At 71.2% G+C, this 115,343-nt stretch carries 102 protein-coding genes and 1 pseudogene (2 of these 103 only partly in view); 49 read left to right on the plus strand and 54 right to left on the minus strand.

Annotated elements, in window-relative coordinates; genetic code table 11:
• Positions 1-629 carry the 5' portion of an enoyl-CoA hydratase/isomerase family protein gene (locus tag OOK38_RS08555; protein WP_266848300.1) on the minus strand. It extends 199 nt beyond the left edge of the window, so the window shows 629 of its 828 coding nt (coding positions 1-629); the start codon lies at positions 627-629; the stop codon falls past the left edge of the window.
• Between the two features lie 203 nt (positions 630-832).
• Here OOK38_RS08555 and OOK38_RS08560 point away from each other — a divergent pair, with 203 nt between their 5' ends.
• Positions 833-2,758 (plus strand): hypothetical protein, encoded by a 1,926-nt coding sequence (locus tag OOK38_RS08560; RefSeq protein ID WP_266848302.1) that lies wholly within the window; start codon positions 833-835, stop codon positions 2,756-2,758.
• 309 nt (positions 2,759-3,067) lie between these two features.
• On the opposite strand, the gene OOK38_RS08565 is transcribed toward OOK38_RS08560, so the two are convergent.
• Positions 3,068-4,150 (minus strand): adenylate/guanylate cyclase domain-containing protein, encoded by a 1,083-nt coding sequence (locus OOK38_RS08565; protein WP_266765830.1) that lies wholly within the window; start codon positions 4,148-4,150, stop codon positions 3,068-3,070.
• Positions 4,151-4,784: 634 nt separating this feature from the next.
• Positions 4,785-5,651 carry a biotin--[acetyl-CoA-carboxylase] ligase gene (locus OOK38_RS08570; RefSeq protein WP_266762113.1) on the minus strand — a complete coding sequence of 289 codons (867 nt, stop codon included), beginning with the start codon at positions 5,649-5,651 and terminating at the stop codon, positions 4,785-4,787.
• A gap of 136 nt (positions 5,652-5,787) precedes the next feature.
• On the opposite strand from OOK38_RS08570, the gene OOK38_RS08575 reads away from it, so the two are divergent.
• Positions 5,788-7,380, plus strand: coding sequence for an acyl-CoA carboxylase subunit beta (locus OOK38_RS08575; RefSeq protein ID WP_266762111.1), 1,593 nt, complete (start codon positions 5,788-5,790; stop codon positions 7,378-7,380).
• Positions 7,381-7,410: 30 nt separating this feature from the next.
• Positions 7,411-7,620, plus strand: coding sequence for an acyl-CoA carboxylase epsilon subunit (locus tag OOK38_RS08580; RefSeq protein WP_266762109.1), 210 nt, complete (start codon positions 7,411-7,413; stop codon positions 7,618-7,620).
• Here the strand turns inward: OOK38_RS08580 and OOK38_RS08585 are convergent.
• On the minus strand, positions 7,617-8,783 hold the full coding sequence (locus OOK38_RS08585) for an SGNH/GDSL hydrolase family protein (protein WP_266762107.1): 1,167 nt from the start codon (positions 8,781-8,783) through the stop codon (positions 7,617-7,619). The two genes, OOK38_RS08580 and OOK38_RS08585, sit on opposite strands and share 4 nt — an antisense overlap.
• 172 nt (positions 8,784-8,955) lie before the next feature.
• Here OOK38_RS08585 and mmpB point away from each other — a divergent pair, with 172 nt between their 5' ends.
• Positions 8,956-9,084 (plus strand): morphogenic membrane protein MmpB, encoded by a 129-nt coding sequence (gene mmpB, locus OOK38_RS08590; protein ID WP_266762105.1) that lies wholly within the window; start codon positions 8,956-8,958, stop codon positions 9,082-9,084.
• Between the two features lie 73 nt (positions 9,085-9,157).
• On the plus strand, positions 9,158-9,778 hold the full coding sequence (locus OOK38_RS08595) for a nucleoside triphosphate pyrophosphatase (RefSeq protein WP_266762103.1): 621 nt from the start codon (positions 9,158-9,160) through the stop codon (positions 9,776-9,778).
• A gap of 317 nt (positions 9,779-10,095) precedes the next feature.
• Here the strand turns inward: OOK38_RS08595 and OOK38_RS08600 are convergent, their stop codons facing one another.
• Entirely contained in the window at positions 10,096-10,725 is a 630-nt protein-coding gene (locus tag OOK38_RS08600; RefSeq protein WP_266762101.1) for a hypothetical protein, read from the minus strand.
• A gap of 354 nt (positions 10,726-11,079) precedes the next feature.
• On the opposite strand from OOK38_RS08600, the gene OOK38_RS08605 reads away from it, so the two are divergent.
• The gene (locus OOK38_RS08605) at positions 11,080-12,852 is read left to right on the plus strand and encodes a biotin carboxylase N-terminal domain-containing protein (RefSeq protein ID WP_266762100.1); all 1,773 of its coding nucleotides are present in this window, start codon (positions 11,080-11,082) and stop codon (positions 12,850-12,852) included.
• Between the two features lie 380 nt (positions 12,853-13,232).
• Positions 13,233-13,778, plus strand: coding sequence for a TetR/AcrR family transcriptional regulator (locus OOK38_RS08610; protein ID WP_266765829.1), 546 nt, complete (start codon positions 13,233-13,235; stop codon positions 13,776-13,778).
• Between the two features lie 56 nt (positions 13,779-13,834).
• Here the strand turns inward: OOK38_RS08610 and OOK38_RS08615 are convergent, their stop codons facing one another.
• A complete protein-coding gene (locus tag OOK38_RS08615) occupies positions 13,835-14,803 on the minus strand; it encodes a DeoR/GlpR family DNA-binding transcription regulator (RefSeq protein ID WP_266762099.1) in 969 nt (322 codons plus the stop codon).
• Positions 14,804-14,970: 167 nt separating this feature from the next.
• Entirely contained in the window at positions 14,971-16,419 is a 1,449-nt protein-coding gene (locus OOK38_RS08620) for an NAD(P)H-quinone dehydrogenase (RefSeq protein WP_266762097.1), read from the minus strand.
• Between the two features lie 106 nt (positions 16,420-16,525).
• Here OOK38_RS08620 and OOK38_RS08625 point away from each other — a divergent pair, with 106 nt between their 5' ends.
• From OOK38_RS08625 to OOK38_RS08640, 4 genes are all read left to right on the plus strand, one after another.
• Positions 16,526-16,963 carry a gamma-glutamylcyclotransferase gene (locus OOK38_RS08625; protein WP_266762095.1) on the plus strand — a complete coding sequence of 146 codons (438 nt, stop codon included), beginning with the start codon at positions 16,526-16,528 and terminating at the stop codon, positions 16,961-16,963.
• Positions 16,964-17,259: 296 nt separating this feature from the next.
• Positions 17,260-18,084 (plus strand): purine-nucleoside phosphorylase, encoded by an 825-nt coding sequence (locus OOK38_RS08630; protein ID WP_266762093.1) that lies wholly within the window; start codon positions 17,260-17,262, stop codon positions 18,082-18,084.
• A gap of 84 nt (positions 18,085-18,168) precedes the next feature.
• Positions 18,169-19,800 (plus strand): phospho-sugar mutase, encoded by a 1,632-nt coding sequence (locus tag OOK38_RS08635; protein ID WP_266762091.1) that lies wholly within the window; start codon positions 18,169-18,171, stop codon positions 19,798-19,800.
• Between the two features lie 822 nt (positions 19,801-20,622).
• Positions 20,623-21,747 carry a hypothetical protein gene (locus tag OOK38_RS08640; RefSeq protein WP_266762089.1) on the plus strand — a complete coding sequence of 375 codons (1,125 nt, stop codon included), beginning with the start codon at positions 20,623-20,625 and terminating at the stop codon, positions 21,745-21,747.
• Between the two features lie 72 nt (positions 21,748-21,819).
• Here the strand turns inward: OOK38_RS08640 and OOK38_RS08645 are convergent, their stop codons facing one another.
• A complete protein-coding gene (locus OOK38_RS08645) occupies positions 21,820-22,497 on the minus strand; it encodes a PH domain-containing protein (RefSeq protein ID WP_266762087.1) in 678 nt (225 codons plus the stop codon).
• 52 nt (positions 22,498-22,549) lie between these two features.
• On the minus strand, positions 22,550-22,990 hold the full coding sequence (locus OOK38_RS08650) for a helix-turn-helix domain-containing protein (protein WP_266762085.1): 441 nt from the start codon (positions 22,988-22,990) through the stop codon (positions 22,550-22,552).
• A 73-nt stretch (positions 22,991-23,063) separates the two neighbouring features.
• Here OOK38_RS08650 and OOK38_RS08655 point away from each other — a divergent pair, with 73 nt between their 5' ends.
• From OOK38_RS08655 to OOK38_RS08670, 4 genes are all read left to right on the plus strand, one after another.
• A complete protein-coding gene (locus OOK38_RS08655) occupies positions 23,064-23,963 on the plus strand; it encodes a class I SAM-dependent methyltransferase (protein ID WP_323178793.1) in 900 nt (299 codons plus the stop codon).
• A gap of 528 nt (positions 23,964-24,491) precedes the next feature.
• Complete coding sequence (gene deoC, locus OOK38_RS08660; RefSeq protein WP_266765827.1) at positions 24,492-25,448, plus strand: deoxyribose-phosphate aldolase; 957 nt, start codon at positions 24,492-24,494, stop codon at positions 25,446-25,448.
• A gap of 6 nt (positions 25,449-25,454) precedes the next feature.
• Positions 25,455-26,912: an aldehyde dehydrogenase family protein gene (locus OOK38_RS08665; protein ID WP_266762083.1), complete on the plus strand. Its 1,458-nt coding sequence runs from the start codon at positions 25,455-25,457 to the stop codon at positions 26,910-26,912.
• A complete protein-coding gene (locus OOK38_RS08670; protein WP_266762081.1) occupies positions 26,913-27,818 on the plus strand; it encodes an aldehyde dehydrogenase family protein in 906 nt (301 codons plus the stop codon). It abuts the gene before it with no gap.
• 136 nt (positions 27,819-27,954) lie between these two features.
• Here the strand turns inward: OOK38_RS08670 and OOK38_RS08675 are convergent, their stop codons facing one another.
• From OOK38_RS08675 to OOK38_RS08725, 11 genes are all read right to left on the minus strand, one after another.
• Entirely contained in the window at positions 27,955-28,362 is a 408-nt protein-coding gene (locus tag OOK38_RS08675) for a hypothetical protein (protein WP_266762079.1), read from the minus strand.
• Between the two features lie 119 nt (positions 28,363-28,481).
• Positions 28,482-29,351: an FAH family protein gene (locus tag OOK38_RS08680; protein ID WP_266762078.1), complete on the minus strand. Its 870-nt coding sequence runs from the start codon at positions 29,349-29,351 to the stop codon at positions 28,482-28,484.
• Complete coding sequence (locus OOK38_RS08685) at positions 29,348-30,538, minus strand: mandelate racemase/muconate lactonizing enzyme family protein (RefSeq protein WP_266762076.1); 1,191 nt, start codon at positions 30,536-30,538, stop codon at positions 29,348-29,350. Before OOK38_RS08685 ends, OOK38_RS08680 begins: the two co-directional genes overlap by 4 nt.
• Positions 30,531-31,448 carry an alpha/beta hydrolase gene (locus OOK38_RS08690; RefSeq protein WP_266762074.1) on the minus strand — a complete coding sequence of 306 codons (918 nt, stop codon included), beginning with the start codon at positions 31,446-31,448 and terminating at the stop codon, positions 30,531-30,533. Before OOK38_RS08690 ends, OOK38_RS08685 begins: the two co-directional genes overlap by 8 nt.
• On the minus strand, positions 31,445-33,241 hold the full coding sequence (locus OOK38_RS08695; RefSeq protein ID WP_266848304.1) for a GH3 auxin-responsive promoter family protein: 1,797 nt from the start codon (positions 33,239-33,241) through the stop codon (positions 31,445-31,447). The genes OOK38_RS08690 and OOK38_RS08695 overlap by 4 nt, the downstream gene beginning before the upstream one ends.
• A 97-nt stretch (positions 33,242-33,338) precedes the next feature.
• Entirely contained in the window at positions 33,339-33,917 is a 579-nt protein-coding gene (locus OOK38_RS08700; protein ID WP_266762070.1) for a flavin reductase family protein, read from the minus strand.
• Positions 33,918-34,050: 133 nt separating this feature from the next.
• Positions 34,051-35,160, minus strand: a complete 1,110-nt coding sequence (locus OOK38_RS08705) for an LLM class flavin-dependent oxidoreductase (RefSeq protein ID WP_266762068.1) — start codon at positions 35,158-35,160, stop codon at positions 34,051-34,053.
• Between the two features lie 58 nt (positions 35,161-35,218).
• On the minus strand, positions 35,219-36,484 hold the full coding sequence (locus OOK38_RS08710; RefSeq protein WP_266762066.1) for an ATP-grasp domain-containing protein: 1,266 nt from the start codon (positions 36,482-36,484) through the stop codon (positions 35,219-35,221).
• Positions 36,481-37,800: a PLP-dependent aminotransferase family protein gene (locus tag OOK38_RS08715; RefSeq protein ID WP_266762064.1), complete on the minus strand. Its 1,320-nt coding sequence runs from the start codon at positions 37,798-37,800 to the stop codon at positions 36,481-36,483. Before OOK38_RS08715 ends, OOK38_RS08710 begins: the two co-directional genes overlap by 4 nt.
• A 1-nt stretch (position 37,801) precedes the next feature.
• Positions 37,802-38,221, minus strand: a complete 420-nt coding sequence (locus OOK38_RS08720) for a YciI family protein (RefSeq protein ID WP_266762062.1) — start codon at positions 38,219-38,221, stop codon at positions 37,802-37,804.
• A gap of 143 nt (positions 38,222-38,364) precedes the next feature.
• On the minus strand, positions 38,365-39,111 hold the full coding sequence (locus tag OOK38_RS08725; protein WP_266762060.1) for an SDR family NAD(P)-dependent oxidoreductase: 747 nt from the start codon (positions 39,109-39,111) through the stop codon (positions 38,365-38,367).
• Between the two features lie 830 nt (positions 39,112-39,941).
• Here OOK38_RS08725 and OOK38_RS08730 point away from each other — a divergent pair.
• From OOK38_RS08730 to OOK38_RS08760, 7 genes are all read left to right on the plus strand, one after another.
• A complete protein-coding gene (locus OOK38_RS08730; RefSeq protein WP_266762058.1) occupies positions 39,942-41,219 on the plus strand; it encodes an MFS transporter in 1,278 nt (425 codons plus the stop codon).
• Between the two features lie 270 nt (positions 41,220-41,489).
• Positions 41,490-42,704 (plus strand): fatty acid desaturase, encoded by a 1,215-nt coding sequence (locus OOK38_RS08735; protein WP_266848306.1) that lies wholly within the window; start codon positions 41,490-41,492, stop codon positions 42,702-42,704.
• 39 nt (positions 42,705-42,743) lie between these two features.
• Positions 42,744-43,199 carry a cobalamin-dependent protein gene (locus tag OOK38_RS08740; protein ID WP_266762054.1) on the plus strand — a complete coding sequence of 152 codons (456 nt, stop codon included), beginning with the start codon at positions 42,744-42,746 and terminating at the stop codon, positions 43,197-43,199.
• On the plus strand, positions 43,196-44,569 hold the full coding sequence (locus tag OOK38_RS08745) for a methylaspartate mutase (RefSeq protein WP_266762052.1): 1,374 nt from the start codon (positions 43,196-43,198) through the stop codon (positions 44,567-44,569). The genes OOK38_RS08740 and OOK38_RS08745 overlap by 4 nt, the downstream gene beginning before the upstream one ends.
• A gap of 53 nt (positions 44,570-44,622) precedes the next feature.
• Complete coding sequence (locus OOK38_RS08750) at positions 44,623-45,585, plus strand: quinone oxidoreductase (protein ID WP_266762050.1); 963 nt, start codon at positions 44,623-44,625, stop codon at positions 45,583-45,585.
• A 42-nt stretch (positions 45,586-45,627) separates the two neighbouring features.
• Positions 45,628-46,878 (plus strand): ATP-grasp domain-containing protein, encoded by a 1,251-nt coding sequence (locus OOK38_RS08755; protein WP_266762048.1) that lies wholly within the window; start codon positions 45,628-45,630, stop codon positions 46,876-46,878.
• Positions 46,879-47,010: 132 nt separating this feature from the next.
• Complete coding sequence (locus tag OOK38_RS08760) at positions 47,011-47,649, plus strand: uridine kinase (protein WP_266762046.1); 639 nt, start codon at positions 47,011-47,013, stop codon at positions 47,647-47,649.
• 227 nt (positions 47,650-47,876) lie between these two features.
• Here OOK38_RS08760 and OOK38_RS08765 read toward each other — a convergent pair whose 3' ends face one another.
• On the minus strand, positions 47,877-48,671 hold the full coding sequence (locus OOK38_RS08765; RefSeq protein WP_266762044.1) for a SigE family RNA polymerase sigma factor: 795 nt from the start codon (positions 48,669-48,671) through the stop codon (positions 47,877-47,879).
• A 296-nt stretch (positions 48,672-48,967) separates the two neighbouring features.
• On the opposite strand from OOK38_RS08765, the gene afsQ1 reads away from it, so the two are divergent.
• From afsQ1 to OOK38_RS08790, 5 genes are all read left to right on the plus strand, one after another.
• On the plus strand, positions 48,968-49,645 hold the full coding sequence (gene afsQ1 / locus OOK38_RS08770; protein ID WP_037625670.1) for a two-component system response regulator AfsQ1: 678 nt from the start codon (positions 48,968-48,970) through the stop codon (positions 49,643-49,645).
• Positions 49,642-51,225: a HAMP domain-containing sensor histidine kinase gene (locus OOK38_RS08775; protein ID WP_266762042.1), complete on the plus strand. Its 1,584-nt coding sequence runs from the start codon at positions 49,642-49,644 to the stop codon at positions 51,223-51,225. Before afsQ1 ends, OOK38_RS08775 begins: the two co-directional genes overlap by 4 nt.
• Before the next feature lie 275 nt (positions 51,226-51,500).
• On the plus strand, positions 51,501-52,097 hold the full coding sequence (locus OOK38_RS08780; protein WP_266765826.1) for a hypothetical protein: 597 nt from the start codon (positions 51,501-51,503) through the stop codon (positions 52,095-52,097).
• Between the two features lie 63 nt (positions 52,098-52,160).
• Entirely contained in the window at positions 52,161-52,712 is a 552-nt protein-coding gene (locus OOK38_RS08785; RefSeq protein WP_266762040.1) for a VanZ family protein, read from the plus strand.
• A 114-nt stretch (positions 52,713-52,826) separates the two neighbouring features.
• Positions 52,827-53,030 (plus strand): PspC domain-containing protein, encoded by a 204-nt coding sequence (locus tag OOK38_RS08790; protein ID WP_266762038.1) that lies wholly within the window; start codon positions 52,827-52,829, stop codon positions 53,028-53,030.
• A gap of 158 nt (positions 53,031-53,188) precedes the next feature.
• Here the strand turns inward: OOK38_RS08790 and OOK38_RS08795 are convergent, their stop codons facing one another.
• Positions 53,189-53,542: an ATP-binding protein gene (locus tag OOK38_RS08795; RefSeq protein ID WP_266762036.1), complete on the minus strand. Its 354-nt coding sequence runs from the start codon at positions 53,540-53,542 to the stop codon at positions 53,189-53,191.
• Between the two features lie 142 nt (positions 53,543-53,684).
• Positions 53,685-54,839, minus strand: coding sequence for an adenosine deaminase (locus OOK38_RS08800; protein ID WP_266762034.1), 1,155 nt, complete (start codon positions 54,837-54,839; stop codon positions 53,685-53,687).
• 113 nt (positions 54,840-54,952) lie between these two features.
• On the opposite strand from OOK38_RS08800, the gene OOK38_RS08805 reads away from it, so the two are divergent.
• Positions 54,953-55,714 carry an alpha/beta hydrolase gene (locus OOK38_RS08805; protein WP_266762032.1) on the plus strand — a complete coding sequence of 254 codons (762 nt, stop codon included), beginning with the start codon at positions 54,953-54,955 and terminating at the stop codon, positions 55,712-55,714.
• A 333-nt stretch (positions 55,715-56,047) separates the two neighbouring features.
• Here the strand turns inward: OOK38_RS08805 and OOK38_RS08810 are convergent, their stop codons facing one another.
• The gene (locus OOK38_RS08810; protein WP_266762030.1) at positions 56,048-57,010 is read right to left on the minus strand and encodes a LysR family transcriptional regulator; all 963 of its coding nucleotides are present in this window, start codon (positions 57,008-57,010) and stop codon (positions 56,048-56,050) included.
• A gap of 62 nt (positions 57,011-57,072) precedes the next feature.
• Between OOK38_RS08810 and OOK38_RS08815 the strand changes: the two genes are divergently transcribed.
• On the plus strand, positions 57,073-58,350 hold the full coding sequence (locus tag OOK38_RS08815) for an MFS transporter (protein ID WP_266762028.1): 1,278 nt from the start codon (positions 57,073-57,075) through the stop codon (positions 58,348-58,350).
• A gap of 139 nt (positions 58,351-58,489) precedes the next feature.
• Complete coding sequence (locus OOK38_RS08820) at positions 58,490-59,578, plus strand: sigma-70 family RNA polymerase sigma factor (RefSeq protein WP_266762026.1); 1,089 nt, start codon at positions 58,490-58,492, stop codon at positions 59,576-59,578.
• Positions 59,579-59,617: 39 nt separating this feature from the next.
• Here the strand turns inward: OOK38_RS08820 and OOK38_RS08825 are convergent.
• A pseudogene (locus OOK38_RS08825) lies at positions 59,618-59,857 on the minus strand (hypothetical protein); the annotation flags it as partial.
• Between the two features lie 122 nt (positions 59,858-59,979).
• On the opposite strand from OOK38_RS08825, the gene OOK38_RS08830 reads away from it, so the two are divergent.
• Positions 59,980-60,900 carry an AEC family transporter gene (locus OOK38_RS08830; protein ID WP_266762024.1) on the plus strand — a complete coding sequence of 307 codons (921 nt, stop codon included), beginning with the start codon at positions 59,980-59,982 and terminating at the stop codon, positions 60,898-60,900.
• Positions 60,901-60,962: 62 nt separating this feature from the next.
• Here OOK38_RS08830 and OOK38_RS08835 read toward each other — a convergent pair whose 3' ends face one another.
• The 12 genes from OOK38_RS08835 to OOK38_RS08890 all read right to left on the minus strand — a co-directional run bounded on the left by OOK38_RS08835 (position 60,963) and on the right by OOK38_RS08890 (position 76,269).
• Positions 60,963-62,246, minus strand: coding sequence for a thymidine phosphorylase (locus OOK38_RS08835; RefSeq protein ID WP_266762022.1), 1,284 nt, complete (start codon positions 62,244-62,246; stop codon positions 60,963-60,965).
• Positions 62,247-62,313: 67 nt separating this feature from the next.
• A complete protein-coding gene (locus tag OOK38_RS08840) occupies positions 62,314-62,724 on the minus strand; it encodes a cytidine deaminase (RefSeq protein WP_266762020.1) in 411 nt (136 codons plus the stop codon).
• Complete coding sequence (locus tag OOK38_RS08845; protein WP_266762018.1) at positions 62,721-63,986, minus strand: ABC transporter permease; 1,266 nt, start codon at positions 63,984-63,986, stop codon at positions 62,721-62,723. The genes OOK38_RS08840 and OOK38_RS08845 overlap by 4 nt, the downstream gene beginning before the upstream one ends.
• Positions 63,983-65,107, minus strand: coding sequence for an ABC transporter permease (locus tag OOK38_RS08850; RefSeq protein WP_266762017.1), 1,125 nt, complete (start codon positions 65,105-65,107; stop codon positions 63,983-63,985). The genes OOK38_RS08845 and OOK38_RS08850 overlap by 4 nt, the downstream gene beginning before the upstream one ends.
• Entirely contained in the window at positions 65,107-66,798 is a 1,692-nt protein-coding gene (locus tag OOK38_RS08855; RefSeq protein ID WP_266765825.1) for an ABC transporter ATP-binding protein, read from the minus strand. The genes OOK38_RS08850 and OOK38_RS08855 overlap by 1 nt, the downstream gene beginning before the upstream one ends.
• Before the next feature lie 243 nt (positions 66,799-67,041).
• Positions 67,042-68,094: a BMP family protein gene (locus OOK38_RS08860; RefSeq protein ID WP_266762015.1), complete on the minus strand. Its 1,053-nt coding sequence runs from the start codon at positions 68,092-68,094 to the stop codon at positions 67,042-67,044.
• 323 nt (positions 68,095-68,417) lie between these two features.
• On the minus strand, positions 68,418-69,476 hold the full coding sequence (locus OOK38_RS08865; RefSeq protein WP_266762014.1) for a BMP family protein: 1,059 nt from the start codon (positions 69,474-69,476) through the stop codon (positions 68,418-68,420).
• Positions 69,477-69,806: 330 nt separating this feature from the next.
• Positions 69,807-71,027, minus strand: a complete 1,221-nt coding sequence (locus OOK38_RS08870; RefSeq protein ID WP_266765824.1) for an amidohydrolase — start codon at positions 71,025-71,027, stop codon at positions 69,807-69,809.
• Positions 71,028-71,441: 414 nt separating this feature from the next.
• A complete protein-coding gene (locus tag OOK38_RS08875) occupies positions 71,442-72,524 on the minus strand; it encodes a hypothetical protein (protein WP_266762013.1) in 1,083 nt (360 codons plus the stop codon).
• A 38-nt stretch (positions 72,525-72,562) separates the two neighbouring features.
• Positions 72,563-73,498, minus strand: a complete 936-nt coding sequence (locus OOK38_RS08880) for an N-acetylneuraminate synthase family protein (RefSeq protein ID WP_266848308.1) — start codon at positions 73,496-73,498, stop codon at positions 72,563-72,565.
• Positions 73,499-73,511: 13 nt separating this feature from the next.
• Positions 73,512-74,819, minus strand: a complete 1,308-nt coding sequence (locus OOK38_RS08885; RefSeq protein ID WP_266762011.1) for an N-acylneuraminate cytidylyltransferase — start codon at positions 74,817-74,819, stop codon at positions 73,512-73,514.
• Between the two features lie 76 nt (positions 74,820-74,895).
• Positions 74,896-76,269: a DUF6716 putative glycosyltransferase gene (locus OOK38_RS08890; protein ID WP_266762009.1), complete on the minus strand. Its 1,374-nt coding sequence runs from the start codon at positions 76,267-76,269 to the stop codon at positions 74,896-74,898.
• Positions 76,270-76,467: 198 nt separating this feature from the next.
• Here OOK38_RS08890 and OOK38_RS08895 point away from each other — a divergent pair, with 198 nt between their 5' ends.
• From OOK38_RS08895 to OOK38_RS08905, 3 genes are all read left to right on the plus strand, one after another.
• Positions 76,468-77,448: a glycosyltransferase family 2 protein gene (locus OOK38_RS08895; RefSeq protein ID WP_266762007.1), complete on the plus strand. Its 981-nt coding sequence runs from the start codon at positions 76,468-76,470 to the stop codon at positions 77,446-77,448.
• Complete coding sequence (locus OOK38_RS08900; protein WP_266762005.1) at positions 77,445-78,779, plus strand: alpha-2,8-polysialyltransferase family protein; 1,335 nt, start codon at positions 77,445-77,447, stop codon at positions 78,777-78,779. The genes OOK38_RS08895 and OOK38_RS08900 overlap by 4 nt, the downstream gene beginning before the upstream one ends.
• Positions 78,780-79,960: 1,181 nt before the next feature.
• Positions 79,961-81,079 (plus strand): acyltransferase, encoded by a 1,119-nt coding sequence (locus OOK38_RS08905; protein ID WP_266765823.1) that lies wholly within the window; start codon positions 79,961-79,963, stop codon positions 81,077-81,079.
• Positions 81,080-81,113: 34 nt separating this feature from the next.
• Here OOK38_RS08905 and OOK38_RS08910 read toward each other — a convergent pair whose 3' ends face one another.
• Entirely contained in the window at positions 81,114-81,770 is a 657-nt protein-coding gene (locus OOK38_RS08910; protein ID WP_266762004.1) for a TetR/AcrR family transcriptional regulator C-terminal domain-containing protein, read from the minus strand.
• Positions 81,771-81,808: 38 nt separating this feature from the next.
• Here OOK38_RS08910 and OOK38_RS08915 point away from each other — a divergent pair, with 38 nt between their 5' ends.
• A complete protein-coding gene (locus tag OOK38_RS08915; RefSeq protein WP_266762003.1) occupies positions 81,809-83,278 on the plus strand; it encodes an FAD-dependent oxidoreductase in 1,470 nt (489 codons plus the stop codon).
• A 29-nt stretch (positions 83,279-83,307) separates the two neighbouring features.
• Here the strand turns inward: OOK38_RS08915 and leuE are convergent, their stop codons facing one another.
• The 3 genes from leuE to OOK38_RS08930 form a co-directional block, all read right to left on the minus strand.
• The gene (gene leuE / locus OOK38_RS08920) at positions 83,308-83,958 is read right to left on the minus strand and encodes a leucine efflux protein LeuE (RefSeq protein ID WP_266762002.1); all 651 of its coding nucleotides are present in this window, start codon (positions 83,956-83,958) and stop codon (positions 83,308-83,310) included.
• A gap of 51 nt (positions 83,959-84,009) precedes the next feature.
• On the minus strand, positions 84,010-84,588 hold the full coding sequence (locus OOK38_RS08925) for a Uma2 family endonuclease (RefSeq protein ID WP_266762001.1): 579 nt from the start codon (positions 84,586-84,588) through the stop codon (positions 84,010-84,012).
• A 92-nt stretch (positions 84,589-84,680) separates the two neighbouring features.
• Entirely contained in the window at positions 84,681-86,261 is a 1,581-nt protein-coding gene (locus tag OOK38_RS08930; protein ID WP_266761999.1) for a methylmalonyl-CoA mutase, read from the minus strand.
• A 264-nt stretch (positions 86,262-86,525) separates the two neighbouring features.
• Between OOK38_RS08930 and OOK38_RS08935 the strand changes: the two genes are divergently transcribed.
• The gene (locus OOK38_RS08935) at positions 86,526-87,389 is read left to right on the plus strand and encodes a L,D-transpeptidase family protein (RefSeq protein WP_266761997.1); all 864 of its coding nucleotides are present in this window, start codon (positions 86,526-86,528) and stop codon (positions 87,387-87,389) included.
• Positions 87,390-87,981: 592 nt separating this feature from the next.
• On the opposite strand, the gene OOK38_RS08940 is transcribed toward OOK38_RS08935, so the two are convergent.
• From OOK38_RS08940 to OOK38_RS08980, 9 genes are all read right to left on the minus strand, one after another.
• On the minus strand, positions 87,982-89,094 hold the full coding sequence (locus OOK38_RS08940) for a hypothetical protein (protein ID WP_266848309.1): 1,113 nt from the start codon (positions 89,092-89,094) through the stop codon (positions 87,982-87,984).
• Complete coding sequence (locus OOK38_RS08945) at positions 89,094-89,756, minus strand: RNA polymerase sigma factor (protein WP_266761993.1); 663 nt, start codon at positions 89,754-89,756, stop codon at positions 89,094-89,096. Before OOK38_RS08945 ends, OOK38_RS08940 begins: the two co-directional genes overlap by 1 nt.
• A 618-nt stretch (positions 89,757-90,374) precedes the next feature.
• On the minus strand, positions 90,375-91,127 hold the full coding sequence (locus OOK38_RS08950; protein ID WP_266848311.1) for a hypothetical protein: 753 nt from the start codon (positions 91,125-91,127) through the stop codon (positions 90,375-90,377).
• A gap of 216 nt (positions 91,128-91,343) precedes the next feature.
• Positions 91,344-91,961, minus strand: coding sequence for an RNA polymerase sigma factor (locus OOK38_RS08955; RefSeq protein WP_266848313.1), 618 nt, complete (start codon positions 91,959-91,961; stop codon positions 91,344-91,346).
• 312 nt (positions 91,962-92,273) lie between these two features.
• Positions 92,274-92,654, minus strand: coding sequence for a hypothetical protein (locus tag OOK38_RS08960; RefSeq protein WP_266761988.1), 381 nt, complete (start codon positions 92,652-92,654; stop codon positions 92,274-92,276).
• Positions 92,655-92,822: 168 nt separating this feature from the next.
• Positions 92,823-93,395 carry a hypothetical protein gene (locus OOK38_RS08965; protein ID WP_266761986.1) on the minus strand — a complete coding sequence of 191 codons (573 nt, stop codon included), beginning with the start codon at positions 93,393-93,395 and terminating at the stop codon, positions 92,823-92,825.
• 86 nt (positions 93,396-93,481) lie between these two features.
• Complete coding sequence (locus OOK38_RS08970) at positions 93,482-93,985, minus strand: hypothetical protein (RefSeq protein WP_266848315.1); 504 nt, start codon at positions 93,983-93,985, stop codon at positions 93,482-93,484.
• Positions 93,986-94,082: 97 nt separating this feature from the next.
• Positions 94,083-94,886, minus strand: coding sequence for a DUF4328 domain-containing protein (locus OOK38_RS08975; protein ID WP_266761982.1), 804 nt, complete (start codon positions 94,884-94,886; stop codon positions 94,083-94,085).
• A 154-nt stretch (positions 94,887-95,040) separates the two neighbouring features.
• On the minus strand, positions 95,041-96,612 hold the full coding sequence (locus OOK38_RS08980) for a glycoside hydrolase family 20 protein (RefSeq protein WP_266765822.1): 1,572 nt from the start codon (positions 96,610-96,612) through the stop codon (positions 95,041-95,043).
• Positions 96,613-97,045: 433 nt separating this feature from the next.
• On the opposite strand from OOK38_RS08980, the gene OOK38_RS08985 reads away from it, so the two are divergent.
• The 6 genes from OOK38_RS08985 to OOK38_RS09010 all read left to right on the plus strand — a co-directional run bounded on the left by OOK38_RS08985 (position 97,046) and on the right by OOK38_RS09010 (position 101,994).
• The gene (locus tag OOK38_RS08985; protein WP_266849319.1) at positions 97,046-97,618 is read left to right on the plus strand and encodes a 2-oxo-4-hydroxy-4-carboxy-5-ureidoimidazoline decarboxylase; all 573 of its coding nucleotides are present in this window, start codon (positions 97,046-97,048) and stop codon (positions 97,616-97,618) included.
• A gap of 167 nt (positions 97,619-97,785) precedes the next feature.
• On the plus strand, positions 97,786-98,166 hold the full coding sequence (gene sdhC, locus OOK38_RS08990) for a succinate dehydrogenase, cytochrome b556 subunit (RefSeq protein WP_266761980.1): 381 nt from the start codon (positions 97,786-97,788) through the stop codon (positions 98,164-98,166).
• A gap of 5 nt (positions 98,167-98,171) precedes the next feature.
• Positions 98,172-98,663, plus strand: coding sequence for a succinate dehydrogenase hydrophobic membrane anchor subunit (locus OOK38_RS08995; protein WP_266761979.1), 492 nt, complete (start codon positions 98,172-98,174; stop codon positions 98,661-98,663).
• Between the two features lie 23 nt (positions 98,664-98,686).
• Entirely contained in the window at positions 98,687-100,441 is a 1,755-nt protein-coding gene (gene sdhA / locus OOK38_RS09000; RefSeq protein WP_266848317.1) for a succinate dehydrogenase flavoprotein subunit, read from the plus strand.
• Complete coding sequence (locus OOK38_RS09005; RefSeq protein WP_266761976.1) at positions 100,441-101,220, plus strand: succinate dehydrogenase iron-sulfur subunit; 780 nt, start codon at positions 100,441-100,443, stop codon at positions 101,218-101,220. The genes sdhA and OOK38_RS09005 overlap by 1 nt, the downstream gene beginning before the upstream one ends.
• Positions 101,221-101,382: 162 nt before the next feature.
• Positions 101,383-101,994, plus strand: coding sequence for a Uma2 family endonuclease (locus OOK38_RS09010; RefSeq protein ID WP_266761974.1), 612 nt, complete (start codon positions 101,383-101,385; stop codon positions 101,992-101,994).
• Here OOK38_RS09010 and OOK38_RS09015 read toward each other — a convergent pair whose 3' ends face one another.
• Entirely contained in the window at positions 101,995-104,460 is a 2,466-nt protein-coding gene (locus OOK38_RS09015) for a DUF4132 domain-containing protein (protein ID WP_266848319.1), read from the minus strand.
• Positions 104,457-104,849 carry a hypothetical protein gene (locus OOK38_RS09020; RefSeq protein ID WP_266848321.1) on the minus strand — a complete coding sequence of 131 codons (393 nt, stop codon included), beginning with the start codon at positions 104,847-104,849 and terminating at the stop codon, positions 104,457-104,459. The genes OOK38_RS09015 and OOK38_RS09020 overlap by 4 nt, the downstream gene beginning before the upstream one ends.
• Before the next feature lie 170 nt (positions 104,850-105,019).
• Here OOK38_RS09020 and OOK38_RS09025 point away from each other — a divergent pair, with 170 nt between their 5' ends.
• From OOK38_RS09025 to OOK38_RS09040, 4 genes are all read left to right on the plus strand, one after another.
• Complete coding sequence (locus OOK38_RS09025) at positions 105,020-105,436, plus strand: VOC family protein (RefSeq protein ID WP_266761970.1); 417 nt, start codon at positions 105,020-105,022, stop codon at positions 105,434-105,436.
• 148 nt (positions 105,437-105,584) lie between these two features.
• Entirely contained in the window at positions 105,585-105,992 is a 408-nt protein-coding gene (locus OOK38_RS09030; protein WP_266761969.1) for a hypothetical protein, read from the plus strand.
• A gap of 5 nt (positions 105,993-105,997) precedes the next feature.
• On the plus strand, positions 105,998-106,513 hold the full coding sequence (locus OOK38_RS09035) for a thiol-disulfide oxidoreductase DCC family protein (RefSeq protein WP_266848322.1): 516 nt from the start codon (positions 105,998-106,000) through the stop codon (positions 106,511-106,513).
• Positions 106,514-106,675: 162 nt separating this feature from the next.
• Positions 106,676-107,353 (plus strand): TetR/AcrR family transcriptional regulator, encoded by a 678-nt coding sequence (locus tag OOK38_RS09040; protein ID WP_266765820.1) that lies wholly within the window; start codon positions 106,676-106,678, stop codon positions 107,351-107,353.
• Between the two features lie 77 nt (positions 107,354-107,430).
• Here the strand turns inward: OOK38_RS09040 and OOK38_RS09045 are convergent, their stop codons facing one another.
• Positions 107,431-109,845 (minus strand): MMPL family transporter, encoded by a 2,415-nt coding sequence (locus OOK38_RS09045; RefSeq protein ID WP_266849321.1) that lies wholly within the window; start codon positions 109,843-109,845, stop codon positions 107,431-107,433.
• 164 nt (positions 109,846-110,009) lie between these two features.
• Here OOK38_RS09045 and OOK38_RS09050 point away from each other — a divergent pair, with 164 nt between their 5' ends.
• From OOK38_RS09050 to OOK38_RS09060, 3 genes are all read left to right on the plus strand, one after another.
• Complete coding sequence (locus OOK38_RS09050) at positions 110,010-110,699, plus strand: response regulator transcription factor (RefSeq protein ID WP_266761965.1); 690 nt, start codon at positions 110,010-110,012, stop codon at positions 110,697-110,699.
• Positions 110,696-112,150, plus strand: coding sequence for a HAMP domain-containing sensor histidine kinase (locus OOK38_RS09055; protein ID WP_266848324.1), 1,455 nt, complete (start codon positions 110,696-110,698; stop codon positions 112,148-112,150). Before OOK38_RS09050 ends, OOK38_RS09055 begins: the two co-directional genes overlap by 4 nt.
• A gap of 1,156 nt (positions 112,151-113,306) precedes the next feature.
• Positions 113,307-114,968, plus strand: a complete 1,662-nt coding sequence (locus OOK38_RS09060) for a sulfatase-like hydrolase/transferase (protein ID WP_266765818.1) — start codon at positions 113,307-113,309, stop codon at positions 114,966-114,968.
• Positions 114,969-115,087: 119 nt separating this feature from the next.
• On the opposite strand, the gene OOK38_RS09065 is transcribed toward OOK38_RS09060, so the two are convergent.
• Positions 115,088-115,343, minus strand: the 3' portion of a protein-coding gene (locus tag OOK38_RS09065; RefSeq protein ID WP_266761961.1) for a metallophosphoesterase. 1,256 nt of this gene lie beyond the right edge of the window; only the last 256 of its 1,512 coding nucleotides appear in the window; the start codon falls outside the window, past its right edge — the gene reads right to left on this strand; its stop codon occupies positions 115,088-115,090.

Raw genomic sequence — 115,343 nt, forward strand, 5'->3', positions numbered from 1 at the left:
AGGGCGAGGGCCTCGGCCCGGTCCTGCCCCGCCTCCACCAGCTCGTCGAGCAGCCCCAACTCCCGCGCCTCGGCCGCCTCCAGACGCCGCGCCGAGAAGATCAGCTCGGCCGCGCGCGCGGCACCGACCCGGCGCGGCAGCAGCTGCGTACCGCCGCCGCCGGGGATCACGCCGACGGACACCTCGGGCAGCCCGACGACCGCCGTGCGGTCGGCCACGATCAGGTCGCAGGACAGCGCCAGCTCGAACCCGCCGCCCAGCGCGAAGCCGTGGACAGCGGCGACGGTCGGCATCGGCAGCTCCAGGACGCCGGTGTACGCGGCTCGCGCGACCGGCCGCTGCCGCACCAGCTCGGCGTCCGTGAAGGAGTTCCGCTCCTTCAGGTCGGCGCCGACACAGAAGGCGCGCTCGTGGGTGGACGTCAGCACGACCACCCGTACGTCCCGGTCGGCGGCGAGGGCGTCGCAGGCACCGGCGATGGAACGTGCCATGTCCGTGGACACGGCGTTCATCGCCTTGGGCCGGTCGAGGACGAGCTCGGCGACGTGCGCGTGCCGCCGTACGGCGACGAACTCCCCGAACCTCCGCTCGCCCGGCTCCGTCCCCTGCTCCGCCCCTTGCTGCGCCATGACACCCTCCCGGTTAACGCGGGTTAACAATCGACGCCCCGATCATCGCAGCCGAGGCCGTTCGACGAAACCCGCCCCCTCGCCCCGTACCTCCTCGTTCGAGTGACATCCCGCCCAACTCCGGTTCGCGGCCCTCAAACCGCGCATAACCTGCGCACCGCCACAGCGCATTCGGGACGCCGGCACACCGGGGAGGGACGACCATGACGAACCGCGAGACACCGCAGGCCGGCAGCACCCGGCCGGACCCACGATCCACCGCCACCGCCACGCGGCCGATGGCCCCGAGGCAGACCGGGGCGACTCCGCCCGACACCTCGCCCGGCTGCCCGCCACCGGCCGGCCCGGCGGGCTCGGCGCCGTCCCTCGCCACGAAGGTGGGCCCCCCGCGGTCCGGCTCCAGGACGACCGGGGCCACGGCGACCGGGGTCACCGCCTCGGCCGCCGCACCGGTCGGTTCCCGGTGGGTCCGCGTCAAGCCGCTCAGCAAGGCGATGCCCGCCCCCACGCCGTTCAGCGCCACCTCGTACGGCGCGCTGAACGCGGGCTCCGTGCGGACCGCCACCGTGCGGACCTCCACCGTGGGGACGGGAACCGCCGAGGCAGCCGCCCCGAAGGACGGCGTGACGCCGACGGGATCCACCGCGACGGCCGCCTCCACGAAGGCGAGCGGCGTCGGCGCCGGGGCCACGACGGCCGCACCCGCCGGGACCGGGCAGGTGAACCCCGGAGCCGAGGCGACAGGGCCCACCCCGCCGACGGCCACGACGACCGCGCCCACGTCGACCCGGCCGACCCCGGCCGCCGACGCTGCCCCGGCCACGCCCGCGACCGCCGGCCCCGCGAAACACGGGGGCGTGAACGCGGAGGCCGGACCGACGGCCGTCGGCGCCACGAGGTCGGGTGACCTGGACACTGGGGCCACGAGGACCCTGCCGAGGCCGACTACCGGTACCGGGAAGGCGAGGCCCACGGCCGCCGGCCCCGCTGAGGCGGGCGAGCTCGGGGCCAGGGCCACGGGGACCCTGCCCACAGCGACCACCGGGGCCGGGAAGGCCGGTCCCACGGCCGTCGGCGCCACGAGGTCGGGTGACCTGGACACTGGGGCCACGAGGACCCTGCCGAGGCCGACCGCCGGTACCGGGAAGGCGAGGCCCACGGCCGCCGGCGCCGCTGAGGCGGGCGAGCTCGGGGCCAGGGCCACGGGGACCCTGCCCACAGCGACCACCGGGGCCGGGAAGGCCGAAGCCGGGGGTGTGCCGGACCCGGCCGCGAACGCCGGGGCCGGGGCGGACCGGGCCGCGAAGATCTGGGGGACCGCATCCGGGGTGGTGACGCCCGAGGACACCGCGGGCACCCGGACGCGGGGGACCGGGGCCGTGGCAGGCGCCCGGACGCGCGGGGCGAAGGCTCCGGCGGGCGCCCAGGCGCCGGGGAGCGGGAGGAATCCCGCCGCTCAGGCGCGAGGGATCGTTCCGGCGCCGCGGTCGGCCGGCGTCCACGGGCCCGCGGACGTATCCGGCGACAACGACCCCGCTCCCGTCCGGCTCCGTACCGTCCGGGGGCGGCACCGCCGGCCCCGGCCGCGACGCGTGCTCTTCGCCGTCGGGGGATTCGCCCTCGCGGCGGGCGTGCTGAGCTTCGCCCGGATGACACCGGAGTCGATGACCGGGGGCGGCGGAACCCCGGAGACGGAGCCGGCCGCGACGGCGACGGACACGGACACGGCGGGCGACGCCGTCACCACCGTCGAGGCCGTGCCCCCGTCCGCGCACCCCGGGACCGCCGCGGGGAACGCCACGGGGAGCGCCGTGATGGGCGGGGAGAGCCTGGCACCCACCCCGGGGGTGAGCGTGAACCCGACGTCGTTCCCGACGGCCCCCGCCGTGATCCCGGCGGCCCGCGGCCACGCCCCCGTCACCACCGCACCGGACAGCACCGGCATCCCCACGGCCCCCATCACGACTCCGCCGCCACCGGCGCCGACGTCCGTCCCCACCACCGCGGCCCCGCGGCACACCCCGTCCCCGACGCCCCCCGCACCGGCGCCGGCGCATCAGCCGCCGAACGTGTGCGTCCCGATCGTCGGCATCTGCGTGAACGGGCTGCTGTCACCCGGCCGCCAGTGACGCCCCGGGCAGGGCGGCACCGGGCGGGCGCGCGCCCGCCGCGTGCGCACCGGTCGACTCGACCGGCCTCGCGTCGGCAGGTCGGGGACCGTGCTAGGGCCTGTCCGGCGGATCAAGTCGGAGGAAGCCTGCGGCGCCTGATCAGCACACGTGAGCGGGGCCTGGTGCGTCCAACTGCAAGGCGGAGGAGGGCGTCGATGCGGAGCATCGGCAACCGACGACAACGCCGCTGGGGGTCCCCCCTGCTCGAAGAGCTTGGGGGAGGGCGTGCCACACCCCACGTCTCCGGCATGATCCGCCGGACAGGCCCTAGGTCTGGCTGTCCCGGCGGGCCAGCAGCCACGGTTCGATGACGCCGAGTCCGCGGACGGGCCGCTGCCACATCGGCTGGAGCGCGAAGCGGTACGAGGGGGGCTCCTCGCCCTCCTTCTCCGCGGTGGCCGCGGCCTCGGCGGCCTCGGCCTCGGAGGCGGGAGCGTCGCCGGTGCGGGTCAGCTCCTCCGCGAAGGCGCCGTCGACGAGGACGGCGTCGCGTGGAGCTATCGACGTGAGACGGCTCGCCAGATTCACGGTCGTACCGAACACGTCGCCCATGCGTGTGGTCACCGTGCCGAAGGCGATGCCGACGCGCAGCTCCGGCATCGTCTCGTCGTTCGCCATCGTCTCGATGAGCCGCAGCGCGATCTCGGCGGCGACACCGGCGTCGTCCGCGGAGTAGAGCACTTCGTCGCCCAGGGTCTTGATGAGCCGGCCCCCGTGGGCAGCCACCAGGTCCGCCGCCGTGGTCTCGAAGGCCTCGACGAGCTCGCCGAGCTCCTCCTCCTCCATGCGGCGCGTCAGCCGGGTGAAGCCGACCAGGTCCGCGAAGCCGACGGCGAGGCGGCGGTCGACCATCTCCTCGTCGTCCGCCGCCTGCACGACCCGGCCGGTGGCGGCGGCGAGCTGGCGGCGCCAGACGTAGACGAGGAACTCCTCCAGCTCGGGCAGGAGCAGTTCGATCAGGGGGTACGTGACCTCGGTGCGCGTCATCCCCGGTTCGGGGGGCTCGGTCAGACCCTCCAGGAAGGAATCGATCTGCCATTCGGCCAGACGGGCGGTGGTCTGCCCGGTGGACCGGGCGACCTGGACGGCCATGGCCTCGCTCAGCAGGCCCGCCTCGACGAGACCGGCAAGCCGGCGCAGCGCGAGCACGTCCGCCTCGGTCAGCGCCTTGGCCTGGCCGATGTCGGCGAAACCCATCGCCCGCCAGAAGCGGGAGGCCAGCTCCATGGAGACGCCCGCGCTGCGGGCCGCCTGGAACGGGGTGTAGCGGCGCTCGGCGCCGAGGATGAGCCCCTCCAGACGCAGCGCCAGCGGGTCCTCCCCGGAGTCCGGCTCGGCCTGCGAGTCCACCCGGCCGTTCGCCTCGTGCCGTGCGTCGTGCCGGACGTCCGGCCGTGCGTCGGCCCGGTCGTCGGGCCGTGCGTCGGTCCGGTCGTCCCTGCGGATGTCGCTCCCCACGTCGGAATGGTCGTCCCTGCGGCTGCCGGTTCCCGCGTCCGAGCGGTCTTCCGGGCGGTGGTCCTGGCTGCCCTCCGGGCCGGTGCCGGACCCGGTGCCGGGACGGTCGTCCTGCCGGGTGTCGCCGTCCGCGGCGGCCCGTGCGGGTGTCGCGTCCGTGACCGGCCCGGCGGTACGGCCCGGCTCGCCGCCGGGGGCGGGATGGGCACCCGTGCCGGAGCCGGTGTCGTCGACGGTCACGCCTGCTGCCCTTCCGATCTGCCGTGGTCAGGTATCGACCGCGCTCAACTCTACGGCAGGTGTGCGCTGGCTCACTCCCGATGCCGGGACCGAGGTCGGGGACGGTGCCGAGGTCGAGTGCACCACGTCGTTCCGCCCTCCGGCACACCATGTCGCACCGCCGGCGGACGCACCACGTCACACCACCCTCGGCCCCATCGCGTCACACCGCCCGCCGGCCCGTCGCCGCACACCCCGGCCGGCCCGTCACGTCGGACCGACCGCGGACCCGCCGCTTCACACCGCCTCACACCGCCCGCAGGTGCACCACGTCTCCGGCCCCCACCGGCTCCTGCACACCGTCCTCCGTGGCGATGACGAGCCGCCCGTCCCTGTCCACGGCCACGGCCTCCCCGACGATCGACCGGCCTCCGGGCAGCTCGGCCCGCACCTCGCGCCCGAGGGTCGCGCACCCGGCCGCGTACGTCTCCTGGAGGCCGGAGGCGGCGGGGTCGCCGCCCGCCGCGCGCCAGCGCTCGTACCACTGCTCCAGGGAGCGCAGCACGGCCCGCAGCACGGTGTCACGGTCCGTGGTCGTCGCGCCGGCCAGCGCCAGTGATCCGGCGCCCGGCACCGGCAGCTCGTCCTCGCGGAGCGAGACGTTGATGCCGATGCCGACGACGACCGCGTCGGTGCCCGCGCGCTCGGCGAGGATGCCGCCGGCCTTGCGCTCCTCTCCGTCCACGGTGACCAGCAGGTCGTTGGGCCACTTGAGTGCCGTGTCGACCCCGGCGGAGCGTGAGAGCGCCGTCGCGGCGGCGACGCCGGTGAGCAGCGGCAGCCAGCCCCAGCGTTCGACGGGGACACCGGTGGGCTTCAGCACCACGGAGAAGAAGAGGCCGGAGCGGGCCGGTGCCGTCCACTGGCGGTCCAGACGGCCCCGCCCGGCGTTCTGCTCCTCGGCGACGAGGACCGCGCCCTCGTCGGCGTTCTCCTTGGTGACGAGGCCGACCAGATCGGAGTTGGTGGAACCGGTGCGCTCCACCACCTCCACGTCGCTCCACAAGCCGTCGTCACGGACCAGCGCCCGGCGCAGGGCGGTCCCGTTGAGCGGCGGACGGTCCAGGTCGGACCACCGATTGTCGTTCGCGTCTGCTGCATCTCGCGGCGTCATGCAACCCACCCTAGGTGTGGTAAACGCCGCACTGCCGATCGGTAGGCCCGCCACTACGCTACGGATGAGTAGCAAGCCCCCCTTCTGAGCACCTCACTCTTACGTCCCCTTAGAGCAGGCAGGGAGCCGCACCCCGATGTCCGAGCCGGAAGAGCTGCAACACCCCGACATCCACACCACCGCGGGCAAGCTCGCGGATCTGCAGCGCCGTATCCAAGAGGCGACGCACGCCGGCTCGGAGCGCGCCGTCGAAAAGCAGCACGCCAAGGGCAAGTTGACGGCTCGTGAGCGCATCGAACTTTTGATGGACGAAGGTTCCTTCGTCGAGTTCGACGAGTTCGCGCGGCACCGCTCGACCGACTTCGGGCTGGAGAACAACCGCCCGTACGGCGACGGTGTGGTCACCGGCTACGGCACGGTCGACGGCCGCCCGATCGCCGTGTTCTCCCAGGACTTCACCGTTTTCGGCGGTGCCCTCGGCGAGGTCTTCGGCCAGAAGATCATGAAGGCGATGGACTTCGCGCTGAAGACCGGCTGCCCGGTCATCGGCATCAACGACTCTGGCGGCGCGCGGATCCAGGAGGGCGTCAGCGCTCTCGGCATGTACGGCGAGATCTTCCGCCGCAACGTGCACGCGTCGGGTGTCATCCCGCAGATCAGCCTGGTTGTCGGCCCGTGCGCGGGCGGTGCGGTGTACTCCCCCGCCATCACCGACTTCACGGTCATGGTCGACCAGACCTCGCACATGTTCATCACCGGTCCTGACGTCATCAAGACGGTGACGGGCGAGGACGTCGGCTTCGAGGAGCTGGGCGGCGCCCGCACGCACAACGCCGTGTCGGGCGTGGCCCATCACATGGCGGGCGACGAGAAGGACGCCATCGAGTACGTCAAGCAGCTGCTGTCGTACCTGCCGTCCAACAACCTCAGCGAGCCCCCGGTGTTCCCGGAGGAGGCGGACCTCACCCTCACGGACGAGGACCGCGAGCTGGACACGATCGTGCCGGACAGCGCGAACCAGCCGTACGACATGCACTCGGTGATCGAACACGTCCTGGACGACGCCGAGTTCTTCGAGACGCAGCCGCTGTTCGCGCCGAACATCCTCACCGGCTTCGGCCGGGTCGAGGGTCACCCGGTGGGCATCGTCGCCAACCAGCCGATGCAGTTCGCCGGCTGTCTGGACATCGACGCGAGCGAGAAGGCCGCGCGCTTCGTGCGGACGTGCGACGCGTTCAACGTGCCCGTCCTCACCTTCGTGGACGTGCCCGGCTTCCTCCCGGGCGTCGACCAGGAGCACACGGGCATCATCCGCCGCGGCGCCAAGCTGATCTACGCCTACGCCGAGGCGACCGTCCCGCTGATCACGATCATCACCCGCAAGGCCTTCGGTGGCGCGTACGACGTCATGGGCTCCAAGCACCTGGGCGCCGACCTCAACCTCGCCTGGCCCACCGCGCAGATCGCCGTGATGGGCGCGCAGGGCGCGGTGAACATCCTGCACCGCCGCACCATCGCGGCCGCCGAGGACCAGGAGGCCACCCGGGCCCGCCTGATCCAGGAGTACGAGGACACGCTGCTGAACCCGTACACGGCGGCCGAGCGCGGTTACATCGACGGCGTGATCATGCCGTCGCAGACCCGCTCCCACGTCGTGCGCGGCCTGCGTCAGCTGCGCACGAAGCGGGCGTCCCTTCCGCCGAAGAAGCACGGCAACATCCCGCTCTAGTCCCCACAGACCCGGATCCTGGGAGCAGACATGACGATCAAGGTCGTACGGGGCAATCCGACCCCTGAGGAGCTGGCCGCCGCACTGGCGGTGGTCCGCGCACGCGCCGCGGCGGTGGCATCCGCCCCGTCCGGCGCGTCCGGGTCGCGCGACTCCTGGTCCGACCCCGCCCGCATCGCCGCGCACCGGCTTCCGCGGCCGGGCCCGACGACCTGGGGCCGCAGCTACTGGCCCGGCTAGGCCGGACGCGGGGCCGGCAGGCCCTGGAGCACCGTCGCGACGGCTTCGGCCATCACCGTGTATCCCGCGTCGTCGGGGTGCAGGTGGTCGCCGAAGTCGTACGCCGGGTGCAGCCGGTACGGGTCCGCCGGGTCGGCCAGGGCGCGGTTCAGGTCCACGACCGCGTCCCACTCTCCCCGCGCCGGGTCGCGGATCCACGCGTTCACCTCGTGGCTCACCTTCGCCGCGTGCTCGCCCCAGTGGTCGGAGCCGCCGAAGGGCAGCAGGGTCGCGCCGATCACCCGGAGCCCACGCGCACGGGCCGCGTGGATCAACGTCCGGTATCCGGCGATGAGTTCGTCGGCCTCGATCACCGGAGCCGGCCGGTAGGTCGGCTGTTCGTCCGTCTCGCTGAAGCCGATGTCGTTGACGCCCTGGAGGACGACCAGTGTGTCCACGCCCGGGTGGTCGAGGACGTCGCGGGTGAGCCGGCGGACGCCCTTCTCGCCGTACCAGGCGGAGTCGTTGAGCAGCAGGTTCCCGCCGATGCCCGCGTTGAGGACGGGCCTCCCGGTGCGTTCGGCGAGCGCGTCGGACCAGCGCCGGTTCGCGCCCGGGGTGGAGCCGAAGCCGTCGGCGATGGAGTCGCCGAAGAGTGCCATGCCGTCCTCGCGTCCGCCCGTGTCGACCTCGACGGCGGACAGGAAGTACCAGGATTCGGTGTCCTGTGTGAAGCCGTGTCCCGCGAGGTCGTGGAGGCGGTCCCCGGCACCCCGGTAGCTGGTCGCGAAGGCCTGCGCGTGAAACGTCGCGGGCCCCGTGACGGTGTCGAAGTGCAGGGTGACGGTCACCGACTCCAGTGATTCCAGGGAGAGTCCGGCGGGGTCGCTGACGAGGTGACCGTGCGCCGGGATCTCGGCGGAGGCGGTCCCTCCGAAGGTGAGCCGCCGCACCGAGCCCGCCTCGACGGCCGCCCCGCGGGCCGTACGGGCGACGGTGGCGCCCGCGACGCGCAGCGGCGAGGTGCCGTACGCGTTGGAGAACCGGACGCGGAGCCGGTCGCCGCCCGCGGTGAGGCGGACGACCTGGCGGAGCGACTGGCGCCAGAAGCCCTCGCGCGACCAGTTGGGGGTGAAGCCTTCGCTGGGGAGCTGGGGCGATGCGGTCCAGGCGGTGGTGAACATGGCGATTCTCTCTCCTGCCACACAAACGGGTCTGGAGTTCCTTTAGTGATACCCATGACGATAGCAGGCTCGGACTCGCTAAAGAAACCCCAGACCCATTTACACAGGATGCCCGCAAGTTGAGTACGCGTACTCAGGCGCCCGGCCGCCCCGCCGTCGCACGATCGAGGACATGCTGTGGTCCGATCCGGAGAACGAACCTCCCAAGGAACTCCGCGACATGCAGGACATGTTGCGACGCCTGGGCGTTCTCATGGCGCTGGCCATGGTGGTCGCGATGATCCTGCTGGGCATCCGCTGACCGGGCCCGGCCCGCCCGCGTCGGGCGAACGGCGGCCGAGGCGAGGGCCGATCGGCGCCGATACCCTGATCGCATGACCGATCAGCCGCGCCGCCGCCTCGTGCTCGCCTCTCAGTCCCCCGCCCGGCTCAACCTGCTGCGGCAGGCCGGACTCGCCCCCGAGGTGATCGTGAGCGGGGTCGACGAGGACGCCGTCACCGCGCCCACCCCCGCCGAACTCGCCCTCGCGCTCGCCGAGGCGAAGGCCTCCGTCGTGGCCGCGCGCCCCGAGGTCCAGGGCGCGCTGGTGATCGGCTGCGACTCGGTGCTGGACCTGGACGGCGAGGCCCTCGGCAAGCCCGCGGACGCCGAGGAGGCCACCGCGCGCTGGAAGGCGATGCGGGGCAGGGCGGGCACACTCCAGACGGGCCACTGCATCTGGGACACGACACAGAAGCGGTGGGAGTCCGCCACCGCCTCGACCGTGGTCCGCTTCGGCGAGCCGACCGACGCGGAGATCGCCGCGTACGTCGCGTCGGGCGAACCCCTCCACGTGGCGGGCGCGTTCACCCTCGACGGCCGCTCGGCGCCCTTCATCGAGGGCATCGACGGCGACCACGGCAACGTCATCGGCATCTCGCTGCCGATGGTGCGCAGGCTCCTGGGCGAACTGGGCGTCGGTATCACGGAGTTGTGGACACCCCGGGAGAAGTGAGAACCGCGGCCGCGACCGGAGGGCCGATCGAACACCCGGGAGGCCTGGGCAACGGGCTTTCGAGGTGGCGGAGTCGACGACCCGACGGCCGGACAGCCGGGAACCCTCGACCCGACCGGCAGACCGGCCGGCGGGACGAGGAGGGTCGACCGGCCGGGGCGTCGCTCGAAGGCTCGGGCGACCGGGTGGACAGCCGGCCGGTCCGGCCCGAGGAGGCGGCCGGCCGGGGCGCCTGTCGGCCTGCCCGGCGAGTACGGCTCGCCCGGGGAGTTCGGCTCGCCGGATGGGCCGCCGTCAGCTGGCCGGAAGGGCCGCCGTCAGGTGGTCGAGGGGGCGGGCGGCGCCGCGACGGCGGCCTCCTCTTCACCGGCCCTCTTCGCGTCGGCACCCTTGCCCAGGTCGACACTCTTCCCCTCGTCGACACGATGACCTTCGCCGACGGGCTCGCCCGCCTCGGCAGGCGTGTCCGCGTCGACGGGCTTCCCCTCGTCGACGTGCTCCCCTTCACCGCCGTCGTTCCCGACGCCCTGCGGCGCGGCGTCGACGGGGCCCGTCTCCCGGCGGTCGTACGCCAGGAGGGTGAACACGATCAGGCCGAGCACGACCATCATGAAGGCGAAGGCGCCCCAGCCCACCAGGCCCACCGTGAAGGCCCCGAGCAGAGCGTGCACCACGGCGGCGCTGACCAGCAGGACACGCCCGAGGAGGCCCGGCGCGCGGTCGCGGAGCGCGACCAGCAGGGCGGACACGGCACAGGCCCCGAAGTAGAGCCCGAAGACCAGTCCGCCGACCTTCGAGGACACCGACATCATGTCGGAGTCGAGCCCCGCCAGGGACATGTCCTGGCGGTCGACGACGACCCCCAGGAACCAGTTGAGGAGTGCGATACCTATCGCCTCCACGAAGAGCACGATCGCCGCCACCCATGCCACCGGTCTGCGCACCACCGGCCCCACCCACTTCCGCGTGCTGTTACCCCAAGTACGTTCGAGACATCCCGAACGCTACTAACGGGTAAACCCCGGGACAAGGGTTCTGCCGAGGGCAAAGAATCGTTGGGCCATTCGTAGGGACTCGACAAAGAATCGTTGTGGGCCGCAGCACGGAGTCACAGAGACCTTGGCCACACCGGAGGGCTAGGGTTCAGGGAGGGATTCCCACGTGCCTTGGCACGACAAGGGATTTCGCGGGTAGGGCGAGCCTCGTATCACGCTCCGTGTGGGCAAGCTCACCACTAGGGACGGGTCGAAACGTCGTGTTGGCTGTCCCTAAACTCGGCTTGTTTCAAGGAGGGAGCCATCGTGCGCAAGGTGCTCATCGCCAACCGTGGCGAAATCGCTGTCCGCGTGGCCCGGGCGTGCCGGGATGCCGGGATCGCAAGCGTTGCCGTGTATGCGGAACCGGACCGGGACGCTCTGCATGTCCGTGCGGCGGACGAAGCGTTCGCATTGGGCGGTGACACCCCGGCCACCAGTTACCTGGACATCGCCAAGGTGCTGCAGGCCGCCAAGGACTCGGACGCGGATGCCATTCATCCGGGCTACGGCTTTCTTTCGGAGAACGCGGAGTTCGCGCAGGCCGTTCTCGACGCGGGGCTGATCTGGATCGGTCCGCCGCCGCAGGCGATCCGGGACCTCGGTGACAAGGTCGCGGCGCGTCACATCGCGCAGCGTGCGGGTGCGCCGCTGGTGGCCGGTACCCCGGACCCGGTCTCGGGTGCGGAGGAGGTCGTGGCGTTCGCCGAGGAGCACGGTCTGCCGATCGCGATCAAGGCCGCCTTCGGTGGCGGCGGGCGTGGTCTGAAGGTGGCCCGGACCCTCGAAGAGGTGCCCGAGCTGTACGAGTCGGCGGTCCGTGAGGCGGTCGCGGCGTTCGGGCGGGGCGAGTGCTTCGTGGAGCGCTACCTCGACAAGCCCCGGCACGTGGAGACGCAGTGCCTGGCCGACACCCACGGCAACGTGGTCGTGGTCTCGACGCGTGACTGCTCGCTGCAGCGCCGCCACCAGAAACTGGTCGAGGAGGCCCCGGCCCCCTTCCTCTCCGACGCCCAGGTCCAGGAGCTGTACGCCTCCTCCAAGGCGATCCTCAAGGAAGCCGGCTACGTCGGCGCGGGCACCGTGGAGTTCCTGGTCGGCACCGACGGCACGATCTCCTTCCTGGAGGTCAACACCCGTCTGCAGGTCGAGCACCCGGTCACCGAGGAGGTCGCCGGCATCGACCTGGTCCGCGAGATGTTCCGCATCGCGGACGGCGAGGAACTCGGCTACGGCGACCCCGAACTGCGCGGCCACTCCATCGAGTTCCGCATCAACGGCGAGGACCCGGGCCGCAACTTCCTGCCCGCCCCCGGCACCGTCACCGCCTTCGCGCCCCCGTCGGGCCCGGGTGTCCGCCTGGACGCCGGCGTGGAATCGGGCAGCGTCATCGGCCCGGCCTGGGACTCCCTGCTCGCCAAGCTGATCGTCACCGGCGCCACCCGCCGGCAGGCCCTGCAGCGGGCCTCCCGCGCGCTCGCGGAGTTCCAGGTGGAGGGCATGGCCACCGCGATCCCCTTCCACCGCGCGGTCGTCACCGATCCCGCCTTCGCCCCCGAGCTCACCGGCTCCGACGCCCCGTTCACGGTCCACACCCGCTGGATCGAGACCGAGTTCGTCAACGAGATCAAGGCGTTCGCCGCCCCGGCCGACACCGACACCGACGACGAACCCGGCCGCGAGACCGTGGTCGTCGAGGTCGGCGGCAAGCGCCTGGAGGTCTCGCTGCCCTCCTCGCTGGGCATGTCGCTGGCCCGTACCGGTCTGGCCGCGGGGGCCAAGCCCAAGCGCCGCGCCGCCAAGAAGTCCGGGCCGGTCGCCTCGGGCGACACCCTGGCCTCGCCGATGCAGGGCACCATCGTCAAGGTGGCCGTCGAGGAGGGCCAGGAGGTCAAGGAGGGCGACCTCGTCGTCGTCCTCGAGGCCATGAAGATGGAACAGCCCCTCAACGCCCACCGCTCCGGCACCATCAAGGGCCTGAGCGCGGAGGTCGGCGCGTCCGTCACTTCGGGTGCCCCGATCTGCGAGATCAAGGACTGAGCACCACGGACGGGTGACTCACCCGTCCGTCCGGAGCGCCCGGTGGGCCGCAGCTGCGGCCCACCGGGCGCTCCGTCGTGTGCGGACGCGGGCGTACGATCCCGCCCGGCCGGCACGGCGTACGATCCCGTCCTACCGGCGGCGTCGTACGATCCCGTCCCTACCGGCGGCGGCGCTCGAACCCGCCGTCCGCGCAACCGGCGATGATGCTTCGAGCCGCCCGCCGCGGAGCCGCGGGAAGTCCGCCCGGGAGCCACCGGTGGCATCCTGGAGCGCGAGCGGACGGCGGGAGAGGGCAGGTGTTGGTCATGGTGAGCGCGACCGCGTGGGAGCCGGCCGGGACGTCCGGGCCCGCTCCGGGTCCAGGGGTGCCGCGCGTCATGCGTGCGGACGCCCGGCGCAACTACGAGCGGCTGCTCGCCGAGGCGCGCTCCTCGTTCGCCGAGCACGGCACCGACGCGTCGCTGGAGGACGTGGCCCGGCGCGCGGGCGTCGGGATCGGCACGCTGTACCGCCACTTCCCGAATCGGCGCGCCCTGATGAGCGCGGTCTTCGAGGGAGCCGTGAGCGATCTGCTGGCCCGCTCGCGTGAGTTGCTGGAGGCCCCGCAGCCGTGCACCGCTCTGGTGGACTGGCTGCGCGAGATCATCACGCACGCGAGTGAGTACCGAGGGCTCGCACGCGCCCTCATGTCGGCCTCGCGGGACGACGGTTCACACCTCGCCCGGTGCAGCGGCCCGATGCGTGAGGCGGGCAGCGCCCTGCTGCTCCGCGCCCAGGAGTCGGGGGCCGTACACCCCGACGTCTCGATCGGTGATCTGCTCCAGCTGACCAACGCGATCGCGCTGGCGGCGGAGGAGACCCCGGACGACCCCGCGCTGGCCGACCGTCTGCTGAGCCTGACCCTGCGCGGCCTGAAGCCGTGAGCCGACCGGGCCGGGCGCGGAGACCCGCCGCCGGCCCCGAGGTCCGCCGACGCCGCTCAGCGACGTCGAAGGTCGGCCACCCGTGCCCTTTCGGCCTGGGGCTGGTCCCCCATCACCGTCGCGCTCCGTAGTTGCGGCCCCGAGCCCGGGACCACCTGACCGCGGCGCGGGCCCGGGAGCGGTACGTCCCGGCGCGGCTGGCGCCCCGCCGGGAGCGGATCTCCTCCCGCGCCGCCCGACGCGGATGACCCCGCCACCGCGATCTGTACGCCCTGATCGGCCAGGGCCTGCAGTTCGGTGGCCGCACGGTCGTCATGGGCGGGCGGTTCGTCCGTGACCAGGCGGGTGATGAGGTCGGTCGGCACGGTCTGGAACATGGTGTCCGTACCGAGCTTGGTGTGGTCGGCGAGGACCACCACCTCCGCGGCCGCCTGGACGAGAGCGCGGTCCACGGACGCCGAGAGCATGTTGGACGTGGAGAGCCCGCGTTCGGCGGTCAGCCCGCTCCCGGAGATGAACGCCCGGGAGACGCGCAGCCCTTGGAGGGACTGCTCCGCACCCGAGCCGACCAGCGCATAGTTGGAACCGCGCAGGGTGCCGCCGGTCATCACGACCTCCACACGGTTGGCGTGGGCCAGCGCCTGGGCCACCAGCAGGGAGTTGGTGACGACGGTCAGGCCGGGCACCCGCGCGAGCCGGCGAGCCAGCTCCTGCGTGGTGGTACCCGCCCCCACCACGATGGCCTCGCCTTCTTCGACGAGACCCGCGGCGAGATCGGCGATGGCCGTCTTCTCGGCGGTCGCGAGATGCGATTTCTGCGGAAAGCCGGACTCCCGCGTGAACCCGCCCGGCAATACCGCACCGCCGTGCCGGCGGTCGAGGAGTCCTTCTGCCTCCAGTGCGCGCACGTCCCGCCGTACGGTCACTTCGGAGGTCTGGACGACGCGGGCGAGCTCACGGAGCGACACGGCCCCATTCGCTCGCACCATTTCGAGGATCAATTGGCGACGTTCTGCAGCGAACACGAAACTGACAGTAACCCCAACGACCGTCTGCTTTCAGCAGTTTGCGCCGAATAACAGAAGTTGTTCGCATGGCAGGGCGTGAAGTGGTATACGTGCCTACTCGTCCCGCCTATGCCGCGCGTATGGGCGCCGACTCCCTGTGACCAGGGAAGAGTCGACCGGGGGTGTCAGCCCTCGTTCGTGGTCTTCCGGGTGTGCAACTGCCGTGCCACCTCGGCGATCGAGCCGGACAGGGACGGATACACGGTGAACGCGTTCGCGATCTGTTCGACCGTCAGATTGTTGTCGACCGCGATCGAGATGGGGTGGATCAGCTCCGAGGCGTGCGGGGAGACGACCACACCGCCGACCACGATGCCGGTGCCGGGGCGGCAGAAGATCTTGACGAAGCCGTCGCGGATGCCCTGCATCTTGGCGCGCGGGTTGCGCAGCAGCGGCAGCTTCACGACCCGGGCGTCGATCTTGCCCGCGTCGACGTCCGCCTGGGAGTAGCCGACGGTGGCGATCTCGGGGTCGGTGAAGACGTTCGAGGAGACCGTCTTCAGGTTCAGCGGGGCCACCGCGTCGCCGAGGAAGTGGTACATGGCGATGCGGCCCTGCATGGCGGCGACGGACGCGAGGGCGAAGACGCCGGTCACGTCACCGGCCGCGTACACGCCCGGAGCGGTCGTGCGGGAGACCCTGTCCGTCCAGATGTGCCCGGAGTCGCGGACCCTGACGCCGGCCTCCTCCAGTCCCATCCCCGTGCTGTTCGGGATGGCGCCGACGGCCATCAGGCAGTGCGTGCCGCTGATGACCCGGCCGTCGGAGAGCGTGACCTCGACGCGGTCGCCGACCCGCTTGGCGGACTCGGCGCGGGAGCGGGCCATGACGTTCATGCCGCGGCGGCGGAAGACGTCCTCCAGGACGGCGGCGGCGTCGGGGTCCTCGCCCGGCAGCACGCGGTCGCGGCTGGAGACGAGGGTGACGCGGGAGCCGAGGGCCTGGTAGGCGCCGGCGAACTCGGCGCCGGTGACACCGGAACCGACCACGATGAGCTCCTCGGGCAGCTCGTCGAGGTCGTAGACCTGGGTCCAGTTCAGGATGCGCTCGCCGTCGGGCTGCGCGTCGGGCAGCTCGCGCGGGTGCCCGCCGGTGGCCAGGAGCACGGCGTCCGCGGTGAGGGTCTCCTCGGTGCCGTCCGCGGCGCTCACGACGACCTTGCGGGAGCCGTCCAGGGCCTGCATGCCCTCCAGCCGTCCGCGTCCGCGCAGGACACGGGCGCCGGCGCGGGTCACCGAGGCCGTGATGTCGTGCGACTGGGCGAGCGCCAGGCGCTTCACACGGCGGTTGACCTTGCCGAGGTCGACGCCGACCACCCTGGCCGCCTGCTCCATGGGCGGGGTGTCGTCGGCGACGATGATCCCCAGCTCCTCGTAGGAGGAGTCGAAGGTCGTCATCACCTCGGCCGTGGCGATAAGAGTCTTCGACGGCACGCAGTCGGTGAGCACCGACGCCCCGCCCAGACCGTCGCAGTCGACGACGGTCACCTCCGCGCCGAGCTGCGCGGCTACCAGCGCCGCTTCATATCCGCCGGGTCCGCCACCGATGATCACGATCCGAGTCACGTACTCCATTGTCCCGCACGCTTCAAGGTGCTTCCGCCCAGGGGGCCCGAGTAGGGGCATCCGAGCCACTTTGTTACGCGAGAGGCGTACGTTTCGCTGCCGTACCCTCGACCCCATGTCGCTCTACGCCGCGTACGCCGGCAATCTCGACCCGCGGCTCATGACGCGCCGCGCCCCGCATTCGCCGCTGCGCGCCACGGGCTGGCTGAACGGCTGGCGGCTGACCTTCGGCGGCGAGCACATGGGCTGGGAGGGCGCGCTCGCGACGATCGTCGAGGCACCGCGGTCCCAGGTCTTCGTGGCGCTGTACGACATCGCACCGCTGGACGAGGACTCCATGGACCGCTGGGAGGGCGTCGGCCTCGACGTCTACCGCCGGATGCGTGTACGTGTGCACACACTGGAGGGTGAGGAACCCGCGTGGGTCTACGTACTGAACGGTTACGAGGGGGGACTGCCCTCGGCGCGGTACCTCGGCGAGCTCGCGGACGCCGCCGAGTCGGCGGGGGCGCCGCACGACTACGTCATGGAGCTCCGCAAGCGGCCCTGCTGAGGCCCGCCGGAGCGCACGGCTCCAGCCGCCCCGCGGCCCTTCCCGCCCAGCTCGGCGGCGCTTTCCCGCCCGGCCGCCCGCCCCGGCCCGTTCCGCCGGGCATCTCGCCGCGCGCCTTCCCGCGCCCCTTCCCGTGCGCCGCTCCGCGCCGTTCTTCCCGGCCTCCCGCCCGGCTCCGCCCCCGTCCGGGCGCCGCCTCCCGCACCCCTTCTTGTCGGAAACGACAAGACAACGATCGCAAGACCGTGAGCTCCGTCATCTACGCGCGTAGGCCTGGACCAGCTACCCTCTTGCGCGTGAACGCATCTCTTCTTCCGGACGACATCCAGGGCGACCCCCACGCCGCCGCTGACGCCGCCGCCGCGCGCCTGCGCGAGCTCACGGGCGCCGAGACCCATGACGTCGCTCTCGTGATGGGCTCCGGCTGGGCCCCGGCCGTGGACGCCCTCGGCTCCCCCGAGGCCGAGTTCCCGGTCACCGAGCTGCCGGGCTTCCCGGCGCCGGCGGTCGAGGGACACGGCGGCAAGATCCGCTCGTACCGGATCGGTGACAAGCGCGCCCTGGTCTTCCTCGGCCGCACCCATTACTACGAGGGCCGCGGGGTCGCCGCCGTCGCGCACGGCGTACGCACCGCCGTCGCCGCCGGCTGCAAGACCATCGTGCTCACCAACGGCTGCGGCGGCCTGCGCGAGGGCATGCGCCCCGGCCAGCCCGTCCTGATCAGCGACCACATCAACCTGACGGCCACCTCGCCGATCATCGGCGCGAACTTCGTCGACCTCACCGACCTGTACTCGCCGCGGCTGCGCGCGCTGTGCAAGGAGGTCGACCCCTCCCTGGAGGAGGGCGTCTACGCGCAGTTCCCCGGCCCGCACTACGAGACGCCGGCCGAGATCCGGATGGCCCGTGTCATCGGGGCCGACCTGGTGGGCATGTCGACGACACTCGAGGCGATCGCCGCGCGCGAGGCGGGCGCCGAGGTGCTCGGCATCTCCCTCGTCACCAACCTCGCCGCCGGCATGACGGGCGAGCCCCTGAACCACGAGGAGGTCCTCCAGGCGGGCCGCGACTCGGCCGCGCGCATGGGGGCACTCCTGACCCAGGTGCTGGATCGTCTGTAGTCGACGGGGGTGTTCGCCCCCGGAGCCGGGGGCGGAACGACCCGGCTGCACGGAACCGTACGACCGAAGAGAGGTGCACCCGAGGTGCAGGACGAACTCATCGCGCGGGCCAAGGCATGGCTGGCCGAGGACCCCGACGCGGAGACCCGTGACGAACTCGCCAAGCTCGTCGAGGCCGGGGACGTCACCGAGCTGGCCGCCCGTTTCAGCGGCACCCTCCAGTTCGGCACCGCGGGCCTGCGCGGTGAACTCGGCGCGGGCCCGATGCGGATGAACCGTTCCGTGGTCATCCGGGCCGCGGCCGGACTCGCCGCGTATCTGAAGGCCAAGGGCGAGACCGGCGGACTCGTCGTGATCGGCTACGACGCCCGCCACAAGTCCGCGGACTTCGCCCGGGACACCGCTGCCGTGATGACGGGCGCGGGCCTGCGCGCCGCCGTCCTGCCCCGGCCGCTGCCCACCCCCGTCCTCGCCTACGCCATACGGCACCTCGGCGCGGTCGCGGGCGTGGAGGTCACCGCCAGCCACAACCCGCCCCGCGACAACGGCTACAAGGTCTACCTCGGCGACGGTTCGCAGATCGTCCCGCCGGCGGACGCGGAGATCGCCGCCGAGATCGACGCGGTCCGCACGCTCGCCGACGTGCCCCGCCCCGACTCCGGCTGGGAGACCCTCGACGAGGGCGTCCTGGACGCCTATCTGGCCCGTACGGACGCCGTCCTGGCCGAGGGCTCGCCGCGCACCGCCCGCACCGTCTACACGGCCATGCACGGCGTCGGCAAGGACGTGCTGCTCGCGGCCTTCGCCCGGGCCGGCTTCCCGGAGCCGGTGCTCGTCGCCGAGCAGGCCGAGCCCGACCCGGACTTCCCGACCGTCGCCTTCCCCAACCCGGAGGAGCCCGGCGCGATGGACCTCGCCTTCGCGGCGGCCCGCGCGGCGGAACCCGACCTGATCGTCGCCAACGACCCGGACGCCGACCGCTGCGCCGTGGCCGTCAAGGACGGCGCCGACTGGCGGATGCTGCGCGGCGACGAGGTCGGCGCGCTGCTCGCCGAGCACCTGGTGCGGCGGGGCGCGCGCGGCGTCTTCGCCGAGTCGATCGTCTCCTCCTCCCTGCTCGGCCGGATCGCCGAGGGCGCGGGTCTGCCGTACGAGGAGACGCTCACCGGTTTCAAGTGGATCGCCCGCGTCGAGGGGCTGCGGTACGGGTACGAGGAGGCGCTCGGCTACTGCGTCGACCCCGACGGCGTACGCGACAAGGACGGCATCACCGCCGCCCTGCTCATCACCGAGCTGGCCTCCGAGCTCAAGGAGCGGGGGCGGACCCTGCTCGATCTCCTCGACGACATCGCCGTCGCGTACGGGCTGCACGCCACCGACCAGCTCTCGGTCCGGGTGGAGGACCCGTCGGTCATCGCGAACGCCATGCGCCGGCTGCGTGAGCAGCCGCCCACGGAGCTCGCGGGCCTGGCCATCACCAAGGCCGAGGACCTGACCAAGGGCACGGACACGCTGCCGCCCACGGACGGTCTGCGCTACACCCTGGACGGCGCCCGGGTCATCGTCCGCCCGAGCGGCACCGAGCCCAAGCTGAAGTGCTACCTGGAGGTCGTGGTGCCCGTCGGCGACCACGCCGGCCTCCCGGCGGCCCACGCGAAGGCCACCGAGCTGCTGACGGCGATCAAGCGGGACCTGTCGGCCGCGGCCGGCATCTGAGACCCCGCCCGGAGGAGCCGGCCCGCCACCGCCTCCCACCGGGCACCGACGCCCCTCCGCCCGGCCCTCCAGCCGGGCGGACGGCGTTCCGGGCCCCTCGTGGGTGGGTGCGACGACTTCCGGACCCCCCTGCACGGCAGCGGCGTGCGGCGACCCTCATGCGGAGACGTGCGGCGACCTCATGCGGAGAGCGGCACCTGGGCCCCACACGGGGTGACGGGTGACGATTCCGGCTCTCGGCACGCGGCATCCGGCACGCGGCACTCGGCGTCCAGCACCCGGCGTCCGGCACACAGCACCCGGCGTCCGGCGTCCAGCACGCGGCACCCGGCACCCGGCACCCGGCACCCGGCACCCGGCACAAGGTGACGCCTCCCCCGTGACCGCCGTGCTCGTCCTGCTCTCGGTGATTCCGGTCCACGCGGCACAGCGGCTCTCCGCCGACGCGGGGCTGCGGCTCCCGGCAGCCGCAGCCCCCTGCCGGGCGGCAGCCCCCTGGGCGCACTGTCCGGCGCCCCGCTGGGCGGCGGATTCCGGCACCCCGTGCGAGGCGGCGGCGTCCGCGGCCCCCGTCAGCCCCTCGCCACGACGGGCAAGCGTCACGCCAGCCCCTTATGGGTGATTTCCGCACGGCAGTTGACGCAGCGCTCCCGTGCGCCGCCGGGTGGCCGAGGAACGGTTACCCGTAGCGCACCATCGAGTCCCAGGAGCTGCCGCGTGCCCTCGACCGCTTCCCGGCCGACGTCCGCCCCGCCCCGAAGCGCCCCGGGCGGGACCGTCCCCGGCGTCCCGGGCGTCCCAGCCGTCCGGCGCGCGCCAAGCGTGGCAGGCCTCCTCGCCGCGGTCCGTGCCCAGGTGCGGTACGCGGCGCCGGCACTCCTCGCCTACGCGGCCGTCCGCCTCACCGGCCTGATCACGCTCGCGTTCTGGGCGCACCGCCGGCACCACGGCGTCCGGCCGATCCTGGCGACGCAGTGGGACGCGGACTGGTACCTCGGCATCGCCGACCACGGCTACGCCCATCAGCTGGGCACCGCGTTCGACGCGAACAACCTGGCCTTCTTCCCGCTCTACCCGGTCCTGGTCAAGGCGGTCGCGGCCCTGACCCCCGGCTCGCGCGCGACGACCGGGCTGGTGATCGCGGTGGTGTGCTCGTTCCTCGCCGCGTGGGGCATCCACGCGGTGGGCAGCCATCTGCACGGCCGCCGCGTGGGGGTGCTGCTGACCGTGCTGTGGGCGGCCCTGCCGGTGGGTCTCGTCCAGTGGATGGGCTACACGGAGTCGCTGTTCACGGCGTTCGCCGCGTGGGCGCTGTACGCGGTGCTCACCGGCCGCCTGCTGTGGGCGGCCTCGCTGGCGGCGCTGGCGGGGCTGACCCGGCCCACCGGTGTCGCGGTGGGCGCGGCCGTCGCCCTGACCGCACTGCTGTCGCTGCGCCGGGGCTTCTCCGTCCGGGCGCTCGCGGCGGCGTTCCTGGCCCCGGCCGGCTGGCTCGCGTACGTCGGCTGGGTGGGCCTGCGGGTGGGCCGCTGGGACGGCTACTTCGCCGTACAGAGGCTGTGGCACAACGAGTGGGACGGCGGTGCGGAGACCGTGCGCCGGATGCGTGAGGTGCTGGCCCGGAACTCCTCGCCCGAGCTGTTCCTGGTGCTGGTGACCGTGACCCTGCTGGCGGCGGTGGTGCTCTACGCGCTCTCCGCGGGGGACCGCCAGCCGCTCCCGCTGCTGGTCTTCACCGGGATCCTGCTGCTGATCGTCCTCGGCAGCGGCGGCGTCTACTTCCCGCGCGCCCGCTTCCTGCTCCCCGGCTTCCCCCTGCTGCTGCCCCCGGCCCTGCACCTGGCCCGCGCCTCACGCCGCTTCCGGACCCTCGTCCTCACGGCCGCGGTGCTCGGTTCGGCGTACTGCGGCGCGTACATGGCCCTGGTCTGGCCGAGCGCGCCCTAAGGGCTGAGCCCCGGCCCGCCCTGGTGGAGCGCGGTGGGGCCGGGCACGGGCACGACCCCGTGAAGGCTTCGATCAGCCCGTGGCCAGCAGGATCGTGAGGACGACGGCGCCCGCGAGCGCGGGGCCGATCACCTCGTACGCCCAGCGCACCGTGACCTCGCCCTGTGCGCTCTCCTCCGTGGCCCTGGCCTGGGCCAGCTCGCGGAGATCGTCCATGATCTGGTCGGTCTGGGGGCGGGTCGGCGCGTCGGTGGCGGCGCCCCGGCCGAAGGGGGACGGACGGCCCAGCGACGACGTACGGCCGTCGCCGCCGCGGCCCGCCGTGCCCCGCGCCTGCTGCTTGGCCGCCTTCTTGCGGGCGCGCAGCGACACGGGCACCGCCCACAGCTGGAACTTCGTGCCGGAGGTGTCGACGACCTCGTTCGAGTAGTGCGAGCGCAGGGAGGCGACCTTGCCCCAGGGCAGGACGATCACGCGGAGCGGGTTGCGGATGCGCAGCCGGTCCTGGTTGGCGTAGACGGCGGGGCGCAGGGTGAACGCGATCACCAGCGGCACGACGAGGATCAGCGCGGCGAGCGCCAGCCAGGGGGTGCGGCCGGTTCCGGAGATCAGTGCGTCGATGCCGAGCCAGCCCGCGATGATCAGCAGCAGGATGCCGCCCGCGATACCGGCGGGCGACCGGTAGATCCGGTCCCTGGCCTCGGGTCGCGAGGCGTCCGAATGGGGTGACTGGTGGTCCGGGGTGGTCATGGCCCCGATTGTGCACGACGCGTGCGGTGCGCTTGAGCTCGGTGGGGTCTCACTATGGTCGCGAAGGCGGTCGCCCGGCCCGACGGCCCGGCGCCGTGACCGCGCCGGACGCGGCGGCCCCCAGGATCCGGCGGAAGGTGGGGCATTCCAGGTGGCTCGGCGCGGGACAGGCGGCGGCGTGCCGCAGGGAGTCGCGCAGGACTCCGAGCTCGCGGATCGTGCGGTCCAGTTCCTCGGCCTTGTCGGCGAGCACCTGACGGTCGATGCGCGGGCGACCGTCCGGCGCGAACATGCGGGCGATCTCGTCCAGCGAGAAGCCGGCGGAGCGCCCGAGCGCGATCAGCGCCAGCCGTTCCAGCACGCCGGGGTCGAACTGCCGGCGCAGGCCGCGTCTGCCGGTGGGGGCGATCAGCCCCTTCTCCTCGTAGAACCGCAGGGTCGAGGCGGGCACTCCGGCGCGCCGCGCCACTTCGGCGATGTCCAGGTCAGGCATCCTCTTGACCTCAAGTCGGCTTGAAGTAGGACGGTGTCATCTCCGGGTCACCAGGGCAAGCACGGGAGGCGTCATGGAATCCATGCGGAGGGCGGACGACACGGTGGACGGCACGGCGGACGGCACGGCGGACGGCGAGCAGGCGGCGCGCTGGAACGGCCCGGCCGGGAACGCCTGGGTCGACGCCCAGGACGTGGTGGACGCGTTGTTCGCGCCGCTGGAGGACCTGCTCGTCGAAGCGGTTCCGGCCGGGCGTGGGGGCCGTGTGCTCGACGTCGGCTGCGGCACGGGCGGCACGACGGTGGCCGTCGCGCGACGGCTGGGCGCGGAGGGCCACTGTGTCGGCGTCGACATCTCCGGGCCGATGGTGGAGGCCGCCCGGGCCCGCGCGCTGCGGGAGGGCGCGGCGGCCTCCTTCGTCCGCGCCGACGCGCAGGATCACGTCTTCGAGCCCGCGGTCTTCGACGCGGTCGTCTCGCGCTTCGGCGTCATGTTCTTCGAGGACCCGGTACGGGCCTTCGCCAACCTGCGGCGGGCCGCGAAGGGGGACGCGGGACTGCGATTCATCGCCTGGCGCGACATCGCGGAGAACCCGTTCATGACGACGGCCGAACGCGCCGCGGCACCGCTGCTGCCGAGTCTTCCGGAGCGCCGGCCGGACGCACCGGGGCAGTTCGCCTTCGCCGACGCGGGCAGGGTGCGCCGCCTGCTGGAGGAGAGCGGCTGGACCGGGATCGACATCCGGCCCGTCGACGCGGCCTGCGTCCTGCCGGAGGCGGAGCTGGTGCCCTACTTCAGCCGGTTCGGCCCGGTCGGCATCGCCTTGCGCGAGACGGACGAACCGACCCGCGCACGGGTGGTCGAAACGGTCCGCGCGGCGTTCGACCCGTTCGTGCACGGCACGGAGGTCCGCTTCACAGCGGCCTGCTGGCAGATCGACGCCCGAGCCCCACTGCCCAACCCCACCGCGTAGCGCGTCCGGCCACCGGGCACCCCCACCACGAAGGCCCCTTCGCAGCGGCCCGCCCGGCGGATCGACGCCCGAGCACCACCGCCCGCGCCCACCGCCAAGAGCATCCACCACCCGGCACCCCCACCACGGAGTGCCCTTCGGCCACGACCCGACGGGTCCACCGTCGCCCCGTCGCCCCCCTGAGCTCCCCGTGCGGCAGCCCGGCCCGGAAGTCCGCCCGTCCCCTACGGCAGCTCGGTCCGAGAGGGCCACACCTGTGCGGCGGCCGAGGACGTGACGACCGCGGGCGAGAACCGGGCGCGCCTCACCCAGCGCGGCCGGGCACGCGGCACGCCCACTGCGGCGGTCCGGCACACATCCGCCCGCCCGTGTGGCCGTGCGGGACGCGCCCTTCCCGTCACGCACGGCCGCGCCGCCGCTCCGCCACGTGAGCGCACGCGCCCCCGGCGTCCCGGCGGGCAAAAAAACCCTCGGTCATCCCCTGGGCTGTACAGCCGCTACGCGCGTAGATATGCTCGTCTGGTGACCATGCCCACCTCTGCATCTGCTGCAATCGCACTCGGCGACGTAACCGCGTCCGACAGCACGCTGCGCCGCTTCCTCCACGGGCTGCCCGGCGTCGACGCGGTCGGCCTGGAGGCGCGCGCCGCCTCGCTCGGCACCCGTTCCATCAAGACCACCGCGAAGGCGTACGCCATCGACCTCGCCATCTCGATGGTCGACCTGACGACGCTGGAAGGCGCGGACACCCCGGGCAAGGTCCGGGCGCTCGGCGCCAAGGCGGCGCTCCCGGACCCGACCGACCGCACGACGCCCACCACGGCGGCGGTCTGCGTCTATCCCGACATGGTGGCCGTCGCGAAGGAGGCCGTCGCCGGTTCCGGCGTGAAGGTCGCCTCCGTCGCCACCGCCTTCCCGGCGGGCCGCGCCGCGCTCGCCGTGAAGCTGGCCGACGTGCGCGACGCGGTCGCCGCGGGCGCCGACGAGATCGACATGGTCATCGACCGCGGGGCGTTCCTCGCGGGCAAGTACCTGAAGGTGTACGACGAGATCGTCGCCGTGAAGGAGGCCTCGGGCGCCGCCCGCCTGAAGGTCATCTTCGAGACCGGCGAACTGTCGACGTACGACAACATCCGGCGGGCGAGTTGGCTCGGCATGCTGGCCGGGGCCGACTTCATCAAGACCTCCACCGGCAAGGTGGCCGTGAACGCGACGCCCGCGAACACGCTGCTGATGCTGGAGGCCGTCCGCGACTTCCGTGCCCAGACCGGGGTGCAGATCGGCGTCAAGCCGGCCGGCGGCATCCGCACCACCAAGGACGCCGTCAAGTTCCTGGTCCTGGTGAACGAGACGGCGGGTGAGGACTGGCTGGACAACCACTGGTTCCGCTTCGGCGCGTCCTCGCTCCTGAACGACCTGCTGATGCAGCGTCAGAAGCTGGCCACCGGCCGCTACTCCGGCCCCGACTACGTGACGGTGGACTGATCCATCATGGCTTCCGCATTCGAATACGCACCGGCGCCCGAGTCCCGCTCCGTCGTCGACATCGCGCCCTCCTACGGCCTGTTCATCGACGGTGAGTTCACCGAGGCCGCCGAGGGCAAGGTCTTCAAGACCGTCTCCCCCTCCACCGAAGAGGTCCTCTCCGAGATCGCCCAGGCGGGCGAGGCGGACGTCGACCGCGCGGTGAAGGCCGCCCGCAAGGCGTTCCAGAAGTGGTCCGCGCTGCCGGGCTCCGAGCGCGCCAAGTACCTGTTCCGCATCGCGCGGATCATCCAGGAGCGCAGCCGCGAGCTGGCCGTCCTGGAGACGCTGGACAACGGCAAGCCGATCAAGGAGACCCGGGACGCCGATCTCCCCCTGGTCGCCGCGCACTTCTTCTACTACGCGGGCTGGGCCGACAAGCTCGACCACGCGGGCCTCGGCGCGAACCCGCGCCCGCTGGGTGTCGCCGGCCAGGTCATCCCGTGGAACTTCCCGCTGCTGATGCTGGCGTGGAAGATCGCCCCGGCCCTCGCGACCGGCAACACGGTCGTCCTGAAGCCCGCCGAGACCACGCCGCTGACGGCGCTGTTCTTCGCGGACATCTGCCGCCAGGCGGGCCTGCCCAAGGGCGTCGTCAACATCCTTCCCGGGTACGGCGACGCGGGCGCGGCCCTCGTCGAGCACCCGGACGTGGACAAGGTGGCCTTCACCGGCTCCACCGCCGTCGGCAAGGCGATCGCCCGCCAGATCGCGGGCACGCACAAGAAGGTCACGCTGGAACTCGGCGGCAAGGGCGCGAACATCGTCTTCGACGACGCGCCGATCGACCAGGCCGTCGAGGGCATCGTCAGCGGCATCTTCTTCAACCAGGGCCAGGTCTGCTGCGCGGGCTCCCGGCTGCTGGTCCAGGAGTCGATCCACGACGAACTGCTCGACTCGCTCAAGCGCCGTCTGTCGACCCTGCGCCTCGGCGACCCGCTCGACAAGAACACGGACATCGGCGCGATCAACTCCGCCGAGCAGCTCTCCCGCATCACCACGCTCGTCGAGCAGGGCGAGGCCGAGGGTGCCGAGCGCTGGTCCCCGGCGTGCGAACTGCCCTCCTCCGGCTACTGGTTCGCCCCGACGCTCTTCACGAACGTCACGCAGGCGCACACCATCGCCCGCGACGAGATCTTCGGCCCGGTGCTGTCCGTCCTCACGTTCCGCACCCCGGACGAGGCGGTCGCCAAGGCCAACAACTCGCCGTACGGCCTCTCCGCGGGCATCTGGACCGAGAAGGGCTCCCGCATCCTCGCCGTCGCGAGCAAGCTCCGCGCGGGTGTCATCTGGTCCAACACGTTCAACAAGTTCGACCCGACCTCGCCGTTCGGCGGGTACAAGGAGTCGGGCTTCGGCCGCGAGGGCGGTCGTCACGGCCTGGAGGCGTACCTCGCCCCGTCGAGCCCGGAGGGCGAGCGATAAATGAGTGCAGCCGAGAAGTCCGAGCAGCAGCGTCTGAGCGTCTTCAAGACCTACAAGCTGTACGTGGGCGGCAAGTTCCCGCGTTCCGAGAGCGGCCGGGTGTACGAGGTGAGCGACTCCAAGGGCAAGTGGCTGGCGAACGCTCCGCGGTCGAGCCGCAAGGACGCCCGTGACGCGGTCGTCGCCGCGCGCAAGGCGTTCGGCGGCTGGTCCGGCGCGACCGCGTACAACCGCGGCCAGGTCCTCTACCGCGTCGCCGAGATGCTGGAGGGCCGCAAGGAGCAGTTCGTCCGCGAAGTGGCCGACGCGGAGGGCCTGTCGAAGTCGAAGGCGGCCGCCGTCGTCGACGCGGCGATCGACCGCTGGGTCTGGTACGCGGGGTGGACCGACAAGATCGCCCAGGTCGTGGGCGGCGGCAACCCGGTGGCGGGCCCGTACTTCAACCTGTCCTCCCCGGAGCCGACCGGTGTCGTCACCGTGCTCGCCCCGCAGGAGTCGTCGTTCCTCGGCCTGGTCTCGGTGATCGCCCCGGTGATCGCCACCGGCAACACGGTGATCGTGATCGCCAGTGAGAAGTCCCCGCTCCCGGCCCTGTCGCTGGGCGAGGTGCTGGCCACCTCCGACCTTCCGGGCGGGGTCGTCAACGTCCTCTCCGGCGGGACCGCGGAGATCGCCGCTCCGCTCGCCGCGCACCAGGACGTCAACGCGATCGACCTCACGGGCGCCGACGAGGTACTGGCCAAGGAGCTGGAGATCGCGGCCGCGGACAACCTGAAGCGCGTTCTTCGTCCACAGCCTGTGGATTACGCGCGCACTCCCGGCATCGAGCGCCTCACGGCGTTCCTGGAGACGAAGACGGTCTGGCACCCGACCGGCTCCCTGGGCGCCTCGGGCTCGTCCTACTGAGCCCTGCCCGCCCGCCCCGCCGCGCGATGACGCGCTGAGATGTCGGGGCCCCGATCCGTGTCCCCGGGGCCCCGCGCACACGAGAGCCGCGCTTCCCCTCCGTCCGGGGGGAGCGCGGCTCTCTGCCGTCCGGAGCTCAGTGCAGGAGTCCGGTCACCTGGCCCAGTACCGGAATCCTGCCCACCGACGGCGCCTGCGCCAGCGGCCCCGTCAGGGCCTGCGAGGACAGCGGCTTGAAGTCGGCGAGCTGGGTGCCCACGCCGTTGTCGAGCGGGTCCACTCCGGTGCCGGCCAGCGGATTGGGCTTGAGGCCCTCGACCGGGCCCGTGACATACCCCACGGTGCCGGTCAGGGCCCCCAGGCCCGCCTGCGGATCGATGTTGCCGAGCGAGGCGGGCCGGGTGCGCACGGCGTCCACGGCGGGAGCCGTGTCCGCGAAGGCCGGGGAGGCCGCGGCCGCACCGGCAGCGGCCACGCCGACCACCGCGGCGATCCGCGCGGTCGTACGGGCCAGGGTGTTCTGCTGGGCTGCGTGTCGCGCCATCAGGTTTTCCTCTTCGGGAGCGGAGAGCAACTGTATTGACACGCAGAGTAGTTGATCCGGCCACTCCCGTGGGCGCCCGGGCGAGGGATTCGCCTGTGCGGCCCAACCCGACCGGCAGGTCAGTGCCAGTCCACCGTGTGCGTCAGCGTCACCCCGTGGGTGGCGAAGTCGATCTCGATCCGGTCCTGGTCGGCCAGGGTGAAACCGCTGTGGAAGCTGCTGCGGTCGGCGCCGAGGTAGACGTAGTGCACCCGGCCGGGGTGACGGAGACCTTCGTAGGAGAACAGCTCGGACATGATGTCGCGCAGTCCGTAGTGCAGGGCCTTGGTGCCGGTGGTGAAGCTGCCGCGCCAGACCTCCGCCGACTCCCGCTCGATGACGACCTGCCCGGTCACCTGGCTCGGCGGCGTCCCCAGGAAGAGCCACGGAGCCACGCCCGCGTCGCAGAGCTTCGCGTACGACAGATGCCCGGCGTGGCGCTTGAAGCGGCCGATGTCGGTGAGGTCGTTGCCGAAGGTGTAGCCGGCGTACTGCGGGGTTCCGTCCTCGTCGGTGACGTACACGAGGACGACCTCCGCCTCCTCCGTCAGTGCCACCGCGCCGCGCGGTGCGCGCAGCCGTTCGCCGGAGATCTTGAGGGAGTCGCCGAGTCCCTTGAAGAACCAGTTGGGCTGGGACTGGGTGGATGCGTCGACCTTGACGTTGTGGGTCTGCATGAAACCGCTGACCAGCGCGTCGCCGAGGGAGTCCGGCAGCAGCGGGGGCAGCAGCCGCACCTCGGCCGCCGGTACGGTGCGCGGCTCGCGGCCCGTCGTCAGCGCTGCCGTCAGCGCGGCGACGTCGCCGCCCGCGGCGAGCACCTGGGCCCGGAGATCGGTGTCGCCCAGCGGATACAGCGTGAGGACGGCGTCCTGGGCCGCGGCGTCCTCGGGTGCGCCGAGGCCGACGTACCGCACGCCCTCGTGGCTTGCTTCGTAGAGAGCCGTCATGGGGAAGTCTCCTCGGAGGTCGTGGGATGCCAGTCGGCGTGTGTCCAGTGGAGAACGGCCCAGCGCTCCGCCGCCTCCTCCAGGCGCAGGGCGAAGCCGGGACCGTCGGCCGGTGCGACGGTGTTGGCCGCGCGGTCGACGGCCGGGCGGGGCGAGACGATCGTGTCGGCCTCGGGGAAGAAGCGGTCGGACTGGCCGCCCTCGACGGCCAGGGCGTCCGGGGCGCGCAGGGCGAGTGCCCGGCTCGCGTTGATCAGCGGGCCGGTCTCCGCCACCTGGACGCCGATCTGGAAGCCGATCCCCGCCGAGCGGGCGTACTCGATCAGCCGGGCCGAGCGGAGCAGGCCGCCGTTCTTGGCGACCCGGACGTTCACGGCGTCGCACGCCTCGTGGGCCACCGCCGCGCGGGCGTCCTCGATGGTGCAGACCGACTCGTCGAGGAGGACGCCCACACCGGTCGCGCGGCGCAGGGCGCGCAGGTCCTCCCAGGAGCGGCGCGGCAGCGGTTCCTCGATCAGGGTCACCCCGGCGGCCCGGAGTCTTCGCGCGTAGGGGACGGCGGTGGCGGGTGTCCAGCTCATGTTGGCGTCCACCATCACGGGCAGCGCGGGCCCGAGCCGTTCCCGGATCGCGGTCACCGTGCGGACGTCCCGGTCGATGTCGTCGGACGCCTTGACCTTCACGAAGTGGAAGGGCCCGCGGGTGTCCAGGAACTCCTCGGCCCCGATGCTCAGATCCAGCACCTGGGAGATCGCGACCTTGTCGGCCACCGGAGCCCCCGGCCACACCAACTCGCCTGCCGACAGATCCAGTTGATGTCCGATCAGATCCAGTACGGCCGTCTCCAGGAGGCAGATGAGATTGTTGCCCCCGTCCACGCCGAAGGTCGCCTCGAAGCCGTCCTCCCGGAGCCGGTCGAGGAGCTGCCGGGCCGGCGTGGTGCGCAGCCGGGCGAACAGCTTGTCCAGCGGCACCTGCCGCAGCGCCTCCGACACGCTCCCGCTCGTCTCGCCGGTGACGTACGCCCGGGGCGCGCACTCCCCGACACCGGTCAGGCCGTCGAGCGTGAGGGCGAGCACCAGACTGTCGCTGGTGCTGCGGCGGGCCGCCGGGTGATCGAATCCGACGCTCATCGGCAACGCCACCCGGTACAGCCGCGCCGAGGAGCCCGCGGCGGAGTCAGGCATCGCGGTCCACGCCCTGGAGCAGCGTGTAGGCCGACGCCCAGTCGACCAGGTCGTCGCGGACGTCGGTGTAGAAGAGGTAGTGCCGGTCGGTGGGGAACTGGACGGCCAGGCCCCGGCCGGGGACCAGCTCGTGGAAGACCCGGCGGGTCGCCTCCAGGTCGATGATGGGGTCGGTGAGGCCGGAGACGAACGCGGCCGGGACGTCCGGCAGTCGGCGCCCCGGGTCGAGATAGAGACGTTCGAGGGCGAGCAGGGTGGCGCGGGAGCGGCGCGTCAACTGCCTCACGGCCAGGTCGTCGTGGTCGATGAAGTGCTGGTAGGCGGGGTCGTCGGTGAAGTCCGTGGCCTTCAGGCCGGCGTCCCAGAGCTCCTCGCCGCGCTCCGCCGCCAGTGCCGTCCGCTCCTCCTCGCCCAGCACCGCGTGCAGCCGCCCGAGCCAGGTCGAGCAGAAGATCGCGGCGTCGTAGCGGACGGTGAAGTCGGGGTGGTGCATGAGGGCCGCCAGGAAGGACCCGCCCAGGCAGTGGCCGAAGAGGGAGAGCGGGGCTTCGTCGCCGAGCCAGTCCCGCACGTACTCGAGGGCGTTGACGTAGTCCGCGACGATCGTCCCGACGTCGGGGATGGCCTGACGCTCGCCGCCGCTGATGCCGCTGCCCCGCCGGTCCAGGACGAAGAAGGCGATGTCGTTGTCGGCGAACCGGGGGCCCACCTCCCACAGCCAGCCCGCGTGGCTCTGCAGGCCGTGGAAATAGAAGACGGCACCCTTGCTCACGCCGCGCGGCCGCCACAGGTGCAGCGCCAGGTCGGTGCCGCCCGGGGTGCCGGAGCTTCCGGCCGTCCCGGTTCTTCCGGAGGAGAGGGTGATGATCTCGCGGCGGATGTTCTGCGGTGGCCTTTTGGTCTCGATCATCGGTGGGCTCCCGCGGTTTCGGTCGTCGGTGTGCTCCCGGACCGGGCGCCGACCAGGTCGTCGACGAAGTCGGTGTCCTGCTGGAAGGGCTTGTACTTGTACTGGGTGGCGTTGCCCTGCTGGCGCCGGCCCTCCGCGTACGCCGCGATGGAGTCGTGCGGGACCGTGTGGACCTCGATCGGGCCCAGGCGTCCGCTGTCCCGCTTGGAGGCGTACTCGATGTTGATGGTCTTCAGCTCGCGGTCGATGGCGTCGGCGAGGGACCGGTCCAGCTCCACGTCCGGCTCCGGCACTTCGCTCACCACGATGTAGTGCGGGGGTTCGCCCCACTGCGGCCCGCAGAAGTAGAGACCGCCCGCCAGGCCGTCGTCCGCCATGGCCTGGCCGATCGCCTGGGTGACCTGGGCCTCGGTGATCTTCTCGCCGGTGAAGGAGTGGAAGACGCCGTCCCGGTGGACGAAGTGCACCCAGGGGGTGCCGTCCACGATCCGGTCGACGTGGTAGATGTCGCCGCTCCACAGCCGGTAGAGGCCGTTGCCCTGCGTCATGATCAGGTGGTAGTCCCGGCCCGGCTCTATCTCGTCGAGCAGCAGGGTGTCGACCCGCACGCCCGCCTCGACGAGCGCGCCGAGCTCGACCTCGGCCGGCACGAACTCGAAGTACGCCTGGTTGACCGCGAGCGGCTGGCTGTCCAGCGAGCCGTCGACCGGGATGGTCGTCACGCCTTCGGTGCCGCAGCTCATGAACGGCATCGCGCCGACGCCCGGCAGCAGCGCGTCCAGCTTGGACTGGTAGAGCCCCGCGGAGGAGGACAGCCAGCAGCTGTAGAGGGTGAGCGAGGGCCAGACATCCTTGAGGCTGAACTCGCCCTTGTCCAGAACGGACTGCAGGTGCGCGGCGGTCTCCGGGTCCGGATCGCCGTACGGCTCGCCCTCGAGGGTGCCGGCTCGCAGGTCCCGGACGAGTTCCGGGCCGTGTTCGGCGATGAGGTCCCGCAGGGAGACCAGCGTGCTCGGGTTGATCGCCGAGACGAAATGCAGTTGCTCGCCCAGAAGATGACGGATGCGGTGGTACATCCGGCCGGCGTGCGAGGAGGGTGCCTCGGTGCCGAACCAGGGGGCCGCGGACCAGGGCGGGTTCCAGTCGCGGCTGTTGATCCGCGGATGGCGGTTGCTGATCGCCTGGTACCGGACGCCGTTGAGGTAGTCGTCGACACGCTCGTGGACGGTCTGGGTGTCGAGAGTGGCGTACGGGTGGGCGAGGATCTCCGGGTGGTGTTCGACGTACGTTCCCCACATGGCCTGCATCGCGGGGATCCGGTAGGTCAGCAGCCAGTGCAGCGTGTACGGGACCCGCTTGGGCGAACCCGTGGTGCCGCTCGTCTTGAGCCAGCGCAGGACCGGGCTGCAGGACAGGACCCCGCCCTTGGTGCGGGTCTCCCGGTCGATCTCGTCGGCGAAGTCGGGGTAGCGCATGACCGGGAGGACGGACCGGAAGAGACCGGCCGGATCGGCGGTCACGGCGTCGTAGCCGCGCTCCTTCCAGTGCAGCGAGTCGGCGCACAGGGCGACGACGTCCTCAAGTACCCGTTCCTGGGCGGACCTCGGGTCCTTCAGATCGGCCAGCAGCGCCGTACGAGCCCGTTGGCACTCCTGCTCGAAGGGGATCCGGCGGGCGTTCCAGTGCTCTTGCCACTGCTCCTGCCCGAGATCTTTCCCGTCCTCGTACCGGTGGTCCTGCCGGTGCTCTTGCGTGTCCTCGTGCGTGTCCTCGTGCGGGTGCGTAGTGCCCACGGCTTCAGCTTCTCCCTAGCTTCTTCCCTGCCTGTGGTGCCAAGGCCAATGACGTCGGATGGGACGGCTGCGCGGTGCGACGGCGGGGCGGGCGCATTCAGGCCGCCAGCCTGCGGAATCGCCCGGCGTGAAAGACGAGCGGTTCCGCCGTGTCCGTCACGGCGCCCTCGCCGACCGAGGCGATGACCAGTTCGTGGTCGCCCGCCGGATGGATCGCGGAGAGCCGACACTCCAGCCAGGCGACCCCGTCCGCCGGCAGGGGGTGCCCCGATGGGCTCCGTGCCCAGTCCCGGCCGGCGAAACGGTCGGCACCGGGTTCGCTGAACAGGCGGCACAGGTCGGCATGCTGCCCACCGAGGATGGTGACCGCGAAGCTGCCCGTCGCGCGGATGGCCGGCCAGGTCGTGGAGGTGTGAGCGGCGCACAGGGCGACCAGCGGAGGGTCGAGCGACACGGAGGTGAAGGAGTTGACGGCCATTCCGGCGGGGCCGCCGGGGGTCTGGGCGGTGACGAGCACGACGCCGGTGGCGAAGCGCCCGAGGATGTTCCTGAACTCGCGCTCTTTCAGAGCGGGTTGCTCCAGAGCGTGCTGTGTCGACAGCTGCCGTTCCGGCGTGCGCCGGGGTGGCGGCTGCCGCTGCGGCGCGTGTTGTTCCAGTACGTGCGGTGCTTCCACTCGGATCTCCGAAAGGGAAGGGCGGCGACCGTCCGGGATCACCGGACGGCCGACGCGGCTGCTCCCGGGGTCGCCGGGCGTGGGGTGACGCCGGCTGCCCGGGGTTCTCCGGGCCGTCTGTCCCGCGCGGGTGCTACCGGCCCCGGGCGGCGATCGCCCAGTCGACGGCCTCCTGCGGGCGGGCGGCGGAACCGTTGATCCTCGGCGCGACGTGGCGGGCGAGCAGTTCCAGGCTGCGGTTGGTGTTCTCGTAGGAGGTCCAGTCGGCGACGTACACCAGAAGCGTGCCGAAGCCGCCGGTCGCCTCCTGGAGGCGGCGGATGCCGGAGACCACCTCGTCGACCGAGCCGACGAGCGCGCCACCGGCCTCCACCCGGGCCTCCAGCGCACGGTCCCGGGACGCTCCGGGCGCCAGGACGTCACGGCCCGCCGCCTTCTTGAAGTACTCGAACAGCCAGCGGTCGTAGCCGTCGCGGACCTCGGCGAAGGCCTGCGCGCCGGTCTCGGCGACATGGACCGGGAGTGCGATGCGCCAGGCGTCGCGGCTGATGGTCTGCCCGTACTCGGCGGCCGCCTCCTCCGCGTGCTTCCACTGCTGGGCCAGGCCGATGTGCTCCTGGGTGCCCGGGGTGAGCAGGGCGAAGGGCAGCGCGAACGACGTCATGCTCAGCCCGTGCCGCCCGATCAGCCGGGGGCTGGTCACCGAGGTACCGGAGGTGGCCACGGCGACCTCGATCGGGCCGGGCCCGAAGCGCGGCAACTGGAGCTTGGCGTCCCTGAGTTCGTACCAGTCGGTCTTCTGGGTGACCCGCTCCTCCCCGTTGACCAGTTCGAGGACGGTCGGCAGCGCCTCGTCCAGCCGCTTGCGCTGCTCCTTCGCGTCCAGCCCGAACACCCCGGCCTCGAACGGCACACCGGGGCCGACGCCCAGGATGTACCGGCCCCGGCTGAGGTGGTCCAGATGGACCGCCCGGCTCGCCACGTGGAAGGGGTGGTGCCCGGAGAGCGGCACCACACCGTTCGCGAGCCGGATCTGCCGGGTCCGCTGGGACGCCGCGGCGATCAACGTCTCCGGCGCGCCGACCAGTCCCCACCCCAGCGTGTGGTGTTCCCCGAACCACGCCTCGTCGAAGTTGAGACGGTCCGCGTGCTCCACGAGTTCGAGATTCCGGTGGATCGCCAGATGCGGGTCCTGGCCCGTCTCGTGAACGGGCGAGAGAAAGAGGCCAATACGGCTGTGCACGGGGTTTCCTCCAGCGAGATGGTTCAGGCGAAAGGGAGTGCGGTGCTCAGGACTGTCTTCAGCGCACGGGCTCCTCCAGCCGGTACACCCCGTCCTTGAGCCGGCGCGCCACCTCGTAGTCGGCGACGAGAGTCTCGTCGTCGTCGGAGGTCAGATAGATCCGCAGGGCCGCCGTCAGCAGATCGGTGGTCGGCCGGATCCGGGCCCCCGGCCGGTACTTCACGCTCGTGAGGAAGACACTCGGCAGCGCGTTGATCGCCGCGACGGCCTCCTCGTCCACCGCCGCCACGATCCCGTCGAGCGTCGTCGGAGTGTTGTAGCTGTACGCGGACCGCAGCTTGCGGTAGACGCGCCCGCCGTGCGTGCGGGCGAAGCCGTCCGGATCCGTGTACGCCCGCGCGGTCAGCCCCGCCTGGTCGTGACCGAGGCACAGCTCCTGGAACCCGGGGTTCGTCTGTCCGTTGAGCCGGGTGGCTATCTCCACCAGGACCGGGCCCCGGTCGGTGACGATCACCTCGGCGTGCGCCGGCCCCCACGACACCGCGAGGGCGTCGAGCACCTCGTGCACGTAGGAGATCAGCGCCGGCACGGGCTCCTCGTCCGGGGCGAGCAGGATGTCCCGGTTGTAGATGTTCTGGCCCGACGGCAGGAGCGTCTTCTCGTACTTCCACACGCCGCTCGCGAACCGGTGTCCGTCGCTGCTGACCGTGTCGACGACGTACTCGGTGCCCTCGAGGTACTCCTGTACGAGCGCCTCCGTGTTGGCCCGCCCGAAGATGTCCCGGGCGGAGAGCACGTGCTCGGCCGCGTCGCGCACCTGGTCCGCGGCCTCGCAGATGAACACGCCGTCCGAGGCGGCCGAACTCAGCGGCTTGACGACGACCGGCCAACTCGCCCGGTCCTCGGCCCACTTGACGACCGCGGCGGCGTCGTCGCTCTTGAACTGGTCGGCACAGCGCACCCCGGCACGGCGCAGCGCCTCGATCATCTCGTACTTGTCGCGGCGGGCCGTCGACAGCGCGGTCCCGTTGGACTTCACGCCGAGCGCCTCGCTGAGCCGGTCCGCGAGTTCGACGGCGGACTCCTGGCCGGGGATGACGGCGACGGGGTCGTAGGGGCGCAGCAGTTCGACGAGTTCGGCCTCGTCGGAGGCGATGATGTTCTCCGCGTAGGCCGTGAGGTCGGGGGCCAGCATCGTGGGGATCAGTTCCGGGGTGCTCTGCACATGGATGACGCGGGCGCCGGCCGCGGTGAAGGCGGCGGGGTAGAAGTTTCCGGCCGAGTAGCCGTCGACGACGACGGCGGCGGGTGTGGGGGTGCTCATGCCCGTCCTTCGGATGCTTCGGATAGGTCTCGGGTGGTCGCCTCGATGAAGCGGGCGAGGCGCGCGATGCCCTCGCGGATCGCCGTGGGGGCCAGGTTGCTGAAGCCGAGCCGGATCTCCCGGTCGCCGCCGCCTTCGAGGTAGAACATGCTCATCGGCGCCCAGCTCACCCCGTACTCCCGCGCGGACCGCTCCATCGCGGCGAGGTCGGCGGTGAAGGGAACCTTCAGGGTGAGGAAGAACCCGCCGCGCGGGGTGTTCCAGCTGATGCCGTGGTCCGCGCCCGCGGGGAAGTGCTCGCCGAGCGCGGTCAGCGTCGCTTCCAGGCGCTCCTGGTACACGGCGGCCAACTCCCGGGTGGCGGACCGCAGATCATGGTCGTGCTCGACGAGATAGCCGCCGATCACCGCCTGGGAGAGGGTGGAGGAGCCGACCGTGAACATCGCCTTGGCCTTGGAGAGGGTCTGGGCGAGCGTGCGGACGGTGCCCGAGGCGTCGGTGACGTCCTGCTCGGCGACCAGATAGCCGAGACGGGCGCCGGGGAAGGCGGACTTGGCGAACGAGCCGAGGTAGACGACCCGGCCCTCGGTGTCCAGGGCCTTCAGGGTGGGCTGGGACTCGCCGTCGCGGGCGAACAGCCCGTACGGGTTGTCCTCCAGGATCACGAAGTCCTCCTCGGCGGCGACTTCGAGAAGCCGCTCGCGGGCCGCACGGGGCAGCACCGTCCCGGAGGGGTTGTTGAAGTCCGGCACCAGGTACAGCGCGGCGGCGCGCCCGCCCTCGGCCCGTACCGCGCGTGCCGCCTCCGCCACGGCCTGCGGGTCGAGTCCGTCCGGGCCCTCCAGGATTCCCCGTACGGGGATGTCGAGCATGCGGGCCGCGCCGCGGATGCCGACGTAGGCGGGCGAGACCGCGAGGAGCACGTCGTCGGGCGAGGCGAACAGACCGCGCAGGGCGATCAGCGCGGCCTCCTGGAACCCGTGCGTGATCATGATGGCCTCGGCCGGGACGTCGATCCCCTCGTCCCGCTTCAGCATCAGGGCGACCTCGTCCTGGATGAGGCCGTTGACGGGTCCGTACTGGAAAAGGAGCCGGGTGATGCGTTGTTCGGGGACGCCCCGGTCACGCAGATGCTTGATGTAGCGGTCTATGTAGAAGGTGAGTACGGAAAGGTCGTGGTTCCCGTCGTAGGGAGCTCCCGACGAGAAGGACAGCGCGTCGGGGAACCGCAGCGCCGTCTCGCTGAGGATCCGCATGGAATCCATCTCGGGATCTGCAATGCCCGCGTGCAGATCCGCCTGGTCGAACGAAGGCATGTCAGCTGGCCCTTTCCGTGCCCGTACCGGTTCCGATACCGGTTCCGGTGCCGGTTCCGATACCGGTTCCGGTGCCGGTTCCGATACCGGTTCCGGTGCCGGTTCCGGTGCCGGAGAGTTCCGGGGTGCGTCCGTTCAGCGCGGCCACCCAACTCCCCTTCCCCGGACTCCATTCCCGGATCCGGATGCTTGCGACGACTCCGCCCGTGACATAGGGCTCCTCGTCCAGAATTCGCTGGAGTTCAGCGCGGTTCTCCGCCTCGTAGAGAAGAATTCCCGCGTTCTCGCCGACGAGGGGTCCACCGAGCAGCAGTACGCCGCTGTCGGCGAGCCGGTAGAGATTCTCGGCGTGCGCCGGGTGCAGGCCCTGGCGGCCCGCCCGGTCGACGTTGTACTCGAATTCGACGACGAACTTCGTCATACCAAGCTCCTTGTACTGTGTCTTCCCGGCACTTCGGCGCGCGCTGTCCGAAAACCGTTTGCCGGGGGCGGGCCTCGGTGAATCGCGCCCATCACGAAGGGGCCGCACGGCCTCTCGGAACCACGCGGCGGGTCGATCGTGGATCACATGTAGAGGCCGCCGTTGATGTCGATGACGGAGCCCGTGGAGTAGCCGGCGCTCTCGGAACACAGGTGCAGCACACTGCCGACGGCCTCGGCGACCGTGCCGTAGCGGCCCATCGGCAGTGCGGCGAGCACCGCCGTCTTCGCCGCCTCGTCGCGGCGCTCGAAGGCGCCCGCGACCCGGGCGGTCGCGATGGGTCCGTGGGCGACGACATTGGCCACCACCCCGGTGCCGGCCAGTTCGTGTCCCAGTTGCTTGGTCATGCCGATGACAGCCGCCTTCGCGCCGACGTACGCGGCGTTGTTGAAGTGGCTGTAAGTGCGCCCACCTGCGGAGGCAAAGTTGACGATGCGGCCGTAGCCGTCCTCGACCATCCGCGGCGCACAGACCTTGACCGCGATCCAGGTGCTGATCACGTTCTCCAGATGGGTCTGCTCGAAGTGCTCGCGGGTGAGGTCCGCGTACCCGATGACCCGGGTGTCTCCGCCGACCCCGTTGACCAGAACGGAGGGCGCGTGCCGCTCGACGATATCGGCCAGCTGCCGCTCGGCGGCGGAGATGTCGGTGATGTCGCCGACGACGAACTCGACCTTTGTCAGCTCGGCGAGTTCGTCCGCGAGACGGGAGACGGTCTCCTCGTTCCTGTCGAAGAGGACGAGCGGGTGCCCCTCCTTCGCCAGCCCTCGGGCCACCTCCGAGAGGATTCCGCCGGCGGCACCGATCAAGAGCGCAGTACGTGCGGTCACTTTGCTATTCACCTTGGCTTTTCCGGGTTGGTGACCCTGAACGAGCAGGGCCCTTGTGGGGGTAGCTCGGTAAATCTCCATGCCAAATTAAGCCGACTGGTATTCGGCCACGACGCGATAGGAGTGGTTCACACACAAGAGGAATGACACCGCGGCAAGAGGATCGATGCCCCCTTACGAGGAATGCCTCCTTCAACTTCTCCCGTACGCTGAAACGCGCCAAGGGGAGAGTCTGGCACCCCCCGGCTCCACCTAGACGATCACTCAACTCCTGGCCCGTGTCAACGAGTTACGGACCACCGTTCGTCCGATGTTCGCAATCCCGCAATCACGACACTCTTCGGCCGCATCCACTTGCCTAACCGCCTGGATATCGTTGATCCTTGCCGACGGACGTATCCGGCCGAGGGTCGATAACCGGCCGGTGCGGCCACCGGCAGTATGGGACACCGGCCGCCGAATCTGTGTGAACGCCGTATGAAATGGCTCCGGACCGCCCTGTCCGAAGCCACCGACATTCTGGAGAATTGGACATCTCGGGCCATGCCCGAGGCGTGGACAAGGGGGAGAGACACCGGTGATTGAGTCAATAGCGGATAACATTCCAGCCAGCATGTCGCCGGAATCGGCCATTCTCGCCGACCGGCTCTGTCGCCCGTCGTTCTCCCTCGCCGCGCGTGCCGCGGCGGTGCCGGCAGACCGGTAACAGCCTGCGCCCGACGCAGGTCCCCGCGGCCGACGGGTCCACCGACCCGCCCCGGCCGGGGCTTCCCCACCCGACAGGCCGCCGTACAACGGCGCCCGCGGAACGACGACCGGATGAACGGACCATGCAGCCCAACTCTCCTTGGCGGATACCCGACTTCCGCACCCTGTTCACCGCATCCGCCCTCAGCCAGCTCGGCGCGAACATCAGCTACGTCGCCATCCCGCTCGTCGCCGTCACCGCGCTGGACGCCGGCCCCGGCCAGGTCGGCGCGCTCGCCACGCTGAGCACGGTCGCCTTCCTGGTCATAGGCCTGCCGGCCGGGGCCTGGGTGGACCGGCTGAGTCACCGCCGCGTGCTGATCGTCGCCGACCTGGTCCGGGCCATGCTCCAACTCACCGTGCCGGTGGCATATTGGCTGGATTCCCTCACCCTCGGCCAGCTGTACGCGGTCGTCCTGCTGAACGGCTGTGCCACGGTGTTCTTCGACGTGGGTTCGCAGAGCGTGCTGCCCCAACTGGTCGCCCGGGACAGCCTTGTCCGGGCGAACGCCGACATCAACACACTGATCGCCGTCGGGAACGTGGGCGGGCGCAGCGCGGGCGGCGGGCTCGTCTCGCTGCTCACGGCGCCCGCGGCCGTGTTCTTCAGCGCCGGCACCCACCTGGCCTCCGGTCTCACCCTGCTCTTTCTGCGGCGCACCCCGGCACCGGCCGCACCGCCCGCCGGGACGCGCACCCGGCTGTGGACACAGATCGGGGAGGGGGTGCGGCATGTCCTGGGCAACAGGGAACTGCGGGCGCTCGCGCTCACCGCGGCCCTCGGCAACCTCGGCTCGTCTGTGATCAACACCATGCTGCCGATCTGGTTCGTGCGTGAACTGGGCCTCTCCGGCGGGGCGTTGGGACTGTTCTGGGCGGCCGGCGGGGTCGGTCTGCTGATCGGCGCCCGCAGCGCCCGGCCGATCGCGGCCCGGCTGGGCTTCGGACGGACCCTCGGCATCGCCGGGCTGTGTCTGGCGCCCGCGGGGCTCCTGGTGCCGTTGGTCGACCGGGGGGTGTGGCTGGTGATCGCCGGAGCCGGCTGGTTCCTCGCCATGTTCAAGGTGGGCATGGACAACGTGCTCGGCGTCAGCCTGCGTCAGCGGATGACCGCCGACTCGCTGCTCGGCCGTATGAACGCCACCTTCAGGTTCCTGCTCACCGGGGCGCTCGCCATCGGCGCCGCGATCTCCGGTGTGCTGGGCGAGCTGATCGGCGTACAGGCCACGCTGTGGGTGGGCGGGGTGTTCGTGGCCACGGCCTTCATCCCGGTGTTCCTCTCACCGGTGCGCACCCGGCGCGAACTGCCGGAGCAGCGACAGACGATCAGCGCCGAGACGGCACCCCCGTCGGAGTCCTGAACAGACCTGTTCGGGACCGCCGGGAACAAGAGTCCGGCGGGGGCCCACGGATCGACGGGCCAAGAGCCGTTTCAGCATGCCCTTCGGAATGCCGGGCGCCTGCTCTCCCGGCGTGATTTCACGTGGAATTCACAGTTCTCCGGCGCAGTCATGAACGCGTTCATTTGACGATTGAAAAAGGTTGACCTTACCGGCGAGTTCCTGTCAGGATCATCGGCGCACCCGAACCGATATCAGGCACTCACAAACTCCCTGACCTCAAGGAGTGCGATGGCAGCCATCGACAGTGGCTTCCGAACCGAAGGCATTGCGGATTACTTGGATCCTCGCGAAACCATGCGCGCTCTGCCCCGGTTCATCCAGTACCCACTCACCCTATTTACCGGGAAACCGCTCGCCGGGCAGAAATCCCTGTCCTGGTGGACACCCGGATTTCATCTCGCGACGGCCGCCCTCTCCATGGCCGTCGGCGTCGGGATCAGCTGCACCGCGCTGATCCTCGGCGCCTACTGGTTACTGCTCCTGCTGCCGGGCTGGGCCGTGACCCTGCACGGCATGCGCAACCTGCGCATGATGATCTACCACCAGTGCTCGCACCGGAACATGTACCGCAACCGGCGCCTGGACACGGTGATCGGCCGGGCCACCTCGAGCCTGCTGATCATCCAGAACTTCGCCCGCTACAGCCGCGAGCACGTCAGCGATCACCACGCCGCCCACCACATGACGCTCCGCGACCCCACGGTGCAAGCGTTCCTGGTCAGCCTTAACCTGCACCCCGGGATGACCCGCCGGCAGATGTGGCGCCGGGTCCTGGGCAAGCTGTTCTCGCCGTGGTTCCACCTCAACTTCACGGTGGCGCGTGCCCGTTCGTTCTGGCACGACTCCGCCCCGGCGGAGAAGGCGATCAGCCTCACGCTGTACGGGGGTGCGGTGGCGGCCACCGTGGCGACGGGCACCTGGCCGGCGCTGCTCATCGTCTGGTTCGTCCCGCTGCTTCCGCTGTTCCAGGTGAGCAACACCCTGCGGCTGTGTGTGAAGCACACCTTCCCCGAGCCGCATCTCGAAGTGCGCCGGGGCAAGGAATATTTCGGCAGTCTCACCAACGCGATATTCATCGGCGAACCGGCTCCTTCTCCGGATCTGCCGGTTCTGAGACGCGCGGCGGCCTGGTCCGGCTGGACAGCCCGCATGCTGTTCGTGCACGCGCCGGCGCGCTTTCTGGTGCTCACCGGGGACACGGTGGTGCACGACTTCCACCACCGTTATCCGTCCACCCCGAAATGGGCGAACTACATCTTCGAACGGCAGGCGGACGCCGACAGGGGAAGTCCGGGATGGGGTCCGTACAAGCAGGTCTGGGGAATTGTCCCAGCGATCAACCTGGTCTTCGATTCCCTGTCCGCAGCAGACCCCGAGGAATTCGACATAAAACGTCTGCGTGAGGTCAGCAAGCGGGAATTGTTCGCGGCATTCGACGACTAGTCACTGCGCCATCCGCCCATAGTCCACCGGGGGTTATCCATGCGGCACGAAGACGCACCACAGGCAGAGCAGACCCGCACCGTCATCCTCGGCGTGGCCGCCAGCGACAGCCACGTCGTGGCCAACCACCTGATCGCCCACGCCCTGCGCGCCCGGGGTTTCCATGTCGTCAACCTCGGCACCTGCACCCCGGTCGCCGAGTTCACCGAAGCCCATGCCGAGCACCCCGAGGCCGAGGCCGTGATCATCGGCAGTCTCAACGGGCACGCGTACGAGGATCTCCAGGAACTGCCCGTGGCCCGTGCCCAGGGCCGGCTGGACTGCCCGGTCATCCTCGGCGGCAACCTCTCCGTGGGCAGCAACAAGGAGAGCGCCGACATCGAGCGGCTGCGACAGCTCGGGGTCGATGTCATCCTGTCCGACCCCGAGCTGCTGCCGGCCACCCTGGACGAACTGCGCGAACGCGCCCTGGCCCGCGACACCGTCGCCTCATGACCGACCCCGTCACTCCGTCCGAACCGCCTGAGCTGCCCTCGCTGGGCGAATCCCTGTCCTATGTCAGGGAGTTGGGAAAGCCGACCGCGGCCGAAGTGCTGCACACCGCACGCGCCGAGGGACGCGTCGCGCTGCAACCACGCTGCGGTGTCGGCTCGCACGCCCAGATGACGACCCTGCTGCAGGACCTGGAGCGGCATGCCGCCCCGGACATCCTCACGCTCACCATCGACTCCCACACCCGGCTGAAACGGTTCGACAACGCCAGGGCGGCGCTGCTGCGCAACCCCGCGGACCTCAACGGCTATCCCCTGGTCACCCACGGGTGGCTCAGGGGACGCCAGTTGAACGAGGCCGTGCGGGCACCGCTGGAGGTCCGGCACGGCTCACCCGACGCGCGGCTGCTCTTCCGCACGGCGGTGGCGTCCGGTATCACCTCGTTCGAGGGCGGCGGGATCTCCTACAACCTGCCCTACTCCAAGGCGGTTCCGCTGACCGAGTCGCTGGCCGCCTGGCAGGAGGTCGACGCGCTGTGCGGAGATCTCGCGCGGCGCGGACTCGTCGTGGACCGCGAGCTGTTCGGCACCCTGACCGCCGTGCTGGTGCCGCCGTCGATCTCCCTCGCCGTCAGTGTCCTGGAGGCGGTGGCGGCGGCCCGCGAGGGCGTGAAGTGCATCTCGGTGGCGTATCCGCAGGGCGGCCACTTCGAGCAGGATGTGGCCGCGCTGCGGGCGGTCCCCGCACTCGCCGCCCGCTATCTGCCGGAGGACGTCGAAGTCCACGCCGTGCTGCACGAGTTCATGGGTGTCTTCCCGCGCGAGCGGGCCCACGCCGAGGACCTCATCCTGTACGGCGCCCTGGTCGCACGGCTCGGCGGCGCCACCAAGCTGATCACCAAGACGTATCTGGAGGCGTACGGAATCCCCGACACGCGCGCCAATATCGACGGACTGCTGCTCGCCTCCCGAGCCAACTCCCCGCTCCTGGACTTCATCCAGCTGGACGAGGAACGAATAGGACACGAGAGGGAGTTGATCCTGCGGGAGGTGGCCGAGATCGTGGAACCCGTCCTCGCGTCCGGCGACCTCCACAAGTCCATCGCCACCGCCTTCGAGGAGGGACGACTCGACATCCCGTTCAGCGCCAGCCGCTATGCCCGCTCCGAGGTCATTCCCCGCCGCGCGGCCGACGGCGCCATACGCTATTTCGCCAGTGGATCGCTGCCGTTCTCGGCCCGCACCCGCAAGCTCAACGAACAGGGCCTCGAGTCGGACGACGGAACGCGGATCGGCGACATGGTGAAGGGCCTGACCCGGGACATCAACCACTTCCTGAACGTCTTCGGCGAGAGCCCGACCATCCCGTCCTGAGCATCCACAGCACCTCACAGCGCCCGCGCACAATCCAGGAGTTGGCAGAGAACATGCAGTCCATTCGCGTGACCAAGCCCGGCGACGCCTCCGAACTCCGCCCGGAGGAGGTCGAGTCTCCCGTACCCGGCAACGGCCAGGTCCTGGTCCGCAACACGGCCGCCGGTGTCAACTTCATCGACGTCTACTACCGCAACGGCAGCTATCCCGCCGAGGCCCCCTTCACCCCGGGCCAGGAAGGTGCCGGAGTCGTCGAGTCCGTCGGCGCCGGAGTGACCGCGTTCGCCCCCGGTGCCCGTGTCGCGTACGCCACTCAGCTGGGCGCGTACGCCGAGTACACCGTGGTCCCCGAGGACAAGCTGATCCCCGTACCCGACGGCGTCGACCTGGCCGACGCCGCCGCCGTCACCCTCCAGGGGATCGCCGCGTACTACCTGACCCACCAGACGCACCCCGTCGCCGAGGGCGAGACCGTGGTGGTGCTGGCTGCGGCGGGCGGCCTCGGCCGCCTCCTGGTCCAGCTGGCCGCGGCCCGCGGAGCGGAGGTCATCGCCGTCACCTCCAGCCCCGAGAAGGAGCGGATCGCCCGCGAGGCGGGCGCCCGGCACACCCTCGGCTACGACACGTTCGACGAGGCCGTCCGCGAACTGACCGACGGGAAGGGCGCCCAGGCCGTGTACGACTCGGTGGGCGCCGCCACCTACCTCACCAGCCTGCGCAGCGTCGCCCGCCGGGGCACGCTCGCGATCTGCGGCCTGTCCAGCGGCGCGGTGCCCCCGCTGGACATCGAACTGCTGCGCGGCGGCGGGTCACTGTTCCTGACCCGGCCGACCATGAAGGACCACGTGTACGACGCCGAGACGCTGCGCGCCGCCGGCGGCGCCGTCTTCGGACACGTCGCCGACGGCGTCCTGCGGCCGCACATCCACGCGTCCCTCCCGCTGGGTGAGGCCGCCGAGGCGCACCGCCTGCTGGAGAGCCGCGCCACCACCGGCAAGCTGCTGCTGACGCCCTGACGCCGTCCCCGACCTTCTCGACTCACCACCACAGGAGCACAGATGGCCCAGCCGACCAGCCCCCAACTCCTCTTCGTCGGCGGAGCTGGGGACGCCACCCTCGCCGTGGACGTCGTGACGCACGCCCTCACCCAGGCACGCGCGCGCGGCCTTCGCGTCCATGTCACCAACCAGGAAGCCACCCTCGCCGCCACCCCCACCATCACGGCGCAGGCCGACGCGGTGTCCGCCGTGGACTTCGCGGAGCGCGGCGCCAGTGCCGCCTGGGCCCGGGAGCGGGTCGCGGCCGGGGACAGGTTCGACATCGCCTTCGGTGTACGGGAGATGGCGCAGGAAGCGGTAGCCGAGGTCGCCGACGCGCTCGGCGTCGCCGGCAACCCGCCGGAGGCGGTCCACCGGATCCGTACCAAGGACGAGGCCCGCGCGGCCCTAGCCGCCGCCGGTTTCCGCCAGCCCCTGTTCCGGGTCTGCGCGGACCAGGCCCAGGCGGCCGACTTCCTCACGCGGTCCACCGGGCCGTGGGTGGTCAAACCGCGCGACGCGATGGGCAGCGAGGGCGTGACCCGCGTCGACGGCGCGGACGAGCTTCCGGCCGCACTCGACTTCCTGCCGGACAAGGCCGCCTTCATCGTCGAGGAGTTCATCGAGGGCCCCGAGTACAGCGCCGAGGGTGTCTTCCTCGACGGGGTGCCGCACATCCTCGCCCTCACCTCGAAGGAGCTGCTGCCGCCGCCGAACTTCTTCGAGATCGAGTACGTCATCCCGGCGATCGTGCCGGACGCGCAGCGCGAGGAGATCGAGCAGCAGGTCTCCGCCGCCCTCACCACCCTGGAGCTGCGCTACGGCCAGTTCCACGTCGAGCTGTGGTGGACCGCGACCGGCGTCGTCCTCGGCGAGGTACACATCCGCAACGCCGGCGGCTGGATCCACCGCATGCTCACGCATGTCATCCCCGGCCTCGAGTGGTTCGGCCTGGTCTACGACGACGCACTGGGCCGTCCCGTCGACAGGAGCGCCCTCAAGCCGCTGCGCGGCTCGGCGATCCGCTTCCTGACCCCGCCCCCGGGGCGTCTGACCGCGATCGAGGGCTGGGACGAGGTCGTCGCGCACCCCTCCGTGATCCACTCCGAACTGAGCGTCTCCGTGGGCGACGTCATCGAACCGCACCGCTCGGTCGGCAACCGCGTGGCGCTCATCGCGGTCGGCGCGGACACCGCCGAGGAGGCGCAGGCACTGGCCCGGAAGCTGGACGCGTCGGTCCGTTTCGTGACGGAGCCCGCGGCCGGATCGTGACGGAGGCCGTTCGCCGGATCGTGACGGAGGCCTCGTCGCACTGACCGGAGCGGGGGTCCCGGGACAGGGATAATGTCCGGGAGGTTGCCGACAGGCGGCGAGGCCAGGTCGAGTCACAGAAGGTACAGAGAATTGGGTTCCCATCCCCCGATACCCACCCGCGTGGTGCTGCTCTGCGGCCCCTCCGGCTCCGGGAAGTCCCTTCTCGCGGCCGACTCCGGCCTCCCCGTGCTCCGCCTCGACGACTTCTACAAGGAGGGCACCGATCCGACGCTGCCCCAGGTGGAGGACAGCGCGGACATCGACTGGGACCACCCGCTGTCCTGGGACATGAGCGCCGCGGTCACCGCGATCGAGGAGCTGTGCCGCACGGGTCGTACGACCGTCCCCGTGTACGACATCTCGCTGAGCGCCCGTACCGGCAGGGAGGCGCTGCACATCGAGCGGACCCCGCTGTTCATCGCGGAGGGCATCTTCGCCGCCGAGATCGTCGGGCGCTGCCGGGAGCTGGGTCTGCTGGCCGACGCGCTGTGCCTGTCACGCGGCCCGGTGACGACGTTCCGCCGGCGCTTCCTCCGGGATCTCAGGGAAGGCCGCAAGTCGGTCCTCTTCCTGCTGCGTCGCGGCTGGCGTCTGATGCGCGCCGAACGCTCCATCGTGGCCCGCCAAGCGGCGCTCGGCGCTCACCCCTGCGACAGGGACGAGGCGCTCGGCCGGCTGACGGCCGCGGCGGCCGGACGCCACACGTCCCCCCGTGCGACAGCCGCGTAGGCGCTGACCCGGGAACGGGCAACGAAAAGAGGTCCAGGCGAACCCCCGTCCGCCTGGACCTTCTTCCGTTTTCCCCCGTGGTCCCCCGTGGCACGGTGCGTTCCCCGTGACCCCGTTTCCCCGTGACCCCGTTCCCGCCGGCTCCCCCCGGAACCGGCAGTCCCCCGTCGTCGGCTCCCCCCGGAACCGACTCCCCCGTGTTACCTGTTACCGCTCCCCCCAGACCTTCAGGCGACAAGCTCCCCGAAGGACTCCTCCTCGTCACGGCCGAAGCTGAGGACCTCGTCCTCGCGCATCCGGCGGAGCGACCGCCAGATGCTGGACTTCACCGTGCCGACACTGATGTCGAGGATCTCCGCGATCTCCGGGTCGGTGCGGCCCTCGTAGTAACGGAGGACCAGCATCGTCCGCTGGAGTTCGGGCAGCCGGGCCAGCGCCTGCCACAGGACCGCGCGCAGCTCGGTGCCGCGCATGGCGTCCGTGTCACCGGGCGTCTCCGGCAGTTCCTCGGTCGGGTACTCGTTCAGCTTGCGGCGGCGCCACGCGCTGATGTGCAGATTGGTCATGGTGCGGCGGAGGTATCCGCCGACCGCGGCCTTGTCACTGATCCGGTCCCACGCCCGGTACGTCGAGAACAGCGCGCTCTGCAGCAGGTCCTCGGCCTCGAAGCGGTCGCCGGTCAGGTGGTAGGCGGTTGCGTACAGGGAGGCGCGGCGCTCCTGGACGTAGGCGGTGAACGCCGCTTCGGCATCCCCTGCCCCCGCCTCGGAGTGACGCTCCCCCGTGACCTCCCCGTACGCGGCTCCCCCGTGAGCCTTCCCCCCGGCCGTACCCACGGCGGCCGGCGCCGTGGTGCTTTCCCCCGTGAAAGCGTCAACCACCGTCATGTACACGGTGTGCTGACGCCCGGCGCCGCGAGCGCACCCCCGCCCGCTCACGGCTCCGGACTTCTCCGTCGCCCGGGTGACGTCGTGGAGCCGCGTGACTACTGCGCTAGTGCTGGTGCTGTGCAGCGTGTTCATCTCGCGCCCCCCGTCGTGGAGTCCCGGTTGTTCGGTTCGTTCCGTCGTGCGTCCTGCCTTGTGTCGAAAAGCTTGCCCGGGCCACTTCATGGCCGTGTCCGCCGACTGTCACAGACCTGTCACAGGGCCCGTCGCCAGGCGCGCCACAGCGCGATCACAGAGAAGAGCGGTACGACTACGCAGATGACCACTCGGGCCCTCCCGGCCGCCCGCGAGGGCCATCGTTGCGCGCGGGAGACGAGTGGGAGCGCTCCAACGGTCGATACACGGCCATGACATGGGCCAGAATGACGACCGTGCCTTCCCTGTTGCTGATCGAGGACGACGACGCCATCCGCACGGCCCTGGAGCTCTCTTTGACGCGCCAGGGACACCGCGTGGCCACCGCTGCCACCGGCGAGGACGGTCTGAAGCTGCTGCGCGAGCAGCGGCCGGACCTGATCGTGCTGGATGTGATGCTGCCCGGCATCGACGGATTCGAGGTGTGCCGGCGCATCCGGCGCACCGACCAGCTGCCGATCATTCTGCTGACCGCGCGCAGCGACGACATCGACGTCGTGGTCGGACTGGAGTCCGGCGCCGACGACTATGTCGTCAAGCCGGTGCAGGGCCGGGTGCTCGACGCCCGGATCCGTGCCGTGCTGCGCCGCGGCGAGCGGGAGGCGAACGACTCCGCGTCGTTCGGTTCGCTGGTCATCGACCGTGCCGCCATGACGGTCACCAAGAACGGCGAGGATCTGCAACTGACACCCACCGAGCTGCGGTTGCTCCTGGAGCTGAGCCGCCGGCCCGGACAGGCCCTGTCCCGCCAGCAGTTGCTGCGTCTGGTGTGGGAACACGACTACCTTGGCGACTCGCGTCTGGTCGACGCCTGTGTGCAGCGGCTGCGCGCCAAGGTGGAGGACGTGCCGTCCTCTCCCACCCTGATCCGTACCGTGCGCGGCGTCGGCTATCGGCTGGACAACCCTCAGTGACCAAACCGCAGGACAAGCTCCGCGGCTGGGCCGCGGCGCGCAAGGCACTGCTGTCCGGTCTGCGCTTCACCAGCCTGCGGCTGCGCCTGGTCGTGGTGTTCGGGCTCGTCGCCCTGACCGCAGCCGTCTCGGCGTCGGGCATCGCGTACTGGCTCAACCGCGAGGCCGTGCTGACGCGTACGCAGGACGCGGTGCTGCGTGACTTCCAGCAGGAGATGCGCAACCACGCGAGCATGCTGCCGGTTCACCCGGCGCAGGACGAACTCCGGCGCACGGCGCGGCAGATGGCGGACAGCAGCCAGCGCTTCAGTGTGCTGCTGGTCGCCGAGGACGTGAACGGCAAGACGATCGCCGGGAACTCCGAGCTGGACACCTTCACCCTGGAGGACGTGCCCAAGTCCCTCCAGAAGGCGGTGAACAAGCAGCAGCCGCTCTCCTCGAACAACAAGTCCGCGTACCACTTGTACTGGCAGCGGATCACCGACCACGACAAGCCGTACCTCGTGGGCGGCGCGCGGGTGATCGACGGCACGACGACCGGTTACATGCTCAAGTCCCTGGAGCCGGAGGCCAAGGACCTCAACTCGCTGGCCTGGTCGCTGGGGATCGCGACCGGGCTCGCGCTGATCGGCTCGGCGCTGCTCGCCCAGGCCGCCGCGACCACGGTCCTCAAGCCGGTCCACCGGCTGGGCATCGCGGCCCGCCGGCTCGGCGAGGGCAAGCTGGACACCCGGCTACGGGTCTCCGGCACGGACGAACTCGCCGATCTGTCACGGACGTTCAACCGGACGGCGGAGTCCCTGGAGAAACGGGTCGCGGACATGAGCGCACGGGACGAGGCGTCCCGCCGCTTCGTCGCCGACATGTCCCACGAACTCCGTACGCCGCTGACCGCGATCACCGCCGTCACCGAGATCCTCGAAGAGGAACTGGACGCGGAGACCGGCAGCGTCGACCCGATGATCGAACCGGCCGTACGGCTGGTCGTCAGCGAGACCCGGCGCCTGGGCGATCTCGTCGAGAACCTGATGGAGGTGACCCGCTTCGACGCGGGCACCGCCCGGCTCATCCTCGACGACGTGGACATCGCCGACCAGATCACCGCGTGCATCGACGCGCGCGCCTGGCTGGACGCCGTCGACCTGGACGCCGAGCGCGGCATGACGGCCCGGCTCGACCCGCGCCGCCTCGACGTGATCCTCGCGAACCTGATCGGCAACGCGCTCAAGCACGGCGGTTCGCCGGTCCGGGTGTCGGTGCGCGTGGAGGGCGAGGAACTGGTCATCGAGGTGCAGGACCACGGCCCCGGCATCCCCGAGGACGTCCTGCCCCACGTCTTCGACCGTTTCTACAAGGCCAGCGCGTCCCGCCCGCGTTCCGAGGGCAGTGGTCTCGGCCTCTCCATCGCCCTGGAGAACGCGCACATCCACGGCGGCGAGATCACCGCGGCGAACGCGCCCAAGGGCGGGGCGGTGTTCACCCTGCGCCTGCCCCAGGACGCGTCGGAACTGCTCGCCGACGACCCGCAGGGCCGTAACGGTTCCGCGCACGGGAACGGCACGGAAGGCACCGCCGGATGACGACCGCACGCTCCACCGACCGCCGGCCCACCGGCACCCCGGAGACCGTCCCCCGGACCACCGGCACCCCGGAGGCCGCCCGGCCGCGGACCGCCGGCACCCCGGAGACCGGCTGCTCGCAGGCCGCCCGTTCCCCGGAGACCGCCCCTCCGCGGGCCACCGCCTTCCCTCGGCCCGTCCGCCCACGGACCACCGGCACCCCGGAGGCCGCCCGGCCGCGGACGGGCGTGTTCCCGCGATCCCGCCGCGCGTCCCGGCGTTCGCGGCCGGCGGGGGTGCGCCCCTGGCTGGCCGTCCCGTTGCTCGCCGTGCTGCTCGCGGGGTGCGGGATCCGCTCCACGCAGGTGCCGACCGACTTCGGTCCGGCGCCCTCCCGGGTGCCCTGCGCCCTGTCCGGCCCCGACATCTCCACCCAGACCTCGCGCGGAGTGCCCGTCCAGGTGTTCCTGCTCTGCTCGGCGCAGCTGGTGACCCTCGACCGGTCGGTGCGCATCCCGGACGGTACGGCCGAGGCGGCGCGGCGGGTCCTGGTGGCCCAGGCGCTGCTCGACGAACTCGCGGAGACACCGTCGACGCCCGAGCAGCAGGCCGGGTACACGACGGACGTACGCGGCGGCATGACCGTCGGCGGGCCCCGCGGCCAGGACCCCGAGGACACCCTCCGGCTGAGCACCGCGCCGAAGGACCTCACCCCGGCGGCCCTCGCCCAGATCGTCTGCACCTTCTCCGACTCGGCCGCCGCGCGCGACGACGGCACCGTCGTCCTGGGCGGTCCGGCCCCCGCCCCGCTGCGCAGCTACGAGTGCACTCCCGAGGTGCGTGCCTCCCCCGGCACCGAGTCGCCGGGGTCGACGGCGGTCGGGGGTTCGTGACACGGCGGGGTCGAAAAACCCCGCCACGGAACCGATCGTGCCGGACCCCGCGTCTTGGGGGGCGTGCAGCGTCATGGTTCAGACGGCGGCAGCGCCGTCACCCGCGTCCGTGTGGCAGGAGGTGTCCTCCTTGTCGCATACCTGGCGCTCGTCGCCTGGATCACGCTGCGACCGCTGGACGTTCCCTGGGTCAGCGCCGCCAACGTGCGGCCGTTCGCGGGCATCAGAGCCGACCTCGCGCTGGGCCCCGAGACGGCGATCCGCCGCCTCGCCGCGGGCCTCGGCCTGCTCGCGCCGCTGGGCGTCCTGCTCCCGATGGCGGGTGGCAGGCTCACCGTCTCCCCCCTCGGCTCCCTCCTGCGGACGATGACCGCGGGCGCTCTGCTCTCGCTGGGCATAGAACTGCTGCAGACCGGTGTCCCGGGCCAGGTCGTGGACATCGACTCGATCACCCTGAACACCTTCGGCGTGGCCCTCGCGCACCTCGCGATCGTGCCCGCCGCCAGGGCCGCCCTCCGTCGCAGGGCCGAGACGAGGCATCGCGCCGCCGTGCTTCGGGAGGACCCCGCTCAGGGTCGGACCCCGACGATTCCCAGGGTCGGGATCGCTCCGTAGAGCGACGCTTCGTCCGCTTCGTCCTCGTAGCGTTGAAGACATCGGTGAAGGCACCGATGAGAACGACGAAGCCGGTCCGGCCGGCACTCGACGACGGTTCGCGAAGGAGCCACCATGACCGCCCTTGCCCGCCCCACGAACGGCCGCATGATCGGCGGAGTCTGTGCTGCGCTGGCACGGCGCTTCGGCACCTCCGCGACCACGATGCGCGTCATCTTCGTCCTGTCCTGCCTGCTCCCCGGCCCGCAGTTCGTGCTCTACATAGCGCTGTGGATCCTCTTCCCCTCCGAGGGCAAGGCCTCCCGCACCGCCTGGTGACCCGGGCGGACACGGCGGACGGACGGCAGACGGCGAACGCCGGTGGGGCGCACCCGACGAGGGTGCGCCCCACCGGCGTTTCGTCCAGCCGGCGCCCGTACGGCCCGGAGGCCCCTCGCTCGGACAGGCAGGGGGCCTTCTCGGTCCGGCGGAGAGCCTCAGCCCAGCGGAATGCCGTTCAGCGGCAGGCCGTGCGTGGGCAGCCCCTGCACCGGCAGCCCTCCGAGCAGTCCGGCGACGGGCGCGGCCGGCCCGTCGGCGAGCAGACGCGCGGCGGCGGGCTGGGCGGCGGAGACACCCGTGCCGAGCGCGCTCTGGCCCTGGGCGAGCGCCTCACCGGCACCGGGGAGCGCCTTGGTGACGTTCTCGGCGGGCAGCGTCCTGGTGACGGTGTCCAGCGCCGAGGAGGCGTCCGGCACGGCCGGGGCGGCGTTCGCGGCGCCCGCGCCGGCAGCGGCGAAAGCGGCGCCGAGAGCGGCGACACCGAGGGTCTTGGCAGCAGACTGCTTCATTATGAATGCGTCCTTGGATGGGTGACATGGGGATGTGAGCGGTCCAAAACCGTAAACACGCAAACCCGCCCTCCGCAAACATCGAAAAGCGGCCGAGTCATGGAGAAGAAGTGAAGACCCGGCCGCTTCCCACCCGCTCCGATCAGGCCTGATCTCCTACAGAACCGCTGGTCGAGGCAGTCTGCTGGAACAGCCATTCGGACTTCAGTTCTGCATATCCGGGCTTGATCACGTCATTGATCATGGCCAGTCGTTCATCGAAAGGAATGAATGCTGACTTCATAGCATTGACCGAGAACCACTGCAGGTCGTCGAGTGAATAACCGAACGCCTCGACAAGGTGCTCGAATTCCTGACTCATGCTCGTTCCCGACATCAGCCGATTGTCCGTGTTCACGGTCGCGCGGAAATGCAGGCGCCGCAGCAGCCCGATGGGGTGCGCCGCGTACGAGTCGGCGGCACCGGTCTGGAGATTGGAACTGGGGCACAGCTCCAGCGGGATGCGCTTGTCGCGGACGTACGACGCGAGCCGCCCGAGCTGCACCGATCCGTCCTCCCGCACCTCGATGTCGTCGATGATGCGCACGCCGTGCCCGAGCCGGTCGGCGCCGCACCACTGGAGGGCCTGCCAGATGGACGGCAGACCGAACGCCTCGCCGGCGTGGATCGTGAAGTGGTTGTTCTCGCGCTTGAGGTACTCGAAGGCGTCCAGGTGCCGGGTGGGCGGGAACCCGGCCTCGGCGCCCGCGATGTCGAAGCCGACGACGCCCAGGTCGCGGTAGCGGTTCGCGAGTTCCGCGATCTCCAGGGCACGGGCCGCGTGCCGCATCGCGGTCAGCAGTGCGCCGACCCGGATGCGGTGACCGTTCTCCCGGGCCAGCCGCTCCCCTTCCCGGAAGCCCTCGTTGACCGCCTCGACGACCTCTTCGAGGCTGAGCCCGCCCTCCAGGTGCTGCTCGGGCGCGTACCGCACCTCGGCGTAGACGACTCCGTCCTCGGCGAGGTCCTCGGCACACTCGGCGGCGACCCGCACCAGCGCCTCGCGGGTCTGCATGACGGCGCAGGTATGGGCGAAGGTCTCCAGGTACCGCTCCAGCGAACCGGAGTCGGCGGCCTCACGGAACCAGAGCCCGAGCTTGCCGGGATCGGTCTCGGGGAGGTTGGAGTAGCCCGTTTCCCGGGCGAGTTCGACGATCGTGCCGGGGCGCAGTCCCCCGTCGAGATGGTCGTGCAGCAGGACCTTGGGCGCCCGGCGGATCTGTTCCGAGCTCGGGGTGTTCCGGATCTGGCTCGTCATTTTCGCACTCTAGCCCCTACGCGCGTAGATCTCCTGTTGTACGAATCCGTCGATACGTAACGGTGACCGTGCGGACGGGTGGCGTACACCCTTGCTTCTGACACTGTTCTGTCATGGCACAGCAAGCGACGCCGGTTCGCAGGGCCCGGCTGGGGAGGGCGTTCGGCCCTGAGCCGTCGGCGGTCAGCGGAGTTGTTCTGCTGCTGCCGGGCGGCGAGGAGACCTCGGCCCGCAGACCCTCCCCCATGATGGCGACCGCCTCCGTACGCGCGTTGGGACGCCGTCTGACCCGCGCGGGAAGCGCCGAGGGCCTGGTCGCCCACGTGGTGCACTACCGGGTCCGCGGCTGGAACGGCAGCGAGGCGCATCTCGCGGCCGACGCGTCCTGGGCCGCGGACGAGGTCGTCCGCCGCTACGGCGACGTCCCCGTGTGCCTGGCCGGCATCGACATGGGCGGCCGGGCGGCGCTGCGCGCGGGCGGGCACACGGCCGTCAACTCCGTGCTCGCGCTGGCACCCTGGCTGCCCGAGGAGGACGTCGCCGCGCCACCCGAACCGGTGAAGCAGCTGGCCGGGCGGCGCGTGCTGATCGTGCACGGCACCAACGACGAGCGCACCGACCCGGAGCTGTCGTTCCGGCTCGCGGCGCGCGCCAAGAAGGCCAACCGCGGCATCTGCCGCTTCGAGGTCCACTCGGACGGGCACGCGCTGCACCAGCACCGGCACGAAGTCCTGGCCCTCGCGCAGGACTTCGTGCTGGGCGCGCTGTTCGGGCACGCCTTCTCCCGCCCGGTCGAGGACGCGTTCGCCGCGCCGCCGCCCCTGGGCCTGCGGATGCCGCTGGCGGCGGGCTTCGGACAGTCGCTCCGGCGGTAGCGGTCGCGGGTCCCGCCGAGCGGCGAGCTCCACGGCGAGCGACTCCGGTGGCGGGCTCTCCCGACGAGGGGGCGGGGTCTCCGAGCGGGCGGGGTCGGGCTCTCCCGGCGAGCGGGCGGGGTCTGCGAGCGGGCGGGGTCGACGGGGTGCCGGGGGCGGGGTCGTTCGGGCAGCGGGTCGTTGGGACAGTGGGCCGGGCGGGCAGCGAACCGGGCGGGCAGCGAGCCTGCCTACGACGGTCACTCGGGCGGGCAGCCTGCCTACGGCGGTCACTCGGGCGGGCAGCCTGCCTACGGCGGTCACTCGGGCGGGCAGCCGGCCTGCCTACGGCTGTCAGTCGGGCAGGAGGTGGCCGCGCCGGGACAGCAGGAACTTCTTGAAGGCGGCCACCGGCGGGGTGTCCGGGTGGCCGTCCAGCCAGGCGACACCGATCTCGCGCACGGCGCGCGGGGCGGTGACCGTGAGCTCGACAACTCCCGGGCGGGCGACGGCCGGTGGCGGCAGCAGAGCGACCCCGAGCCCGGCGGCGACGAGACCCCGGAGCGTCTCCGCCTCCTCCCCCTCGAACGCGATACGCGGCCTGAACCCCGCCTCCTGGCACAGGTCGTCGGTGATCCGGCGCATCCCGTAGCCCGGCTCCAGGGTCACGAAGGTCTCGTCGGCCGCCTCGGCGAGGCGGATGCGCTTGCGGGAGGCGAGCGGGTGGTCGGCGGGCACGACCAGGCGGAGCTTCTGCTCGTCGAGCCGGCGGCCCACCAGATCGGGCGCGTCCGGCACCGGCGAGGTGAGGCACAGGTCCAGCTCGCCCGAACGCAGCCGCTCCAGCATCGCCTCCCCGTAGTTCTGCACGAGGCTGAAGCGGACCCGCGGATGGTCGGCGCGAAAGGCGCGGATCAGCCCGGGCACCGTCTCCGAGCCCATCGTGTGCAGAAAGCCGAAGGCGACCTTGCCGGTGGCCGGGTCGGCGTCCGCGCGCACCGTGTCGGCGGCCCGCTCGATCTCGGCGAGGGCCCCCTCCACGGAGGAGAGGAAGGTGCGGCCCGCGGGGGTCAGCGACACCGTCCGGCCGCGGCGTGTGAACAGGTCGACGCCCAGGTCCTGTTCGAGCCGGACCATGGCCCTGGACAGCGTCGACTGCGGGACCTGCATCTGCTGCGCGGCCCGGGTGACGTGCTCGGTGCGGGCCACGCCGGCGAAGTACGCGAGGCGCGGGGCGAGCAGCCTCGACATGTGCGCGCTGTCTTCTGTGTCACTGAACGGTGACAGGTGAGCTTCTGACCTCTGCTGATGCACCATGGGAACGATTATGGCGATTCCATGCATTGGACGGATGAACGACGGGTCCTTAGGTTCGAGGCATGCCTTCCGCCAGTACCGAGGCGTCCACCACCGTGGGCGCCGCATCCTCCGTCCCTGTCACCGACTCCCGTATGGCCCCCGGTGGGCCCGGCTACCGCCGGATGAGCTTCGCCCTCTTCCTCGCGGGCGTCGCGACCTTCGCGCTCCTCTACTCCACCCAGGCCCTGCTCCCGCTGGTCTCCGCGGACTTCGGGGTGAGCGCGAGCGAGGCGAGCTGGACGGTGTCGGCCGCGACGGGCGGACTGGCGCTCTTCGTCCTCCCGATGAGCGCCCTGTCGGAGCGTTTCGGGCGGCGTACGTTGATGACGGCGTCCCTGGCCGTGGCGGTCACCGTCGGTCTCCTGGTCCCCTTCGCGCCGTCGATCGGCGCGCTGGTGGCGCTGCGGGCGGTGCAGGGCGCGGCGCTGGCGGGGCTTCCGGCGTCGGCGACGGCGTATCTGGCGGAGGAGGTCCGCCCCAAGGCGCTGATCACCGCGATCGGTCTGTTCGTCGCGGGCAACAGCGTCGGCGGGATGAGCGGGCGGGTCATCACCGGCTGGGTCGCGCAGGAGTGGGGCTGGCGGGTGGCCGTCGGCACCATCGGGCTGATCGCCGTGGGCTGCGCGGTGGCCTTCCGGCTGCTGCTCCCGGCGCCGCGCCACTTCGCGCGGGGTTCGCTGCGGCCGCGGGTCCTGGCCCGCACGGTGCGCGACCATCTCGCGAACCCGCTGCTGTGCCGGCTGTACGCGATCGGCGCGCTGTTCATGACGGTGTTCGGCGGGGTCTACACGGTCATCGGCTACCGCCTCGGCGAGGCGCCCTTCTCCCTCCCTCAGGGCATCGTCGGCTCGATCTTCCTGGTCTACCTGGTCGGTACGGTGTCGGCGTCGACGGCGGGCCGTCTGGTCGGCCGGGTCGGACGCCGCGGCTCCCTCTATCTGGCGGGCGGCACCACGACCGCCGGTCTGCTCCTCTCGCTCGGGGACTCCCTGGCGCTGGTCCTGCTCGGCCTGGTCCTGATCACGGCGGGCTTCTTCGCGGGCCACGCGGTGGCGTCGTCGTCGGTGAGCCACACCGCGCGCGAGGGGCGGGCGCAGGCCTCGGCCCTCTACCAGTCCGCGTACTACGTCGGCTCCAGCGCCGGCAGCACGCTCGGCGCGGTCGCCTTCCACGCGGGGGGCTGGGCGGGCACGGTGACCATGGGGCTGCTCGCGGTTCTGGGTGTCGTCTCGATCACCCTGTTCGGCTCCCACGCGGCCCGCGCCGCGTCCCGTCGCGCGCCCGCCCTGGCCCACTGAGCCCGGAACCCTCTCCGAAACACCCCCTGTGACCTGCGCCTTTCCACGCTCCGCACGCCATTGTCAGTGGGCTGCGGTAGCTTCCGAAGTGCCGGCGCGACGACGCGCGGAACGGAACAGCCACAGGGGTGGGTTGGCTATGAGTGACGGTACGGCGACGACGGCGGACCTGGATGTCCGGCTGGAGAGGCACCGGGTCGAGCTGACCGGGTACTGCTACCGCATGCTCGGCTCGTCCTTCGAGGCCGAGGACGCGGTGCAGGACACGATGGTCCGCGCCTGGCGCAGCTACGACAAGTTCGAGGGCCGCTCCTCGATGCGGTCCTGGCTGTACCGGATCGCGACGAACGTTTGCCTGGACATGCTCAACGCGGGCAACCGAAGGGCTCGTCCGATGGATCTCACGGCCCCCTCGCCGCTCGCCCAGGCGGCGCTCACCCCCCGCCCGGACAACACCTGGCTGGAGCCGATGCCCGACGCGCGGGTGCTGCCGCCCGCGGCCGGTGACCCGGCGGAGGCGGCGGTCGCCAAGGAGTCGGTGCGGCTCGCCTTCATGGCGGCCCTCCAGCAGCTGCCGCCCAAGCAGCGGGCGGTGCTCATCCTGCGCGAGGTGCTCGCGTGGCGGGCGAGCGAGGTCGCCGAGCTGCTCGGCACCACGGTCGCGTCGGTCAACAGCGCGCTCCAGCGGGCCCGCGCCACCCTCGCCGAGAGCGAGGGGGCGGGCGCGGAGGCCGCCACCTCGGACCCGCTCGACGAGGAGCAGCAGAAGCTCCTGGAGCGCTATGTGGCGGCGTTCGAGGGGTACGACATGACGGCTCTGACGGCGCTCCTGCACGAGGACGCGATCATGACGATGCCGCCGTTCGACCTGTGGCTGCGCGGTACGGACGACATCACCGGCTTCATGACGACGCTGGGCGCCGCCTGCACCGGATCGCGCCTGATCCCGGTCGAGGTCAACGGCCTGCCGGGTTTCGCCCAGTACAAGCCGGACGAGGAAGCGGGCGGTTACACGCCCTGGGCGGTGCAGGCGCTGGAGATCTCAAAGGGCCGTATCACCGGGTTCCACTGTTTCCTGGACACGGCCCGCTGGTTCCCGCTCTTCGGGCTCCCGCTCCACCTCGACGGACCCGAAGGAGCCGAAGGCCCCGGAGCCGTCGCCGCCCACGGAGTCGCGGGAGCCGGAGCTGCCGGAGGTCTCGAAGCGGAGGCCGACCAGGTCGAGTAGGGCCCGCAGGGCCGGGTCCGGGTCGCGCAGGCGTATCCGGCCTCCGGCCCGGCGGGCCGCCAGCTCCAGTCTCGCCAGGGCGTCGACGGCGGCGAGGCCGGGCGGCCCCAGGCCCGCGACGTCACAGACCACGACCCCGGCCCCGGTCACCTCGAGGAGTGCGCGGACGTCGTCGCAGAGCCGGGGCACCTCGTCCCGGGTGACGAGTCCTGGCAGCACGAGTACGGCGGGTGTCGCGGAATCCACAGTCAGTAGACCGGCCGCGGGCACGGAACTCATCGCGGGCGGCGCGGAGGATCACATTGACCCGCGCCCGCTCCTCCCCGTTGGGTTGGATGCATGCCCCATGAATCAGTTCCGCCCGCGATATCCGACGGCTTCCTCCACGCCGAGGAGGCGCCGTGCAAGGGGTGTTGACGGGCTTCGCGGTCATCGCCGTCGTCATCGGCGTCGGGTACGTCATCGGACGGCGGGGCCACCTCGGGGACAACGGGCGGGAGGTGCTGACGAAGCTCGCCTTCCACGTGGCCTCGCCCGCGCTGCTGTTCACGACGCTCGCGCAGGCCGACCTGTCGGTCATCTTCTCCAGCCGGCTGCTGGTCACGGCGATGAGCACGGCCGCGGCGGCCGGGGTGTTCGTCGCGGTGGGGTGCGGACGCCGCTGGGGCCTCGGCCGGACGACGATCGGCGCGCTCTGCTCCAGTTACGTCAACTCCGGCAACCTCGGTATCCCGATCGCCGTGTACGTGCTGGGCGATGCCTCGCTGGTGGCACCCGTGCTGCTGTTCCAGCAGATCATGGTCACGCCGATCGCCCTGACCGTCCTCGACCTGTCCGCGGCGGGCGAGAAGGGTCCGCTGTGGCGGCGGCTGGTCACCCCGCTGCGCAATCCCATCGCGGTCGGTTCGCTGAGCGGTGTCGCGGTGTCGGCGACCGGTCTGACCGTGCCGGACCCGATTCTGGATCCGCTCCAGTTGATCGGCGGCATGTCGGTGCCCGCGGTGCTGCTGGCGTTCGGGATCTCGCTGTGCGGCAGCAGCCTGCCGGGCCGCGGCTCGGACCGGGGTCCGGTGCTGCTGTCCGTCGTGCTGAAGTCGGTGGGCCAGCCGCTGGCCGCCTGGGCGCTGGCCGTCGGCGTGTTCGGTCTGCGCGGCGCGCCGCTGCTCGACGTGGTGGTCACCTCGGCCCTGCCCGCCGCGCAGAACCTGTTCACGTACGCCTCGCGCTACCGGGTCGGCGAGACCCTGGCTCGCGAGTCGATCCTGCTCTCGACGATCCTGGCCGTGCCGGTGCTCGTCGTGATCGCGGCCGTGCTCGGGTGAGACGCGACGGGGACCGGCGCGAGAGCGCCGGTCCCCGTCGCGGAGCGGAGTGGGTGGCCCGATCAGGCGATCCGGTCCAGCACGATCGGGGTGGACGTGAAGTCCGTGCCCGCCGCCGCGATGTCGTACGAGCCCTCGACCGCCTGGAGCGCGTACTCGAAGCGCTCCGGGGTGTCCGTGTGGAGGGTGAGCAGGGGCTGGCCCGCCGTCACCGTGTCGCCCGGCTTGGCGTGCAGCTCGACGCCCGCGCCGGCCTGCACCGGGTCCTCCTTGCGGGCACGTCCGGCACCCAGGCGCCAGGCGGCGATACCGATGTCGTACGCGTCCAGACGGGTCAGCACACCCGAGGCCGGGGCGCTCACGACGTGCCGCTCGCGCGCGGTGGGCAGTTCGGCGTCCGGGTCGCCGCCCTGAGCGGCGATCATGCGGCGCCACACGTCCATCGCGGAGCCGTCGGCGAGCGCCTTCGCCGGGTCGGCGTCCTTCACTCCGGCCGCGTCGAGCATCTCGCGCGCCAGGGCGATGGTGAGCTCGACGACGTCGGCGGGGCCGCCACCGGCGAGGACCTCCACGGACTCGCGGACCTCGAGCGCGTTGCCCGCGGTCAGACCGAGCGGCGTCGACATGTCGGTGAGCAGCGCGACCGTCTTCACACCGTGGTCCGTGCCCAGGCCGACCATCGTCGAGGCCAGCTCGCGGGCGTCCTCGATGGTCTTCATGAAGGCGCCGGAGCCGACCTTCACGTCCAGGACCAGCGAGCCCGTGCCCTCGGCGATCTTCTTGGACATGATGGAGGAGGCGATGAGCGGGATGGCCTCGACCGTGCCGGTGACGTCGCGGAGCGCGTAGAGCTTCTTGTCGGCCGGGGCGAGGCCGTCACCGGCCGCGCAGATGACCGCGCCCGTGGTGTCGAGGACGTGCAGCATCTCCTCGTTGGACAGCAGCGCGCGCCAGCCCGGGATGGACTCCAGCTTGTCCAGGGTGCCGCCGGTGTGGCCGAGGCCGCGCCCGGACAGCTGCGGCACCGCGGCACCGCAGGCGGCGACCAGCGGGGCCAGCGGAAGCGTGATCTTGTCGCCGACGCCGCCCGTGGAGTGCTTGTCGGCGGTCGGGCGGGACAGGGACGAGAAGTCCATGCGCTCGCCCGAGGCGATCATCGCGGCCGTCCAGCGGGCGATCTCACGGCGGTTCATGCCGTTGAGCAGGATCGCCATGTTGAGGGCGGCCATCTGGTAGTCGGCGACCTCGCCACGGGTGTACGCGTCGATGACCCAGTCGATCTGCGGATCGCTGAGTTCGGCGCGGTCCCGCTTGGTGCGGATGACGGAGACGGCGTCCATGGCCATGGCGTTCCTTCCGAAAAGATGAGCGGCCCCTCCCTGGGATCAGTCGATCAGGAGGGGCCGCGGGGCATTACTTGGTGAGATGACCGGGGCCGAAGGCCTGCGGGAGCATCTCGGAGAGCGGCACGATCCCGGCCGGGGTCTCCAGGAGCAGTCCGGGCCCGCCGAACTCGAAGAGCAGCTGCCGGCAGCGACCGCACGGGACGAGGATCTCGCCCCGCCCGTCGACACACGTGAAGTGCGTCAGCCGGCCGCCGCCGGTGGTGTGCAGCTCGGAGACCAGACCGCATTCGGCGCACAGCGCGAGCCCGTAGGAGGCGTTCTCGACGTTGCAGCCGGAGATGATCCGGCCGTCGTCGACGCGGGCGGCGGCGCCGACCGGGTACTCCGAGTAGGGGGCGTACGCGCGGGACATCGCCGTACGGGCCACCTCCCGCAGCTCCTCCCAGTCGACGCCCGCGGGCTCCGCGCCGGAGGTCACTTGCCTTGTCCCTTCCGGTACGGCAGACCGTCCGCCTTCGGCATGCGCAGGCGCTGCGCCGACAGTGAGAGGACGAGCAGGGTGATGACGTACGGCGTGGCGGAGACGATCTGGCTGGGCACCTCGTTGGTCATGGAGTACCAGAGGAACACGAGGACGCCGATGACCAGGGTGATGACGGCGGACACGTACTTCTTCTTGACCGCGAGCCAGATCGCGCCGATGGCGAGCAGGATGGCGCCGAGCAGCAGCAGGGCGTGGACGTTCTCCGAGCCACCGCGCAGGTTGAGGCTGTCGGTGTAGCCGAACAGGACCGCGCCCAGGGCGAGTCCGCCGGGCATCCAGTTGCCGAAGATCATCGCGGCGAGACCGATGTAGCCGCGGCCGGCGGTCTGGCCCTCCAGGTAGAAGGGGTTGGCGACGATGGAGAGGAAGACACCGCCGAGGCCGGCCAGACCGCCGGAGATGATCACGGCGATGTACTTGTACTTGTAGACGTTCACGCCGAGAGACTCGGCCGCGATCGGGTTCTCACCGCAGGACCGCAGGCGCAGACCGAACGGGGAGCGCCACAGGATCCACCAGGTGGCGGGGATCAGTGCGACGGCGATCAGGGTCAGCCAGGAGACGTCGGTGACCAGGCCGCCGAGCAGACCCGCGAGGTCCGAGACGAAGAACCAGCCCTTGGAGTTCAGGGTGCTGAGCCAGTCGGAGAGCCCTGGCACGGTGAACTGGCCGAGCGATTCGACCGGCGGGGACTGCTTGGCCGAGCCGCCCGGGACGCCCTCGAAGGCGAGCGGGGAGAGATAGCGGGTGGCACCGAGCGCCAGGATGTTGATGGCCACACCGGAGACGATGTGGTTGACGTTGAAGGTGACCGTCATGATCGCGTGCAGCAGACCGCCGATGGCGCCGCCGATGACGCCGATCAGGATGCCGGTCCACGGGCCCCACTGGTAACCGGCCCAGGCGCCGAACCAGGTGCCGAGGATCATCATGCCTTCGAGGCCGATGTTGACGACGCCCGAGCGCTCGGCCCACAGACCGCCGAGACCGGCCAGGCCGATCGGGACGGCCAGCTCCAGCGCGGTGGACATCTGGCTGACGTTGGTGATGCCGTCGGCGCCGGTGATGATGCGGACGATCGAGGTGAGCGCCAGGCCGCCCGCGATCACCAGCAGGAGGACGGGAAGCGACATCCGGCGGCTGCCGGGAGCCGCGGGCTGCAGCGTGGGCTGGTTGACGTCGGTTGCGGTGGTCATCGGCCAGCCACCTCCTTCTCGGTGTTGTTGGAGCCGCCGAGGACGTTGCCCGCGGCGAGTTCCGCGCCGACACGGCGCTGCTGGCGGCGCAGACCCCACTCGCGCACGGCCTCGTACGAGACGACGACCGCGATCACGATCAGGCCCTGCATGATGACCGCGATCTCCTTGTCGTACCCGTGGAAGTCGAGCTCGGGCGAGGCCTTGTCCAGCCACGCCCACAGCAGGGCCGCGAAGGCGATGCCCACGGGACTGTTGCGGCCGAGCAGTGCGATACCGATACCGAGGAAGCCGATGCCGGTCGGGAAGTTCAGGCTGTAGGTGTGCGTGTCGCCGAGCAGGATCGGCAGACCCGCGAGACCGGCGATACCGCCGGAGAGCAGCATCGCGGTGAGCACCATGCGCTTGGAGTTCACACCGCTGGCCGCGGCGGCGGACTCGGAGGCGCCGGAGGCGCGCAGGTCGAAGCCGAAGCGGGTGCGGTTGAGGACGATCCAGTAGCCGATGCCGAGGACCACCGCGAGGATGACCAGACCGTAGATCTCGCCCGATTCGCCCATGTCGAAGCCGGGAACCCAGCCCGACTTGTGCATCTCGCCGGTGGTGTTGTTGTTGCCGAGCTTGACGCCGAAGACGTCGGGCAGCCACAGGTAGGAGATGACCGAGACCGCGATCGCGTTGAGCATGATCGTCGCGACGACCTCGCTGACTCCGCGGGTGACCTTGAGGACACCGGCGATACCGGCCCAGAGGGCCCCGGTGCAGATGGCGGTCACCATGAGCAGCGGGACCTGGAGCGCGGCCGGCAGCGCGACGTGCGCGCCGACGATCGCGGCCATCATGGCGGCGAGCTGGTACTGGCCGTCCACACCGATGTTGAACAGGTTCATCCGGAAGCCGATGGCCACCGCCAGCGCCGCGATGTAGTACAGCGAGGCCTGGTTGATGATCAGGACCTGGATGTCGGAGTACGTCGCCTGCTGGAACATCAGCGTGTACGGCTCGAACGGGTTCTGGCCCGAGGCGAGCAGCACGACCGAGGTCAGTGCCACGGCGACGACGAGCGCGATGACCGGTCCGGCCACCCCGAGGAGCAGGCGCTCCTTGTCGAACTTCTTCATCAGCGGGCCTCGTCTTCCGGGGCGTCTGCCGGGGTCTCGGCGGGCTCTTCGAGCTCGGCCTGTTCGGCGAGCTCCTCGTTCTCCAGGTGTCCGGAGGCGGCGCCGGTCATGGCCGAGCCGAGTTCCTCCGGGGTGATGGTGGACGGGTCGGCGTCCGCGACCAGCTTGCCGTTGTAGATCACCCGGAGCGTGTCGGACAGGCCGATCAGCTCGTCCAGGTCCGCGGAGATCAGCAGGACGGCGAGTCCTTCGCGGCGCGCCTCGCGGATCTGGTCCCAGATCTGCGCCTGCGCGCCGACGTCCACACCGCGGGTGGGGTGGGCGGCGATCAGGAACTTCGGCTTGTGGCTCATCTCGCGGCCGACGATCAGCTTCTGCTGGTTGCCGCCGGACAGGGAGGCCGCGGTGACGTCGATGCCGGGCGTGCGCACGTCGTACTGCTCGACGATGCGGCGGGTGTCCTGCTGGGCGCCCTTGATGTCGATCCAGATGCCCTTGGCGTTGGGCTTCTCGGTGACGTGGCCGAGGATGCGGTTCTCCCAGAGGGGGGCTTCCAGGAGGAGGCCGTGGCGGTGCCGGTCCTCGGGGATGTAGCCGATGCCGCCCTCGCGGCGCTTGCGCGTCGACAGGCCGGTGATGTCGTCGCCCAGGAAGCGGATGACACCGGAGTCGGCGCCCTTGAGACCGATCAGCGCGTCGATGAGTTCGGTCTGGCCGTTGCCCTCGACACCGGCGATGCCCATCACCTCACCGGCGTGGATGGTGAAGGAGACATGGTCGAGCACGAGCCGCACGGCGCCGCGCTCCACCTGGTCCATGAGCAGGCTCGCCGAGCTCTTGCCCAGCGACTCCGAGCCCGCGGCGAAGACGACCAGGTCGTCGACCTCGATCACGGCCTGGTCGGTGACGGTCGACTCGGACGTCTCCGGCGTCGGCAGCTCGCTGCCGACCATCAGCTCGGCGAGCTGACGCGGGGTCGTCTCGGACGGGACGGCGGTACCGACCGTCGTGCCGCGCCGGATGACCGTGATGTCGTCGGCGACCGAGAGGACCTCGCCCAGCTTGTGCGAGATGAAGATGACCGACAGGCCCTCGGCCTTGAGTTCGCGCAGGTTGTCGAAGAGCGCGTCGACCTCCTGGGGCACGAGGACGGCGGTGGGCTCGTCCAGGATCAGGATCTGGGCGCCGCGGAAGAGGACCTTGAGGATCTCCACGCGCTGCCGGTCGGCGACGCCGAGCTCCTCGACCAGGACGTCGGGGCGGACCCCGAGGCCGTAGCGCTCGGAGAGCTCCACGATCTTGCGGCGGGCCTTGCCGCCGATGCCGTACAGCTTCTCGCTGCCCAGGACGACGTTCTCCAGGACGGTGAGGTTGTCGGCCAGCATGAAGTGCTGGTGGACCATGCCGATGCCGCGGGCGATGGCGTCTGCGGGCGACGAGAAGGTGACCTGCTCACCCTCGACGGCGATGGTTCCCTCGTCCGGCTTCTGCATGCCGTAGAGGATCTTCATCAGCGTCGACTTGCCGGCGCCGTTCTCGCCGACGAGGGCGTGCACGGTGCCCTTGCGGACGCTGAGGTGGATGTCGTGGTTGGCCACGACGCCAGGGAATCGCTTGGTGATCCCGGCGAGTTCGACAGCGGTCGCCTGACCGTTGACCGCGCCGGCCGGAGGGCTGCTGGACGCGTTGATGGCGCACTCTCCTGAGGGAAAGGGGGTCGTCTACGCGCGTAGCGCCCCTACGGCAACGAAAGGGGCCACGCGCCGCGAGAACGGGATACGGGGAGCCAGACTCCTCGTATCCCGTTGAGCGGACGTAACCCCGCGGTTACCAAGCGACTCCGGGGCAGAACAGGCACCCCTCCGTACCGGACGGCACAGAGACGTACCCGAACTTCCCCGGGACCGCATTGGCTGCTCCTGAGGTCCTGCTCGTCAGCTGGTCTTGACCTTGATCGCACCGCTGATGATCTTCTCCTGGGCGGCCTTGACGGCGTCCTGGATCGCGGTGTTGCTCTTGAACTCCGGGTTGGAGTCGGCCAGGCCGACCTCACCGGACTTCAGATCGCCCCGAACGATACCGGTCGCGGGCTTGCCATCCTCGACCGACTTCGCCAGGTTGTAGACCGCCTTGGCGACATCCTTCGTGGCGGAGGTCAGGATCGAGTCCTTGTACTTCGCCAGGGCTTCCTGCTTGTACTGGTCGGAGTCGACACCGATGGCCAGCACGTTCTTGGCGGCGGCGGCCTCGATGACACCCTGACCGGAGAGACCGGCCGCGGCGTAGACGACGTCGGCCTTCTTCTCGATCTGGCCCTCGGCGGCCGTCTTGCCCTTGTCGGGGCTGGAGAAGCCACCCTCCTGGGCGGTCTGCGTCAGGTACTGCGAAAGGACCTTGACGCCGGGCTTGGTGTCCTTGACGCCCTGCTCGAAGCCCGCCTCGAACTTGTGGATCAGCGGAACGTCCACGCCGCCCACGAAGCCGACGACGTTGCTCTTGGTGGCCTTGGCGGCGGTGACGCCGGCGAGGTAGGAGGCCTCCTGCTCGGAGAAGACCAGGTCCGCGACGTTCTTCGCCTCGACGGTGGAGTCGTCGACGATGCCGAAGGTGGTCTTCGGGAACTTCGCCGCGGCGGCCTTGACGGCCGGGCCGTAGGCGTAACCGATGCCGATGACCGGGTTGAAGCCCTGCTTGGCCAGCGAGACCAGGCGCTGCTCCTTGTCCGCGTCCGTCTCACCGTCGGTGGGCTCGACGTCGGCGGTGTCGTACTTGAACTCGTCCTTGGCCTTCTTCAGGCCCTCGAACGCCGCGTCGTTGAACGACTGGTCGCCCTTGCCGCCGACGTCGTACGCGATGGCGAGGCCCTTGTCACCCTTCGCGTCCGACGAGGACGAGCTGGAGGTCGAGGTGCCGCCGCAGGCGGACAGAGCGAGGGCGAGAGAGGCGGTCGCAGTGCCTGCGAGCGCGATGCGGGTAACCCGGCGCATGTGTTGTTGCTCCTGTCGTACAGCGCCTGACGGTTCAGCTTCGGCGCTGGCTTCGCCGCAGATTAACGCGCGTAGACCAACTAGAAAACCCCTTCTGTCCACCTTGTTATCCGGCTGTGCCCGACGCCACTCGCCGTCGGGCCCGGGAGGTGCCGATCGCAAAGGAACCGTGGCGGTGGGTGACCCCGAAAACGGACAGCGGAACGGGCGGGCACCTGGGGTGCCCGCCCGTTCCGCTGTACTTCGACCGCGTTCGTCCGATCGCCCGGTCGACGGGGGTGGCGGCGGATAGGCCCGCCACGGTCACCCGCCACTCACGACGACTACTCGCTCTTGACCTTGATGCTGCCGTCGACGATGGCCGCCTTGGCCTTGGCCACGGCGTCGGTCAGACCGGCGATCTCGCCCATCTTCGGGTTGCTGTCGGCGAGGCCGACACCGTCCACCTTGAGGTCGAAGGTCTGCGTGCCGGTCAGCGGCTTGCCGTCGTGGACCGACTTGGACAGCGTGTAGACCGCGCCGCCGACGTCCTTGAGCGCGGAGGTCAGGATGTGGTCCTTGTACGCCGCCAGCGCCTCCTGCTTGTACTGGTCGGAGTCGACGCCGATCGCCCACACGTTCGCCTTGGCGGCGGCCTCGATGACGCCCTGACCGGAGAGACCGGCCGCGGCGTAGAGGACGTCGGCGCCCTTCTCGATCTGGCCCTCGGCGGCGGCCTTGCCCTTGTCGGGGCTGGAGAAGCCACCCTCCGCGGCGGTCTGCGTCAGGTACTGCGAGAGGACCTTCACGCCGGGCTTGGTGTCCTTGACGCCCTGGGTGTAGCCGGCCTCGAACTTGTGGATCAGCGGAACGTCCACACCGCCGATGAAGCCGACGGTGTTGCTCTTGGTGGCCTTGGCGGCCGCGACACCGGCGAGGTAGGAGGACTCCTGCTCGGCGAAGACCAGGGAGGCCACGTTCTTGCCGGGCACGACCGAGTCCACGATGCCGAAGCTCGTCTTCGGGAACTTCGCGGCGGCCTTCTCCAGCGCGGGACCGTAGGCGAAGCCGATGCCGATGACCGGGTTGTAGCCCTGCTTGGCCAGCGACTCCAGGCGCTGCTGCTTGTCAGCGTCCGTCTCGTTGTCGGTGGGCTCGATGTCGGCCGTCTTGTAGCCGAACTCCTTCTGCGCCTTCTCCAGGCCGGAGAACGCGGCGTCGTTGAAGGACTGGTCGCCCTTGCCGCCGACGTCGTACGCGATGGCGAGGCCCTTGGCCCCGCTGCTGTCGCTGCTGTTGCTGCTGCTGCCGCTGTCGTTGCTGGTGCCGCCGCAGGCCGTGGCGGCGAGTGCGAGCGACGCGACCCCCACCGCGACGCGGGTCAGGCTGGCTATCCGACGCATCTGAAGTTCCCCATTCTCCAAAGCCCCGCAGTGGGTGCTGAGTTCGGCGCACATTAACGCGCGTAGACCGTCCAGGGAACGGGATTCCGCCTGGCCGTTATCCATTCGTGCCGATGGCCGGTTACGTCCTTGTGAACCATGGGACCGAAAGGTGCGTTTGGGGAGGCAGCACCCACGACGACCATCACACGCTGTGTCCGACAGGTGGAGCCCGCGTGACGGAGCGGGTGGTTCCTGCTCCACGGAGTGACTGTTGACGAATGACTCGGCACCACGCTACTGCGAGGCATCGGGGGGCGCGACTTGAGTCACCGGCCGCGCCCCGGGCCGTCAGTCCCGCTCGTCCAGGAGGGCCGCCGCGGTGAACATCTCGACGCCGACCGTGATCGCGTACTCGTCCGCGTCGAAGTCGCCCCGGTGCAGATCGCGGATGGTGCGGTCACCCGGCGGGCGCACGCCGAGGCGGGCCATCGCGCCGGGCACGTGCTCCAGGTACCAGGAGAAGTCCTCGCCGCCGAGGCTCTGCTCGGTGTCCTCGATGGAGTGCGCGCCGCGCCGGGCGGTCATCGCGTCGCGGAGCAGCTCGGTGACGGCCGCGTCGTTGACGACCGGCGGGACGCCCCGGATGTAGTTGATCTCGGACTTGGCGCGGTAGAGGTTGGCGATCTCGTCGATCGCCGCGTGGACGAGGTCCGGCGCGGCCCGCCAGGCGTCGAGGTCCAGGCAGCGGATCGTCCCGGACAGCTCGGCGTGCTGCGGGATCACATTGCAGGCGTGCCCCGACTCGATGCGTCCCCAGGTCACCGCGAGCCCGCTGCGGGCGTCCACGCGGCGGGCGACGAGCGCCGGCACGTCGGTCACGACCCGCGCGGCGGCGGTGACGAGGTCGGTGGTCAGGTGGGGGCGCGCGGTGTGGCCGCCCGCGCCGTCGAGCGACACCTCCAGCCGGTCGCACGCCGAGGTGATGGCGCCGTGCCGCAGTCCGATGCGCCCCGCGTCGACCCTCGGGTCGCAGTGAACGCCCACGATCCGCCCGACTCCTTCGAGGACCCCGGACTCGATCGCGTCCGGGGCGCCGCCGGGCAGCACCTCCTCCGCGGGCTGGAAGATCAGCCGCACACGCCGGGGCAGCAGCCCCTGGGCATGCAGGTCCGCGAGGACGAGACCGGCGCCGAGCACGACCGCCGTGTGGATGTCGTGTCCGCAGGCGTGGGCCCGGTCGGGCACGGTCGAGCGGTACGCGCAGTCACTCTTCGTGTCCGGGATGGGCAGCGCGTCGATGTCGGCGCGCAGTGCCAGCATGGGGCGTACGTCGTCCGGGTCTCCGATGTCACAGATGAGGCCGGTCCCGATGGCGAGGACGCGCGGCTCCAGGCCCGCCCGCTCCAGGCGCGCCTTGATCGCCGCGGTGGTGCGGAACTCCTGATTGCCGAGCTCCGGGTGCATGTGCAAGTCGCGACGGAACGCCACGAGTTCGGCGCGCAGTGCCTCGGGCAGCGCGCCGGGGAGCAGCGGCTCCCCGGGGAGATCGGCCTCGGACTCTCGGGACATCAGTTGGTTCACCCTTTGAAGGGTAGGACGATCGGGCGGCCAACTGACCCACGATCAACAAAAGTTCAGCCCGTTAGGGGAAGAAAATCTGGCCGCGTGGCGCATGACCGGCTTCGAGGATGGGTAAACTCGCCCGGCTCTTCGGGCGTTTGGATCTTGAACAGGCCTGGGTGACCGGCTGCGATCCCACTCGGCCGGGGTTCGCCCGCCGATGTGCACAGGACAACGCCCGACGTGCCCGAGCCCATTCCCGTACGTGCTCTCCACCGTCTCACAACACCGCAACCGGATTCCGGACTGTCACCGTCGCGCGACACGATCGTCACGTTCCGTTGTTCATGGGTGCCGGGCGAGGAACCCGAAGGGCCCGGCACGGTGTGCCGGGCCCTTCGTGACGGGGATGTGCGGCCGGTTCTAGACGGCCGAGACCGCCGAGAGGCGGTGGACGTCACGGGCCGTCCCCGTGACCCCGGACAGGAAGCCCTGGGCCCGCGGCGAGGCGTTCTCCGTCAGCCAGCTGGGGTCGATGTCGCAGACGGCGACGCGCACATCGGTGCCGACCAGGGCCAGCGGCAGCGTGTGCACGACCGTGGACGGGAAGCTCAGAATCGTCCGTCCTATGGGGCCGCGCCGGGCGATCAGCTCGAGCGGCAGGTCGGGGCGGACGATCTCCAGGCCCGTCTCGACGGCCAGCCGGTGCAGCTTGTCGACGCTCTCGCGGCGGTGCGCGAAGTAGCGGGTCGCGCCGTGCGTCCTGGCGAGCGCGCGGACCGCCTCCAGATAGCGGTCCGGGTCGACCACGCCCGTCTCGACGAGCGAGGTGCCGACCAGGTCGGCGCCCTTGGTGATGCGGGGCGGGCCGAACCGGGCCCGGGTCCAGGAGAAGTCGTTGGCGGTGATCCGGACGCCGTCCGGTGCCGACTCGATCGGCATCGAGGAGAAGACCTCGACCTTGCGGCGGTCGGAGGGCGTCAGCCGGCGGCGGGCCGAGGCGGACACGGGAGCGAAGAGCACGTCCCGCGGCCCGGGGCGGCCGCCGCGCCGGTGCCAGCGCACCAGGCGTTCACCGCGGGCGAGCTGGGCGACGAACTCCATCGTCGCCGTGCCGTCGTCGACCACGACCAGGTCCTGTGCCCGGGTGATGGTCAGCAACAGCTGCACATAGCGGGAGAACGGGTCCCCCATGACGATCCGCCGGGCCCGGCGCAGCAGCGGAGCCAGCCCCCCGATGGTGTGGAAGGGGGCCGTGGTGCCACCGCGCGCCTCCTCCCAGCGGACCGTGTGTCCCTCGTCGCGGGCGAGCTCCGCCATCCGGCGCAGCTGACCGCGGGTCATCGGGTCGTTGGGAGACAGGACGACGAGGGTGAGCCCCGCGCCGGGTGCCGCGGAAGCACTGTGGGCCTGTGTGTGCGCCCACTCCAGCACGTTCAGGAGCTGTACCGGACTCTCGACGAAGGCGAGAGTGTGGGAGCCGGCGGAACCGGCGCGGGGGCTCATCGACGTACGACCGTCCCGTCGTAAGGGATTCAGGGTGTTCAGACCGAGACGGGTTCGCCCGCGGCCGCGGCGATCTCGGCCTCGGCGACGACGCCCGTGACGCGGCGCAGCTTCTTCATCGGGCCGAGCTCGGACTCGTAGACCTTCTTGACACCGTCACCGAGGGAGGCCTCGATGGTGCGGATGTCGCGGACGAGGCGGGTGAGGCCCTGCGGCTCGACGGAGGCGGCCTGGTCGGAGCCCCACATCGCGCGGTCCAGGGTGATGTGACGCTCGACGAAGGCGGCGCCGAGGGCGACCGCGGCGAGCGTGGTCTGCAGGCCCGTCTCGTGGCCGGAGTAGCCGATCGGGACGTTCGGGTACTCGGCCTGCAGGGTGTTGATGACGCGGAGGTTGAGCTCCTCGGCCTGCGCCGGGTAGGTCGACGTGGCGTGGCACATCAGGATGTTGTCGCTGCCGAGGACCTCGACCGCGTGACGGATCTGCTTCGGCGTCGACATGCCGGTGGAGAGGATGACCGTGCGGCCGGTGCCGCGCAGGGCGCGGAGCAGCTCGTCGTCGGTCAGGGAGGCGGAGGCGACCTTGTGGGCCGGGACGTCGAACTTCTCCAGGAAGGCGACGGCCTCGGTGTCCCACGGGGAGGCGAACCAGTCGATGTTCTTGCTCTTGGCGTACTCGTCGATCTGGCGGTACTCGTCCTCACCGAACTCCACGCGGTGGCGGTAGTCGATGTAGGTCATGCGGCCCCAGGGGGTGTCGCGCTCGATGTCCCACTGGTCGCGCGGGGTGCAGATCTCCGGGGTGCGCTTCTGGAACTTGACGGCGTCGCAGCCGGCCTCGGCGGCGGCGTCGATCAGCTTGAAGGCGTTCTCGAGCTCACCGTTGTGGTTGATGCCGATCTCGCCGACGACGTAGACGGGGTGGCCCGGGCCGGCGGTCTTCGAACCGAAGTTGCGCAGACGGGAGTTGCTCATGGTGAAACGTTCCTTACTTGTCGAGGGAGTCGAGAGAAGGGCCGAGGATCCAGCTGGCGATCTCTCGGATCGCGCCGTCGCCGCCGGGGACGGTGGTGACCGCGCGTGCGGCGCCGCGCACGACGTCGTGGGCGCTCGCGACCGCCACCGGCCAGCCCACGAGGGCGAAGCAGGGGAGGTCGTTGACGTCGTTGCCGACGTAGAGCACGCGCTCAGGCGCGATGCCCTGCTCCTCGCACCACTGCTTCAGTGCGAGGTCTTTCCGGTCGATGCCGTGCAGGACCGGGATCTTGAGCTTCCGGGCCCGGGCGGCGACGACCGGGTTCTGTTCCGTGGACAGGATCAGCATCGTGAGACCGCTCTTGCGGAGGGCCGCGATGCCGAGGCCGTCCCCGCGGTGCACGGAGACGAACTCCCGTCCGTCGGAGTCGATCAGCACCCTGTCGTCGGTCTGGGTGCCGTCGAAGTCGAGGACGACCGCGTCGATGTCGGCTGCGGTCGGGAGGGTGCCGGGCCGGTTCGCGTCGAAGAGCGGCGCGAGGGCCCGGGCGCGGGCGAGGTCGTGCGGGTCGTCGATCTCCAGCACGCGGGCCGGGTCGGTGCGCACGAGTTCGGTGCGGCCGAAGAAGCGGTGCTTCGCCCTGCGGAAGCCGTTCGCCTCCATGGCGTAGACGGCACCGGTCTCCAGAAGGTCCTGGGGGCGGTCCTGTCTGCGCGGGCGGAAGGACTTGTCGTGGTTGATGCCGTAGCCGCCGCTGGTGGTGGTGTCCGCGACCAGGGTGTCGGAGCCGCCGTCGAGGGCCGCGCGCCCGGTCCCGGCGGCCACCGCGGCCGTGGGCTCGTCGTCGCCGTCGCGCCACACGAAGCCGTGGAAGGGGGCCACGGTCAGCGCCGTGTCCGCGCCGTTCGCGACGATCGCGTTGACGACGCCGTCCACGTCCTCGCGGATGATGAACGGGCTGGTGCACTGGACCAGCAGCACCACGTCGACCGGAGAGCCGTGCAGCGCCTCGTGGGTGTCCATGGCGTGCAGGACGGCGGCCTCGGAGGTGGCGGTGTCCCCGGCGATGGCGGCGGGGCGCAGCACGACCTCGGCGCCGGCCTGGCGGGCGGCCGCCGCGATGGCCTGGTCGTCGGTGGAGACGACGACGTCCGTCACGAGGCGGGTGGCGCGGCACTCGCGCACCGCGCGGGCCACCAGCGGCACGCCGCCGACCGGGAGGAGGTTCTTCGCGGGCACGCCCTTGGAGCCGCCGCGCGCGGGGATCACCGCGAGCACGCGGCGCACCGGCGCGGCTTGGCCCGCTTCCGAGTTGGTCATGCGCTGTTCTCCTTGACGAGGGAGGCGAGAGAGGCGTGGGGGGCGAGGCGGTGCGCGTTGCCCGCTGTCGGGGCGCTCACAGCTCGCCCATCCGGCGGATCACCGGGGCCACGCGCTGGACGCCGTGGCGGTAAGCGCCGCGGGCGGCCCGGCGCACGATCTGCCGTACGGGGCTGGGTTCCCGGTCCGCCGCGGGGGCGCCGGGCAGCGGGCTGCCGTCCGGGCCGAGGTGGTGGCGGGCGAGGATGCCGGGCAGATAGCCGGGCGCGGTGACGGGCGTGTAGTAGGGAGCGAGGGGCGGCAGCCTGTCCGCCGCCAGCAGCTCGGTGATGCGCAGCCGCGCCGCGTCGAAGGCGGTCTCGTACGATCCGTCGGCTGCGACGCCCTGCCGGGCCACCCACTCGGCGTCGGGCGCCGGCCGGTGCCCCGCGTCGAGCTGGTCCCAGGAGGCGAGGCAGCCTGAGCCCACGAAGTGGTGGTTGCCGAGCGCCTCGCGCACCCCGAGGTCGCTGAGGACGACGGTGGGGATACGGCGGTGCAGGGATTCCAGGGCGGCGGTGGAGCTGATGGTGACCAGCAGGTCGGTGCGGTCGAGGACCTCGCCCATGTGGCCGTACACGAGGCGGAAGTTGGCCGGCGGGTCCGCCTTCTGCACCAGCTTCTGGTAGGGCAGTTCCTCGATGTGCGTGGTGTGTTCGCCCGGCCTGGAGCGCAGCTTGAGCAGGACCTCGCGGTCCGGGTGCAGCCGTGCGTGCCGGATCAGCCGGTCCAGCAGGTACGTACGGTCCTTGCGGTTCTCCGGTACGGAGGGCTGGGCGGCGAAGACGACCGTGTAGGGCCTGCGCCCTTGCTTCGCGGACGGGTCGTTCTCCGTGTACGGGTCGTTCTCCGTGTACGGGTCGTTCTCCGTGTACGTGGCCCCGCCGAGGAAGGGCAGCGCGACCTCGGTCACCGATCCGGCGTCGGCGCCGACCCCCTCGTACACGGCCCGGAAACGGTCCGCGTCCTGGCGGGAGTTGGCGAGGACGAGATCCGCGCCGTGCCGCAGGAGCAGCCCGTCCGCGAGCTTCTCGTAGACGACGCCGACATAGCCGGTGACGACCAGGGGCCGCTTCGCGCGCCCGTCCCAGGCGCGGGCCAGGCCGTGCAGCACCGCCTGGACGGCACCGCCGACCAGGGCGAGGACGACCACGTCGTAGGCGTGGTCCTCCTTGCCCAGCTCGCGCAGGAACTCGACGGCGGTGACCTCGCGGAGGGAGTCCGCGCGGACGCCGACCTCTTCGAGCTGGCGGGCGGTCGGGGTGGCACGGCCACGCAGGAGGTACCCGTCGAGGCGGATGTCCGAGTCGGCCGGGGAGACGCGGTTCGCGGTGAGCGAGCCCCATTTCCACCTGGTGTCGGAATCCGCGAGGACGGCAACTCGCAGGGACTTCGTGGTACTTGCTGGCACGTCCTAGACGCTAGGAAGCCTTTTCGAGGAGCGGCCCAACCTGAATACAACAAACGGTTAACAGCGCGCCGACGAATGGCGAATCAGCCGGGGATCGACTGAGAAAACGGCTTGGTTCACGGTTCCGCCACGCGTCGTTCACCTGGCATCTCACCAACGGTAAAGACGAATGCCGGGCCGCCCCCTAACGTCACAGGGGTGGTCAAGCTCTCCGTCATCGTGCCGTTCTACAACGTGCAGCAATATGCGCCCGACACCCTGAAGAGCCTGCGTGCGAACGCGCGGCAGGACTTCGAATTCATTCTCGTCGACGACTGCTCGCGCGACGAGACACCGGACATCCTCGCGCGCGCGGAGCGCGAGCTCCCGGGTGCGGTGTATGTCAGACACGAGAAGAACGGAGGACTGGCCACCGCACGCAACACCGGGATCGACAAAGCGCGTGGCGAGTACCTCACGTTTCTCGACGGGGACGACTGGCTCGCCCCCGGATACTACGAACAACTCCTCTCCTCCATCGAGGACCTGGGCTGCGACTTCGTCCGTACGGACCATGTCCAGTGCACCGCGCGGGCGCGCTCCGTCCACCGTGTTCCGCACGGCCGCCGCGGAGTCGTCCTCAACCCCCGCGACGCCATCCTGCCCTCCGACCGGTCCACCTCCGTCGACTACGCCTACGCCTGGGCGGGCATCTACCACCGCCGGCTGGTCGACCGCGGACTGCTCCACTTCACCGACGGACTGCGCACGGCCGAGGACCGGCCGTGGATCTGGAAGCTCCACCGGGAGGCCGAATCCTTCGCCACGGTGGGGCTTCTCGGCGTGTTCTACCGGCGTGGCGTCGCCTCCTCACTCACCCAGATCGGGGACGTGCGCCAACTCGATTTCATTCGCGCGTTCGACCAGGTCGTCGCGGAAACCGCCGAGGACCGGGACGCGGAAAAACTCCTGCCCAAAGCCGTGCGGACATATTGCGCGATTATTTCCCATCACCTGGGATCCATCGAAAGGTTCGAGCCAGCGGTGGCACGGAAACTGAAGTCCATGAGTGCCGTCGCACTGCGCCGCATGCCACAGGGCGTGCTCGACGAGGCACTCGACTCGATGGACGTCCAGCGCGCCACCCGGCTGCGCCGACTTCGCCGACGGCCCGCGCCCGCCGCGGGGGTGGCCGCGTGACCACCCAGATCTTCATGGCGTCCACGCTGTACGGCACGGCCACGCTCGCCGCGGCCCTCGACACCGACAGCTTCGGACCGGCCGACCGGCGCATCCTGCTCGTCTCCAACAACGCGGCGACGCCCGAGACGACGCCCGGCGTGGAGGAGATGCCCGGCTTCGAGCAGCTGCGCGGCCGCTTCGACGACGTCATCTCGTGGAACGAGACCATCTCCCCCTTCCACCCGGGCGGCTGGGCCCCGCGGCCGGACGACGTACCCCTGTGGGAGCGGCATCTGCGGCTCGCCTGGAACCTCGGCGACGACGACATCGAACTGGCCGTCGAGTCCATCCAGGTCAACCCGGCACTCGGCGTCTCCCAGATCTTCATGGGCGCGCCCGTCACCGTGTACGCCGACGGCCTGATGAGCTACGGCCCCACCCGCAACAAGATCGACCCGCTGGTCGGCACCCGGGTGACCCGGCTGCTCCATCTCGACCTGGTCCCCGGCCTCAGGCCGCTGCTGCTCACCGAGTTCGACGTCGAACCGGAGATCGTGCCCACGGACGCGTTCGTGAAGGTGCTCGCCCAGCTCGTGGACACCGGCGACACCCTGCCGGCCATCGACGAACCGGCGCTGCTGCTCGGCCAGTACCTCTCCGCGCTCGGCATCCTCACCGCCGAGGAGGAAGAGGACCTCCACGTACGGATGCTGAAGGGCGTGATCGCCCTCGGCCACACCCGTGTGGTGTTCAAGCCGCACCCGACCGCACCCGCCCGCTGGTCGCGCGTCCTGGAACGGGAGGCCGAGAAGCTGGGCGCGGACCTGACCGTGCTCGACACCCCGGTCCTCGCCGAGGTGCTCTACCAGCGGATGCGTCCTGCGCTGGTCGTCGGCTGCTTCTCCACGGCGCTGCTCACGGCCTCCGCGCTGTACGGCCTGCCGGTCGCGCGTGTCGGCACCGGCGCGCTGCTGGACCGTCTGACCCCGTACGAGAACAGCAACCGTGTCCCGGTGACCATCGTCGACGCGCTGCTGCCCGACCTGTCGTACCGCGCGGCGGTCACCGGACAGGGCCCCGGCACGGACGCGGCGGCCCTGACGAAGCTCCTGAAGGCCGTGGGCTTCGCGATGCAGCCGAAGATCTACCCGGACCTGCGCCCGGCGGCCGAGAGCTACCTGACGAACCATCTGTCCGACCACACCTGGCGCTACTTCAAGCGCAAGCGCCTCACCTCGCTGGCCCTGCCCGGAGCGGTCCCGGCCCAACTCGCCTTCATCCCGCGCAACGCGACAGTACGGCGGGTCGCCCGGAGGGCGCGCTCCCTGAAGCGGGCCGTAGGGCGCTGAGCCGAGCACACTCACCGCAGCCGCGGGCCGCTCGGACGGCGAGGCCGGCTGAAGCGTCCCCGGGGGACCCAGGCTGCAAGCCGCGGGACAGCCGCCCGCCATCGGGCGGCTGAGGCGACGGCGACTTTGACGGGAGCGCCCACGGGGGCGACCTCGGGCCGCAGAGGGCCGGACCGCCGAGGCAGCCACAGCCCGCAACCCCGACGTGCGCCCGGCCGACGCGGTGGCGCTGCTTGACGGGCGGGAGCGTCTGGAGGGGCGAGTGCGAGCCGCAGAGGCCGGACCGCCGAGGCGGTGGCGGCCTTGACGGGCGGGAGCGTCTGGAGGGGCGAGTGCGAGCCGCAGAGGCCGGACCGCCGAGGCGGCCGCCTTGACGGGCGGGAGCGCCCGGAAGGGCGAGCGCGAGCCACAGAGAGCCGGACCGCCGAGGCAGCAGTGACTTTGACGGGCGGGAGCGTCCACAGGGGCCAGCGCGAGCCACAGAAGCCTGACCGCCGAGGCGCGGCGGTCGGGACGGGAGTGTTCTCAGGAGCGGGGTGTCGCGACGGCGCAGGGGGCGGGGCCGGTCGAATCCGACCGGCCCCGCCCCTTTGGCTGCCCGGATTCCTCGGACCGACTCGCTGTCCGGGCGACGCCGCCGCTCCGGGACAGCTCACCGACGCTGGACAGCCCACCGCCTCGGGTCACCCGCTCCTCGATCGGCCCCTTTTCCGGGGCAGGTCATCACTTCAGGCTGCCCGGATTCCCTGCGGTGGTGCCGCGCTTCGGCGCGTCGCCTCGTCCGGTTGCGTGCGCCCCGCATGCGCGCCCCGCGCGTGTCGCAGCGACAGGCGCCCAACGTGCGCCTTCCGAGCGCGCCCCCTACCCCCTTTCGCGCGCTCCGCGCGCGCCCGTGAGCACCCGTGAGCGCCCTCGCGCTCCCCTTCTCCTGCGACACCCGTTCGGCGGCACTTCGGGACCGGGGGCGATTTGTGACGATTCGGAAGAGTCCTCAACGTAGGGGCATCACCGAGATGAACTCCCGTGGGCGATATGACGAACCGGCCCAACCAAGGCGCAAGCATCCCCGACTATCGGACTAACGTGCTGCGGGCCAGCTGAGTCCCATTGAGGGGAACCCTGTGATCGACACGCCCGAGGAGGCCCGCGGGACGTCAACCGGCACCGTGGTCCGTACCGTCCTGCCTCCTGCCGAGACCTCTCCCGCGCCCCAGCCCGTGGCACGCCGGGAGAACCGGCTGCGCGCCCTGGACGGGCTGCGGCTCGTCGCGGCCCTGATGGTGGCGGGGTATCACTACGGCGGCCGGGACGGCGAAGTGGTGCGGGCCTGGGGCAGCTCGCCGAAGCATCAGTTCCCCACGCTGCACCAGCTGTTCGCCTACGGCTGCCTGGGCGTGCAGGTCTTCTTCGTGATCAGTGGCTTCGTCATCTGCATGAGCGGCTGGGGCCGTCCGCTGCGCTCCTTCTTCGCCTCCCGCGCCTCCCGCCTGCTGCCCGCCTACTGGGCCGCGATCATCATCGTGACGGCGGTGTTCGCCCTGCCCGCCGTCGCGTACAAGGCGGTCTCGCCGAGCGACGCGCTGCTCAACCTCACCATGCTCCAGCAGCCCCTGGGCGTCGACCGGGTGCTGGGTGTGTGCTGGACCCTGTGGGCGGAGATCCGCTTCTACGCCCTCTTCGCGCTGTGCATCGTGCTGCCGGGGGCGAACCGGCGGCGCGTGATCCTGTTCTGCGCGGGCTGGACCCTGGCCGCGGCCATCGCGCAGGGCGTGAACGAGCCGCTCCTGAACATGGTCCTGATGCCGGAGTACGCCCCGTACTTCATCGGCGGCGTCGGTCTCTACCTCGTCCACCGCGACCGGCGTGACGCGTACGCCTGGGGCATCGTCGCGGTGAGCTGGCTGATCGGCCAGCACTACGCGGTCCAGCGCCTGTGGCACGCCCCGAACCCGGAGTTCTTCTCCGACCGCTCGGCCCTCGGCATCATGCTCGTCGTCACCTTCGGCTATGTCGCCGTGGCCGCTATCGCGCTGGGCTGGCTGAACTGGGCGAACTGGCGCTGGCTGACGGTCGCGGGCGCGCTGACGTACCCGTTCTACCTGGTCCACGAACACCTGGGCTGGGTCGCCATCAAGGCCTACCACCAGACCCTGCACCTCCCCTCGTACGGCACGTTCCTGGCCACGGTCGCCACCATGCTGCTCCTGGCCTGGCTGCTCAACCGGTACGTGGAGAACCGGCTCACCCCGAAGCTGCGCACGGCACTGGCGAAGCCACGCCCGCAGCCGACCCTCCGATAGCCGACCCTGCCGGGCGGGCCCCGGTGACAGTGGCTCAGCCGATGCCGTAACGCGCCTCGATGCCCGCGACGACCAGGTGCAGGCCTTCCTCGAAGTTCCGTTCGTAGTCGCCGAAGATCTCCGCGCCCGCCGCGGCCGACAGCGGGAAGTCGGCCATGCGGCGGGCGCGTTCGTCCAGGTCGTAGCCCTCGCGGCGCTCGCCCGGCAGAGGCTGGACGCCCTGCTCCTCGGTGACGAAGCCGATCGTGTAGACGTACGTGGTGGACGTCGCGCGGACCGCCTGGGTGAGGGTGAATCCCGACTCGGTGAAGAGCCGCAGCGTCCGCTCCATCTCGACCGCGTGCAGGGTTCCCGTGAAGCGTGAACCGCTGAAGACCTTCGCGCCGTCGCGGTAGCTCAGCAGGGCGGCGCGCAGTCCGCGGTTGGCGGCGAGCAGCCGCTCCCGCCAGCCGCCCGGCGTCGCCGTGGCGTCCTCGACCATCCGGCGGTACATCTCCGTGGCCATCTCGTCGAGCAGTTCCTGCTTGTTCTTGAAATGCCAGTAGAGCGCGGGCGCCTGGACGTTCAGCTCCTTGGCAATGGCCCGGAGGGTGAGGCCGTCGAGGCCCGTCTCGTTGAGCAGCCGCAGGGCGGTCTCGACGACCTGCTTCTTGTCCAGCTTGGGGGATCGCTGGGGTCTCTGGGTAACCACGCTTGACAGTTTAACGCCGTTAAGGGCATGCTCGCGGCATGGAACTTAACAGCGTTAAGGAGATGGCTGTGGACGTGAACGTGGACGTGGACGTACTCGTCGTCGGCGCGGGCCCTACCGGCCTCGCCCTCGGCGCCGATCTCGCCCGGCGCGGAGTGGACGCCCTGGTGGTGGAGCGGGCCGACGCGCTGTTCCCCGGCTCGCGCGGCAAGGGGCTCCAGCCGCGCACGATGGAGGTCTTCGACGACCTAGGTGTCCTCGACGCGATCCGCGCGGCGGGCGGCGACTACCCGGTCGGGATGATCTGGCAGGACGGCGAGCGGGTGGGCGAGCACCAGATGTTCGAACCGGCCGAGCCGACGGACGACTCGCCGTACAACGCGCCGTGGATGGTGCCGCAGTGGCGTACGCAGGAGATCCTCTTCGCTCGGCTGGAGGAGCTCGGGGGCCGGGTCGCCTTCGGCCGCGAGGTCGTCGCGGTCACGCAGGACGGGGACGGGGACGGGGACGGGGTGACCGTGGAGTTCGCCTCCGGCGCACCGGTCCGCGCGCGGTACGTCGTCGCCGCCGACGGTGGCCGCTCCGCGGTGCGGCGCGCGCTCGGGATCGGCATGACCGGAGAGACCGTCGACCCGGACTCGATGCTGGTGGCGGACGTACGGATCAGCGGGCTGGACCGTGACAACTGGCATGTCTTCCCGCCGCGCGAGGACACCGGCGGCTTCCTGGCGATCTGCCCGCTGGCCGGTACGGAGGACTTCCAGGTCGTGGCGCAGTTCCCGGAGGGCGCGGACGTCGACCTGTCCCTCGACGGCATCCGCAGGACCGTCGCCGCGCGCTCCCACCTCTCGCCCGAGGCCGTGACCGAGGTGCGCTGGGCCTCGGACTTCCGGCCGCGCGCTGCGCTGGCGGACCGCTTCCGCGCCGGGCGGGTCTTCCTCGCCGGGGACGCGGCGCACATCCACTCCCCGGCCGGCGGCCAGGGGCTCAACACCAGCGTCCAGGACGCCTACAACCTGGGCTGGAAGCTCGGCGCGGTACTGCGCGGCGAGGCTCACGAGTCCCTGCTCGACACCTACGAGGAGGAACGGCTCCCCGTCGCCGCCGACATGCTCGGCCTGTCCACCCGGGTCCACCGCGGCGAGGTCCGCCGCGGCGGGGCGACCCGCCAGCTCGGGCTCGGCTACCGCGACTCCTCGCTCGCGGTGGAGACCCGTACGGACCTGCCGGACGAGTCCCTGCACGCGGGCGACCGCGCTCCCGACGGAACCGTGGACGGCGTACGCCTCTTCGACGCGTTCCGGGGACCGCACTGGACGCTGCTCACGGTCGGCGCGGACGCGGAAGCACCGGTGCTCCCCGGCGTCCGCACCGTGCGGATCGGGTCGTGCGAGAGGTACGGGACCGGGGTCTTCCTCGTCCGCCCCGACGGCTACGTGGGATGGGCGGGCACCGGCACACGGGATCTGCCGGAGTACGCGACCCGGGCGGGTCTGACCGTGGGCTGACCCGGACCGCCCCGGAAGCCTGACAGCCCCTAGGCGCTGGCGAGCGTGAGCTTGACCGCGAAGCCGAGGAAGAGGGCGCCGGCGGCGGTCGTGGCGCCCGCGGAGAGGCGCTTGCGCCGGCGGAAGGCCGAGGCCAGCCGCGTACCGCTGAAGATCAGCGCGGTCAGATAGAGGAAGCTCGCGAGCTGGGCGAAGGCGCCGAGCACGACGAAGGAGAGGGCCGGGTAGGCATACCCGGGGTCGACGAACTGCACGAAGAAGGCGACGAAGAACAGGATCGCCTTCGGGTTGAACAGGCTGATCACCAGCGCCCGGCGGAAGGGCCGCTCCCCCGCCTCCGCCTCGGTCTCCGCGCTCTCGGCGACCGGCTCCCGCCGGGCCTGCCACATCGCCCGCGCTGCGCGCAGCATCCCGATCGCCAGCCAGGTCAGATATCCCGCACCGGCGTACTTCACGATGCTGAACAGCACCGCGTTCGTCTGAAGCAGCGACGCCACACCGGCCGCCGACAGTGTCATCAGCACGGTGTCGCCGCACCACACACCCGCGGCGGCGGTATATCCCGTACGGACGCCCTTGCGGGCGGCGACGGACAGCACGTACAGCGAGTTCGGTCCCGGCAGGAGGACGATCAGGACAAGACCCGCGAGATAGGTGGGGAGATCGATGACACCAAGCATGAGAGCGAGTGTCGCACGCGGCTACGACAGCGGGCAGAGGTGTCTCGCAGGTCAGTCACCGTCGAGGAGCGTGTCCACGGAGAGGTCGAGAACGACGCCGACGGATTCGGGCACCGGGACGCTCTGGCCCCGCTTGTAGCGCTCGGGCGCCGCGTACTTGCCGTTGGCCGGGTCCCGGTACAGCAGGACCTCGTCGTGCTTGCGGTCGGCCACGATGTAGACGGGGACGCCTGCCTCCGCGTAGCACTCGACCTTGGGGCCGAGGTCGTCGGACCAGTTCGACGAGGTGACCTCGACGACCAGGCGGAAGACGTTCGGTGCGTAGCAGTTCTTCTGGACGAGGGCGTCCCGGAAGTCCTCGTCGACGACGGAGAAGTCGGGGATCGCGAAGTCGGCGGGCAGCGTGGGCAGCCAGAGGCCGACGCCCTGGACGTACTCGAGCCCCGCCTCCACGACCCCGGCCCGGTCGAAAGCCCTGCCCAGCTTGGTCAGCGACAGCGCGTGCGAGCCGTCCGGCGGTGGTGTCGCAGTGAGCCTCCCCTGGAGAATCTCCACGCGGTGCCCAGGCAGTGCACGGGAGAGCAGGTCGGCGGCTTCGCTCAACGTCAGCTCGTGTTGCAGTACGGCCACGGCATCCTCCTTTTCAGGGGTCACTCTTCATGAGCGTAACCGGGGGCGCGCGGCTTCCGCCTCCGTTCACCCGTACGAAGGAACCGCCCAGGTCAGAAGGTATCTGAGGGCACGTACGTCCCCCAGATCTCGCGCAGGGCGTTGCAGACCTCGCCGACCGTCGCGCGGGCGCGCAGGGCGTCCTTCATCGGGTACAGGACGTTGTCCGTGCCCTCGGCGGCCTTCTTCAGGGCGGCGAGGGCGGTGTCGACGGCCTCCTGGTCGCGCTCGGCGCGGAGCCGGGCGAGGCGTTCGGCCTGCTGTGCCTCGATGGCCGGGTCGACGCGCAGCGGTTCGTACGGCTCCTCCGCGTCGAGCTGGAAACGGTTGACGCCGACCACCACGCGCTCGCCGGAGTCGGTCTCCTGGGCGACCCGGTAGGCGGAGCGCTCGATCTCGCCCTTCTGGAAACCGTGCTCGATGGCCCCTACCGCGCCACCCAGGTCCTCGACCCGCGTCATGAGATCGACGGCCGCCGCCTCGACGTCGTCGGTCATGCTCTCGATGACGTACGAGCCCGCGAACGGGTCGACCGTCGCTGTCACGTCCGTCTCGTAGGCCAGCACCTGCTGGGTGCGCAGGGCGAGGCGCGCGGACTTGTCGGTGGGCAGCGCGATGGCCTCGTCGAAGGAGTTGGTGTGCAGCGACTGCGTGCCGCCGAGGACGGCACCGAGGCCCTGGACCGCGACGCGGACCAGGTTCACCTCCGGCTGCTGCGCCGTCAGCTGGACACCCGCCGTCTGGGTGTGGAACCGCAGCATCAGCGACTTGGGGTTCCTCGCGCCGAACTCGTCCCTCATCACCCGGGCCCAGATCCGGCGTGCGGCACGGAACTTGGCAACCTCCTCCAGGATCGTCGTACGGGCGACGAAGAAGAAGGAGAGGCGCGGCGCGAAGTCGTCGACGTCCATGCCCGCCGCGACCGCCGTACGGACGTACTCGATGCCGTCGGCGAGCGTGAACGCGATCTCCTGCGCGGGGGACGCCCCCGCCTCGGCCATGTGGTAGCCCGAGATCGAGATCGTGTTCCACTTCGGGATCTCGGTCCGGCAGTACTTGAAGATGTCCGCGATCAGCCGCAGGGACGGCTTGGGCGGGAAGATGTAGGTGCCGCGCGCGATGTACTCCTTGAGCACGTCGTTCTGGATGGTTCCCGTCAACCGGTCCGCCGGGACGCCCTGTTCCTCGCCGACGAGCTGGTACATCAGCAGCAGCAGCGCGGCGGGCGCGTTGATCGTCATCGAGGTGGAGACCTTGTCCAGCGGGATCCCGCCGAACAGGACGCGCATGTCGTCGATCGAGTCGATCGCCACGCCGACCTTGCCGACCTCGCCGTGCGCGAGGGGGGCGTCCGAGTCGTGGCCCATCTGGGTGGGCAGGTCGAAGGCGACCGACAGACCCATCGTGCCGTTCGCGATCAGCTGCTTGTAGCGGGCGTTGGACTCGGTGGCCGTGCCGAAACCGGCGTACTGCCGCATCGTCCACGGACGGCCCGTGTACATCGACGGGTAGACACCGCGGGTGAAGGGATACGCGCCCGGCGCGCCCAGTTTCCCGGCCGGGTCCCAGCCGTCCAGAGCCTCGGGGCCGTAGACCGGTTCGATGGGCAGTCCGGACTCGGATTCGCGCGTCATTGCTGTGCCTCCCGTGAAGCCGCCCGGTGACAGGAGTCGACCTGGGCGGACTGTAGCGGCCGAGGTGCACCCGGTGGAGGGACCCGCGCCGGGACCTCGCTCAGGGACCGGATCACGGGCCATTTTCATGGTTCCCTTCCACCATGCCGCCTGGTTCGCAACCGGTCACCCGCGGGGAGCATCTCAGGTGACACGACGGCGAGGCGGGGAGCCGATGTGCACGACAGGACGGGTGGAACAGGGGTCCGGATGCGTACAAGTGGCATGAAGAGATCGCTGGCCGTGCTCGCGGCGCTCGCCGCGGTGAGCGGCTGCACGGCGCAGGCCGTGGACGCGCAGGGAAAGACGGCGCCGCCGGTACGGATCGCCGGTTCGCTCGGCCCGGCCCCCGCCACAACGGGGAAGGACGACAAACCGGCCGCTCCCTCGAAGGGCGAGGACGACACGCCCGCCGCCACCCCGACGGGGAAGGCCGACACGCCGGCTCCCGTCCCCGCCAAGGTCCTCTGGTCCCGCGGCGACCGGGGCGACGACGTCCGCAAGGTGCAGGCCCGGCTGCACCAGGTCGCCTGGCTGATCACCCCGCCGACGGGGACGTACGACGCCCGGACGGTCGCGGCCGTGAAGGGGTTCCAGGGCAAGCGGGGACTGCCGCGCACCGGTCAACTGGACGCCGTCACCTGGCAGCGGCTGCGGAAGATGACGCACGAGCCGGCGGCCTGGGAGCTGTACCCGTACGGCGGGCAGCCGGCCGCGAAGCCCGATCCGCGCTGTCTGACGGGCCGGGTCCTGTGCGTCAGCAAGAAGAGTCGCACGCTGCGTTGGATGATCGACGGGAAGACGGTCTCGGAGATGGACGTGCGGTTCGGCTCGCAATACACGCCGACCCGCGAAGGTGTGTTCAGCGTCTACTTCAAGTCGCGCCACCATGTGTCGACGATCTACGACACGTCGATGCCGTACGCGATGTTCTTCAGCGGCGGCCAAGCGGTCCACTACTCCCCGGACTTCGCGGCCCGCGGCTACTACGGCGCGTCGCACGGCTGCGTCAACGTGCGGGACGAGGGGAAGGTCGCGGCGCTGTTCGCGCAGGTCCGGACGGGCGACAAGGTCGTCGTCTCCTGGTGACGGACCCCTGCGCGGAGGCGGGGCGGGGAAGAGTGGGGCGCGGGCGGGACCGGGGGAACGTGTCCCGCCCGCGCCAGTTGCACAGAGCCGTCGGTACGGGGGGAACCCCGGCTCCGTGCGACGGCCGATGACCAGTCGGCTCACCCCTTACTGCGTCACCGCCGCCGAAAACGTCACACCCGGGCCGAAGAAAGTTGAAGGAAGTACGAAATCCCAGGTCAGCGGGGTGCCGCGGTGCTCGCCGGACGAGGAGTCACGGGGCCGAGCCGCCCGTGGGGCGCGGTCGGCCGGGCACGCGAGCAGGCCGGGCGCGAGGGCGACCCTCACGAGAGTGCGCTGGTCGGAGAGCTGACGGCACGACAGCACGCGAGCCGAGGGGCCGACGGCACACCGGTCGGGGAACGGGCGGCACACCGGTCGGGGAACGACCGCACGACGGCGGGGAACGGGCGGCACACCGGCGCGTGCGGGAGAACTGACGGCACGACAGGCGGCGAACAAAGGTGCGGCGGTGCGGAACCGTCGCACGACGGCAGGGCGGCGCGAGGGCCGGGAGGGCGACGGCGCGATCAGCGCCTGGATGAACGGTGGTTCAGGAGAGGACGCTGTCCAGCGGACTCGGCGTCGGGCTCGACGGACTCGGCGTCGAGGCCGACGCGGACCTCGTCGGCCTGACCGGCAGGAGCGCTGTCAGCCTCGGGTTCAGGGAGGACGGGCGAGTGATGCCGCCGTTACCCCGGGGGTCGTTGCCGCGCGGCCCTATGTGGTGACCGTCGCCGTCGCCGTCACCCTGATCCCCTTGGTCGCCCTGGCCGGCGCCCTCTCCCCCCGACCCCTTCTCGCCACCGTCCCCGTCTCCGCTGTCCCGGCCGCCGTCCGAGCCGCCCAGTTGCCGGCCGAGGACGCCCGAGCAGTACAGCTTCACCCGGGCGCCGCCACCCGCCACATGCTCCAGGGCGCGCCGGCGGTCCGCGTCGAGATCCTTGCCGTCGAGGACGTCACGGCAGTACGCCCGCGTACGGGCCCACCACTCGCGGGTGCGGTCGGAGCTCCCGGTGGAGTCCGGACCGGGCCGGCCGGTCGTCTCATGGGCGCCGGGTACGGCGGTCGACGAGGAATCGCCGGACGGGTCGCCGGAGGGACCGTCGGGCGTCGGCACCACGGTTCCCATGCCGCCGGTGACCCCGGGCGAGGGCGAGACCGAGGGCGAGACCGGCGGCCGGTCAGGGGTCCGTACCGCCGAAACCGATGCGGCCGGGCCCGGGTGTTCACGGGTGAACGGCGTCGGCAGCACTCCGGTTCCGGCCGCGACGGCCACCCCGCCGACCATCCCGACGGCGAGGACCGCGGCGAGCCCGAATCGGGTGGGACGCCCCCAGCGCGTCCGTCGTCCGTGCGCGGCGGGACGCCCGAGACGGACGAGACCGGCGTCAGCGGCATGCGCACCGGGGCGCGCGCGACGGTGGCCGACCTGCGCCGCGGCTCCGTCCCCGCCTGCGCGCGCCTTGCGGAACGCGGCCAACGCGGCTGCCTCGCCCGGGAGTTCATCGCTGCTCAGCCGGGGTTCGGCGGCCAGTGCGCCGAGTGCCCCGGCGAGTCGGTCCACCTGGTCGCGGGTACCGGCGTCGACGGCTTCCAGCGGCTCTCCCCGCAGCAGACGCTCCGAGGCATCGCGGTCCAGCCACCTGTACTGCTCGTCGGCCATCACATGTCCTTCTGCGTCCGCGAACGCGTATGCGTCACACCGGCGGACGTCACCGCGCGGGTGCGCGAACCTCGTTGCGGGGGTACGGCGTCGAGTGCGCCGGCGGATTCCGGATCGGCGCCGAGCAGCTCCGCGAGCCGCTTCAGCCCGCGGTGCGCCGCCGTGCGGACGGCTCCGGGGCGCTTGCCGAGGGTCTCGGCGGCCGTCTTGGCGTCGAGGCCGACCACGACGCGCAGCACGACGGCCTCGGCCTGGTCCTGCGGGAGCTGGGCGATGAGGGAGAGGGTGCTGTCGGTCGCCAGCGCCTCGATCGCCTCGGTCGCGGTGTCGGACTCGGCGGCCTGGCCGGTCAGCTCGGTCTCGTCGCCGCCTATCGCGGGGCGGCGTCCGCGCATGCGTATGTGGTCCAGGGCGCGGTTGCGGGCGATCCTCGCCGCCCAGCCGCGAAACCGGTCCGCGTCCCCGCTGAACCGCTCCAGGTCACGGGCGATCTGGAGCCAGGACTCGGACGTGACGTCCTCCGCGTCCGACTCACCCACCAGTGTTCTCACGTACCCGAGCAGGCGTGGGTGCACCGCTCGGTACACAGTCCGGAACGCGGTCTCGTCCCCGGCCTGTGCAGCAAGTACCGCGGCGGTCAGCTCCGCGTCGTCCCCCAGCACCCCCGCGCCCCTCTTTGCGCCTCAACCGGCGCCGCTCTCGCGGACCGGGTTCTCGCCGTTGTCGTTCCTCGATGGACGGTCGTGGTCTCAGGTCCACGTGGCACTGGTCTCAGGTCCCACGTGGTCGCGGTCCCCGGATCCACGCAGTCGTGGTCCCGGATCCCTCGTGGTTGCCGTCGTCCGTTCTCCGCACCCGGCGCGAAAGGAACGTTACGGCCTGAAACAGCTCCCCGTCCATGTTCGTACAACACGCAACTACATGGTGACGGAGAGAGGTGTGACACAAAACGCAGTCGCGGCGCTGTAGAGAATACGGGTCGCCGCGCGGCCCGTGCCGCGCGACGGTCGGGGCCTCTCCTGTGGGGGGTGGCGGCCCCGGCCGTTGCCATCGGCAGGGACGGACGCCGTCGTCGTCCGCAGGATGTGCGCCGTCGTCGTCCGCGGGATGTGCGCCGTCGTCATCGGCGCGGATGTGCGCCGCCGGACCGGCGAGGACACGCGCCGCGCGCCCACCGCATCCCGGACTCCCGCCCGATATCGGGCTCGCCCACGTGCCCGGTCACGATCTCCGCGCCGCCCCGACCGGCCTGGACACCGCGCCCGCCGACCCCGGCCCGCCTACCGTCCGCCCTTGGCCTTCGACGGCTTCGGCGTGGCGACCGAGGCTCCCGGAGCCGGCGTCCCGCCCGTGTTCCCGTTCTTCCCGCCGTTCCCGGTCCGCTGCGCGTCCTTGTTCCCGGTGTCCTCGGCCAACCGCTCGGCGCAGTACGCCTCGACCTTGTCCTCGCCGCCCGCTGCCGTGACGAGCCGCTGCCAGGCCGTCGCGTTCAGGGCGTCGCCCCGGCCCCGGACCGACGCGTACGCACGGCAGTGGGCCTCGGTGTCCTGGGCCCGCGGCGGTCGGCCGGCGGGGCCGGGCGTCACGGAGCCGCCCGGGGTGGGGACACCGGGATCCTCCGGACCGGCGGACGGCGCGGCGGCGGGAAGCCGGTCCTGGACGCCGTTCGACGGCCGGTCCCCGGCCCGGTCCCGGTCGTCGTCGTGCGAGGACGACCCGATGGCCGCGAAGGCGACGCCGCCGAGGGTCAGACCGGCCAGCAGCACGGCGAACGTGACCCGCACGGAACGAGCCGCCCGCCACCGTTCCCTGGGGCGCCAGTCGTCCCGCCGCCGGGTGCGCGCGCCGTGTGCGCCGCCGTCCCGCGCGGCCCGGAAGGCGGCCACGGCATGCGCCTCCGCCTCGGTGCCGGGCGCCCGGCCGCGTATCGCCGCGGCGAGGCGCGTCTCCAGCGCGGCCTGTTCGCTCCCGGGGTTCACCGGATGCACGACCCGACGGCCGGGGGTCCCGCCGTCACCATGCCGTTCACCCATGTCCGGTTCCATCTCCGCCTGCCGCTCCGCCCGACAACTCCTCGTACGACGACCTACCGCCGAACGACGGCGTCCCGCCCTTCGGCGCCCCAGCTCCGCCCGGCAACCGCCCGCCGGACAAAGGCCGTTCGGCCTCCGGCCGTCCTCCGTCGTCCAACGTCCGTACGCCGTACGACGGTTCCGTTCCGGGCGAGGACGGCCTGCGGGACATCGCGCTCATCCCGACTCCCCCAGCGTCCGGGGCTCCTCATCCGTCACACCCGTGACGCCGAGCTGACGCGCGAGCCTCTTCAGGCCCCGGTAGGCGGAGGTGCGCACCGCGCCGGGGCGCTTGCCGAGCACGCGCGCCGCGGCGGGTCCGTCGAGGCCGACGACCACCCGCAGGAGCACGGCCTCGGCCTGGTCGCGCGGCAGTCCCGCGACCAGTTCCAGGGCGTACTCGGTGGACAGGCTCTCCAACGCCTCGTCGTGCGTGCTGTGCCTGCCGGGCAGGTCCAGCACGTCCTGCTCGATGGCGGTTCCCCGGGGCCGCACCTTCAGCCGGCGCAGATGGTCCAGTGCCCGGTGCCGGGCGATGGTCGCGGTCCAGCCGCGGAACCCGCCGCCGTCGCCACGGAACCGTCCCAGATCCCGCGCGATCTCCAGCCAGGCGTCGGAGGCCACGTCCTCCGCGTCGTCGCCGACGATCCCGCGCAGATAGCCGAGCAGTCCGGGCTGCACGATCCGGTACGCGACCGCGAAGGCGGCCTCGTCCCCGTCCTGCGCCCGCGCCACGGCCACGCCCAGTTCCGCGTCGTACGGCTGCGCGCGGCGGGGTTCCCCTCCCTGGCCCAACACTGTCCTCGTTCGCACCGAGTTCGCCCGAATATGTCCGGCCGGCGCGGTCGGCCGCGTCGGCACCCCCATGGTCATCAGCGTCGGGCCCCAAGGAAATGTCACAGTGCGTCAGAGGAGCCACCCGGCCCAGGCGGATCACCGACCACGGGCAGCAGGTGACCACGGAGCCGGAACACCCGTGCCCGCGGCCCTGGTTCACCTCACTCGACGTCGAACCAGGGCCTGCCGACGGCCCCGTGCGCGACCCAGCCGGCGAAGCGGGGCTCGGCGGTGGTGTTCCTGGACTCGGCGAGGCTTCGCGGCCGCGGCCTAACGCGTGGCCTCCCGGCACAGAAGTCGCAGGGAGCCGTCGCCCGCGTAGCAGCGGCGGGCCTCCTCGATCGGGTCCCAGAGCCGCCCGTCGGGTGTGCGCAGCCAGTGTTCGCCGCCGGTCTCCCACCACTCGGCGCCGGTCTGACGGGCGACGACCTCGCCGGCGTACGCCCCGAATCCGCGCAGCACGCTCTCGACGGCGGCGTACGGCGCGCCGTCCCGGCGTATCTCCTCGATCATGCGGTCGACCCGCCACAGGCTCTGCCCCGAGTAGTCGAGGCGCAGCCGGGCACCCTCGCGCATGGTCGCGACCGTGTCGGCCGCCCAGCGAACGGGCTTCGTCGCAGCTGAGGGCCTGGTTGCTTGAGTTGCGTTCACACCCGGTAAAGCGTGAGGGCAGCCGGATTCGTCACCCGTCCGGACAAGGGTTCGCGACACCGGCCCAGGACCGCCATCTCCGCCCCGGGACCGTCACAGGAACCCCGCAGGAACGAGGTTTGGGCGCGCCGGGGCCGCACCCCGCCTCCGGCGCACCCGCGTCCCTGTCTACGCCCGTCCGCGCGCCCTGCGCGACACCACCGCCCGCAGCACACGTCGCCCCTCCGTCGACGCGTCCAGCGCGAGCCGCAGTCCGCCCGTGCCGTGTTCCGCGAGCAGTTCCAGGATGACGACCTGACGGCGCAGCTCGGCGGCCACGAGCGGGGACATGCCCTCCGTACGCCCCTCGCGGCGAGCCGTCACACAGGCCTCGGCGTCGTCGGCGTGGTCGAGGAACCGGTGCACCTGCAGCGCCGCCACCGAGCAGGCGTCCGCCCAGGCACGGAGTTCGTCCCCGGAGGGCTCCGTGGGGACGGCGTCGAGCATGCGGCGGGCGAGTACGGCGGCCTGGTCCTCGTCGGTCACGGCCGGCTCGGGGTCCTCCGCGTCCAGCTTGGCCCGCGCCTGCTCCAGACGCGTTCCCCACTCGGCCCAGGTGTCCGCCTCCGCGAGGCTCGCCCACAGGGGCCGCAGGACATCGTCGTCTCCGCCCAGCAGCGGTACGCACCGATCCAAACAAGCCAGACCGCTCGCCGCCAGACCTCGCTCGTCCGCCTGAGCGATCAGTTCCACCAGACTCATCACGACTCCCTCGAAATGCCTCGACAGGGCGCCCTTGCCTCACGGAGCCCGCACTTCCCCTTACTGCGTGCAACGGTCCAGGAGTGTCACAGTGGCACCACCCCGAGCCGGTCGAGGAACTGGAAGAACAGGTTTTCGGCCAACTGCTCGGGCTCGGCGTCCAGCACGTCGAGGAGCGGCCCGACCGCCACGGAACGCCCGGCCTCGGCGGCCCAGGCGACCGCGCGCTCGGCCGCGTCGGCAGGCTCCAGGAAGTAGTCGTCGACGCCGAGTCCGCCCTCGGCGCCCGCGAGGTAACCGGCCATCGCGGCCCGTGCGAGACAGGTGGTCCACGCGCCGCCCGACGGCGCCGCCGCCTCGACGGCCACACAGTCGCTGTCCATGACGTATCCGAAGAGGGCGGGCGCGCCGGTCTCCCGGGCGAGCGCGTTCATGTTCCCGATCCCGCCGTCGCCGCTCGCGTACTCCCACACCTGCCAGCCGCCGGGCGCCGTGGCCCGCGCCACCAGGCCCGGCGCCCCGGCCAGAGCGATCGTCTCCGCGAGCGGCGCCTCGCTTCTGCCCACGACGTAGTAGCCCCAGTAGCCCATACCGGTTTCCCCCCGGGTGTGTCGGTTTCGGCGGCTGGGGCCGAATACACCACAGGGGTGTGGGGGTTGGCCAGCGAAACGGACGAATCGGCGCGCGTCAGACGCCGTGCGCGCCCGGCCCTTCGTGCGCCTTCCGGTCCTGCATGCGGGTCAGCCTCAGCACGACGAGGATCGCGACACCCGCGGCCACGATGTCGAACAGGTCGGCGAAAATGACCTGGCCGACGGCGTCCTGGATCTCCTGGGCGGTCTCGGCCTTGCGGTACGCGGTGAAGCCGGCCCGGTCGGCGATCAGGCCGATGATCCAGAAAGTCCACCAGGCGTTGACGAGCCCGTGCCCGCTCCGGGCACCGGCGGGGCCGCTCGCGTCCCAGATGTCCAGCATGATCCGGCGCGGGAACCACAGGTTCACCACCGGGACGAACCAGCCCCAGCCCGCCCAGGCCCGGGACTTCGTGTGCCCGAACGGATTGAAGACCTCGGCGTTGACGCGGACCCGCAGGAACCAGATCAGGTAGACGACGACGGCCGCCACGAGCGTCGCCATCTGCGCGTATCCGGCGGCGGCGTAGAGCGAGTCCGCGTGAGCGGCCCGCCGCTGAACGGCGTCACCGAACTCGCCGTCCGCAAGGGCGCCCGACACGGCGAGCATCGTGTTGTCCGCCCAGAGCGCGAAGAGGTCCGCGGCGATCACCAGGCCGAGCAGCGCGGCGGTGGCCTTTCCGAGGGCGACCGGCGAGCGCAGCCAGGCAGCGCCGTGCGGCGACGCGAGCGGCGGCAACGGCGGCAGTGGCGCCCCGGGGTACGGCGCGACGGGTCCCTGCGGCATGGGCTGCGGCGGGACGGGTCCCTGCTGCACGGGCTGCGGCGGGACGGGTCCCTGCGGTGGCGGCACGGTCATGAAAACCCCCCAGACGTGCCGTCACCGAGGTGACGACACAGGAAACCGGGCGCGCCCCTCCTCAGGGGTCACGCCCGGCATACGAACAAGTATCCGGAAGATACGGTTCGGCGCGTCGCCGCGTCCAGCCCGTTCCCGACGCGTCGGTCCCGGCTCAGCCGAGCCGGTTCGCGAGTGTTCTGAACTCCGGCCAGGACAGGGCGGGCTTGCGCGGATCCCACAGCTTCTGGGTCAGGGCGCGCAGCGGCATGCGGATGCCGGCCGCGACCTGGTCCTGCGTCTGCGATCCCGCGAGGTCGCACCAGACGGCGAAGGACGCGCCGAGGATCTGGGGGTCGTACTTCGCGGGGACCGGTGTCGTGCCGCGCAGGACGAGGGGGGTCCACTGCTCGTAGATGCGCTGGCCCGTCGGGTAGACGAAGGTCTGGGGTTCGCCGAGGACGTAGTAGAGGAACTCGTCGTTGTAGTTGATGACCTTGCGGCCCGTGCTCAGGTACGCGACCGGCGGCCGGGCCCCGATCTCCTTGCCGGTCCAGTACGCCACCTGGAGATCGCTGTCCGCCTGGACGGTGCCCCCGCTGAAGATGCCGTCGTTCCAGACCCGCGCTGTCCGGTCGTGCCCGTGGACCACCTTGGCGCGGTCGTTCAGCCAGCCGGTCGCGAGGTCGGCGACGCTCGCGCCCGCTCCGTACTTGCTCCGGGCCGCGGTGGCCAGCTGCGGGAAGGACGCCGCCGGGTTCGCCACCGTCAGGGCCTGGTACTCGTCGCCGCCGAGGTGCCAGTAGGCGCCGGGGAAGAGGCCCGCGTACTCGTTGAGCAGCTCGTCGACGATCTTCGCCGCGGCCGGCTTGGAGATGTCCACGGCGCCGCGCGTGGGGACCCCCGACACATTGCGCAGTTGGAGGTCGGGGTGCGCCGCGATGACCGCGCCGAGGTGTCCCGGCGAGTCGATCTCGGGCACGACGGTGATGTGCCGGCTCGCCGCGAGGGCGAGGATCCTGCGCACCTCCGCCTTCGTCAGATGCTGCTGCGACACGATCTCGGGGTGCGTGTCGGACTGGATGCGGAAACCCTGGTCGTCGGAGAAGTGCAGGCCGAGCTGGTTGTACTTCAGGTCCCCGAGCTCGCGCACCCGGTCCTCGATCCAGGCCGCCGTGAAGTGCTTGCGCGCGATGTCCAGCATGAACCCGCGGAACGGCTTCGCGGGCCGGTCGCGTACGACGCCCTCCGGCGCCGTACCTCCGCCGTGCACCTCTTGTTTGAGGGTGCGCGTGCCGTAGAAGACACCGGTCTCGGCGGGCCCGGTGATGGTGGCCCGGCGGTTCTTGACGGTGAGGGTGTACGACTCCGGGCCGGCGCTTCCCTTGTCGAGGCCCAGCGCGACATCGCCGGCCTTGGCGCCCGTCTTCCCCGCGTACTTCAGCTTGAGCTCACCGGCGAGCAGCTTGCCCTCGTCGGCGAGGCCGTCGTTGTTCACGACCACCCGGGCACCGGCGGCCGGGCGCCAGCCGGGACCGCGGGCCGCGGTGTGCTCCCGTACGGCGGGGATGGTCGAAGGGGCCCGGGAGAGCGCGTAGCTCCGGGTCGGCGAGGGACTGGCGGCGGGCGACACGCCGGCGGTCACGGCCTTCGACCGGTCGCCGGCCGGCACCCCCGCCCCGGCCGGCTGCCCGTCGCCGCCGGGCCAGACCGCCACGGCCACCGCGACGACGCCGGCGACCGCCAGACCGCCCGCGGCGAGCCCGGCCCGGCCGCTCCGCCCGGTCTGCCATGTCCGCCGCCGCGGCGCCCGCCGCCTGCCACCACTCACTCCGCAACCCTCATTTCGCCCTGCTCATCCGTCACGCTCATGGCGCCGCGCTCATGTCGCCACCGGGGTCCGTTCCCCCATCCAGGTGTACTCCTCCATCGGGAAGTCCACCTCTCCAGCCCCTCCGCACCACCGTGAACTCTGCCCCGGCCGTCACCGCGACCGTCCACCCCACGCTCCGAAACTCTCCCGTGCGGGTGAAATCCGGGCATCCGTCGGACAGGTCTCGACACATCTCGATAGCGTGAGCGGCACACCTTTCACTTCTCCCCCTGCCGAAACACACGTACCGCGCGCACGTCACGCTCACTGACCTCGCGCGTCTCCATCCCACCGCCGAGGACCCACGCTGACGTCGCACCGTCTCCCACGCCTCCCCGGCCAGGTCGCCCTCCCCGAGCAGAAGAGCGCGGCGCCGTCCCCGGCCCGCCTCGACGGATTCAACTCCGCACCCGTCGATGTGGTCACCCGCGCCCTGCTCACCTGCTGCCGCAGCCTGCGCTGGGCCCTTCGCCTGGCCGACCACCGCCCCTACCCGGATCTCGGCGCCCTGCTGGCCGCGGCCGACGAGGCGGCGTACGACCTGACCTCGGCCGACGTGGCCGAAGCCCTGGCCGGCGAATCGCTCACGCCGCTCCCGGACGGCGCGTACTCCGCCGCCCACACCGCGCTGAGCGCCGCGCACGCCGCGTACGAGAGTCGATTCGGACATGTGTTCGTCATCTGTCTGGACGGATTCGCCGCCGGGGAGGCACTCGACCAGGTGCTCGCCGGCATCCGGTCGCGGCTCACGCACGACCCCGAGGAAGAACGGGTCATCACCGCCGACGAGCTGCGCAGACTGGCCCGCGGCCGGCTGGCCCGACTCGTGCGCCAGTTCGCCGACGAACCGCGACCCACCGACATCAGGCGCCCGCAATAGCCCGAACGTGCCTGATTGATTGCCAGTTTGATCACATTGATAGGGCCGCTGTAAGCGTTCCGACAACACGTCGCTACGATGGCCGGGGCCGGTGGACCGTACCCGGCCGGGCCCGACCGACAGAGAAGCCGGCGCGGCCCCAATCCCCGCTCCCGGAGGGTTCTTCCGTGCCGGCTGGAACGCTGTACCGCGGCCGGGAAGGAATGTGGTCCTGGGTGGCTCATCGAGTCACCGGCGTCCTCATCTTCTTCTTCCTGTTCGTACACGTCCTGGACACCGCTCTCGTCCGTGTCTCCCCCGAGGACTACGACAAGGTCGTGTCCACGTACAAGACGCCGATCGTCGCGCTGCTGGAGTACGGCCTCGTCGCCGCCATCCTCTTCCACGCGCTCAACGGCCTGCGTGTCATCGCCGTCGATTTCTGGTCCAAGGGCCCGCGCTACCAGAAGCAGATGCTCTGGTCCGTCGTCGGTATCTGGGTCGTGCTGATGTTCGGGGCTCTGTACCCCGTCCTCGGTCACGCATTCCGCGAAGTGTTCGGGAGCTGACGCAGATGTCCACTACTGACACCGCCGCTTCCGGCATCGGCCCCGTAGAGGGCGCCGGAGAGTTCTCGGCCTACAGCGTCGACAACCCGGCCCCGTTCATCGAGGCCCCCCGCAAGCGCACCAAGAAGACCCCGAAGTCCACCCGCGGCAACTTCGAGATGTACGGCTGGCTCTTCATGCGCCTGTCCGGCATCGTCCTGGTCGTCCTGGTCATCGGCCACCTGCTCATCCAGCTCGTCCTCGACGGCGGCGTCTCCAAGATCGGCTTCGCCTTCGTGGCCGGCCGGTGGGCGAACCCGTGGTGGCAGGTCTGGGACCTCGCGATGCTGTGGCTCGCCATGCTGCACGGCGCCAACGGCCTGCGTACCGTCATCAACGACTACGCGGAGCGCGCGGGCACGCGCCTGTGGCTGAAGGGCCTGCTGTACACCGCCACGGTGTTCACGATTCTGCTGGGCACGCTGGTGATCTTCACCTTCGACCCGAACATCCGCTAGGCACGGGGCTGAGGCAACCACTCATGAAGATCCACAAGTACGACACCGTCATCGTCGGCGCCGGCGGCGCCGGCATGCGCGCCGCCATCGAGTCGACGAAGCGCAGCCGCACCGCCGTGCTGACGAAGCTCTACCCCACCCGCTCCCACACGGGCGCCGCGCAGGGCGGCATGGCCGCCGCGCTCGCCAACGTGGAAGAGGACAACTGGGAGTGGCACACCTTCGACACAGTCAAGGGCGGTGACTACCTGGTCGACCAGGACGCCGCCGAGATCCTGGCGAAGGAGGCCATCGACGCGGTCCTCGACCTGGAGAAGATGGGCCTCCCGTTCAACCGGACGCCCGACGGGACGATCGACCAGCGCCGCTTCGGCGGTCACTCCCGCAACCACGGCGAGGCCCCGGTCCGCCGGTCCTGCTACGCCGCGGACCGCACCGGTCACATGATCCTCCAGACGCTGTACCAGAACTGCGTGAAGGAGGGCGTGGAGTTCTTCAACGAGTTCTACGTCCTCGACCAGCTGATCGTCGAGGTCGACGGCGTCAAGCACTCGGCGGGCGTCATCGCCTACGAGCTCGCGACCGGCGAGATCCACGTCTTCCAGGCGAAGGCCGTGATCTACGCGTCCGGCGGCACCGGCAAGTTCTTCAAGGTGACCTCCAACGCGCACACCCTGACGGGTGACGGCCAGGCGGCCGTCTACCGTCGTGGGCTGCCGCTGGAGGACATGGAGTTCTTCCAGTTCCACCCGACCGGCATCTGGCGCATGGGCATCCTGCTGACGGAGGGCGCCCGCGGTGAGGGCGGCATCCTCCGCAACAAGGACGGCGAGCGCTTCATGGAGAAGTACGCGCCGGTCATGAAGGACCTCGCGTCCCGTGACGTCGTGTCCCGCTCCATCTACACGGAGATCCGCGAGGGCCGCGGCTGCGGTCCCGAGGGCGACCACGTCTACCTCGACCTCACGCACCTCCCGCCGGAGCAGCTGGACGCCAAGCTGCCCGACATCACGGAGTTCGCGCGGACCTACCTCGGCATCGAGCCCTACACGGACCCGATCCCGATCCAGCCCACCGCGCACTACGCCATGGGCGGCATCCCGACGAACGTCCAGGGTGAGGTCCTCTCGGACAACACCACCGTCGTTCCGGGCCTGTACGCCGCCGGTGAGGTCGCCTGCGTGTCGGTGCACGGCGCCAACCGCCTCGGCACGAACTCGCTGCTGGACATCAACGTCTTCGGGCGCCGGGCCGGCATCGCGGCCGCGGAGTACTCGGCGAAGGCCGGCTACCTCGAGCTGCCCGAGGACCCGGCCTCCCAGGTCGTGTCCCAGGTCGAGCGTCTGCGCAACTCCACGGGCACCGAGCGGGTCGCCGACATCCGCCGTGAGCTCCAGGAGTGCATGGACGCCAACGTGATGGTGTTCCGCACCGAACAGACCATCAAGACGGCGGTCGAGAAGATCGCGGAGCTGCGCGAGCGTTACCTCAACGTCTCGGTCCAGGACAAGGGCAAGCGGTTCAACACGGACCTCCTCGAGGCCATCGAGCTGGGCAACCTGCTCGACCTGGCCGAGGTCATGGCCGTGTCCGCGCTCGCCCGCAAGGAGTCCCGCGGCGGTCACTACCGCGAGGACTACCCGAACCGCGACGACGTCAACTTCATGCGCCACACCATGGCGTACCGCGAGGTCGGCGACGACGGCACCGAGTCGATCCGTCTCGACTACAAGCCGGTCGTCCAGACCCGCTACCAGCCGATGGAGCGTAAGTACTGATGGCTACTCCCACTCTGGACAAGGCGGACGCCGCCGGCGCACCCGAGCCCGGTTTCGGCGACTCCCCCTACATCACCGCCACGTTCCGCATCCGCCGGTTCAACCCGGAGGTCTCGGCGGAGTCGGTCTGGGAAGACTTCCAGCTCCAGATCGACCCCAAGGAGCGTGTCCTCGACGCGCTGCACAAGATCAAGTGGGACCAGGACGGGACGCTCACGTTCCGCCGCTCCTGCGCGCACGGCATCTGCGGCTCGGACGCCATGCGGATCAACGGCAAGAACCGTCTCGCCTGCAAGACGCTGATCAAGGACCTCAACCCCGACAAGCCGATCACGGTCGAGGCGATCAAGGGTCTGACGGTCCTGAAGGACCTCGTGGTCGACATGGACCCGTTCTTCCAGGCGTACCGCGACGTGATGCCGTTCCTCATCACGAAGGAGACCAACGAGCCGACGCGCGAGCGCCTGCAGTCGGCCGAGGACCGCGAGCGGTTCGACGACACGACCAAGTGCATCCTGTGCGCGGCGTGCACGTCGTCCTGCCCGGTGTTCTGGAACGACGGCCAGTACTTCGGCCCGGCCGCCATCGTGAACGCCCACCGCTTCATCTTCGACTCGCGTGACGAGGCGGGCGAGCAGCGCCTGGAGATCCTGAACGACAAGGACGGCGTGTGGCGCTGCCGCACGACGTTCAACTGCACGGACGCCTGCCCCCGAGGCATCGAGGTCACGAAGGCGATCCAGGAAGTGAAGCGCGCCCTGATCACGCGTCGCTTCTGAGGTCTTCCTCTTCAGCCTGTACGTCGTGTGGGCCCCGCTTCCTCCGGGAGCGGGGCCCACACGCGTGCGGAGCCACGAATTGGTGAAACGGACCGATCAGGGCTCAGGGCTGCCGACCGGCCTACGATGATGCTCTCGACACCAGCCCACAGGAGGCACGTGATGTCCGCAGCATCCGTCGAGCGGCCCCACGACGACCGTCCGCTGATCGCGGAGGCGAACCGTCTCATGGACCGCACCCCGGGCTACCGCGTCGAGATCATCGGAGGCCAGATCCTCGTATCCCCGCCGCCGGACGGTGCCCACGCCAGCGCGCTGACCAACCTCATGCTCCCGTTCCTGGCAGCCGGATTGCACGGAGCGGAGTCACAGGTGCTCCAGGGCGTCGGGCTCTGGCTGCCGTCCGGCGCGGAGGACTACGCCGTCCCCGACCTTGCTCTGGTGGACGCCGACTTCCAAGAGCACCTCGTCGAGAACAACTGCTACGACCCCATTGCCTTCCGCTTCGTCCTGGAAGTCACGTCCAGCAACTACGAGTCCGATCTGCGCACCAAGGTCTCCGCGTACGCCGGCGCCGACGTGCCCGTGTACGTCATCGTCGACCGCAAGCACCAGCGCCTCCACGTGCTCACCGACCCGGCCGAGGGCGGATACGGCAACCACCGCATCCACGCCCCCGGCGAGATCGTCACTCTCCCCGACTCCCTCGGCGCCAAGGTGACCCTCGACGTGGCCGAGATCCTCGCAGCGGGCGGCCCCGAACCGGCTTCCTGATCACAGCTGGCTCAGGATCGTCGGATCCGTGATCCTCATGTCGTCCGCCAGCAGCATCGCCTTGCTGAGGATCACCGCCAGCATCCGGTCACCCTCGAACGGGAGGCGGCCGGGCTGGAGGCCTCCCGGCGCGGGCTTCGGGACGATGCACAGGTACTGGTCGTTCGGGCTCATCAGGATGTTGCCCGAGCCCAGGTGGATCCGGTACGTGTGGCGCTCGCCCTTCACGTGCAGGAAGCGGCCCTCCAGTGAGCAGCGGTCGGCTATCGCCAGGCGGGGGATCAGACGGTCCAGCAGGGTGCGGCGGGTCTGCGCGGTCTCGGTCAGTTCGCCGAAGCCGTACGAGGTCCAGTAGTCCTGGAAGCGACCGCCGGGGCCGCCGTCCTGCCAGGTCGGGTCGTTGCCGACACTGGCGACTCCGACGAACAGGTCGACGTCGCGCAGGACTTCGGAGAGGACGAGGGGCGGTATCGCGGTGAGGGGCAGCGGCTCCACCGGGTCCTCGCCCTCACGCAGCCGCATGCGGTACTCACCGCCGTAGCAGTGCGCCGAGTTCTCGGGGGCGTCCAGCGGATAGAAGCGCACCTGGTCGGTGCGCAGCCGCAGATAGCTGCCGGACTCGGTGGTGTCGTCGCCGTACTCGCCTTCGCCCTCGATCCAGTACTCCGCGCGCAGACCCCACCGGGGCAGTTCCCGGGTCGCCGGGGGCGCCTCGTCGTCGACGCAGAGGCGCAGCTTGTTGCGCCAGCCCCTGATGGCGGCGAGGGAGTTGAACTGGTGCTGGCGCACGAAGTGTGCGGCGAAGCGGTTCGAGTACGTGCCCGTCGCGCGCTCGGCGTCGGTGAGGAGGTACACCTCGCGGTGGGCCTGCTTGAAGGGCTGGGTGATCTCGTGCCGCTCCAGCCAGTCCCGCCAGGCGACGACCTCGGCGGGCTCACGCTCGACGGGGTGCCAGAGGGCGACCTCCTCGCCTCCCTTCACCGGGTCGTCGGTGAGGGTGGACAGCTCGCCGTTCGCGAACCCGACCGGTGTGCCGTCGACCGTCCACAGGAGCCGGCGGGCGAGGGTGCCGACGAGCGGGTGGTCGAGGCAGCGCTCGCGCCAGGTGTCGTACGCCCAGTTGCGCCGGGCGAGGAACTGCCGGTCCAGGCGCTCTGCCTGCGCCGACAGCATCCTGTCGATGTCCTTGACGGCCGCTCTCAGATCCTTGAGCTCCTCGGCATGGTCGCGGCGCACGGCGGCGGGCACGCTCTTGACGGCCTTGCCGGTCGCGTTGCGCCAGCTCAGCACGGCGCGTGAGCCCTGGATGTCGACGAGGGCGGTGACCTCTCCGAGGTCGTGACGGGCGTGCCCCACCTCGCCGAGTCCGTACGCCGGGACGGCCAGTTCCTCGATCTCCTCCCGGCTCAGCCCGAGGGCGGTGGCCCGCGCCTGAAGCGCGCCGTCGAGGAGCTTCGCCGTGTTCTTGTACGTCACCCGGGTGGCGAGCCTGGCCAGTTCGGCGAGGGCGGACTCGCCGTCGAGCCGGGACAGCGCGAACACACCGGCGTTGGCGACCTTGGGGTTGCGCGGGCCGAGTCCCGCGACCTTCTTCAGGGAGGTCTCGACGAGCGCGCCGAGGGCCCGGGCGGTGGCGGGGTGGGGCGGCAGGAGGGAGACCAGCCAGGCCAGGCCGCGCAGGGCGTTGGCGTTGAAGGGGTCGTAGACGGTGTTGACGTCCACCCCGTACCCCGGACCCTCCAGCGGGAGGGTCCGGGGGCGGCCGACGAGGGCGAGCCAGGACACCGCGGCGGCGCGGACACTGCCGTCGCCCAGGGGTTCGACGAGGGCGCGGGCCCGCTTGTCCCACCTGGCGGAGGGCTTGGAGGCGGTGGCGCCCGTCAGGTGGGCCAGCAGTGCCTGCCAGTCGGGGGCGGAGCCGTCCCGCATGGCCTGCTCGGCCCATTCCTCACCGACGTTCAGGACGGGCTCCGTGACCTTCTTCATCAACTCCACGACGTACTCGGGGTGGTAGGCGTCCACGCCCGTGCGGCGGAACGCCGCGACGACGGCGGGAGTCAGCCGCCGGCCGGCCGCCAGCTCGGCCTCGGCCAGTACGTCCATCCGCGCCCCGTACCCGTAGTCGTACTGCCGGCCGAGTGCGTCGAGCTGCTGCCGCCGCTCGCCGGCGAGCGGGTCCGCGGGAAGGCCGCGGGAGACAACGCCGAGCAGGGTCAGCACGTTGATCCGGGCGACGGATTTCCTGCCGACCGAGTGGTAGCGCTCCACCAGCGCGTCGGCCAGCCTCGTCCGCTGCTCGGCGGGCAGCGCCCGCACCACGTCGAGAACCTCGTCCCAACCCCCGCCCCAGTGGTTTCTGTTGGCCGCGGCGATCTTGAGGAGCTCGGTGGCGAGCTCTCCCATGTCGCCCTCGGCCACCCGCTCACGGATCCGCTGCCCCCACCGCCCGGTGCCGCTCATCGTCATCCCCCGACCAGCGCGACGAGCTTGAGGAAGGTGACCTCGGTGCCCAGGGTCACCTCGATCTCCTCGTCGAGTTCGGTCACCTGGTGTTCCCCCACGAGCACCAGAAAACCGTTCCCCGCGAAGGCCTTGAGCGCCGCCTCGCTCTGCGCCTCGGGGTCTATCCGGCGGGGCGTGCGCAGCGCGTAGCCGTTCAGCACCCGCTCGGTGTCCTCCGGCTGCACGAGCCCCTGGAACACCCCCGGCGTCCACGAGTTGTACTCGGCGACCTCCTGGAAGACCCGTCGCCGGATCAGCTCGCGCAACGTGAGCCGCCCCTCGTCGATCACGAGCCCCCAGCCCGTGCCCCGGTCCCCACTGGTCGTCTCGTCGACGAACATCACCGTTCCCATGCCGACGACAGTACGAGCCGCCACTGACAACGGGTCATCGAGCGCTGGCCCGCCGCTCCGGTCCGGCACGGGCACGGTTCCCGGGCCCGACTCCCCTCAACGGGTGATCACATGTTCGGCCCGCGGTCGGGCCCGCACCACCCGTCCCCGGCAGTCCCTAATCTGATGGCATGTCAGATGACGTGTCATACGAGCTTCTCGGACTCGACAACGTGCTGCTGCCCGTCGGGAACCTCGGCGAGGCCGTGGGCTTCTACGAGCGCGCGGGGTTCCCGCCGGCCTTCCGGCTCGACGAGGCCGGCATCGCGGTGCTGAAGGTCGGCAAGGAGACGCCGGGCGTGCTGCTGCGACTGGACGACGAGCTGAGCCACCGGCCGCCGCCATGGGCGTCGCCACGGCTGTGGGTGGAGGTGGCGGACGCCCGGGCCGCGGCCCGCTCACTGACCGCCGCCGGGATCACCCCCCTCGACGAGCCCTTCTCCGGCGCCACCGGCTGGACCGTCGAGATCGCCGACCCCTGGGGCAACGTCATCGGCCTGACGGACTACACCAAGCGCCCCGAACTGGCCCGCAGGGCCCAGCGGTAGCCCCGGCAGCCCCGCGCGCGCCGCCTCTGGACACCGTGCGGCGCGAGCACGGGGGACGCCCTCGCGGGATCCGACTTGAACATGTTCAAAAGCAGGTCTACATTCATCCCAGACAGCGTTTTGAACGCGTTCAAGAAGGGGTGGGGACATGGACCTCACGGTCGTCGCGTACGTCATCTATCTGCTGGTCAGCATCGCGCTGACGGTCTGGGTGGCACGCACGCTGAGCCACAACGGGCGGATCTTCCTGGCGGACGTACTGCACGGGAACGAGAAGCTCGCCGACGCGGTGAACCATCTGCTGGTGGTGGGCTTCTACCTCGTCAACCTGGGCTTCGTCGCGCTCTATCTGCACCAGAGCGACGAGATCTCCAACGCCCGCGAGATCTTCGAAGCCCTGTCGACCAAGCTGGGCGTCGTCCTGCTGGTGCTCGGGGTCATGCACCTGGGGAACGTGTACGTGCTCAACAAGATCCGGCGGCGGGGTGTCATGGAGCGGGAGCAGACGCCGCCGGTGCAGCCGACGGACTGGATCGCCCCCGCGGCCGGGGCGTGAGACCGATGGCCGGCATCACAGCCACCCGGGACCGGGGCGCCGCGCGCGTCCCGGTCCTCGGGCTCACCGTCCTCTACGACGCGCGCTGCTCGCTGTGCGCCTTCCTGAAGCACTGGCTCGCCCGGCAGGCGCAGCTCGTCCCGCTCCGGTTCGTCCCCGTGGGTTCCGAAGAGGCCCGGCGGCGCTTCCCGCGCCTCGATCACCGGGCCACCCTGAGCGAGATCACCGTGGTGGGAGACAGCGGGCAGGTGTACCAGGGAGCCGCCGCCTGGGTCGTCGCCCTGTGGGCGCTGCGCGAGTACCGGGCGCTGGCCCATCGGCTGAGCACCCCCGCGGGTGCCAGGCTGGCCAGGGGCGCGACCCTCGCCGCCGCCAAGTGGCGCGAGGCCCAGGCGTCCGAACGATGGGGCGGTGGCGCGTACCACTGGGGCGACGGGTGGAGCTACGACCCGACCGCGGGATGGACGTACGTACCCCCCGCCTGCGACAGCGGCGAATGTTCCACCGCTCCCACTCGTTAGGCTCGTCCCGTGCCAGCACCGACAGACAGCCCCGGCCCCATCGGGTCCTCCGAGTCCTCCCGTGCCTCCGAGCCCTCCACGCCCTCCGTACCGGCGGACAAGGAGGCGGCGAAGAGCCCCGCCAAGAGCGAGCAGACCCGGGCCCTGATCCTGGAGACGGCGATGCGGCTCTTCCAGGAGCGGGGGTACGACAAGACGACGATGCGGGCCATCGCCAAGGAGGCCGGGGTCTCCGTCGGGAACGCGTACTACTACTTCGCCGGCAAGGAGCACCTGATCCAGGGCTTCTACGACCGGATCGCCGCCGAGCACCAGGAGGCGGTCCGGGAGGTGCTGGACCGCGAGACGGACCTGGAGGCCCGGCTGGGCGGCGTCCTGAAGGCATGGCTGGACATCGCCACGCCCTACCACGAGTTCGCGGTGCAGTTCTTCAAGAACGCCGCCGACCCGGACAGCCCGCTCAGCCCCTTCTCCCCCGAGTCGGAGCACGCGCGCTTGGAGGCCATCAGCGTCCACCGGGAGGTGCTGGCCGGGGCGAAGACCAAGGTGCCCGAAGAACTGCGCGACGTGCTGCCCGAGTTGATGTGGCTCTCCCAGATGGGGCTCGTCCTGTACTGGGTCTTCGACCGTACGGAGGGCCGCGAGCGCAGCTACCGGCTCGCCGAGCGGGGCGCGCGCCTCACCGCGCGCGGCGTCTCGCTCTCCCGGTTCCGTCTCCTGCGGCCCCTCGTCCACGAGGTGCACGAACTGTTCACGGACTTCCTGCCGGGGATGACGAAGGCCCTGCCCGACCCGGCCAGGAAGAAGGACCGGGAGTCGGGGCGCCCGCCGAAGGAGTAAGGAGTGAGGAGCGCCCGCCGGGCAGCCCTTGCCCGGCGGGCACCCCTCACCTCGGACGGTTCTCGCGTCCGGCGGTCTCAGCTGACCGCGTCGGCGTCCACCTCGCCCTCCGCCAGCTCCACGTCGTACACGAGCGGTTCGTCCGTGACGATCACGTGCCGGGCCCGCGCCCCGTACGAACGGGCCGTCGCCGACAGCAGATACGTCCCCGGAGCCGGGACCGAGACGATGTACGAACCGTCGGCCAGCGAGGTCACACGGTCCAGTTGACGGCCGCCCTTGGACAGCAGCGTGAGGACGGCTCCGTCGACGGGCACGCCCTCCGCGTCGCGGACGAAGCCGTGGACGGCCGACGCGCCGCCCTCGGCGGGAACGGCGCCCTCGGACGGCGCCTCGGCCGGCTCCACCGCGAGGTGCGGCAGCCGCTTCTCCAGGCCCGCCGGCAACCACCAGTTGGAGTTGCCCAGCAGGTGCATCGCGGCCGGCACCAGGGCCGTACGGAGGATGAAGGCGTCCAGGGCCACCGCGGCCGCGAGGCCGACGCCCGCCATCGCCGCTCCCGAGTCGCCGCTCAGGACGAAGGCGAGGAAGACGCACACCATGATCAGGGCGGCGGAGTTGATGACCCGGCCGGTCTCGGCCAGTCCGACCCGCACCGCGCGGGCGTTGTCCTTCGTGTGCACCCATTCCTCGTGCATGCGGCTCACCAGGAACACCTGGTAGTCCATGGAGAGGCCGAACAGGAGCGACAGCATGATGACGGGCAGGAAGGCGTTGATCGGGCCCTCCTTGCCCAGGCCGAGCAACTCCAGGCCCCAGCCCCACTGGAAGACGGCGACGAGGACGCCGAAGGACGCGGCGGCGGCGATCAGGTTCATCAGCGCGGCCGTCAGCGGGACCACCAGGGAGCGGAAGGCGATCAGCAGGAGCAGGAAGCCGAGCCCTATGATCGTGGCGACGAAGTACGGCAGCCGGTCACCGGTGATCGTGGCGAAGTCCTTCGACACGGCGGTGACACCACCCACGTGGGCCTGCGCCCCCGCGTCCGGGATCACCCGGTCCCGCAGAGTGTCGATCAGCCGGTCGGTCTCCTCCGACTGCGGTGACGTCGTCGGCACCACCTGGATCACCGTCACGCCGTGCGCGGGCGGCAGCGCGGCGGCCTGCGCGACTCCGGCGGTGCCGCCGATGCTCTTCACCAGGGCGTCCGTGTCGCCGCCGGTCACGACCACCTGCAAGGGGCCGTTGAAGCCGGGCCCGAATCCCTCGGCGAGCAGGTCGTACGCCTGACGGGTCGTCGTGGTGGCGTCGTCGTTGCCCTGGTCGGTGGCGCCGAGACGCAGCGACAGGACCGGGATCGCGAGGATCGCCATCACGGCCAGGGCGATGGCCGCGATCGTACGGGGGCGGCGCTGCACACTCGTCGACCAGCGCGCCGCGGCACCGCTCGCCCGCTCCGGCTCGGGCCCCCGCGCCGCCAGGGTGCGCCGCTGGCGGCGGCTCAGCACCCGGGTGCCGAGAAGGCCGAGGAGCGCCGGCAGCAGGGTGGTGGCCGCGAGCACGCTGAACACGACGGTGAGGGAGGTGCCGATGACCACGCCGTCCAGGAAGCGGAGGTTCGTCACGAGCATGCCCGCGAGCGCGATGCACACCGTGCCGCCCGCGAACAGCACCGCCCTGCCCGACGTGTTGAGGGCGACGACGGCCGACTCCTCGGGCGCCAAGCCGCGCAGGATGCCGCGCCGGTGCCGGGTGACGATGAACAACGCGTAGTCGATGCCGACGCCGAGGCCGATCAGGGTGGCCAGCAGCGGGGCCAGGTCCGGGATGTCCGTGGCGTGGCTGAGCAGCTGCGTGGAGAACAGCCCCGTACCCACGCCGAAGATCGCGATGCCGATCGGCAGCAGCATGGCGAAGAGCGAGCCGAAGGCGAGGAAGAGGACGACGGCCGCGGCCAGGATGCCGACCATCTCGGCGAGCCCGGTGGGCGGTTCCTGGACACGCTGGATCGCCTGGCCGCCCAACTCGACCTGGAGTCCACCGCGTTCGGCGTCCCGCGCGAGGTCGACGACGTCCTGCACCAGCTCCTTGGGCACGGCGTTCGCCTGTTCGGCGAAGGTGATCTGCGCGTACGCGATCGTGCCGTCACGGCTGATCTGCGCGGCGCCCCCCTTCCCCTCGTACGGACCCGCGACCTGGCCCACGCCCTTCATACCGGCGATCTCGTCCAGCACGGGCTGGATCCGGGAACGCACGGACGCGTCCCTGACCGTGCCCTCGTCGACCTTCCAGACCACCGTGTCGGTGTCCCCCGCGCTGTTCGGGAAGGCCTTCTCCATCTGGTCGTACGCGCGCTTGGAGTCCGTGTTCGGGAGGGAGAAGACGTTCGCGTAGTCCGTGCCCGCGGTGGTCGCCGCGAAGCCCAGACCGAACAGTGCGCCCACCCACAGCAACAGGACCACCAGCCGGTGCCGATAGCACCACCGTGCCAATACCGCCACGTTCAACGCTCCTTAGTCGGGTCGGTCGGTCCCCCAGGTCCTGGCACCAGGATTGGCGGCGGCGCGCGTGCGGGGACACGACCCGCCCATGACTCTCAAGGAACTCCAAGGCGCGAACCGACCCCGCTGCCGGTGGCCCCGCCGATACTGGGGGCATGACCGCTCACGAGGGAGCCACCGTCCTCGTCGTCGAGGACGAGCCGAGCATCGCGGACGTCCTGACCATCGCGCTGCGCTACCACCGCTTCGAGGTGATGGCCGCGGGCACCGTCCGTGAGGCGCTCGCGCTCGCCGAGCGCACCCGTCCCGACGCCGCACTGCTCGACGTGATGCTCCCGGACGGCGACGGCCGGGCTCTCGGCCGTGAACTGCGCCTGCGGCAGCCCGAGTTGGCCGTCGTCTTCTTGACCGCGCGGGACGCGCCCGCCGAGATCGTCGGAGCGCTCGGCTTCGGCGACGACTACATCACCAAGCCGTTCAACATCGACGAGGTCGTCGCCCGGATCACCGCCGTCCTGCGCCGTACGCGGCCCGACGACGTCCTGCCGCAGCGCCCGCCCCTGCGCTACGGCGATCTGGAGCTGGACGAGACGACGTACAGCGTCCACCGCGCGGGCACCACGGTCGAGCTCACCCCCACCGAGTACGCCCTGCTGCGCTTCCTCGTCCGCAACGGCGGGCGGATCGTCCCCAAGGAGCAACTCCTGCGCCACGTATGGCAGTACGAGCACTCGGCCGAGTCGACCGTGGTGGAGACGTACATCAGCTACCTGCGGCGCAAGCTCGAACCGCTGGGGCCGCCGGTGATCCAGACCCGCCGGGGCGTCGGATACGGACTCGCGTGAGTCTGCTCGTCCGGCCCGGATTCCGCTTCCCGCGCTGCAAGCACGGCGTCCACTCGCTGCGCGGCCAGCTGACCCTGGCGAACGTGGGACTCCTGGCCCTGGGCATCGTGGTGGCGACCGCCGTGAGCCTGATGGGCATGCGGCACTACCTGCTCGACCAGGTGGACGCGCAGCTCGCCAAGACCCGTGAGTCGCTGGGTGTTTCACAGCTCACCATGAGCCAGATCGACTCACTGAGCGCCCTCGCGTTCGTACGGGACCGGATCGGGCCCGCGGTGGACGAGTCACCGAAACCGGACTCGCTCTTCGTGGCCGTCGACCGGCGGGGCGAGGCGATCGAGGTGGCCGGCTTCGAACCCACCGCCACACAGCGCGCGTTCGCGGCCGCCGTCGACGACCCGGGCGCGCTCGCCCGCGACAGCGAGCCGCGCGACATCACCGTGCGCGGCGCCGACTACCGGGCGACCGGGGGACGGCTCGCCGACGGGACGTACGTCCTGTTCGCCGCCTCGACCGACGGACTGCACAAGGGCATCGCGAAGGCGCTCAAGCTCGATCTGACCGTGGGTACCGGGCTGTTGGCGCTGCTCGCGTGCCTGACGATGTTCAGCGTGCGCCGCCGGATGCGCCCGCTGGAGGCCATGGTGGAGACCTCGTCGGCGATCGCCGAAGGGGATCTGACCCGGCGCGTGCCCTCCAGCCATCATCCGACCCAGGAGGTCGAACAGCTGCGGCTCGCGCTCAACTCCATGCTGCACCAGGTCGAGTCGGCCTACCGGACGCGAGAACACAGCGCGGCCCAGCTGCGCCGGTTCGTCGGGGACGCCTCGCACGAGCTGCGCACACCGCTGGCGGCGATACGCGGCTACCTCCAGCTGTACGAGAAGGGGATGCTGACCGACCCCGTCGAGCGCAGGCGGGCCTGGGACCGGATGAACGGGGAGGCCGACCGTATGGGCCGGCTCGTCGACGAGCTGCTCACCCTGGCCCGCCTCGACCAGCGGCCCGAACTGCGCTTCAGGAACGTCGACCTGAGCCGGCTCGTGCGGGACGCGGCCGCGGACCTGCGCGCCCAGCAGCCGGGCCGCCCGGTGACCGTGGGCGCGGACGGCACGCTGCTCGTGCAGGCCGACGAGTCGGGGCTGCGGCAGGTGCTGGGCAATCTCGTGGGCAACGTACGCACCCACACGCCCGACGACGTGCCGGTACGGCTCGGGCTCGAGCGCGCGGACGGTGCCGTACGGCTGTGTGTCGCGGACAAGGGTCCCGGGCTCCCGGAAGAGGACGCGGCGCGCGTCTTCGACCGCTTCTTCCGGGCCGGCGGCGGCGCGGGCAGCGGACTCGGCATGGCGATCGTGCAGGGAGTGGTGCGTGCCCACGGGGGCACGGTCACGGTACGAACGGCGCCCGGCGAGGGCCTGTCGGTGACGGTGACACTGCCGGTGCGATGACGCGGCGGACGCCGGTGCGGTGAGGCGGCGGACACCGGTGGAGTGACGCGGCGGACGCCGGTGCGGTGAGGCGGCGGACGCCGGTGGAGTGACGCGGCGGACGCCGGTGCGGACGGCGCCCGGCGAGGGCCTGGCGGAGACGGTGACACTGCCGGTGCGGTGACGCGGCGGACGCCGGGGGGTGACGGTGACACTGCCAATGGGGTGAGGCGGCGGACGCCGGTGAGGGGACGCGGGGGACGCCGGTGGGGGACGGCGGCGTCTCGGGGCCGGTGGTACCGCCGAGCCTGCCGTGCGGGCCGGGACGGCCTCGCTCGCACCGCTGTGACCTGCTGGAACGGACTTTGTGACCTGCTGGAACGGACTTGGGGAGAAGCTGACCGAGCCGGTTGAACACGGGCCGCCGTGGCGCCGTACACCACGATGAGGGCGGAATCGGTCTCCTCCGGTCGGACCGCCACGCCACCACCGCGCTTCGCACGGAAGGACCGCCGGGTTGTCGTTCAACACGAGCTCTCGACAGCTGCCGAACACGGACGGGGCACCACCGCGCGACGAGCAGGCGCCGGAGCCGCTCGCGGACGCCGACGCGGCCACGGCGGAGAGCGCCGCCGCCTCGGGCGAGGGGGAGGCGGCGGCCGACCCCGAGATACCCCCGTCCGGCGCCACGGCCCCGGCCACGCCGACCGACGGAACCCTCTCGCTCCCGGCCGAGGACGACCCGGCCGGAACCCCACCGGAAGCAGCCTCCACCGGCCCGAGGACGCCCTCCGGGACCGGCGCCGACACCACCTCGGCCGAGACCGGAAGCCCGGCCCGGATTCCGGCGGAAGCCGTCTCCGCCGAACCGGAAACCCTCACCGAAACCGGCACCGGCACCGGCTCCGGCACCACCCTGACCGAGGCCGAGGACCAGGCCGGGGCACCCGCCGAAGCGGCCCCGGTGGAGGCGGCCTCCACCGCGACGGACACTCCCGCCGGGGCTTCCACCGAAGCGGCCGAGGCCGAGGAGCCCGTCGAGGTCGGCGCGGGCACGGACGGTGCCTCGGGCCGGCCCGAAGGCTCCGCGGAGGATGGCACCGGCGCCCCCGACGCGGCCGCCGGGGACCGGGACGGGGACGGGGACGGGGAGGAGCCTCCGGCAGGAGCGACGCCCGTGCGCGGGCGGTGGCGCGGGTGGCGGGGCCGGCATCCCACCGCCGCCCGCATCCTCGCGTCGGCCACGACCGTCCTCGCCGCCGCGCTCGTCCTGTTCGCGCTGCTCATGCCCAGCCAGTCGGACCGGTTCCGGCCCGCCGAGTTCCTGCGTCTCCCGGTGGAGGCGATCTTCGGCGCCGCCCTGCTGATCGTCCTGCCCCGCAGGCCGCGCACGGTCGTAGCGGCGCTCTCCGGGTTCGGCCTGGGCGTCCTGACCGTCCTGAACTGCCTCGACGTCGGCTTCCACGAATACCTCGGGCGGGGCTTCAACGTCGTCCTCGACTGGTCGCTCCTCAGCGATGCGCAGGCCTACCTCCAGGACACGTTCGGCAAGGGCGGCGCGCTCGGCATCGCGGTCCTGGCGGTGGCGCTCGTGATCGCCGTACTGGCCCTCATGACGGCGTCGGTCGTCCGGCTGGGCAACCTGGTGGCCCGGAACTCCGCGACGGCGACGCGCACGACGCTCGTGCTGGCCGTCGCCTGGGTCGTCTGCGCGTCGATGGGCGTGCAGTTCACCGGGGTGCCCATCGCCGCCGAGCACACCGCGCTGGTCGTCCAGGACCGGGCGAAGCGGGTGCGCAACACGCTGCGGGACGAGGCGGAGTTCGGCAGGATCGCGAAGAAGGACACCTTCGCGAACACGCCGCCCAGCCAGTTGCTCACCGATCTGCGCGGCAAGGACATGATGATCACGTTCATCGAGAGCTACGGCCGCAGCGCCATCGAGGACCCGGTCATGGCACCGGGCGTCGACGCGACGCTCACCTCGGAGAACGACAAGCTGACCCGGGCCGGCTTCGCGGCGAGGAGCGGCTGGCTCACCTCGGCGACGTACGGCGGCAGCAGCTGGCTCGGCCACTCGACGTTCCTGTCGGGCCTGTGGGTCAGCAACCAGCAGCGCTATCGCACCGTGACCGCGGGCGATCATCTGACCCTGCCCGGCGCTTTCAAGAAGACGGGCGACTGGGACACCGTGGGCATCATGCCGGGCATCCAGAAGGCCTGGCCCGAGCAGAAGTTCTACGGCATCGACAAGCTCTACGACTCCCGCGATCTCGGTTACCAGGGACCGAAGTTCAGCTGGTCGACCATGCCCGACCAGTACGCCCTGGCCGCGTTCGAGCGCCTGGAGCACGGCAGGAAGCACGACAAGCCGCTGATGTCGACGATCATCCTGACCTCCAGCCACCAGCCCTGGGCGCCGATCCCCGAGACGGTCCCCCAGGACCAGGTCGGTGACGGCTCGGTCTACGACGCCATCGAGAAGGCGGGCAAGAGGCCCGGGGACATCATCACCAGCTCGCAGAAGTCGAAGGAGGAGTACGGCAAGTCGATCCAGTACTCGGTGACCAGCCTCATCGACTACCTGGTGCGCTACGGCGGCAAGGACACCGTGCTGATCTTCCTCGGCGACCACCAGCCGATGGCCCGGGTCAGCGGCGACCACGCCAGCCGTGACGTGCCCGTCTCGATCGTCGCCAAGGACCCGAAGGTGCTGGACAGGATCGCCGACTGGGGCTGGACGGACGGCCTCCGGCCCGAGCACGACGCCCCGGTGTGGAAGATGAGCGCGTTCCGCGACCGCTTCCTGACGGCGTACGGGTCCACACCCCACCCGTAGGACACCACCGGCTCGCCCGCGGGCGGCGGTCACGGCGCGAGCCGTCGTCGCCGCCCGCGGTCCCGCACTCCCTCGAACCGCCCCGGGCGATGACCGCCGACCCGTTTCGCGGAGGGCTCTCAGGCCTCTCGCGAGGCCAGCTCCACGACCGTGATGTCCGAGGGCGCGCCGACCCGGGTCGGCGGCCCCCAGGCCCCCGCACCCCGGGAGACGTACAACTGCGTGTCGCCGTAGCGCTCCAGACCCGCGACCGTCGGGTTGGCGGCGGCCGCGATGAGGTTCCCCGGCCAGAGCTGCCCGCCATGGGTGTGTCCGGACAACTGGAGGTCGACTCCATGGCGTACCGCATCATGAATCTGCACCGGCTGATGTGCG

Source organism: Streptomyces sp. NBC_00568 (assembly GCF_026341855.1).
In the GTDB taxonomy this organism is placed as follows: Bacteria; Actinomycetota; Actinomycetes; order Streptomycetales; family Streptomycetaceae; genus Streptomyces.

Bases quoted from the DNA above. Each gene is read 5' to 3' on its own strand.
- OOK38_RS08670 (WP_266762081.1), top strand. From the start codon at position 26,913: ATGAGTGCAGCCGAGAAGTCCGAGCAGCAGCGTCTGAGCGTCTTCAAG.
- OOK38_RS08820 (WP_266762026.1), top strand. From the start codon at position 58,490: ATGAGTGACGGTACGGCGACGACGGCGGACCTGGATGTCCGGCTGGAG.
- OOK38_RS09020 (WP_266848321.1), bottom strand. From the start codon at position 104,849: ATGGGAACGGTGATGTTCGTCGACGAGACGACCAGTGGGGACCGGGGC.
- OOK38_RS08870 (WP_266765824.1), bottom strand. From the start codon at position 71,027: ATGTCCCGAGAGTCCGAGGCCGATCTCCCCGGGGAGCCGCTGCTCCCC.
- deoC (WP_266765827.1), top strand. From the start codon at position 24,492: ATGCCCACCTCTGCATCTGCTGCAATCGCACTCGGCGACGTAACCGCG.
- OOK38_RS08575 (WP_266762111.1), top strand. From the start codon at position 5,788: ATGTCCGAGCCGGAAGAGCTGCAACACCCCGACATCCACACCACCGCG.
- OOK38_RS08680 (WP_266762078.1), bottom strand. From the start codon at position 29,351: ATGACGGCTCTCTACGAAGCAAGCCACGAGGGCGTGCGGTACGTCGGC.
- OOK38_RS08745 (WP_266762052.1), top strand. From the start codon at position 43,196: ATGACCGACCCCGTCACTCCGTCCGAACCGCCTGAGCTGCCCTCGCTG.
- OOK38_RS08585 (WP_266762107.1), bottom strand. From the start codon at position 8,783: ATGTTCACCACCGCCTGGACCGCATCGCCCCAGCTCCCCAGCGAAGGC.
- OOK38_RS08560 (WP_266848302.1), top strand. From the start codon at position 833: ATGACGAACCGCGAGACACCGCAGGCCGGCAGCACCCGGCCGGACCCA.
- OOK38_RS08595 (WP_266762103.1), top strand. From the start codon at position 9,158: ATGACCGATCAGCCGCGCCGCCGCCTCGTGCTCGCCTCTCAGTCCCCC.
- mmpB (WP_266762105.1), top strand. From the start codon at position 8,956: ATGCTGTGGTCCGATCCGGAGAACGAACCTCCCAAGGAACTCCGCGAC.
- OOK38_RS08790 (WP_266762038.1), top strand. From the start codon at position 52,827: ATGACCGCCCTTGCCCGCCCCACGAACGGCCGCATGATCGGCGGAGTC.
- OOK38_RS08940 (WP_266848309.1), bottom strand. From the start codon at position 89,094: ATGGCCGACGAGCAGTACAGGTGGCTGGACCGCGATGCCTCGGAGCGT.
- OOK38_RS08685 (WP_266762076.1), bottom strand. From the start codon at position 30,538: ATGCCTGACTCCGCCGCGGGCTCCTCGGCGCGGCTGTACCGGGTGGCG.
- OOK38_RS08690 (WP_266762074.1), bottom strand. From the start codon at position 31,448: ATGATCGAGACCAAAAGGCCACCGCAGAACATCCGCCGCGAGATCATC.
- OOK38_RS08720 (WP_266762062.1), bottom strand. From the start codon at position 38,221: ATGACGAAGTTCGTCGTCGAATTCGAGTACAACGTCGACCGGGCGGGC.
- OOK38_RS08650 (WP_266762085.1), bottom strand. From the start codon at position 22,990: ATGCCTGACCTGGACATCGCCGAAGTGGCGCGGCGCGCCGGAGTGCCC.
- OOK38_RS08835 (WP_266762022.1), bottom strand. From the start codon at position 62,246: ATGGCCATGGACGCCGTCTCCGTCATCCGCACCAAGCGGGACCGCGCC.
- OOK38_RS08755 (WP_266762048.1), top strand. From the start codon at position 45,628: ATGGCCCAGCCGACCAGCCCCCAACTCCTCTTCGTCGGCGGAGCTGGG.
- OOK38_RS08675 (WP_266762079.1), bottom strand. From the start codon at position 28,362: ATGGCGCGACACGCAGCCCAGCAGAACACCCTGGCCCGTACGACCGCG.
- OOK38_RS08730 (WP_266762058.1), top strand. From the start codon at position 39,942: ATGCAGCCCAACTCTCCTTGGCGGATACCCGACTTCCGCACCCTGTTC.
- OOK38_RS08805 (WP_266762032.1), top strand. From the start codon at position 54,953: ATGGCACAGCAAGCGACGCCGGTTCGCAGGGCCCGGCTGGGGAGGGCG.
- OOK38_RS09025 (WP_266761970.1), top strand. From the start codon at position 105,020: ATGTCAGATGACGTGTCATACGAGCTTCTCGGACTCGACAACGTGCTG.
- OOK38_RS08800 (WP_266762034.1), bottom strand. From the start codon at position 54,839: ATGACGAGCCAGATCCGGAACACCCCGAGCTCGGAACAGATCCGCCGG.
- OOK38_RS08750 (WP_266762050.1), top strand. From the start codon at position 44,623: ATGCAGTCCATTCGCGTGACCAAGCCCGGCGACGCCTCCGAACTCCGC.
- OOK38_RS09050 (WP_266761965.1), top strand. From the start codon at position 110,010: ATGACCGCTCACGAGGGAGCCACCGTCCTCGTCGTCGAGGACGAGCCG.
- OOK38_RS09035 (WP_266848322.1), top strand. From the start codon at position 105,998: ATGGCCGGCATCACAGCCACCCGGGACCGGGGCGCCGCGCGCGTCCCG.
- OOK38_RS08710 (WP_266762066.1), bottom strand. From the start codon at position 36,484: ATGAGCACCCCCACACCCGCCGCCGTCGTCGTCGACGGCTACTCGGCC.
- OOK38_RS08850 (WP_266762017.1), bottom strand. From the start codon at position 65,107: ATGAAGAAGTTCGACAAGGAGCGCCTGCTCCTCGGGGTGGCCGGACCG.
- OOK38_RS08765 (WP_266762044.1), bottom strand. From the start codon at position 48,671: ATGAACACGCTGCACAGCACCAGCACTAGCGCAGTAGTCACGCGGCTC.
- OOK38_RS08995 (WP_266761979.1), top strand. From the start codon at position 98,172: ATGTCCACTACTGACACCGCCGCTTCCGGCATCGGCCCCGTAGAGGGC.
- OOK38_RS08740 (WP_266762054.1), top strand. From the start codon at position 42,744: ATGCGGCACGAAGACGCACCACAGGCAGAGCAGACCCGCACCGTCATC.
- OOK38_RS08795 (WP_266762036.1), bottom strand. From the start codon at position 53,542: ATGAAGCAGTCTGCTGCCAAGACCCTCGGTGTCGCCGCTCTCGGCGCC.
- leuE (WP_266762002.1), bottom strand. From the start codon at position 83,958: ATGCTTGGTGTCATCGATCTCCCCACCTATCTCGCGGGTCTTGTCCTG.
- OOK38_RS08620 (WP_266762097.1), bottom strand. From the start codon at position 16,419: ATGGAGTACGTGACTCGGATCGTGATCATCGGTGGCGGACCCGGCGGA.
- OOK38_RS08860 (WP_266762015.1), bottom strand. From the start codon at position 68,094: ATGCGCCGGGTTACCCGCATCGCGCTCGCAGGCACTGCGACCGCCTCT.
- OOK38_RS08935 (WP_266761997.1), top strand. From the start codon at position 86,526: ATGAAGAGATCGCTGGCCGTGCTCGCGGCGCTCGCCGCGGTGAGCGGC.
- OOK38_RS08580 (WP_266762109.1), top strand. From the start codon at position 7,411: ATGACGATCAAGGTCGTACGGGGCAATCCGACCCCTGAGGAGCTGGCC.
- OOK38_RS09040 (WP_266765820.1), top strand. From the start codon at position 106,676: ATGCGGCTCTTCCAGGAGCGGGGGTACGACAAGACGACGATGCGGGCC.
- OOK38_RS08665 (WP_266762083.1), top strand. From the start codon at position 25,455: ATGGCTTCCGCATTCGAATACGCACCGGCGCCCGAGTCCCGCTCCGTC.
- OOK38_RS09005 (WP_266761976.1), top strand. From the start codon at position 100,441: ATGGCTACTCCCACTCTGGACAAGGCGGACGCCGCCGGCGCACCCGAG.
- OOK38_RS08655 (WP_323178793.1), top strand. From the start codon at position 23,064: ATGGAATCCATGCGGAGGGCGGACGACACGGTGGACGGCACGGCGGAC.
- OOK38_RS08885 (WP_266762011.1), bottom strand. From the start codon at position 74,819: ATGACCAACTCGGAAGCGGGCCAAGCCGCGCCGGTGCGCCGCGTGCTC.
- OOK38_RS08965 (WP_266761986.1), bottom strand. From the start codon at position 93,395: ATGAGTCTGGTGGAACTGATCGCTCAGGCGGACGAGCGAGGTCTGGCG.
- OOK38_RS08645 (WP_266762087.1), bottom strand. From the start codon at position 22,497: ATGACCACCCCGGACCACCAGTCACCCCATTCGGACGCCTCGCGACCC.
- OOK38_RS09010 (WP_266761974.1), top strand. From the start codon at position 101,383: ATGTCCGCAGCATCCGTCGAGCGGCCCCACGACGACCGTCCGCTGATC.
- OOK38_RS08975 (WP_266761982.1), bottom strand. From the start codon at position 94,886: ATGACCGTGCCGCCACCGCAGGGACCCGTCCCGCCGCAGCCCGTGCAG.
- OOK38_RS09015 (WP_266848319.1), bottom strand. From the start codon at position 104,460: ATGACGATGAGCGGCACCGGGCGGTGGGGGCAGCGGATCCGTGAGCGG.
- OOK38_RS08625 (WP_266762095.1), top strand. From the start codon at position 16,526: ATGTCGCTCTACGCCGCGTACGCCGGCAATCTCGACCCGCGGCTCATG.
- OOK38_RS08915 (WP_266762003.1), top strand. From the start codon at position 81,809: ATGGAACTTAACAGCGTTAAGGAGATGGCTGTGGACGTGAACGTGGAC.
- OOK38_RS08810 (WP_266762030.1), bottom strand. From the start codon at position 57,010: ATGGTGCATCAGCAGAGGTCAGAAGCTCACCTGTCACCGTTCAGTGAC.
- OOK38_RS08735 (WP_266848306.1), top strand. From the start codon at position 41,490: ATGGCAGCCATCGACAGTGGCTTCCGAACCGAAGGCATTGCGGATTAC.
- OOK38_RS08880 (WP_266848308.1), bottom strand. From the start codon at position 73,498: ATGAGCAACTCCCGTCTGCGCAACTTCGGTTCGAAGACCGCCGGCCCG.
- OOK38_RS09030 (WP_266761969.1), top strand. From the start codon at position 105,585: ATGGACCTCACGGTCGTCGCGTACGTCATCTATCTGCTGGTCAGCATC.
- OOK38_RS08865 (WP_266762014.1), bottom strand. From the start codon at position 69,476: ATGCGTCGGATAGCCAGCCTGACCCGCGTCGCGGTGGGGGTCGCGTCG.
- OOK38_RS08715 (WP_266762064.1), bottom strand. From the start codon at position 37,800: ATGCCTTCGTTCGACCAGGCGGATCTGCACGCGGGCATTGCAGATCCC.
- OOK38_RS08815 (WP_266762028.1), top strand. From the start codon at position 57,073: ATGCCTTCCGCCAGTACCGAGGCGTCCACCACCGTGGGCGCCGCATCC.
- OOK38_RS08845 (WP_266762018.1), bottom strand. From the start codon at position 63,986: ATGACCACCGCAACCGACGTCAACCAGCCCACGCTGCAGCCCGCGGCT.
- OOK38_RS08970 (WP_266848315.1), bottom strand. From the start codon at position 93,985: ATGGGCTACTGGGGCTACTACGTCGTGGGCAGAAGCGAGGCGCCGCTC.
- OOK38_RS08610 (WP_266765829.1), top strand. From the start codon at position 13,233: ATGCGTGCGGACGCCCGGCGCAACTACGAGCGGCTGCTCGCCGAGGCG.
- OOK38_RS08950 (WP_266848311.1), bottom strand. From the start codon at position 91,127: ATGGGTGAACGGCATGGTGACGGCGGGACCCCCGGCCGTCGGGTCGTG.
- OOK38_RS08875 (WP_266762013.1), bottom strand. From the start codon at position 72,524: ATGAGCCCCCGCGCCGGTTCCGCCGGCTCCCACACTCTCGCCTTCGTC.
- OOK38_RS08570 (WP_266762113.1), bottom strand. From the start codon at position 5,651: ATGACGCCGCGAGATGCAGCAGACGCGAACGACAATCGGTGGTCCGAC.
- sdhA (WP_266848317.1), top strand. From the start codon at position 98,687: ATGAAGATCCACAAGTACGACACCGTCATCGTCGGCGCCGGCGGCGCC.
- OOK38_RS08930 (WP_266761999.1), bottom strand. From the start codon at position 86,261: ATGACGCGCGAATCCGAGTCCGGACTGCCCATCGAACCGGTCTACGGC.